Source organism: Pedosphaera parvula Ellin514 (assembly GCF_000172555.1).
Lineage (GTDB): Bacteria > Verrucomicrobiota > Verrucomicrobiia > Limisphaerales > Pedosphaeraceae > Pedosphaera.
Genome location: NZ_ABOX02000001.1, coordinates 1 through 115,343 on the forward strand (window position 1 = coordinate 1; position 115,343 = coordinate 115,343).

84 protein-coding genes, 2 tRNA genes and 1 pseudogene (1 of these 87 running past the window's edge) are annotated in these 115,343 nt (G+C 51.9%); 48 read left to right on the forward strand and 39 right to left on the reverse strand.

Annotated elements, in window-relative coordinates:
* The coding region (locus CFLAV_RS00005) for a homocysteine S-methyltransferase family protein (protein WP_040546300.1) at positions 1–252 on the reverse strand (252 nt) is incomplete at its 3' end.
* A gap of 328 nt (positions 253–580) precedes the next feature.
* Between CFLAV_RS00005 and CFLAV_RS00010 the strand changes: the two genes are divergently transcribed.
* A complete protein-coding gene (locus CFLAV_RS00010) occupies positions 581–2,125 on the forward strand; it encodes a helicase HerA-like domain-containing protein (protein WP_007412507.1) in 1,545 nt (514 codons plus the stop codon).
* A 96-nt stretch (positions 2,126–2,221) separates the two neighbouring features.
* Here the strand turns inward: CFLAV_RS00010 and CFLAV_RS00015 are convergent, their stop codons facing one another.
* Together CFLAV_RS00015 and CFLAV_RS00020 are read right to left on the reverse strand one after the other, a co-directional pair.
* Positions 2,222–3,022, reverse strand: coding sequence for a dienelactone hydrolase family protein (locus CFLAV_RS00015; protein ID WP_007412508.1), 801 nt, complete (start codon positions 3,020–3,022; stop codon positions 2,222–2,224).
* Between the two features lie 35 nt (positions 3,023–3,057).
* Entirely contained in the window at positions 3,058–3,738 is a 681-nt protein-coding gene (locus CFLAV_RS00020) for a dioxygenase family protein (RefSeq protein ID WP_007412509.1), read from the reverse strand.
* A gap of 418 nt (positions 3,739–4,156) precedes the next feature.
* Here CFLAV_RS00020 and CFLAV_RS00025 point away from each other — a divergent pair, with 418 nt between their 5' ends.
* Positions 4,157–4,603, forward strand: coding sequence for a response regulator (locus CFLAV_RS00025; RefSeq protein ID WP_007412510.1), 447 nt, complete (start codon positions 4,157–4,159; stop codon positions 4,601–4,603).
* Between the two features lie 266 nt (positions 4,604–4,869).
* Here the strand turns inward: CFLAV_RS00025 and CFLAV_RS00030 are convergent, their stop codons facing one another.
* The gene (locus CFLAV_RS00030) at positions 4,870–5,637 is read right to left on the reverse strand and encodes a DUF2971 domain-containing protein (RefSeq protein WP_007412511.1); all 768 of its coding nucleotides are present in this window, start codon (positions 5,635–5,637) and stop codon (positions 4,870–4,872) included.
* Between the two features lie 194 nt (positions 5,638–5,831).
* Here CFLAV_RS00030 and ppdK point away from each other — a divergent pair, with 194 nt between their 5' ends.
* Positions 5,832–8,582 carry a pyruvate, phosphate dikinase gene (gene ppdK / locus CFLAV_RS00035; RefSeq protein WP_007412512.1) on the forward strand — a complete coding sequence of 917 codons (2,751 nt, stop codon included), beginning with the start codon at positions 5,832–5,834 and terminating at the stop codon, positions 8,580–8,582.
* Between the two features lie 122 nt (positions 8,583–8,704).
* Here ppdK and CFLAV_RS00040 read toward each other — a convergent pair whose 3' ends face one another.
* On the reverse strand, positions 8,705–10,393 hold the full coding sequence (locus tag CFLAV_RS00040) for an ABC1 kinase family protein (RefSeq protein ID WP_007412513.1): 1,689 nt from the start codon (positions 10,391–10,393) through the stop codon (positions 8,705–8,707).
* Between the two features lie 240 nt (positions 10,394–10,633).
* Here CFLAV_RS00040 and coaD point away from each other — a divergent pair, with 240 nt between their 5' ends.
* Together coaD and CFLAV_RS00050 are read left to right on the forward strand one after the other, a co-directional pair.
* Positions 10,634–11,152 carry a pantetheine-phosphate adenylyltransferase gene (gene coaD, locus CFLAV_RS00045; RefSeq protein ID WP_007412514.1) on the forward strand — a complete coding sequence of 173 codons (519 nt, stop codon included), beginning with the start codon at positions 10,634–10,636 and terminating at the stop codon, positions 11,150–11,152.
* Entirely contained in the window at positions 11,130–11,762 is a 633-nt protein-coding gene (locus CFLAV_RS00050) for an HD domain-containing protein (protein ID WP_007412515.1), read from the forward strand. The genes coaD and CFLAV_RS00050 overlap by 23 nt, the downstream gene beginning before the upstream one ends.
* Positions 11,763–11,770: 8 nt before the next feature.
* Here CFLAV_RS00050 and CFLAV_RS00055 read toward each other — a convergent pair whose 3' ends face one another.
* The 13 genes from CFLAV_RS00055 to CFLAV_RS00120 form a co-directional block, all read right to left on the reverse strand.
* Positions 11,771–13,840 (reverse strand): ATP-dependent helicase, encoded by a 2,070-nt coding sequence (locus CFLAV_RS00055; RefSeq protein ID WP_007412516.1) that lies wholly within the window; start codon positions 13,838–13,840, stop codon positions 11,771–11,773.
* Between the two features lie 286 nt (positions 13,841–14,126).
* Positions 14,127–14,849 (reverse strand): SDR family oxidoreductase, encoded by a 723-nt coding sequence (locus CFLAV_RS00060; RefSeq protein ID WP_007412517.1) that lies wholly within the window; start codon positions 14,847–14,849, stop codon positions 14,127–14,129.
* A gap of 52 nt (positions 14,850–14,901) precedes the next feature.
* Positions 14,902–15,585 carry a class I SAM-dependent methyltransferase gene (locus tag CFLAV_RS00065; RefSeq protein ID WP_007412518.1) on the reverse strand — a complete coding sequence of 228 codons (684 nt, stop codon included), beginning with the start codon at positions 15,583–15,585 and terminating at the stop codon, positions 14,902–14,904.
* A 193-nt stretch (positions 15,586–15,778) separates the two neighbouring features.
* Positions 15,779–16,678 (reverse strand): hypothetical protein, encoded by a 900-nt coding sequence (locus CFLAV_RS00070; protein ID WP_007412519.1) that lies wholly within the window; start codon positions 16,676–16,678, stop codon positions 15,779–15,781.
* 234 nt (positions 16,679–16,912) lie between these two features.
* Positions 16,913–17,413: a ferritin-like domain-containing protein gene (locus tag CFLAV_RS00075; protein WP_007412520.1), complete on the reverse strand. Its 501-nt coding sequence runs from the start codon at positions 17,411–17,413 to the stop codon at positions 16,913–16,915.
* Between the two features lie 29 nt (positions 17,414–17,442).
* The gene (locus CFLAV_RS33765) at positions 17,443–18,714 is read right to left on the reverse strand and encodes a PRC-barrel domain-containing protein (RefSeq protein WP_007412521.1); all 1,272 of its coding nucleotides are present in this window, start codon (positions 18,712–18,714) and stop codon (positions 17,443–17,445) included.
* Positions 18,715–18,787: 73 nt separating this feature from the next.
* Entirely contained in the window at positions 18,788–19,642 is an 855-nt protein-coding gene (locus CFLAV_RS00085; protein ID WP_007412522.1) for a M14 family metallopeptidase, read from the reverse strand.
* A 31-nt stretch (positions 19,643–19,673) separates the two neighbouring features.
* Positions 19,674–21,572 (reverse strand): ABC-F family ATP-binding cassette domain-containing protein, encoded by a 1,899-nt coding sequence (locus CFLAV_RS00090; protein ID WP_007412523.1) that lies wholly within the window; start codon positions 21,570–21,572, stop codon positions 19,674–19,676.
* 348 nt (positions 21,573–21,920) lie between these two features.
* Positions 21,921–25,997, reverse strand: coding sequence for a Calx-beta domain-containing protein (locus CFLAV_RS00095; protein WP_007412524.1), 4,077 nt, complete (start codon positions 25,995–25,997; stop codon positions 21,921–21,923).
* Positions 25,998–26,158: 161 nt separating this feature from the next.
* Positions 26,159–27,766, reverse strand: a complete 1,608-nt coding sequence (locus tag CFLAV_RS00100) for a peptide chain release factor 3 (protein WP_007412525.1) — start codon at positions 27,764–27,766, stop codon at positions 26,159–26,161.
* 66 nt (positions 27,767–27,832) lie between these two features.
* Positions 27,833–28,105 carry a hypothetical protein gene (locus CFLAV_RS00105; RefSeq protein ID WP_007412526.1) on the reverse strand — a complete coding sequence of 91 codons (273 nt, stop codon included), beginning with the start codon at positions 28,103–28,105 and terminating at the stop codon, positions 27,833–27,835.
* A gap of 637 nt (positions 28,106–28,742) precedes the next feature.
* Positions 28,743–29,249 (reverse strand): hypothetical protein, encoded by a 507-nt coding sequence (locus CFLAV_RS00115; RefSeq protein WP_007412528.1) that lies wholly within the window; start codon positions 29,247–29,249, stop codon positions 28,743–28,745.
* Positions 29,250–29,754: 505 nt separating this feature from the next.
* The gene (locus CFLAV_RS00120; protein WP_007412530.1) at positions 29,755–30,234 is read right to left on the reverse strand and encodes a hypothetical protein; all 480 of its coding nucleotides are present in this window, start codon (positions 30,232–30,234) and stop codon (positions 29,755–29,757) included.
* A 427-nt stretch (positions 30,235–30,661) separates the two neighbouring features.
* Between CFLAV_RS00120 and CFLAV_RS00125 the strand changes: the two genes are divergently transcribed.
* Both CFLAV_RS00125 and CFLAV_RS00130 read left to right on the forward strand, forming a co-directional pair.
* Complete coding sequence (locus tag CFLAV_RS00125; RefSeq protein ID WP_040546308.1) at positions 30,662–31,627, forward strand: hypothetical protein; 966 nt, start codon at positions 30,662–30,664, stop codon at positions 31,625–31,627.
* 86 nt (positions 31,628–31,713) lie between these two features.
* Positions 31,714–32,193, forward strand: coding sequence for a YbhB/YbcL family Raf kinase inhibitor-like protein (locus tag CFLAV_RS00130; protein WP_007412533.1), 480 nt, complete (start codon positions 31,714–31,716; stop codon positions 32,191–32,193).
* 12 nt (positions 32,194–32,205) lie between these two features.
* Here CFLAV_RS00130 and CFLAV_RS00135 read toward each other — a convergent pair whose 3' ends face one another.
* Complete coding sequence (locus CFLAV_RS00135) at positions 32,206–32,625, reverse strand: septal ring lytic transglycosylase RlpA family protein (protein ID WP_007412534.1); 420 nt, start codon at positions 32,623–32,625, stop codon at positions 32,206–32,208.
* Positions 32,626–32,942: 317 nt separating this feature from the next.
* Between CFLAV_RS00135 and CFLAV_RS00140 the strand changes: the two genes are divergently transcribed.
* From CFLAV_RS00140 to CFLAV_RS00155, 4 genes are all read left to right on the forward strand, one after another.
* Positions 32,943–34,136 carry a glycosyltransferase family 2 protein gene (locus CFLAV_RS00140; protein WP_007412535.1) on the forward strand — a complete coding sequence of 398 codons (1,194 nt, stop codon included), beginning with the start codon at positions 32,943–32,945 and terminating at the stop codon, positions 34,134–34,136.
* A gap of 70 nt (positions 34,137–34,206) precedes the next feature.
* A complete protein-coding gene (locus tag CFLAV_RS00145) occupies positions 34,207–35,682 on the forward strand; it encodes an O-antigen ligase family protein (protein WP_007412536.1) in 1,476 nt (491 codons plus the stop codon).
* Between the two features lie 12 nt (positions 35,683–35,694).
* Entirely contained in the window at positions 35,695–36,957 is a 1,263-nt protein-coding gene (locus CFLAV_RS31495) for a glycosyltransferase family 4 protein (protein ID WP_007412537.1), read from the forward strand.
* Positions 36,935–37,750, forward strand: a complete 816-nt coding sequence (locus tag CFLAV_RS00155) for a DUF2334 domain-containing protein (RefSeq protein WP_007412538.1) — start codon at positions 36,935–36,937, stop codon at positions 37,748–37,750. The genes CFLAV_RS31495 and CFLAV_RS00155 overlap by 23 nt, the downstream gene beginning before the upstream one ends.
* A gap of 238 nt (positions 37,751–37,988) precedes the next feature.
* Here the strand turns inward: CFLAV_RS00155 and CFLAV_RS00160 are convergent, their stop codons facing one another.
* The 3 genes from CFLAV_RS00160 to CFLAV_RS00170 all read right to left on the reverse strand — a co-directional run bounded on the left by CFLAV_RS00160 (position 37,989) and on the right by CFLAV_RS00170 (position 40,998).
* Complete coding sequence (locus tag CFLAV_RS00160) at positions 37,989–38,876, reverse strand: glycosyltransferase (protein ID WP_007412539.1); 888 nt, start codon at positions 38,874–38,876, stop codon at positions 37,989–37,991.
* A complete protein-coding gene (locus tag CFLAV_RS00165; RefSeq protein ID WP_007412540.1) occupies positions 38,876–39,607 on the reverse strand; it encodes a sugar transferase in 732 nt (243 codons plus the stop codon). Before CFLAV_RS00165 ends, CFLAV_RS00160 begins: the two co-directional genes overlap by 1 nt.
* Before the next feature lie 197 nt (positions 39,608–39,804).
* On the reverse strand, positions 39,805–40,998 hold the full coding sequence (locus CFLAV_RS00170; protein WP_007412541.1) for a glycosyltransferase family 4 protein: 1,194 nt from the start codon (positions 40,996–40,998) through the stop codon (positions 39,805–39,807).
* Positions 40,999–41,770: 772 nt separating this feature from the next.
* Between CFLAV_RS00170 and CFLAV_RS00175 the strand changes: the two are divergent.
* Positions 41,771–42,700, forward strand: a pseudogene (locus CFLAV_RS00175) (serine hydrolase domain-containing protein); the annotation flags it as partial.
* Between the two features lie 121 nt (positions 42,701–42,821).
* Here CFLAV_RS00175 and CFLAV_RS00180 read toward each other — a convergent pair.
* Entirely contained in the window at positions 42,822–45,476 is a 2,655-nt protein-coding gene (locus CFLAV_RS00180; RefSeq protein WP_007412544.1) for a glycoside hydrolase family 9 protein, read from the reverse strand.
* A 526-nt stretch (positions 45,477–46,002) separates the two neighbouring features.
* Here CFLAV_RS00180 and CFLAV_RS00185 point away from each other — a divergent pair.
* The 13 genes from CFLAV_RS00185 (at position 46,003) to CFLAV_RS00245 (ending at position 54,308) form a co-directional block, all read left to right on the forward strand.
* Positions 46,003–46,446 carry an anti-sigma regulatory factor gene (locus CFLAV_RS00185; RefSeq protein WP_050785582.1) on the forward strand — a complete coding sequence of 148 codons (444 nt, stop codon included), beginning with the start codon at positions 46,003–46,005 and terminating at the stop codon, positions 46,444–46,446.
* Positions 46,409–47,038 carry a SpoIIE family protein phosphatase gene (locus CFLAV_RS00190; protein ID WP_160164430.1) on the forward strand — a complete coding sequence of 210 codons (630 nt, stop codon included), beginning with the start codon at positions 46,409–46,411 and terminating at the stop codon, positions 47,036–47,038. Before CFLAV_RS00185 ends, CFLAV_RS00190 begins: the two co-directional genes overlap by 38 nt.
* Complete coding sequence (locus CFLAV_RS31500; protein ID WP_007412547.1) at positions 47,031–48,179, forward strand: histidine kinase; 1,149 nt, start codon at positions 47,031–47,033, stop codon at positions 48,177–48,179. Before CFLAV_RS00190 ends, CFLAV_RS31500 begins: the two co-directional genes overlap by 8 nt.
* Positions 48,180–48,229: 50 nt before the next feature.
* On the forward strand, positions 48,230–48,910 hold the full coding sequence (locus CFLAV_RS00200) for a response regulator transcription factor (protein ID WP_040546414.1): 681 nt from the start codon (positions 48,230–48,232) through the stop codon (positions 48,908–48,910).
* A 199-nt stretch (positions 48,911–49,109) separates the two neighbouring features.
* Positions 49,110–49,658 carry a hypothetical protein gene (locus CFLAV_RS00205; RefSeq protein WP_007412549.1) on the forward strand — a complete coding sequence of 183 codons (549 nt, stop codon included), beginning with the start codon at positions 49,110–49,112 and terminating at the stop codon, positions 49,656–49,658.
* A 143-nt stretch (positions 49,659–49,801) separates the two neighbouring features.
* Positions 49,802–50,455: a BON domain-containing protein gene (locus tag CFLAV_RS31505; protein WP_007412550.1), complete on the forward strand. Its 654-nt coding sequence runs from the start codon at positions 49,802–49,804 to the stop codon at positions 50,453–50,455.
* Positions 50,456–50,613: 158 nt separating this feature from the next.
* A complete protein-coding gene (locus tag CFLAV_RS00215) occupies positions 50,614–51,027 on the forward strand; it encodes an NAD(P)/FAD-dependent oxidoreductase (RefSeq protein WP_007412551.1) in 414 nt (137 codons plus the stop codon).
* Positions 51,005–51,688, forward strand: coding sequence for an NAD(P)/FAD-dependent oxidoreductase (locus CFLAV_RS00220; protein WP_007412552.1), 684 nt, complete (start codon positions 51,005–51,007; stop codon positions 51,686–51,688). The genes CFLAV_RS00215 and CFLAV_RS00220 overlap by 23 nt, the downstream gene beginning before the upstream one ends.
* A 13-nt stretch (positions 51,689–51,701) precedes the next feature.
* Complete coding sequence (locus CFLAV_RS00225) at positions 51,702–52,169, forward strand: SRPBCC family protein (protein WP_007412553.1); 468 nt, start codon at positions 51,702–51,704, stop codon at positions 52,167–52,169.
* A 176-nt stretch (positions 52,170–52,345) separates the two neighbouring features.
* The gene (locus tag CFLAV_RS00230; RefSeq protein ID WP_007412554.1) at positions 52,346–52,657 is read left to right on the forward strand and encodes an ElaB/YgaM/YqjD family protein; all 312 of its coding nucleotides are present in this window, start codon (positions 52,346–52,348) and stop codon (positions 52,655–52,657) included.
* Positions 52,654–53,058, forward strand: coding sequence for a phage holin family protein (locus tag CFLAV_RS00235; RefSeq protein ID WP_007412555.1), 405 nt, complete (start codon positions 52,654–52,656; stop codon positions 53,056–53,058). The genes CFLAV_RS00230 and CFLAV_RS00235 overlap by 4 nt, the downstream gene beginning before the upstream one ends.
* Positions 53,059–53,117: 59 nt before the next feature.
* Entirely contained in the window at positions 53,118–53,423 is a 306-nt protein-coding gene (locus CFLAV_RS00240; RefSeq protein ID WP_150107187.1) for a hypothetical protein, read from the forward strand.
* A gap of 228 nt (positions 53,424–53,651) precedes the next feature.
* Positions 53,652–54,308, forward strand: a complete 657-nt coding sequence (locus CFLAV_RS00245) for a porin family protein (RefSeq protein WP_150107188.1) — start codon at positions 53,652–53,654, stop codon at positions 54,306–54,308.
* Positions 54,309–54,448: 140 nt separating this feature from the next.
* On the opposite strand, the gene CFLAV_RS00250 is transcribed toward CFLAV_RS00245, so the two are convergent.
* The 3 genes from CFLAV_RS00250 to CFLAV_RS00260 all read right to left on the reverse strand — a co-directional run bounded on the left by CFLAV_RS00250 (position 54,449) and on the right by CFLAV_RS00260 (position 65,609).
* On the reverse strand, positions 54,449–61,039 hold the full coding sequence (locus CFLAV_RS00250) for a glycoside hydrolase family 9 protein (protein WP_007412558.1): 6,591 nt from the start codon (positions 61,037–61,039) through the stop codon (positions 54,449–54,451).
* Between the two features lie 264 nt (positions 61,040–61,303).
* The gene (locus tag CFLAV_RS00255; RefSeq protein WP_007412559.1) at positions 61,304–62,440 is read right to left on the reverse strand and encodes a polysaccharide biosynthesis/export family protein; all 1,137 of its coding nucleotides are present in this window, start codon (positions 62,438–62,440) and stop codon (positions 61,304–61,306) included.
* Between the two features lie 4 nt (positions 62,441–62,444).
* Positions 62,445–65,609: an SLBB domain-containing protein gene (locus CFLAV_RS00260; protein WP_007412560.1), complete on the reverse strand. Its 3,165-nt coding sequence runs from the start codon at positions 65,607–65,609 to the stop codon at positions 62,445–62,447.
* Positions 65,610–65,921: 312 nt separating this feature from the next.
* Here CFLAV_RS00260 and CFLAV_RS00265 point away from each other — a divergent pair, with 312 nt between their 5' ends.
* A complete protein-coding gene (locus CFLAV_RS00265) occupies positions 65,922–66,113 on the forward strand; it encodes a hypothetical protein (RefSeq protein ID WP_007412561.1) in 192 nt (63 codons plus the stop codon).
* A 37-nt stretch (positions 66,114–66,150) separates the two neighbouring features.
* Here the strand turns inward: CFLAV_RS00265 and CFLAV_RS00270 are convergent, their stop codons facing one another.
* Together CFLAV_RS00270 and CFLAV_RS00275 are read right to left on the reverse strand one after the other, a co-directional pair.
* Positions 66,151–66,483: an FKBP-type peptidyl-prolyl cis-trans isomerase gene (locus tag CFLAV_RS00270; RefSeq protein ID WP_007412562.1), complete on the reverse strand. Its 333-nt coding sequence runs from the start codon at positions 66,481–66,483 to the stop codon at positions 66,151–66,153.
* A gap of 73 nt (positions 66,484–66,556) precedes the next feature.
* Positions 66,557–67,036 (reverse strand): GreA/GreB family elongation factor, encoded by a 480-nt coding sequence (locus CFLAV_RS00275; protein ID WP_007412563.1) that lies wholly within the window; start codon positions 67,034–67,036, stop codon positions 66,557–66,559.
* A 180-nt stretch (positions 67,037–67,216) separates the two neighbouring features.
* Here CFLAV_RS00275 and CFLAV_RS00280 point away from each other — a divergent pair, with 180 nt between their 5' ends.
* Positions 67,217–67,579 carry a cupin domain-containing protein gene (locus CFLAV_RS00280; protein WP_007412564.1) on the forward strand — a complete coding sequence of 121 codons (363 nt, stop codon included), beginning with the start codon at positions 67,217–67,219 and terminating at the stop codon, positions 67,577–67,579.
* Here the strand turns inward: CFLAV_RS00280 and dinB are convergent.
* Positions 67,564–68,670, reverse strand: a complete 1,107-nt coding sequence (dinB, locus tag CFLAV_RS00285; RefSeq protein WP_007412565.1) for a DNA polymerase IV — start codon at positions 68,668–68,670, stop codon at positions 67,564–67,566. The two genes, CFLAV_RS00280 and dinB, sit on opposite strands and share 16 nt — an antisense overlap.
* 169 nt (positions 68,671–68,839) lie before the next feature.
* Between dinB and CFLAV_RS00290 the strand changes: the two genes are divergently transcribed.
* Positions 68,840–68,914, forward strand: a tRNA-Thr gene (locus tag CFLAV_RS00290).
* Positions 68,915–69,099: 185 nt separating this feature from the next.
* On the opposite strand, the gene CFLAV_RS00295 is transcribed toward CFLAV_RS00290, so the two are convergent.
* Positions 69,100–70,023, reverse strand: a complete 924-nt coding sequence (locus tag CFLAV_RS00295) for a HEAT repeat domain-containing protein (protein ID WP_007412567.1) — start codon at positions 70,021–70,023, stop codon at positions 69,100–69,102.
* A 339-nt stretch (positions 70,024–70,362) separates the two neighbouring features.
* On the opposite strand from CFLAV_RS00295, the gene argZ reads away from it, so the two are divergent.
* The 15 genes from argZ to CFLAV_RS00370 all read left to right on the forward strand — a co-directional run bounded on the left by argZ (position 70,363) and on the right by CFLAV_RS00370 (position 97,784).
* The gene (gene argZ, locus CFLAV_RS00300; protein ID WP_007412568.1) at positions 70,363–72,477 is read left to right on the forward strand and encodes a bifunctional arginine dihydrolase/ornithine cyclodeaminase; all 2,115 of its coding nucleotides are present in this window, start codon (positions 70,363–70,365) and stop codon (positions 72,475–72,477) included.
* Positions 72,478–72,963: 486 nt separating this feature from the next.
* The gene (locus CFLAV_RS00305; RefSeq protein WP_007412569.1) at positions 72,964–73,947 is read left to right on the forward strand and encodes an AAA family ATPase; all 984 of its coding nucleotides are present in this window, start codon (positions 72,964–72,966) and stop codon (positions 73,945–73,947) included.
* 138 nt (positions 73,948–74,085) lie between these two features.
* On the forward strand, positions 74,086–75,108 hold the full coding sequence (locus CFLAV_RS00310; RefSeq protein ID WP_150107189.1) for a DUF58 domain-containing protein: 1,023 nt from the start codon (positions 74,086–74,088) through the stop codon (positions 75,106–75,108).
* Positions 75,109–75,111: 3 nt separating this feature from the next.
* The gene (locus CFLAV_RS00315; protein WP_007412571.1) at positions 75,112–77,193 is read left to right on the forward strand and encodes a BatA domain-containing protein; all 2,082 of its coding nucleotides are present in this window, start codon (positions 75,112–75,114) and stop codon (positions 77,191–77,193) included.
* A complete protein-coding gene (locus tag CFLAV_RS00320; RefSeq protein ID WP_007412572.1) occupies positions 77,190–78,920 on the forward strand; it encodes a hypothetical protein in 1,731 nt (576 codons plus the stop codon). The genes CFLAV_RS00315 and CFLAV_RS00320 overlap by 4 nt, the downstream gene beginning before the upstream one ends.
* Positions 78,910–79,401 (forward strand): hypothetical protein, encoded by a 492-nt coding sequence (locus CFLAV_RS00325; protein WP_007412573.1) that lies wholly within the window; start codon positions 78,910–78,912, stop codon positions 79,399–79,401. The genes CFLAV_RS00320 and CFLAV_RS00325 overlap by 11 nt, the downstream gene beginning before the upstream one ends.
* Positions 79,395–82,280, forward strand: coding sequence for a coiled-coil domain-containing protein (locus CFLAV_RS00330; protein ID WP_007412574.1), 2,886 nt, complete (start codon positions 79,395–79,397; stop codon positions 82,278–82,280). Before CFLAV_RS00325 ends, CFLAV_RS00330 begins: the two co-directional genes overlap by 7 nt.
* A gap of 7 nt (positions 82,281–82,287) precedes the next feature.
* A complete protein-coding gene (locus CFLAV_RS00335; protein ID WP_007412575.1) occupies positions 82,288–82,986 on the forward strand; it encodes a DUF4159 domain-containing protein in 699 nt (232 codons plus the stop codon).
* A 4-nt stretch (positions 82,987–82,990) separates the two neighbouring features.
* On the forward strand, positions 82,991–84,394 hold the full coding sequence (locus tag CFLAV_RS00340; protein ID WP_007412576.1) for a multiheme c-type cytochrome: 1,404 nt from the start codon (positions 82,991–82,993) through the stop codon (positions 84,392–84,394).
* A complete protein-coding gene (locus CFLAV_RS00345; protein ID WP_007412577.1) occupies positions 84,391–85,167 on the forward strand; it encodes a thioredoxin family protein in 777 nt (258 codons plus the stop codon). Before CFLAV_RS00340 ends, CFLAV_RS00345 begins: the two co-directional genes overlap by 4 nt.
* Before the next feature lie 84 nt (positions 85,168–85,251).
* Positions 85,252–85,866: a hypothetical protein gene (locus CFLAV_RS00350; protein WP_007412578.1), complete on the forward strand. Its 615-nt coding sequence runs from the start codon at positions 85,252–85,254 to the stop codon at positions 85,864–85,866.
* A gap of 90 nt (positions 85,867–85,956) precedes the next feature.
* Positions 85,957–86,409 carry a DUF6714 family protein gene (locus CFLAV_RS00355; RefSeq protein ID WP_007412579.1) on the forward strand — a complete coding sequence of 151 codons (453 nt, stop codon included), beginning with the start codon at positions 85,957–85,959 and terminating at the stop codon, positions 86,407–86,409.
* Positions 86,410–86,526: 117 nt separating this feature from the next.
* Positions 86,527–87,795 (forward strand): MFS transporter, encoded by a 1,269-nt coding sequence (locus tag CFLAV_RS00360; RefSeq protein WP_007412581.1) that lies wholly within the window; start codon positions 86,527–86,529, stop codon positions 87,793–87,795.
* 373 nt (positions 87,796–88,168) lie between these two features.
* Positions 88,169–90,133, forward strand: coding sequence for a non-ribosomal peptide synthetase (locus CFLAV_RS00365; RefSeq protein WP_160164431.1), 1,965 nt, complete (start codon positions 88,169–88,171; stop codon positions 90,131–90,133).
* Between the two features lie 28 nt (positions 90,134–90,161).
* On the forward strand, positions 90,162–97,784 hold the full coding sequence (locus CFLAV_RS00370) for a hybrid non-ribosomal peptide synthetase/type I polyketide synthase (protein ID WP_007412583.1): 7,623 nt from the start codon (positions 90,162–90,164) through the stop codon (positions 97,782–97,784).
* Positions 97,785–97,889: 105 nt separating this feature from the next.
* Here CFLAV_RS00370 and CFLAV_RS00375 read toward each other — a convergent pair.
* The 5 genes from CFLAV_RS00375 to CFLAV_RS00400 all read right to left on the reverse strand — a co-directional run bounded on the left by CFLAV_RS00375 (position 97,890) and on the right by CFLAV_RS00400 (position 102,621).
* A tRNA-Met gene (locus CFLAV_RS00375) sits at positions 97,890–97,966 on the reverse strand.
* A 65-nt stretch (positions 97,967–98,031) separates the two neighbouring features.
* Positions 98,032–99,366 carry a hypothetical protein gene (locus CFLAV_RS00380; RefSeq protein ID WP_007412584.1) on the reverse strand — a complete coding sequence of 445 codons (1,335 nt, stop codon included), beginning with the start codon at positions 99,364–99,366 and terminating at the stop codon, positions 98,032–98,034.
* A 21-nt stretch (positions 99,367–99,387) separates the two neighbouring features.
* Positions 99,388–100,668, reverse strand: coding sequence for a glutamate-5-semialdehyde dehydrogenase (locus CFLAV_RS00385; RefSeq protein ID WP_040546419.1), 1,281 nt, complete (start codon positions 100,666–100,668; stop codon positions 99,388–99,390).
* 495 nt (positions 100,669–101,163) lie between these two features.
* Positions 101,164–101,370 (reverse strand): hypothetical protein, encoded by a 207-nt coding sequence (locus CFLAV_RS00390; RefSeq protein WP_040546317.1) that lies wholly within the window; start codon positions 101,368–101,370, stop codon positions 101,164–101,166.
* Positions 101,371–102,339: 969 nt separating this feature from the next.
* Positions 102,340–102,621: a hypothetical protein gene (locus CFLAV_RS00400; RefSeq protein WP_007412586.1), complete on the reverse strand. Its 282-nt coding sequence runs from the start codon at positions 102,619–102,621 to the stop codon at positions 102,340–102,342.
* A gap of 175 nt (positions 102,622–102,796) precedes the next feature.
* Here CFLAV_RS00400 and CFLAV_RS00405 point away from each other — a divergent pair, with 175 nt between their 5' ends.
* Complete coding sequence (locus tag CFLAV_RS00405; protein ID WP_160164432.1) at positions 102,797–103,639, forward strand: HEAT repeat domain-containing protein; 843 nt, start codon at positions 102,797–102,799, stop codon at positions 103,637–103,639.
* 67 nt (positions 103,640–103,706) lie between these two features.
* On the opposite strand, the gene CFLAV_RS00410 is transcribed toward CFLAV_RS00405, so the two are convergent.
* Together CFLAV_RS00410 and CFLAV_RS00415 are read right to left on the reverse strand one after the other, a co-directional pair.
* On the reverse strand, positions 103,707–104,624 hold the full coding sequence (locus CFLAV_RS00410; RefSeq protein WP_007412588.1) for an HAD-IIA family hydrolase: 918 nt from the start codon (positions 104,622–104,624) through the stop codon (positions 103,707–103,709).
* 514 nt (positions 104,625–105,138) lie between these two features.
* Positions 105,139–105,654, reverse strand: a complete 516-nt coding sequence (locus CFLAV_RS00415; RefSeq protein ID WP_150107190.1) for a hypothetical protein — start codon at positions 105,652–105,654, stop codon at positions 105,139–105,141.
* Between the two features lie 493 nt (positions 105,655–106,147).
* Here CFLAV_RS00415 and CFLAV_RS00425 point away from each other — a divergent pair, with 493 nt between their 5' ends.
* Together CFLAV_RS00425 and rfaD are read left to right on the forward strand one after the other, a co-directional pair.
* A complete protein-coding gene (locus tag CFLAV_RS00425; RefSeq protein ID WP_007412592.1) occupies positions 106,148–106,924 on the forward strand; it encodes a 3-keto-disaccharide hydrolase in 777 nt (258 codons plus the stop codon).
* A gap of 116 nt (positions 106,925–107,040) precedes the next feature.
* Positions 107,041–108,033: an ADP-glyceromanno-heptose 6-epimerase gene (rfaD, locus tag CFLAV_RS00430; RefSeq protein WP_007412593.1), complete on the forward strand. Its 993-nt coding sequence runs from the start codon at positions 107,041–107,043 to the stop codon at positions 108,031–108,033.
* Positions 108,034–108,184: 151 nt separating this feature from the next.
* On the opposite strand, the gene CFLAV_RS00435 is transcribed toward rfaD, so the two are convergent.
* Together CFLAV_RS00435 and CFLAV_RS00440 are read right to left on the reverse strand one after the other, a co-directional pair.
* Entirely contained in the window at positions 108,185–109,135 is a 951-nt protein-coding gene (locus CFLAV_RS00435; protein ID WP_007412594.1) for a hypothetical protein, read from the reverse strand.
* A gap of 103 nt (positions 109,136–109,238) precedes the next feature.
* The gene (locus CFLAV_RS00440; protein ID WP_007412595.1) at positions 109,239–109,595 is read right to left on the reverse strand and encodes a hypothetical protein; all 357 of its coding nucleotides are present in this window, start codon (positions 109,593–109,595) and stop codon (positions 109,239–109,241) included.
* Between the two features lie 191 nt (positions 109,596–109,786).
* Between CFLAV_RS00440 and CFLAV_RS00445 the strand changes: the two genes are divergently transcribed.
* Both CFLAV_RS00445 and CFLAV_RS00450 read left to right on the forward strand, forming a co-directional pair.
* Complete coding sequence (locus tag CFLAV_RS00445; RefSeq protein ID WP_007412596.1) at positions 109,787–111,343, forward strand: S8 family serine peptidase; 1,557 nt, start codon at positions 109,787–109,789, stop codon at positions 111,341–111,343.
* A 368-nt stretch (positions 111,344–111,711) separates the two neighbouring features.
* Positions 111,712–115,343 carry the beginning of a choice-of-anchor C family protein gene (locus CFLAV_RS00450; protein WP_007412597.1) on the forward strand. Its footprint extends 13,369 nt past the window's final position, so only the first 3,632 of its 17,001 coding nucleotides appear in the window; it begins with the start codon at positions 111,712–111,714; its stop codon lies off the right edge, out of view.

The following is a 115,343-nucleotide window of genomic DNA, read 5'->3' on the forward strand; positions in this document are numbered from 1 at the left end:
AATGATGTCCGCACCGGCCTCCAGGTACTTCCGATGAATCTCCTGGATAACTTGCGGTCGCGTCACGTTGAGCAAATCGTTGTTACCCTTAAGGTCCTTGTGCCAATTCTGAAAACGATCTCCACGGAAGGCCGCTTCATCCAGCTTGTATTGCTGGATCATCGTCCCCATCGCGCCGTCGATGATGACAATTCGTTCCCGCAACAACGCTTCCAATTGCTCCCAACGCTTCGTTTTGATGTTCTGATTCACAGACAAGAGTGTAACCTCTTTACACTGCGAAGAAAAGCATAAAATCAACCTATCTTGATATGTAGATATGTTCATTTGATCGGGTTGGCTCAAATCCTTTCTTCGCAACTGCCTGACCGAAAGACTGGACAGTGCAGCCAACCGTTAAATTCAACAAGTAACAAGAAAAGTCCCTGGCCGAATCTCTTTAGATTCAGGATTCTCGCCCTTCACTTCTCTTACGCCCGCTTGAATGCGACTTCGTTTGAGCTAGGGTGTATCATGAATCAGCAAGGTGTTTTACCGGTCCAGTGCAACCCGCTTTGCATCCCATGTGACTAGCTCCACTATGAATGCTCCCGAACCCATTCTTGTCGCCCGGGGAGACTCTGAGCTGTATCTGCTCCCGCAAATGGCCAATCGTCACGGTCTCATTGCTGGCGCGACCGGCACCGGCAAAACTGTCACGCTCCAACGCCTGGCTGAAAGCTTTAGTAATCTGGGTGTTCCCGTCTTCATGGCGGATGTGAAAGGGGACCTCTCCGGCATCAGCCAGCCCGGTCAGTCCAACAACAAAATTCAGGATCGTATCCGTCAATTGAAGTTGACGGACTTCTCATTCGCCGGTTGTCCTGTCACGTTTTGGGATGTTTTCGGCACTGCCGGGCATCCATTCCGTGCCACCATCAGTGAACTCGGCCCGCTGCTTCTCAGCCGGCTCCTCATGCTGAATGACACTCAATCCGGTGTTTTAAATCTGGTCTTTCGTATCGCTGATGAAAATGGACTGCTGCTGCTCGATTCCAAGGATCTGCGTGCCATGCTGCATTACATCGGTGAAAATGCCGCCACTTTTACCACTCAATACGGTAACATTTCCAGTGCCAGCATTGGTGCCATCCAACGAAACCTTCTCGCACTGGAAGAGCAAGGTGCGGACAAGTTTTTTGGCGAACCTGCGCTCAACCTCGACGATTTCCTCCAGACCGATTCCCAGGGCCATGGCGTGGTAAACCTTCTCGCCGCCGACAAGTTGATGCAGTCGCCCAAAATTTACGCGACATTTCTGCTCTGGCTATTGTCCGACCTCTTCGAACGGCTTCCGGAAGTAGGAGATCTTCCAAAGCCAAAACTGGTTTTCTTCTTCGATGAAGCGCATCTGCTATTCAATGATATCCCGCCGGTGCTCCTCGAGAAAATTGAGCAGGTCATTCGCTTGATCCGTTCCAAGGGCGTGGGTGTCTTCTTCGTTTCGCAAAATCCGCGCGATATTCCTGACAACATCCTCGGTCAGCTGGGAAACCGCGTCCAGCATGCCTTGCGGGCGTTCACTCCACGCGATCAAAAGGCGGTGAACGCCGCTGCCGAAACCTTCCGTTCCAATCCAAAACTCAACACGGCTGCTGTGCTGACCGAACTGGCCGTTGGCGAAGCCCTCGTTTCATTCCTGGATGAGCAGGGTCAGCCGGCGGTGGTTCAACGCGCCCTCATCTATCCGCCGCGCAGTCAGATTGGTCCGATTCGGCCGGATCAACGCCAGGAGTTGATTCAAAACTCGCTCCTCCATGGACATTATGAGCAAGCTGTGGATCGTGAGTCCGCCTACGAACGTTTGTCGAATGCTCATGCAGCGGCTCCCACACCAGCCCCTCAGCCCAGCAAGGGCTCCGAACCAAAACCTTCCATATTCAAATCGCTGCTCGAAAGCGTGACTGGTGCATCCACATCCACTGAAACCTCACCCGGCACGCCTCGCCGAACCCGCGGGCGACCAGCGGATGATCTGATGACCACTGTGGTGAAGAGCGCTGCCCGCACGATGGGCAGCACTGTCAGCCGCGAGATCGTTCGCGGCCTGATGGGCTCAGTTTTTGGCGGTACTCGCCGGCGCTGATTTTCACCTCGGAGTCGGTGAGGTCATGATGTTAGGATCCTTCGAGGCAATGTTTTCGTAAATACAGCCGGTCGGGGAGCGATATCGTTCAAATGTTCAGGATTTTTTAAGTATCTCCTTTACGCGTTTCCAGGCTTCGTCGCGGGCTTTCTTGTTACCTTCACTGACATCAGGCGCTTCACCCGCTCTCATGAAACCATGACCCGCACCCTCATAAATCACCGGCTCGAACCGCTTGCCCGCTTTCTTCATCAAGGCCTTGGTCGGCTCAACAGTCGAAGTCACCCGTGCATCGTTTCCGCCATAAAATCCGTAAACGGGGCAAGATATGCGCTTGATATCCTTTTCGTCCTCTGGTCCGGTTCCGTAGAATACCATGGCGCCTTTGATCTCCTTATTATTAGTGGCAAACCGAAACGATTGCCCGCCGCCCCAGCAGAATCCCATTACTAAAACCTTGCCATTGCACGACGGAAGTTTGGAGACATAATCCACCGCGGCATTCAGGTCCGCCGTGATTTGATCCGGGGGCAGGGAGAAGATCGCTTTGCGCACGCCATCGCTCCCTCCGAGTTCACTCGTGCCGCCGCCTTTAGGTCCAAGACCGGAAAGCAAGTCAGGAGCGATCGCAATGTAACCCGCCTCCGCCAGTTCATCGGTGACGCTTCGCGCCCAATCGCTCAATCCAAAAATCTCGTGTATCACCACGACTGCTGTGGCCTTCTCTTTCACCTCGGGATAAGTGATGAAGGATTCCACTTCGCGCTTGCCTTGCTTTATCTTTACCCATTCGCCATGTCGCGGCGATTTCTCGAGCTTCGCCTTGGCCCACTCCTGCGCCTGGCTTGTAAATGCCACCACCAACCCTAAACCAATTCCCAATATCAATTTCTTCATTGATTACCCTTTTGATTTGAACTTCCAACTACTACTCATGCTTGCGGCGTAAAACCCATCACGATGTCAAACTTCGCTGCTAATTCTCCCACCTTCGCTCCTTTGATCGGAGTGAATGGAATGATCACCGACTTCCTGGCATCCGCATCCTTGATGCCTCGCAACACCATGTCACTCTCATTCTTCGCTTCGCCTTGAATGTAACATTGCGTCGTAAACTTCTCCTGTTTGGGCAGCTTGACTGCAAAGTGGATGTGTGGTGTCCGACCTGGATAGGCCACCGGTTTGATCGTGCGAAACAAATACTCACCGGTCGAGCCAGTCAGAAATCGTCCGAAACCTTGAAAATTCTTGTCCCGGTCAGCGTGGCTGCTGCTCTCGGTATGAAGGTAAACCCCTTTGCTGTCCACCTGCCAGATTTCCACTGTCGCGTTGCGAATCGGCTCGCCGCGAGCATCCAGAATCCGTCCGCTCAAATACGTAATCTCGCCCAGCGCTGGAGTGATTGAATCATTCACGATGATTAAATCGTTATCAGTATCGAGAGGCAGTTTGTCCGGGTAAAATGGTCCTTCAGTCTGCCGCGGTGTTCGCACCAGTTCAGCGGCAAATGCTCCGGGGACTGTAAACAACACCGCACCCAGCCCCAGTCGCGCCAAAAAATTGCGTCGGTTTTGAGTTTGAAATGAATCAGGGATGGAGAGATCGCTTTTCATAGTAAGCTCGAACTTGTTTCGTGGACTGGTGACCCCAGACTAGTCCTCCGCCAGAGGTTTGTAAAATCGATTTTGCGCGTTTGCTAGCAATTAAACAACCAGGTCCTGGTGTTCCAACGCACCGCCTCAAAGTTCACCTTTGTAGTTCCAGCCGATCCGGGCCGTAAGGACTTTGTCCTAAACCCTGTAGGACAGACGCCTGCAAAGGTTTCATCTTCCCGCCTGCTGACAAGCTCTTTTAACTGACTCAACATCTTCTCCGTCTTATGACGGGATACTAATCACTATGAGTCCACGGAAAAAAAGCAGAAATCGGCGGAAACCCGCCGTTAAACAGCGCCCCGCAACCCGCCGAAAGCGGACCTTGCAGGCTCGTGCATCACAATCCTCTAAAAAGAAGCCCATCGTCGCGCCTCGGATGAAACCGAAGCTTTCAGTGTTGATTGCTGACGATCTGGAGATCGATCGTTGGCTATTGAAGGATGCGTTTCATACCACCGCCTCCGGCTTTCAAGTCGTTGGTGAAGTGGCTGATGGTGAACAGGTAATTAACTATCTGGCTGGCCGCGGTGAGTATTCGGACCGCCAACGTTACCCATTTCCAGACGTTTTGCTGATCGATCTAATGATGCCCCGCAAGAACGGTTTCGAGGTGCTTGAATGGCTTCAGGAACAATCCTTTCCGAAACTCAGGGTTGTGCCCATGGCGGCACATTACGAGATCGCATCTCTTAGTCCCCGCCACCGCGCTCTACGCCTGCGGGTGGAACATTTCTACTCCAAGTCTGTCACGTATGAGGAACGCCTCTGGTCAGTCCAAGCCTTGCAGCAGCAGATGGAAGCGGGCAAGGCAAACTTCCTTTGATGTCTATACCGAATGCCGAGAGAAATTTGCGAATGGCAGGAGGGATTTTGGTTTGAGGCATCATGGCCGAGGCCGCAGGTGCTATCTGAAAGATAACGGCAAGGCCGACAACGCCGCCTCAAATCAAAAGCACCCTCCCAACGAGTGATGAATTTCCTCATCGCCAAGGTCATGACTTTTTCAGTCTCCCCTTTGATCAGGCTTATTGGCTCCTTTCATTCCGGTTCTTTTTTCGGAAATTAATTTTGGCATTCGGTACAGTTTTGTCAGGGAGTAAGTGCATTCTCCGGATGCACTTCTCCTATTTTTACCGTATCGAATCCAAAAGTCTGTGGTATCCGTCGAACTTGGAGTAGGGTGACCGAATATCCACCTTTGACCAGAACGTTTTTGAGCTCCTCCAGTTCCGATTCCTCGAACCGGTATCCCAGGTAAATCTCCTGCAAGGTTTCTTTGGGGAAGGGGACTTTCTGCGGTTCAGGGCCCGGTAAAACCAATCTCCATTCCTCCTGAAAGGCCCAGACCTTGGACTTGCAATAGGCCAGTGGTTCCATTGGCACTTCGGAATATCGGATGGGGCGGGAAGTCTCAAAGAAAGGATGTTTGGCATCAAAACTCAGGCAAATCCCGCGATGATCCTCTCCATAGAGTGCCCACATTAATTCATTGTTCCAGTTCTCCGCTAAACAAAACATCCGCGAATGCTTGTGCTCTTCTTCAACGGCCCCTCTCCATTCCTTGTGGTTGCTGGGGTTAAACTCCTGTCGTAAGTCCGGCATTCCATTCGCGCACTGACGTTCTCCTGCAAATGTCTGAGGCTGCCGGGAAGGGATGGTTGAGCTGGCTCCCGCCAACTCTCTCCTGGGCTGGATGTCCTGCGGATCGTCAAAGTCGTCCGGCAGTGAGAAATAGAGGTAACCGGCTTCCAAAGCTTCCCTAGTGGCCTGCTTTAGCACATAGCCGTTTCCCTCCTGTTTTAGAATCGGTGCCCATGAAGTAAATTTATAGAGTTTGGTTGGAACTCTGTTCGCCATAACATCTAAAATTTCCTCTGAACTGCCCCTCTTTCAAGCGGGGGAAATTCCTTAACTTGGCTCCATTTGCCGATCCCCATCAAAACTCTCAACTCAGCCGTTGACACTTACCTTCCCTTTGTTACCCTCGCCGCCTCAGATTTTCGCGGTTTTTCCCCAGAAAACTGAACGACGGTGTCCGAAAAACACAATTTATGGCTAAAGCAAAATACGTATATATCTTCGGCAATAAGAAAGCCGACGGCGACGGTTCCATGAAAGCCCTCCTGGGCGGCAAGGGAGCCAATCTCGCTGAAATGACCCGTATCGGCCTTCCAGTGCCTCCGGGATTCACCATCACCACTGAAGTCTGCACCTATTACTACGCCAACAAGCGGACTTATCCCAAGGAACTCCAGGCCCAAGTTGAAGCCGGCGTCGCCAACATGGAGAAGATCCTTGGCAAGAAATTCGGCGACCTGAACAAGCCCCTCCTCGTCGCTGTCCGTTCCGGTGCCCGCGATTCCATGCCCGGCATGATGGACACCATTTTGAACCTCGGTCTGAACGACCAGACGGTCATCGCGCTCGAAAAAGCCAGTGGCAACCCTCGCTTTGCCTGGGATTGCTATCGCCGCTTCATCCAGATGTATGGCGACGTCGTCATGGGCGTGCAAAAGCGCCCCGGTGAAGATCACGAACCATTCGAAATCGTCATCGACCAACTGAAGGAAGAGTTGTTCCCCGGCCAACACCACGTTGAAGATACCAAGATTGATGCCGAAGGCTTGAAGGAGTTGGTCAATCGCTTCAAAGCCCTCGTCAAGGACCGCACCGGCAAGGCTTTCCCCAATAATCCCTGGGACCAGTTGAAAGGCGCTGTCGGCGCTGTATTCGGTTCCTGGATGAATGACCGCGCCATGGTTTACCGCCGCAAATACGGCATCCCATCTGAATGGGGAACTGCTGTCAATGTGCAGGCGATGGTATTCGGTAACACCGGTCAGAACTCCGGTTCTGGCGTCGCTTTCACTCGGGACCCTGCTTCCGGCGAAAAAGTGTTCTACGGTGAATTCTTGATGAATGCCCAGGGCGAAGACGTCGTTGCCGGCGTTCGCACTCCTGAACCGGTTGCCCTGCTCAAGAATGAGCAGCCCAAGGCTTTCGCTGAACTCGAGAAAGTCCGCAAGACGCTTGAAAGCCACTTCAAGGACATGCAGGACTTCGAGTTCACCATCGAAGACGGCCAATTGTTCATGCTCCAGACCCGTAACGGCAAGCGCACCGGCCTCGCGGCTGTTCGTATCGCTGTCGAAATGGTCAAGGAAAAGCTTATCACCTGGGAAACCGCCATCACTCGCGTCCCTGCTGAACAACTCGATCAGGTGCTCGCGCCTGTCTTCGACCGCGCCGCTGTCAAGGCCGCCAAGGTAATCGCCAAGGGCTTGCCCGCCGGTCCTGGTGCTGCTTCCGGTCGTATCTATTTCAATGCTGACCGCGCCGTTCTCGCTGCTGAAGCCAAGGAAAAGGTTCTCCTCGTTCGCGTCGAAACCTCTCCGGAAGATCTTCGCGGTATGATCGCCGCTGAAGGCATCCTCACCGCTCGCGGTGGTGTCAGCTCGCACGCTGCGCTCGTTGCTCGTCAAATGGGTAAGGTTTGCGTTTGCGGCGCCAGTGCGCTGCATGTCGACTATGCCAACAAGATTCTCATTGTCGACGGTCAGGAGTTCAAAGAAGGGGATTACCTCTCCATCGACGGAACCCTCGGCGAAGTCTATGCCGGCGAACTCAAGACTGCCGCTTCTGAAATCGTTCAGGTGCTCGTCGAGAAATCGCTGGACGCCAAGGACAGCGCCACCTTCCGTAACTTCAAGCAATTGATGGACTGGTGCGCCAAGGCCACCAAGCTGCTGGTTCGCACCAATGCTGATTCTCCGGACCAGACTGCCAACGCCATCGCGTTCGGCGCTTCCGGCATTGGTCTCTGCCGCACGGAACACATGTTCTTCGAAGGCGATCGCATCGACGCCATGCGCGAAATGATTCTCGCCGAGAACACTGAAGATCGTAAGAAGGCTCTCGCCAAGTTGCTCCCATACCAACGCGAGGATTTCATCGGTATCTTCAAGGAACTCAAAGGCCTCCCGGCCACCATCCGTTTCCTCGATCCGCCCTTGCACGAATTCCTGCCGCACGAAGGCAGCCTGATCCGCGACCTGAGCGAAAAGATCGGTGTCACCCCGGAAAAGATCGCCAAGCGTGTCGCTGAACTCCATGAGTTCAACCCGATGCTCGGTCACCGCGGTTGCCGTCTCGGCATCGCTTATCCTGAGATCAGCGAAATGCAGGCCCGTGCGGTGTTCGAAGCCGCCGTCGAAGTGCAGAAGAAGGGTATCAAGGTCAAGCCCGAGATCATGATCCCGCTCGTCGGCTTCCCGAAGGAACTGCAACTCCAGATCGACGTGGTCAACCGCGTTGCTCAGGAAGTCGCGAAGGAAAAGAAGACCAAGTTGAACTACCTGGTCGGCACCATGATCGAAATTCCTCGCGCCGCACTTGTGGCCGATGATATCGCCAAGGACGCCCAGTTCTTCAGCTTCGGCACCAACGACCTCACTCAGACTACGCTCGGTATGAGCCGTGACGACTCCGGCTCCTTCCTGCCGAAATACGGCGAACTGGAAATCATCAAGAAGAATCCGTTCGCTTCCATCGATCAAACCGGTGTCGGCCGGCTTATGCAAATGGCTGTCGAACTCGGTCGCAAGACCCGCCCTGACATCAAGCTGGGCATCTGCGGTGAGCACGGTGGCGATCCGGATTCCGTCAAATTCTGTCATCGGATTGGCTTGAACTACGTCAGTTGTTCGCCTTTCCGCGTCCCTGTTGCCCGCCTGGCTGCCGCGCAAGCTGCACTCAGTGAGGCGAAAGCCGCCAAAACGGCTCCGAAGAAAAAGAAGAAGTAAACCAGACTCAGATTCACCCTAAACGAAAGGCAGCCGCCCGGAAAGCCGGGCGGCTGTTTTGTTTAATTTATATCGCTTGCTCAGGCTGAACCGTCGACTCTTGGGACGGAAGAGGTGGAGTCCTACTGCTGCAGCCGTCGCTCTTTGCGGGCCTTTTCCTTGCTCTTATGGTCCTGCCAGACGATGCTGCAAACCAGCCACAATCCACCACCGCCCGCGCTCAGGAAGCAAAGGATCGCCAATCCGGGATACCCAAAGATTCTGAACGTGGTCGGCACCTGCATCAGCAGCGCCGCACCCACGATCAGGGCCGCAAGTATTAGACCCGTCGTGATTCGATTTGCCACCTTCTGGAATCCTTCCAGGTAGAGGTGGCTTTCCGGCACCTTTACCTTTAGATTAAACTCTGCGCCTGCCACCGTATCCATGAATTTGTTGAGTCGGGCCGGCAACGCTCCCACAAACTCCCGCATTTCCAGGGCCGACGAGAGTATCTTGCCTTCGCTAAAAGTTTTCTTCATCCGCTGGTTCATCAGCTTGCCCGCATTGCGGCGAATCGATTCGTTCGGATCAAAGGCTGGATCCAGGATCCTCCCGACCTGATCGAGTTGGAGCAGTGTCTTTCCTAAAACCGACAATTCGGTCGGCACGAACAAACCATTCTCGCCGGCATTTCGGCCCAACTCCAGTATCGTTTGTCCCACATCAATTTGTTTAAGCGTGTTATCCAGTTGGTCCGCCACCAATTGACTGATGCGCCGGCGAAAATCCACTTCGTTGAATTCCTCGGAAGTTTCCCCGATCTCGATGGCGATGTCTGCCGCCTCTTCGCTGTGCCCCTCGCTCACAGCAATGAGAAGTTTTAACAATTTATCCTGCAACCTTGGGGCGATATGCCCCACCATCCCCAAATCCAGCAAGGCAATCCGGAAATCATTGGTCAGGAATACGTTGCCCGGGTGTGGATCGGCGTGGAATAGCCCGTCCACCAGCACCTGTTGCAAGTAAGCCTTGAAGAGCTCTTCAGCCAGAACGCAGCCATCAATATCCAGGTGTATCAAAGGGGAAAGCTCAGTGATTTTTTTTCCTTCGATCCGTTCCATGGTCAACACGCGATGTGTCGTGTAATCAGCGATCGGCTGTGGAACCTGAATGCGTTGAAACCTCTTTAAATTCTGTCCGAGGGTTTTCAGGTTGGAAGCCTCGCGCTCGTAATCCAGTTCATTGGTCAAAGTCTTCTGAAATTCCTCCAATACCCTGACCATTTGATACCGCCGTCCCAACTTCGTATGGCGCTCAAAGAAATTGGCAATCTCCTGCAACGCCGCGAAATCCTCCGAAATTTGCTTGCGGATATGTGGACGTTGAACTTTCACCACCACCGGACGACCGTCTCTAAGTTCGGCTCGATGAACCTGGCCCAGCGAAGCCGCGGCAATCGGTTCCGAATCAAATCGTGTAAATGCCTTGGAGATTCTTACCCCCAACTCGCTCTCGACGATTTCTTCCACTTCGGCATAAGAGAAGGGTTTCACTTTATCCTGTAAGCGGCTTAGCGCTTTTAAATGTCGTTCAGGTAATAAGTCCGGACGACCTGCCAGCAATTGTCCAAGCTTCACGAATGTCGGTCCCATCGCCTCTAAATCATTGGGCAATTCCTCCTCAGACGCTGGTTGTGCTGCCTCCACACGTTCCTCGTCCTCCAGAGCATCATCGAGACCGAATTTCGACACCATGCTGGTATTTCCGTACTTAAGCAAAAGCATGGCAATATCTTTGTAACGTTTGAGATAATGTGGCGCGATTTTCATGGCTGGATTCCTTCGGCAGGTTTATTCGAACAATGTGTCGACGTCCTTCGAGCGTGGAATCGCCTCCGAAACTTCAACTCAAGCATATCGAAACCGCGCTTGGCCGACAAAACTGCCATGCTCTGACTATGAACTCCTGTGTAATAAAGTGGCATGGGGTAATTCCCTGCTTCCGTCTTAACCTAAACAGGTTGCAGCATTATTCTTTCTTTGAGGCCAGGCTGCGGATATGCTCCTGTTATGAAGAAGGCAGGAAGGTCGGCAGTTTACGCTGGCAGTTTTGACCCACTGACGGTCGGACATGTTTGGATGATTGAGCAGGGGGCCAGTTTGTTTGACGAACTGGTGGTGGCCATCGGCGACAATCCAGATAAGCAATACGCGTTTACCCTCGAAGACCGTTTGCAAATGCTCCGCAGTTCCACCAAGCAATTTCGTAATATCAAAATTGACTGCTTTTCCAATCAATTCCTGATCTCCTACGCGCAATCGATTGGTGCCCATTTCATCCTGCGCGGGGTGCGTTCTCAAACCGATTATGAATACGAACGCGTCATGCGGAATATCAACGGTGATCTGGATCAACAGATTACCACGATTTTTCTCATGCCACCCCGCGGGATTGCTGAGGTCAGCTCAAGTATGGTTAAAGGTCTTATCGGTCCGGAAGGCTGGGAGAAGATTGTGAAGGATTATGTGCCCAAGGCCGTGTTCGATCGGCTCGTAAAAAACTACCATGGCCAATCCAAGTCAAAGTAGGTGGTCCGAACTTTGGCAACGCCTGGGCGGGCAGGGCGATGGCTCGGTTATTTATGAGGATCTCTTCAAACGCTATCATGAACCTCACCGCGCCTATCATAACTTTGCTCACATCGAGCAATGCCTTCTCGAATTTGGTTCCTTACGATCTCTCGCCTCCAATCCGGATGCCATCGAACTCGCGATCTGGTTTCACGATGCCGTTTATGACACGCACGCTAAAGACAATGAAGAGCTGAGCGCGGAACTGGCCGTTGACGTAATGCAGTCTGCCGCCATCCCCGCTTCCTTAATTCAAACTGTCTCCAACTTGATCCTCGCCACCAAACACGCTGCGATGCCTGCTGACCCTGACGCGGCACTGTTCGTGGATGTGGACCTGTCCATTTTAGGGCAATCGGCAGAGAAGTTTGACGAATACGAGTTCCAAATTCGTCAGGAGTACAACTGGGTGGAGTCGAAAGCTTTCATCGAAGGCCGATCAAGAATTCTTGAAATATTCGTGAAGCGCCCCCGGATTTATTCAACAGAATGTTTCCATCAGAAATACGAGAACCAGGCTCGCGAAAATCTCGCTCGCTCCATAGCCCGGCTGAAAACTGGTGTTTGATGCGGCCTTTAATCCAGTGCCGACCGCATGGCATCGAACAAATTTTTGCCGGTGTTCACGGTGACCGGTTGTTTGGCTTTTTCATCCCCCAATTCCACTAGTTCTTCCGGCAGTTCCTTAAGAAATCCGGAGGGGTGGCACGGCATTACCTGGCCATACTTCTTGCGGCCCGTGCAATAGCTGATCGTGAGCGTCTGCATGGCGCGGGTAATCGCAACGTAAAACAACCGGCGTTCCTCATCTAGGGTTCCCTCAACCTTTGAACGGGAGTGGGGGAGCAAGCCATCCTCCAGACCCACAATGTAAACGTGTGGGAATTCCAAACCTTTGCAACTGTGCATGGTGATCAAAGTGACTGCTTCACCTTGGGCTTCCTTTTCCTCTTTGCGCTCGCTGTCCAGCGTCAATTCTTCAAGGAACGTCTGGAGCCGATCCGCCGGATCATTGGTCAACACCGGTTGATGAGTTCCATCGGGCCCGGCCACGATCGTGTGGTTGTCTTCGTCCAGTATGCCGGTTAAGTCCTTCAGGTTCCGAACGCGGTTATCGGCGGCCTCAGCCGTCTTTTCTGAACGCCGCAATTCCTCCAAATAACCTGTTTCGGTCAAAAACTTTTCAGCCCAGACTTTTAATGACATGCTTTGGCCACTGCTCAGTGGTGCCCGTGTTTCCTCCACAAACTTTACGAATTCTTCAATACTCTCCCGCGTTCTGGTTAGAAAGCTGGTGGTAACCATCGGGTTCTTCATCGCCTCGTAAACCGAACATTTGCGCTCATGACTGGCAGCCAACAGCCGTTCCATGGTGACATCGCTCAGGCCACGTGCTGGCACATTGGCGATGCGCAGCAAGCTGATATCATCATTTGGATTGATGAATAGCTTTAGATAAGCAAGGAAGTCTTTGATTTCACGCCGATCAAAATAACTCTGTCCGCCAATCAGATGATATCGTACCTGGCCTTGGCGCAATGCCGTTTCCAAGGCGCGCGATTGAATGTTGGTGCGGAATAAGATGGCCTGTTGGGACCATGGAATGCGGCTGGCGAGTCGCTTGAATTCGATCTGTTCAACGATTGCTTTCGCCTCCGCCTCATCGCTTTCAAAGGTATGCAGCGTGATTTTGGTTCCCTGACCTTTGTCTGACCAAAGCTGTTTGCCACGTCGGCGCAGGTTATTTTTGATGACCGCGTTTGCGGCCGTAAGAATTACATTTGTGGAGCGATAGTTCTGTTCCAGCTTAACCACCTTCACCTCCGGGAAATGCTTCTCCATATCAAGGAGATTGCTGATTTCCGCTCCGCGCCAGCCATAGATGCTCTGGTCATCATCACCGACCACGCATAGATTACGATGTTCCTTGGTCAAATAATGCACCAAACTGAATTGGGAGGCGTTGGTATCCTGATACTCATCGACCATGATGTAACGAAACCGGTTGCGACATGCTTCCAATGCATCTGGATGCTCTTCAAAAAGACGCAAGGTAAGCAGGATAAGATCGTCAAAGTCCACGGCATTACAGGCGCGCAGGGCCGACTCATAACGAGTCCGGATATGTTCCGCCATCGCTTTGATGCTTTCATCCGCAAACGCCGCAGCCTGGGAACCGCCGTTTTTGTATTTGCTAAGCATGGCCAGAATCGCCGCGGGATCAGTCTTTTCCCCTTTGGCAGAAACCTGGCTGAGAATCTTTTTGATCGCTCCCAGCTGCTCGGTTTGATCATAAATGACGAAATTCTTTTTGTAGCCGAGCTTCTCGATATGCTGTCGCAGGATCCTGACGCAGAGTGAGTGAAAGGTGCAAAGCGTTGGACGCTCAGGCTTTTCATCTCTGGATTTTTTTGATGGCCGCGGAATCAGCTTGTTAACACGCTCCTGCATTTCGCGGGCTGCCTTGTTGGTGAAGGTCACGGCCAGAATGCTGCCTGGTGCCACTCCACGTTCAATCATGTGGGCGATGCGAAAGGTAATCACTCGCGTTTTACCTGTGCCTGCTCCCGCGAGGATTAAAACCGGGCCGCGGATGGTCTCTGCCGCCATCCGCTGCTGCGGATTGAGTGTGCTCAAGTTCAACATCGCCCGCGAAGTGTAGGAGGAGTCTGGCTGAACGCAAGTCGCGGAAAAAATGCATCAGTTTTCGCAGTAATCCGGCGTTGTACTCATCCGCGCAAACACGCAAGAAAAAACTATCTGAAACCAGGGTGCCGGAGGCTCGTTCCTTTGGAGGCTTGGAAATTTTCGTATCTTCGTTTGATATTTACCGATCCCTACCGTCTTGAGATATTTAGGACCAACGTGGTGGGGTGCCGAACTCTCTACAACTTTGCAGGGCATCGCTCTCATGGCGAAAGCGCTCAGCCCTTCAAAGTGCTGCTCCCTTGCGATCGATTACAATTTCCGTTGGCCACGCTGCTGGAGACAACCTCGCCAGGTAAAGCACGGTTTCGGCCACATCTTCCGGTTGCAAATAGTCATGTCCCTTTTTGCCAGTCATGGGGGTTGCCACCATGGCCGGGCAAATCGCTGTTACCTTGATGTTGTCTTGCTTGCCCTCATCCGCCAAAGCTTGCGTCAGGGCTTGCACACCAAACTTCGAGGCACTATAGGCCCCAGTACCGGCCCACGCAAATTTGCCGGCGACGGAACTCAGGTTGATAATCATTCCGCGCGGTTCATTGTTTTTTGATTTGTTCCGTCTCATTTGCTTATAGGCGGCGCGCGCGCACCAGAAAGTTCCGTACAAATTCGTCTTAAGGATACGATCGAAGTCCTTCGTGGAAGTTTTTTCAATCGTATCTCCTCCGCCAACACCGGCACTGTTCACCAAAATGTGGATGGTTCCAAATGCTTTCACTGTTTCGCTAACCAGCCGTTCGCAATCTTCCTCCTTCGCGACATCCGCTTTTATTCCCAGCGTTGAAGTCCCATACTGCTGAATGAGTATCTGCGCAACTTTTTGGTTTTCCGCATGGCGGCGTGCGGTAATGACAATTTTTGCCCCCTCACGTGCCAAAGCGATTGCGATTGCCTTGCCGATCCCACTATTCCCGCCTGTTATAATGGCCACCTTTTCCTTGAATTCCATAATTCATTTGAATGGTGAAATCGACGCTGCCAATCGAGATGTGCTTGCCGCTTTATCTGACCGGTTTGGAGGCTGTGCACTCGAGATGGTAGCCGCGCCACAAAGGTGAGATGCATTTCTGGGATGTGGCAGAGAAACTTTTGAAATGGCTGGCTCTCATAATCCGCAGTAATTCACTCTTGCTTAACCCGCAAAAAGGAACGTTGCCTTCGCGCATATCCAGTGAAATCTGGAGGGTTTTGGGAAGGAATGGATAAATGGTTTTTCTAATTCTCCTCCGAATCCTCCGCGCTCGGGGCAGGGTGAGGATGTCCACTGCATCGAAGAAAAGTTTTCCACCGGGCTTCAGCCAATCATAAAAATTGTTGCAGATTTCCACGGTGACCGGACAGCCATTTCCAAACATTCCCAGCGAATAAATAAAATCAAAAGAACGGGAAGGAAATGACACCAGGTGAGCGTTGGCGCACCGAAGCTGGACATCTTTTATGGTGATGTCTCCCTGCCGTACCGGATTTTCAGCAATGCGGAGCATTTCTTCACAAATATCGATGCCCGTCAAATGCGTTATATTATTTAAACAATGAAAGTAACGACCGGTACCACAACCAAGATCCAAGGCTGAAACAGGCCGTCCAAAACTGGACGTAATTGTGCTGAGAATTTCCTTCAAATGTCGATGGTGGTCAGTGGTGATTTCAATCTCATCGTCACTCCGATATTTCGCAGCGATCATTCGATAGGATGCTGCGATATTCCCTCCTATTTCTTCATGATCCAATACTGTCGGTATGGTTCGATCTGTAAATACTTCGTTTTCGTATGGCACAACTTTTCTCCCGGAGGGTGATCAAGATTAGACAGGCTGCTTACCCTGGCAACCTGTTGTAATGAAGGTCATGTTTTAATGCACTGCCTTTTCAAGGATTTCACACTGTTGCTGGCGTATCCAACGCGCGCGCGCGAGCGAAGGAGGCTGCTCCACTCGCACCTCCCGCAGCGGCCGCGATAGCACTCAAAACCAGCATGCCAAAGGCACTCCAACCGGCAATTGATACTCCTTTGGCTGTTTTCTCGCCAACCACACGCGCTTTCTGTTCAACCTGGCCCTTGGTTTTCTGATAATCCTGGACCCAACGATCCACGGTGCGGTTTGCTTCGTCCTGGCTCATGTGGTTGTTTGACACCAGAAGGTTTACAACGGATTGACGGGCCTCCTGGTCGGAACCATCGCTTTTTAACAATTTGCCAACAGCAACGGTTAATTGGGCGTTTTCTTGCGCGGTGTTATCTTTCGAAACGGACTGGATATCTTGCTTGATGGAATCCGCGCCGCCCCCGGATGCCCCCTGCAGAGCAGAGCTAATTCCGCCCGCTCCACCAGAATCGTTCTGCATTGAAGCCACAGCTTCTCCGGCTCCAGGTATGGCCTGACCAAGCAGTTTGGCCCCACCACTAAGAATGCCACCAATGCCCATGGTCATGAGAATCAAGGTTAACAACGTGGTTGTTCCCCATGTTACCAGCCCATGCAGACTGCCTTCCCGGGCAAATCCCGCCATTCGACCCGCGACCCAGGCACCGCAAAACATTGAAATTAAGCTGGTTACTATCAACCAAATTGCGGCACCAATCCCGAAGCCTTGCCCAGGATTTTGCTGTGACAGGGGGCTTACAGCACTGGCACCTATGCTTATACCAAGTATGGTTAATACAAGATTTACCACCAAGGTGATGATTAATCCGGCAAAAATTGCCGCCCACGATATCCGTCTTAGAGCCGGTTGCCGTGGTATTACCGATTGTTCATATACAACTTCCTCTTTCATAATTTGCTCCTTCATCGGATGTCGAACTATTCTATAATTCTGAATTCCAGATTAGGGTCAAACTCATGTTCCTTCCGCAATCTCTTTATAAAAGATAACAAACAAGGAGCTTTCATTTTATGGGGTGTTGTGCCAATGACAGTTTTAACGTCCCCATGAAAGAAGCTTAATTTGAAAAATGGCCCCGAGTTAAGTTCCGTGATCAGTCTGCTTATTTTTAAAAGATGGGCGAATTCAAACCTCGGCGAGCGCTCGCGAATTAATGCTGGTCTTTGCCAGTTCGCTTAGTTTGCGATCTGTTTCCTCCTCTTCATCCAAAATTTGTCCCAACACTTGTTTAATATCATCCCGACCCATTTGTGAAGCCCACTGCATGATTGTGCGATAGCTGGCTATCTCATAGTGTTCGATCTTTTGAGCCGCGCCAATGATTGCCGCATCCTTGACTGGCGGAGTGACCTTGGAACTGAGGATTTCTTCAGCCTCTTTCAAAATGCCTCTCATGGCCTCGCAAACCTTTGCCTTTGGCGGCTGTCCGAGCATTTTAAAAACCTCCTCAAGCAGGTTTACGTGACCTTCTGTTTGTTGGAGATGCTCTTCGATGGCAGATCTTAATTCCGATGACTTTGCCTTCCTGGCTGCCTTGGGCAGAGCCCTTGTTAATTGCTTCTCTGCGTGGTAAAGGTCTTTGATTTCCAATAGAAACATGTCATCCAACGAATCGATTGTTTGCATGGGCGCAAGCCTTTCGGTTTCAAATCTTCCTATCTATGGCTGACTTCAAGATCGTTTTCCACATTGCCCGCCCCCGCCGCCTGTTCGGCCAGTTGAAAAACCTGCTGCTTTTCCTGCGCTGAATGCACTGGCCCACGTAAAATGACTCTTCCATTGGCAGTAATGATCTTGACGTTCTTGGCTGTCATGGAGAGACCATCATCCTTCATCACGGAGCGGCGAATGTTTTGCGTGATCTGCAAATCCGCTTTTGATTCCGATTGTGACGTAGGAGTCACCGCGCCAGGCTGACGATCCCTTTCATTCCTGGCAGTATTGTCAGCGGCTGCGCCGCCGTCGGAATGAGGTTGATAAATAAACACAGCGGCTGATCCCGTAGCAGCGCCAGCTTCGGGCCAGCTGACATCATCAAATGGACGCGCTTGCTGGAACCGGTCGAATGTTATGTCGGTCATAAACTTGTCTCTCGTGCCGGAATTGACATTCAAAGAATCTACAGGAATCGCGTACATTTGTTTTCGAGCCTGTTGGTTCGCGTCTTTGATCATCGAACCGGGTTTTACGATCGCAAAAATCTCCTTTGAACCATTTACATCCACCAGCAAGTCGGAAATCTTGCCGAACTCCTGACCCTCTCGATTGACAATTTGTTTTCCAACCAGATCACTTGCTAATTGCACGCTGCCACCTGGTCTGGAGGTTTCACCGCTTCCCGTCGCCCGGCCGGTTGGCGGCAAAGCTGGCACGGCTGGAGGTTGATTTACAAGGGCGGGTGCCTGCTTTTGATAATATTGGTACATCTGCTTCATGTGCGAGGCGTCTCCCAGGTTTGCCAACTGAGCCTTGTCAAATCTCGGAGCGGTATTCCAGCGATCCTGCGTAATGTCCAGCGAAAGGGTATCTTTCTTGCTCGTGGCAGCAGATACGGCGGAGGGAGGAACCGCCTTTTCATGCCCGCCAATTCGAGCCACTCCGCCCGATGAAATGATGACGTAATCGAGACGTCCGGAGCGCGTATCCACCACCAGGTCTTTAATCGAGCCAATTCTGTCTCCGTTTTTGGTTTCGACATTTTTTCCCATCAAAGATTTGGCGGTTATTCCCAGATCACTGGTCATTTCCCTGGAAGTGTGACTGCTCGAGAGAACATTGGTTGTAACCTGTTGCCCAGCCAATCCCGATGATTGGCTGGAACTCTGATTTGGCGCGTCGGGGGTTTGTGCAAAAACTTGGATCGAGCCAACACCAGGGCTTAAGGTGCCAAAGGCTAAAAGGGCGCACCTCAACAGATAGTGTTTCATCAAAAACTATCGATCCGGGTCATTGCACCTGCCATGGGGCCTTTTGCCCAAGTTTCCAAACCCGGCGCAAGGGTCAGATGTTTTGGGCAAAGGAAATCAATTGGCGATACTCAGTCAGAACCGTCCGAAGAAAAACGTCCAACGCCTTCACCTGTAAATCCACGGACGCCAGATGCGGCGTTTCGAAAATGATTTCAAAAGGAATCGGAATCACGTCACTTGGCGCTGCAAGCACACCGTCATAGCTGCCGTAAATAATCGAGTCCTGTGCCGCAAACCCATCGATCAATGGATGGCAATTCCTCGGCAGAACCTTTCCAGCCTCAATTAATGCGGGGCGCAGCAGGTTCCTGGTCAGCGTGCAGCCACGTACGAAACCATAAATGCCATCGCTCGTATCATCTGCATGCAGTTGGATGATTCCATTAAAGTGCAGCGAGCGCAGTTCATGTTCCAGGTGTTGCACTTCGGCTTCCACCGAGGATTTCCAAAACTCCCGGTTCAAGTCGAGCCCGCGCCGTGAATGCCGCGTGTTGTCTTCGAATCCTGTTGGATTGCAGATCGGGTAGGCGCAGATTACGTAGTTCTGTGCCAACTCTGGTGCTTCCGCCAGATCCAGGAGAAAACGAATCAACGCCAAAGTTCCCGCTGGTTCGTCCCCATGAATGGCCGCAAAAATTCCCAGGCGAATGGGGTCATGGCTGTTCGGACCACGGAAAACAAACCGGGGAATGGAATAGGGTTCTCCCTTTACCTCGAAGGTGGGGAGAAAGTTGACCTCAATACTTTTATGTTGAAAGAGCGGCTCCAACAGATGGTGAATGGAACGCCGCCCGTTTTCTCTCATCAGGCGGCACGCAGCCCGACTTTCCAACTCCCCATCCATGCCAATTCCATTCTCGTCGAAAATCTTTCTAATCACAAGCATAGGACACCTCGAATTGGGTATCCATTCAAATTCACGCTGGTTCCTGTTTAAGGCTCTCCAACTCCTCCCATCGCGCGTAAAGTGCTGCCAACTGCTTTTTTCCGGTCGCTACCTGCGCTAACAATTCGTTCGTTTGTTGTCCGTATTTCTGATGAAAGTCCGGTGTCAGGAACAGAGCTTCAACGCGCCCAATTTCCTCCTCAACCGCAAGGATTTGTGCCTCCATTCCTTCCAGCTCACGTGTTTCCTTGAAATTCAACTTGCGCGGCCGCTTGGTGGCGCCGGGTTGGGAATTCGGTTGAGGTTTTGCAACTGGTGAAACAGGCTTTTCCTCCCTGGCCAACGGGCGTTTTTGTTTCTCCAAATAGTAATCATAGTCCCCAACGCTATAACGAATCTGCTCATCGCCTTCAAAGGCCAGGATGCCGGTGCAAACGCGGTTCAAAAAATAACGATCATGGCTGACCACGAGCACACAACCAGGAAATGCGAGCAATGCCTCCTCCAAAATACGCAGTGTCGGCAAATCCAGGTCGTTGGTAGGCTCATCCAAAATGAGAAAGTTCCCGCCATTCTTCAAAATACGCGCGAGCAGGAGGCGGCTGCGTTCGCCGCCCGACAGATATTTCACCTGCGTCTTGATGCGTTCGTCGGTGAAAAGGAACCGTTTCAGATAGGCACGCAGGGAGAGTTTACCTTCGCCAAAGACGACAAACTCCGTGCCGTCGCTGATCTCATCGAATACCGTCTTTTCTTCGTTCAACTGGATGCGCCCCTGATCCACGTAGTTGAATTTGGTGAGCTGGCCAATTTTTACCGTGCCTTCGGTTGGTGGCAATTCACCAATGATTGCCTTCAGTAGCGTCGTTTTTCCCAATCCGTTCCGTCCTGCGACACCGATGCGCATGCCGTTTTCAAAAGTAAAATCAAACCCTCGGAATAGCATTTTGCCGCCGCGCTCCATCCCAACGCTTGATAGCTCAACCACGCGATTCCCTAATTGCGGGGGTGGGGGAATGACCAGCTCAACATCCGACTCGATCTCCGGCGGTCCAGACGCTTCGACTTCGTAATAACGATCCAACCGGCTCTTCGATTTGGTGGTTCGCGCCTTGGGGCCGCGTCTCACCCAATCCAGTTCACGCTTTAAAAACATCTGCCGCTTGTGTTCAACGTTTTCCTCCGCTGCCTGCCGTTCGGCTTTGCTCACCAGGTAATCTGTGTAATTGCCGCTGTACGAAAAGAATTTCCCGTTCGCCAGCTCCACGATGCAATTTGTAACGCGATCGAGGAAATAACGATCATGCGTTACCAGCAAAAAGGCTCCCGTGAACGCTTCCAAGAAAGAGGCCAGCCACTCAATCGACTCCGGATCGAGATGGTTGGTCGGTTCATCCAAAATCAACAGGTCTGGCCGGGCCACGATCGTCCGGCACATGGCGACCCGACGTTTTTCTCCTCCTGATAAGGTATCAATCCGCCGGTCGCCAGCAGGAACGTTCAAGTGCGACATCGCGGTTTTGATGCGACTGTCCAAAGTCCAACCCTCATGTGCCACGATGCGTTCTTCAAGGTCGGCATGCCTTTTGGATTCGGCGGGCAGACTTTCAAACTCGTGAATCAAGTCGAGCAGATACCGTGCACCTTCACGGATGTTCTCATACACGGTGAGACTTTCATCCAACGAAAAAGTCTGTGGAAGGTAACTTACGATCAGATCGCGTTTGCGGGTTACTGTTCCCGTATCCGCCTCCTGTAACTGTGCGAGAATGCGAAGGAATGTCGATTTCCCGCTGCCATTCCTGCCCACCATGCCGATGCGATCGTGTTCCTTGATCGCCAGTGAGGCCTTGGTGAGAACAATCTGCTCGTTATACCGCACCTCAAGGTCTGTCGCCGTCAAAATGGCTGTTTGTGCTTCGTTGGACATTATTCGATTTTGATTCTTGTATCTATCTGCTCAGCAACTTGCGTGGCGAAGCAGGTGAGCAGCATACCCTGCCGCATTGCTTTCGCAAAGCCGGGCAGAATACCAACCACATGCCCCAACACAAATCAATATTCACGATTTCCGCTGCTTTGCATACAATCTCAGCCGATAGGGCTGGAAGAAGGAGTGGGGGAAGAATAAATCCTCAAATAACCGTTCGCTCGCTCAGAGGAAAGTCATAAGGGCACTGAGCTGACCGGCCAAATATTCCTGGTAGTGCTCCCGGATAAACATCCAACCGGGACACCTAGGTCTATTTCGCTGGCACGGTTATGACTCGGCACCGGATCATTTCGTAACTTTCAAGCGAAAGTACCGTGCCGCCGTGGTGCTCACTTTATTCGTATCTTGAACGGTCACATTAAGAAATGACCCGTTCGGGAGCTCGAAAACTGAGAAGGCACTGATGTTCGCCGTCGGGCCACCGCCGATACTGCGCGCCAACGGACTCCATATCCCCGTGCCAATATCCGAACTGGCCTGGACCTCGTAGGTAAGGTCCATTGCCAGCGGATTGCGGTTAAATACCATTTGCAGGCGATCGTTTTTGATAGTCACAATCGGCACGTTGGTTGCCGAGGGAGTGAAGGGAGACAGTCCAAGCGCGTACTTTAACAGGTTGGCCACACCATCGCCGGCAGGTGTTGCGGTAATGCCACTGATAATCGCATTCGTGAGCTGTTGGGCGGTAAAATTCTGCGCGGCCCAGGCGGCATAATTGTATTGGACCGTGACGGTGGCTTGATTTATCAGGCCCAACTGGATGCCGGCTCGGGGGAGCGCGAGGTTCAAATTGAAGGTGCGTCCAGGGATGGCGGTTGAATTACAGGTCACCACCACCGTCCGAGGCGTGGTGTCGCCATCCGCCCAGCCCAGCGTGCCCTGGGTGGCTACATAATCGGTGCCACGAATCGCTGTGCCGTCCTGGGTGCTGTAATCCAATTGAACTGCGCCGGAACTCCCGTTCACGCGTTGCACGGTGAAGGCAGCCGTGCCGCCTGGTCCGACCGCAGCATTGGAGGCGGTGAATGTGCCCACCCCGTAGAGATTGGTGATTCCGCTAAAGAGCGCTTGGGAGGTGACACCATAGATGGTTCCCAGGAAGGCGCCTTCCAGCGCCCCTGGCCCACGAATGTTGCCCATACTGGGAGAGGCGGCCACCAGCCGCCCGTCCGGGCGCAGCGCCAGCGCAGAAATGTATTGATTAGCGCCGTTGGCCGAACCGGTGCCATTGTCCCAGGTTGGATCGAGCGCGCCGGTGCTGGTCAACCGGATGAGATTGTTGTTCGTCACCGCGTTGACCGTGGAGAAGATTCCACCCACCACCACCTTGCCATCTGGCTGAACGAGGATTGACAAGATTCTCACCAGCCCGTTTCCGGTGAACGATGTATTGAAGGTGGGATCCGGGGAGCCATTCCCATTCACCCGAAAAAATGTTTGCCCTCCCACGAGGACTTTACCGTCTGGTTGCACTGCGAGGCTGTGGGGGATGGTGTTAACGTCGTCCGAAGTCACGAGACGGAAGGAATTATCCTCGGTACCATCGGCATGGAGGCGGATGGCCTGCATCCACTGGCGCGGATTAATTTTCGTTTGGAGCCCGCCGACGAACAGAATCCGGACTTCATTGGCGGAACCGTAGTTGTCCAGGACAACGTCGTTGATGTCCGTACCCATGTAGTAGTTGCCGTTGTATCGAAAATCCACCGACCCATCGGGAAACAAGCGGCAGACGCCCAGGCAGGCCTGGCCGCCCACGTTTCTGAACCCGCCCGCCACCACGATCCGGCCATCCGGTTGCACCACTAGGCGATGAACCGGGCCGTCAAAACTGGGGGGATGAAACGTGGTATCCAATGAGCCATTTGCGTTCACGCGCGCCAGGTTGGGCATGGCGGGGACAAGATTGTTGAGGTTGTGGAAACTTCCGCCGAGGAGAATCTTGCCGTTGGGTTGTCGGCGGATCGTTTCGACACCCGAAAATGGTTCCGTGGCACCAATGCCGCTGTCAAATGTGTAATCCCGGCTGCCGTCGGCGAGCAAGCGCCCGAAGTGGCCCACCGCCGGGCTGATCTCGCCCTTCCCGCGCCCAATGCTGGTGAAAAGGCCCCCGACCAACATGGTGCCGTCAGGTTGCACCTCAAGCGACGATATACCACCGCCGCCGAGGCCGTCCATGACGTCGGCCAGGTAATTGTTATCGCAGTTACCCGGAGGACGTAGGGAAACAGTAATGGTGCCGGGGTTGATGAGCACCCCGTTTACAATGTTTGTGAGGATGACGGTGAAGCGCGTTTCGCCCAGGCTCGCGGGGTATTGGAACATCGGGAACGTGAGGACGCGGGGAGTGGTGTCGCCATCGGCCCAGGTCAACGTCCCGGAGTCGCCGATGTAGTTCGTGCCGGAGATGGCTGTGCCATCCACGGAAGCGTAGGTGGCGGTGGTCACGCCGCTGGCGCCGCCGAGGCGATAGACCGTCACCGTGGCCGCATTGGTGGTGGTTTCAAAGAAGACGAACTTGTTCGAGAACGTCAGGCGCGGTTGGAGGGCCACCTGGATGTCGAGATACTCGTTGGGCGCCGTGCCGCCCTGCGCCACGGTGGTAATGGTGACACCCGCGTTGGTGTCGATCAAGGACTGACCGACCTCAAGGGCGGCGTTAAATTCGTTGACGCCGGGGTTGTTGCACACCAGCAGGTCGCTATTGCGGTTGAGTTGGTAGCCGAATTCAATATAAGCGCCGTTGGCAAGGTTGACACCATTTGTGACCTGACGCCGGTAACCGATCCAATAATCGCGAAGGATGTCCCGGCTGATTTTTAACGCCATAGTGTTGCTGAGATAATTTGCGCCCGGGTCGTCAAAGCGATAGACCCGATACGTGCCTGGACTGGTCACCGTCCGCACCGAGTTGTCCGGGATCCAGCCGAGAATGTTTTTGAACCAGGGATTGAAATGGTGGTGGATGTCAATGCCCGAGCCCATGAGGTCATACTGATCCCCATACTCCTGGCTGATGAAGCCGATGGCGCCGTTGTAAAAATCGGCGAGGAGGTCGGTTTCTGTCCCGATGGTGGTATGGTTGGCTGGTTTCCACCAGTTGGCGTGAAAGACGCCGTAGGTGTGACCGATTTCATGAGCCACGACGGAGACATACCAATAGCCGTTGATCAGAAAGTTTTTGCTGTAGATGTTCGCGACGCCGGCATAAGTCATCCGCGAACCGGGGAGCTTGCTCAGGTCGGAGCAGACAACCCCAAGGCGATCATACTGGCCCAGGTCGTAGTTCGTCCCGGCAATGGCCAGGGCATCGTCGCGGATCTGCCCCGAATAATCCGTATAGCCGTTGCCCTGCGAATAGTAGGCGGCTGTATGGGGCAAGCGGTAAACCGGGCTCACGTCGGAGGCACTGATGAGGAGGTCGGTGTTGCTATAGGAGGTTTGGGCAAAATAATTCCGGATGCCATCGGGAGAATTGAACAGGCTCGTAACCTCGTCGGGAGTGATGGCATTGGTGAAGCCAGCGACGATGGGTTCACCCGGCAAATCGCTGAAATCAACACGGATCATCAACACCTTTTTGGGGCCATGGGTCCAGGCCATGTCCGGACGGCCGCTTAACTCCGAACTCCCCACAGCGGCACCGCCCCACGCCTTTCCGCCATAACTGGATGTATCCCGCAGAGCGAGTTGATCATCGAGCGACACGCCTTCGATCGCGGTTTTTTCAAGAGAGGGTTGTTGCATCATTGGCCCGTAAACATAAGCGAAAAAATTTGTGCCGTTGAGCGTCACGCTGCGCCTCAACTGCTCGGGCGCCTCAGGTTGCCCGGGGCGAGGGGTCAGACAATCCAAGTAGTAATTTCCGATGCCGCTCACCTGAGTTTCCAGCAGTGTGCTCACCGCTGCGGGCAGATTCTGTCGATCGGCATCAGTCAGAGCCTGGGCAAGAGCGGTCTTGGGATCGGTTTGAATCAGCGCCTTCAACGCTTCGCGGCGTAACTCTCCGAGTTTGATGCCTTCGTTAATGAGTGTTGCCCGAGTCTGTGCATCGCTTTGCTTGTAACGTTCAGCCCAAACGGCAAATCGTTGGAATGGGGAATCCACCGTCGTTGCTGGAGTGGTGACTGAAGCCTGTTCTTGCTTCTCTGCCACAACCGTTGCTTTGCCGGGTGAAACCTGAGATGCCTTTATGGAAGATAAGTTTGCAGGACTGAGGGAGGCTTTTAGTGTTTGATCAGTGCTGTGCTTCGCCGTGAAAACAGCCACACCTGCCATTGCAATTGCAATGCCTGAGGCAATTACTACCCGTGGCCGAGTGCGCAGGCTGTAACCCAGAAAACCCTTAGTCCCTTTTTCCATAGGCGGCACACGTGAGCAAAAACCATGCGCGAAAACGCTGCTGCTAAAAAATCAATTTAATTGCTGAAATAATTGAAACCATTACTTCATTTTGTCCCGATTGTGGGCATATGTCTCGCAGCGCTGGTAGGCCAACAATCAGATCATAATCACATTTTAAATCATGCTGCTGCCAATAAACTTCCGGGCGGCAGATTCGACAACGGCGCTTTGGTATTGGTCTGCGTAAAATAATTCGCCGACCAATCATTTGAAAATAAAACCACCGGGTTATTGTCACTGTCGAAGGCCAGCTTGGAACCGGTCGGCAACTGCAATGCATCCAATTCCTCTTCCTTCAATTCAGCCGGCAGCCATCGCATCACCGTCCAGGGGGCCAGTTCCAAACGCGACTCCGCGCCATATTCACTCTCCAACCGATACTGCGCGACTTCGAACTGCAACGGTCCTACCGCCGCGAGCAGGGGAATCTTCGCCGCCGAATCCTTTAGATGCAAAATCTGAATGACACCTTCCTGCAGCAACTGATCCAGACCCTGGCGAAATTGTTTATACTTCGCCGTGTTCGGATTGTGTAGAAACGAAAAACTCTCCGGGGTGAACCTGGGGATCTCGCGATACACAATCTTCGTATCCGTCGTCAAGGTATCGCCGATGCCGAAATCAGAATGCCCCACCAATCCAATGATGTCTCCCGGATACGCTTCATCCACCGTCTCGCGTTCGTTCGCAAATAGCTTGTGCGAACTCGACAACCGCACCTTCTTCCCCGTACGCGAATGAATCACTGTCATGTCACGCTCAAATTTGCCCGAGCAAACACGCAGGAACGCAATGCGATCCCGATGCCGCGGGTCCATGTTGGCCTGAATCTTGAAAATAAATCCCGAGAATTCCGGTTGCTCGGGTGTGACGATGCCACAATCCACCGTGTGCGGTTTGGGAGCCGAGGAATGCTTGAGAAAACCATCCAGCATCAACTTCACTCCAAAGTTATTCGCCGCACTGCCGAAGAATACTGGCGTCGTCTTGCCGGCCAACACAGCCTGCTCATCAAACGATTCACCCGCCATTTGTAACATGTCGAGTTCTTCGGTGACCTTTAGATAAGTCTGTTCATCTAACCGCTCGCGAATCACCGGGTCAGAAAGATTGCCAATGGAAACCGGCGCGCGAAATTGTCCACCCACCGTGCGCTCGAACAAATGCACCTCGTGCGAATGCCGGTCAAACACTCCCTTGAAATCGGCTCCATTGCCAATCGGCCAGTTCACGGGAAACGCCCCGATGCCCAACACCCGTTCCAATTCATCCAGTAATGCCAGCGGTTCCAACGTCGGACGGTCGCACTTGTTCATGAACGTGAAGATCGGCACTCCCCGCTGGCGACAAACTTCAAACAGCTTCCGCGTCTGGCTCTCGATACCTTTACCCGCGTCAATCACCATCACCACCGCGTCGACCGCTGTGAGCACGCGATATGTGTCCTCGGAAAAATCCTTGTGACCCGGCGTATCGAGCAGGTTGATGCGATAACCGTCATAATCGAATTGCAGCACGGTCGAGCTGATGGAAATGCCGCGCTTGCGTTCCAGTTCCATCCAGTCCGACGTAGAAGCCCGCTGATTCTTGCGCGCTGTCACCGACCCCGCCAATTGCACCGCGCCGCCATACAGCAGCAATTTCTCAGTCAACGTCGTCTTGCCCGCATCCGGGTGAGAGATGATGGCAAACGTTCGTCTCTTCGCTATTTCAATTTTTATATCCACAAGGGCGCGAAATATAACCTCATTTCAGCCTCTAACAAGGACGAATCTCGCAGTCTTCCAGCGGTTTTATCCTAAAAACGCGGCCGCCACACTCATCAAAATCAAAAGTATCAGGAAAATAAAAATCACCAGCGCGACCTTCGAAAAACCTGAGCGTCTCTGATAAATGGTTTCGCATTGAGCACAACGAACCTGCTCCTTACGACTTGCCCCATAAAAGAATGCAGGAATCCATCCGCCAAACAGGACCCACCAAAGCTTAAACTGGCGCTTTAGAATCACGGTCGGTTGCCAATCCTGACTGCCACACTTCGGGCAAAGGGTGTCTTGATTACTCATGGTTGCAGGCGTATGTCAGTTTTATTACTTACAAAATACCAGGCAAGCACGCCTGTTGCCACGCCCTTTTCAAGTATGGCTAATCCTAAGCTCCTTCTAACTTTCTTCGGGTATATGCGAAAATGGAATGCCCGCTAAAGGGATCCCCCACAGGCTTCCAACTCCACCCAGGCATGCTCGCATCAGTTTCCTGAAATGGAAACCAGGAGCTGATCCCCGGTACCACATAATATCCTTCCTCTGAAGGCCCATCTTTCCTTAGCACGATGACAACGTTTGCCATGTGGTGATAGACCGCAACCGGCTTCAGTTTCCTGACTGCCTCAGGCCAGCAGCCTGGAAGAATGTTCCCATCCTTTAATTTCACAAGATTCCGCTGCATCGTCATCTCATTCACCTCTTTTATTAATTCCTGTCTCTGCAGCTCCAACAAGCGGACTGTCTGGGCTTGCTGCTGCGACTCTGAGTTGTGGGAGCTCGCACATCCTGTCAGAGCTAAAACACACAACAATATTGCAATGATTTCGCGCATATTATCCTTTTGTTTAATTTCGGTTTGCATTTCCCCATTCTTCTGGAATCCAACACGACCGGTGCTCATCTCTTACGGTGTTGCCATCCTGTGAACCGATTCAATTCAGTCCCGTATGACCAGGATCTTCAAATGTTTGAATCGTCGGTCGGAGTAACTATCAAAACCGAGTCGCAATGCCATTCCATCAGTGAACGGAATGCTTGTTGTGGCGACCTTTCCTTCGCTTGACCTCGGATTGTCCGATATTTCCTCTCCGGATGAATAGGGGACGCCAAGGATTTCACTCTGCTCCTGTGTTGGGCTACGCAGCCAATGAATTTGCAAGGTGCGGGCAGGAAATTCTCCCTGAACCACGCGCTCCACGTTTGCGGTCAGGTCGAACTTCCATCGTTTCGCAAGCGGCCCCAGCATGCTTAGATTCTCTCTCAGGTTATAGTCAGCCATCTCCACCACGTTCGTGCATCGAACTTCGAGAACAATTCGGCTGGAAGCCGCCAACCACTCCATTTTATCTGCCGCAACAGCAGTATAGCGCTGCGTGCCCAAGCCTCGGCAACCTACCACAATCGGCAGCAGACAGATCAATAACCACAAGGTCTCTACGTTCATGAATCCAATCCTTACTGTTCAGGCTGCTTCGCGATCTTGGCCGGATTAGATACTAGACTGCCAGCTATTTCGCAAAATATAACGAATAAACCACCCAACCAACCAGGACGATTCCCAGCACGAGAAGGCTCCAATAAAAGATCAAATAATGCCGTTTCTGCCTCTCCGTCTCCTTATTTCGGTTCGGGTTGGTTGATGAACGACTCCTTCAATGGCAGCAATTGCAGCCTGAATGATTCCAAACGGATTCATGTTGTATCACGTTAAACTGAACTTTACGCTCAATGACTTGGTTACAAAACCAAACCACAAAGAAACACCTCTGTACTCATTAACGCCGAGCATCGATTCCTGACAGTCTGCTCAACCCTTCTTCAGTGTCCTTATCCGCGTGCATCGGCGTTCATCTGCGGTTGAAGTCAACGACACGAAGTGCTTCATTCAAGTTTACAAAAAAGCCCAGCATCGGCTGGGCTTTAAATATCTAAATGTTCCAGAGTCCGTCTTATTTCTTCGCCGGCTCAGCAGCGTTCAGGAACGCCCCAATCTCCTGGTCAGCCATTGCAAATTTTTCGATGTTCTCCGCGTTGGGCTGGACCTGCATTAGATCACGGGCCAGTTGTTGCACCTTGAACTTTCCGTCCACCGTGGAAACCAGGAAGACATTGCCATTGGCCACATCATATTCGGTGCCGGCGATACTGATTGTGCCGCTCCTGCCGTCCCGTGTATTGGCAACAACTGGAACTTTCGTCCCATGGGAAGTAACATGCTCCTCCGGATCATTCGCATCGGCAAGAGGGCTGTCGGTGAAAACGAGCACGGTGGTGACGATATCACGCGAGGCAAACCACGCAGCGCCCTTGCTCAGCCTGACGTTCGCAGTGCCACTGGGGCCCTTGGGAATTTCGGCGGGAGGAGTCTGCTTGGGACCACAACCGATGATCAGGCTCGCCAGGGCGATTAAAACTAGAATGTTTTTCATGCGTGTTCTGGGGCCTATCTTTTGCAATGAGCAGGTGGTTTGTCAATAAAGCTAATTGCACTGTGGCTGAGTTAGTCGGTTTCGATCAAAAGGGGAGCTTTCCCTTTCTTATCCACCCCCTTATCGATTCTTTGTGCAATGATATCTCCAATAACTGACTTTACCGTGTATCTCCAGTGCTCAGAGTTGTTAATGCCGTAACTTAAGGTTTAACCAACCGATGCCCTCTCTGTCCTAATTTCCTATCCGCAGGAGACTTGGCAGGACGAAAGCCCTTTGCCATTATGTACAGCCTTGGAATGCTGCGTTTTCGGAAATCGTCGAAAAATGAGCTTTAAATCCATCATAATATTCTTAAGCTCAGGTCTTTATTCAATTGATTTTCCGGCATAATCAGAAGAAGTTTGCATGAAGAAAAGGAACGAACTTGAGCGACCAGACTGAAAATCAGGCAAAGCCAGCTGAAGGTGAAACGCCAGCCAAGGCAAAAGAACAGACCTCCCCGCAGGGAGCAACCCGGCGGCGATACCCTTCAAGACGCCCTCGTTTCCGCCGTGGCGACCGCCGCGAGCGCGAAGAAAGGCCAATCGCCGGCGAGCAGAACACCGAGGCTCCAGCTTCACCCCAGCCAGTTGAACAAACCAAACAGGATGCTGCGGTGGAACCGGCAGAAGCTGTTTCTGCAAGCCAGGAAATGCGTGAACCATCTCACCCGGTGGAAACAGGGGGAGAGAAGACTGCTCCAGAGCAAATCACTGGCACTGAGCAACCGATTCAATCGCACGAGAAGGCGGAACCGGTGGCCAAGGCCCAACCCGCTTCGGAGCCTGCGCAATCTCATCCGCAACGACCCCCTTCAACTCAACCACAATTCCAACGTCCTGAGCGCACCGATCGTGGCGATCATCGAGACCGCGGAGGCAGGGGAGATCAGCGGCAGGGTTATCCACAACAACAGCGGCCACCGCAGCAGCAACGCCCGCCGCAGCGGCCACAACCCTCGCATCCTCAGCAACAGCGGCCGGGAGAGGCGCCATTTCGGAACTCTGATGCTTCCGTGCGCGCGGTGATCCAGGAGGTCCCACGTGTGAAGGCAGAATTGCGCCGGGTTTTGGATGATTTGAACGAAGTCATTCGCATGCTCGACCAGATCGAACGTGAGAAGTCAGCCAGTGAGGAAGAAATCGAAGCACTGCGGGAATCTTTAAGACAGCTGCATCGCGAGCCTTCTTATAATCGACACCAGCGTGGTTCTGATCATCGGGAACAAAGGGGGGACCACCGCGAACATAGAGAGCACCGTGACCCACGGCATAGTCCCCAGGCGCCCGCCGTGCAACCTCCCGTCGCGCACGAGGAGCCGGACCTGCCAGATGATGCGGACGACTTCTGATCCGCCTTTCTCAATTCCCTAAAGTTGGACTCTTCACTTGACGCGAAGTAATTCGCATCCATGGTGAACATAGGTGCGTTTTGACGATGGAAGTCCAGACCGCACCCATTAAGAAAGGAGCTAAAATGAAGATAATGAGTCCAGCTTTTAAGGAAAACGATACGATTCCTAAGAAATACACTGGTGAGGATGCCAATCTTAGTCCGCCACTACATATTGAAGACATCCCCGATAGAGCGAAGAGCCTGGCTCTGGTAGTTGAAGATCCGGATGCACCCAGTGGCACTTTTCACCACTGGGTTCTGTTCAATATGAATCCCCGTACCACCGATATTCATGAGGGCAGCGTGCCGGTCATCTCCACCCAGGGACGCACGGACTTCGGTGATACCGAATATGGCGGACCCAAACCTCCTTCCGGCGAACACCACTACTTTTTCAATGTTTATGCCCTGGACACGGTATTAAGCCTGCCGCGCGGTATCAGAGCAGAAGAGCTGGAGAAGGAAATGCAAGGCCATATTATTGATCAAGCCAGCCTCATGGGACGTTTTGCAAAACATTAATCTGGACCGGTTTTATCTCATTGCCCGCAGGTTCGAGATGGAAACATCCTTGAGCGGCTGAACTTTTACGGAAACCAGACCCTGGTCCGGATCCGCCAATGCCTTGAATGCGGCATGGCCAAGATCGATGATGCGGCCGTCCCGCACCAGATCTTTGGCCGGGCCGCGATCTGTAATGGTGACCAGCACGCTCCGTGGCTGCTTCTTACCATCGCGAACATCGTAAGTGGTGACACGCACGCGGGTTCCGAGCGGATAAAACCATGAAGCAGCGGTCAATCTGTCCGGGTCAAACTTCTTGCCATTCGCCATCAGCCGACCGCGATGGTCCTCTCCATACCACGAGGCAAAACCTGTTGCTGATTGCTGGCTGGCACCTGCGTTAAAAGTTGCCATTGCCAAAAGTGCAAGGGCAATACAATGAACCTTCATGATGAGCCTTTTGTTTTACAGGAGTTGATTCTGTTTGCGATCCGTTTGCTTCTGGTCAGAAGGTCTGGAAGTTGCTCCCTTCAATGAAGGAGAGCTTTTCCGGAAAACTTTAAATCTCAAACGCCTCACGCGCTAAAAAACCGCGACTACTGTAATCTCCAAGCCACATCCTCAGCCGAGCATAATTAGATGCGGCCGTGATTGAAATAGGGTGCTCACCCCACCGGCGTTTACCCGGCACGTTTCGGGTCTATACCCACTTCAAAACTCGGAGGAAAAGATCAAAGCTCATCAAGTAGGTCGAAAGATCTGGCACGATGCAAAACGCTGAAATATCCATCTCAAACAAGGTTGCCGATAAGTTGATTTCCATAGGCATCATCGCCTGGAATGAGGAGAAAGGCATTCGCGCCACCCTCGAATCTCTCTTCCAACAATCTTTGTTTCAAAGGCTTGGCGAACGCGGATTATCCTGCGAGATCGTCTGCGTGGCGAACGGTTGCACCGATAATACTCCCAAGGTTGCCGCTCAAGTTTTCGCCGAATATTCAGCCGCTCACGAGTTCCGCCACACTTTCACGTGCCGTCCTCTGGATGTTAAGGAGCGTGGCAAAATCAACGCGTGGAATCTTTATGTCCACAGCCTCTCGGCCTCCGAAGCACAATTTCTGTTCCTCATGGATGCAGATATCAAATTTCTCCACCCGGATACGCTTTGGAACATGGTGGATGCTCTGCAAGAAAACGAGACAGCTTCCATCGCCACTGACCGGCCGGAAAAGAGCATTTCGTTCAAGCAGGACAAATCATTGTTTGAAAAAATTTCCCTCCGGGTTTCGCAAATGACGCAGGCTGGTGATGCCCAACTTTGCGGTCAGCTTTATTGCATCCGTTCTGTAATTGCCCGCCGCATCTATTTGCCGCGCGATCTGGGTGCTTGCGAAGATGGGTTCATCAAGTGGGTTGTCTGCACCGATTTCATTACCAAACCGCTCAACCCGCAGCGCATCATCATCGCGAAGGATGCCGCGCACGTTTTCGATGCCTACACTTCTCCCTCTGCGATTCTGCGCAATCAGAAGCGCCAAATGATTGGGCAGACTGTTGTGCATATCTTGATCGATGACTATTTGAAAACTCTCACTGTCCCGGAAAGGCTTAACCTGGCGGTTGCGTTACGTGAAAAGGAAAGTGCGGATCCGCAGTGGCTCCAGCGACTCATAGGCGACTATATTCAGCAGACGAAACATTTTTGGCAGCTCATCCCCGGCTTGGCAGGTATGCGGTTCAAACGAATCGCGAAGCTAAAGGGATTAGGGAAAGTGGTTTACCTGCCCACCGCAATAGCTGGATTTGCCGTCTCCATGATCGCCTGCTTTAACGCCTACGGGTTTTTGAAGCAAGGCTCAACGAATTACTGGCCTCACGGGAAATCACCGGCTTCCAATTCCGCAGGTGGTTTGCCGGAAGGCCTTGCTCGTACTGCCTCGCACAGCAACTCCGCCCTATGAAATAAAAGGTCGTGGCATGCCGAATCTGAAGGATTGATTTAAGAGCCGTATACAACTCCGCTTTTTCTTAATGGATACAAAAACTTTGTTTGGAATCACTGTTGTTCCGCTGGCGGTGCTGGGCGGAATTATCCTGGGAACGGCTTCGCGCCGAATTCGCGATCTTTTCTTTTTTTTATACTTGCTGCTGGCCATCAACATTGAGCATCTCGATGTAAATTTCGTCAGCCGCGAATGGTATCGCGGCACCTCCAGAGGTTTTGAGTTTTCCTGTTTGGATCCCCTGATCATTGGCGTCTTTTTCGGCTGCCTGTTTAGGCCGCAACCTGGTCAGAGAAGGTGGTTTTGGCCTGCAAGCCTTGGCCTTGCGCTTCTTTTTTTCTTATATGCTGGCTTCTCCGTGGCTATTTCGGATCCTCAATTATGGGGACTATTTGAACTCTCCAAAATGCTCCGTGGAACCATTGTGTTCCTTGCTGCCGCGCTCTACATACGCTCGGAAAGAGAGCTTCGAGTTCTGGTGACGGCACTTGCTTGCGCGGTGTCATGGCAGGGACTTCTGGTTCTTTATCAAAGATACCATCTCGGCATCCATCGAGTGACCGGTGTGATCGGGGATCCGAACAGCCTCTCCATGTATTTATGCATGGCCGCACCGGTTTTTGTCGCAGCTATTACTTCAAATTTCCCTCGCATCATAAAATGTCTATCAATCCTCGCCATTCTTTTGGGTGGTGTTGCCATGGTAATGACCATTTCACGAACCGGCGTGATTACCATGCTGTTCGTGCTCGCGGCAACGGCCGTGGCCTGCGTCAAAATGGAAATAACCCCTAAAAAGATAATGGTCGGTTTGCTGTCCATTTTGATAGCCGGCGGGGTGGTGGGGAAAGCTTGGAACACTTTGGAAGATCGGTTTAAAGATTTCACCGCGAGTGACATCGATACCAACTCCAAAGCTCAGGGGCGCGCCTACTATTTCAAAATCGCCACTGCCATTGCCGAGGACCGCTGGCTCGGTGTCGGGCTGAACAATTGGTCTTATCACGTAAGCAACGAGTACGGTCCCGCTCTCGGATGGCACTTCGTTCCTTATATCGGCACGGAAAACTATCCCAGCGACAAGGTTCCTGCCGGTCGCAATAATCTCGATGCCGCACAAGCAGCACCGGCTCACAACCTGGGTGCCTTGACTGTCGGTGAACTCGGGATTCCCGGGCTTTTTCTTTTCGCTCTGCTATGGCTGCGCTGGTTTCAAATGGGAGCATCCTTTCTTTGGCGGCGAATCCCCGACCCGGTGCATCGCCTGGGGGTGGGATTATTTTTCTCCTGTTGTGGAGTATTCCTGCAAAGCCTCACTGAGTGGGTGTACCGACAACTTCCCATTTACTTTAGCTTTCACATCCTTTTAGGGGCGCTGGCCAGTTTGTATTTTATAAAACATCAGCGTCAGGAAGTCGATTGGGAAGAGGACTTCGAGGCCGGTGAGGAGGAAGTGGAAGAAGAGGAATCAATAATCCTCGAACACGCCAATATCTCTGCTTAAAAAGGTTGATCGATGCATACTGTCCATTTATTAAGAAAATATAATCCAGCAGAGTGGGGCGGAACTGAAACTGCCATCCACCGGTTATTTGACGGCCTCCGCAAACAGGATGTCTCCTCGGTTGTTTATTGTCCTAAATTGGATTGCGCCTGTTCAGTCAATGACCCGCTGCAAGCGGCAGGTTGTCGTATTGAACGATTTAAAGCCTTCGTTCCGGTTTGGGGAATTTCAACTGCCGAGAAAAGGCAACTCGTTTCTGTCGGCGGCAACTTGATGTCTTTCGACCTGATCTCTGCTTTATGGAGACAGAAGAACGTCTCGCTGGTTCACACCCACGCTCTGGGACGCATTGGAGCAATCGGCGCCACCTTTGCACGTCGGCGCAAAATTCCTCTCGTTGCCAGCATTCACGGCGGGGTGTTGGATCTGCCCGCGAACCTGAAGAGCAGCTTTCACAATCCAATTCGCAAAGGAGTGGAGTGGGGGAGAATATTTGGCATGCTGCTGCGTTCCCCGCAATTGCTCGATGATGCGGATGCTATTGTCACGTGCAATCCCAGGGAAGCAGCGCTTCATCAGGAAAAATACCCTCGTAAGCACGTCATGGTGCAACCCCACGGAGTGCCCATGGATCTTTACCGGCGCGACCAGCGTACCGCTGCTCAAGTCGCGTTTCCTCATTTAACCAATCGGCGAATTTTGCTGGCTGTCGGACGCATCGACTCCATCAAAAATCAGGCCTGGTTAATCGAACAGCTCCCGGCCTTATTGGAAAAACATCCCGAAGCGGTTCTCGTGCTGGCCGGTGCTTGCACGGAAGAAAAATACGGCAAAAGAATCGAGAAACGCATACAGGAACTTGGTCTTGGTGAACGTGTATTTCTTACCGGCGGACTTCCCCCCGGTGACCCGCGGTTAATTGGCCTGTTGCAGGTCGCGGAAGCCTTGCTCTTACCATCGGTTTCTGAAACTTTCGGTTTGGTTCTCCTGGAAGCATGGGCCGCCGGCACCTCGGTTATTTCAAGTCGCACTTCGGGTGCCTCCACTCTGATCAAACAGGGTGAAAATGGACTTCTTTTTGATTTGGATAATCCACAATCTTTCCACGAAGCAGTCGATCATACACTTCTCAATCGGGAATTGCGCAGGGAAATGATTGCTTCCGGCGCCAGACTCGTGGCTGCCGAATATAACACGGATGTGCTGGCGGGCAGGATGAAGCGGTTGTACGAAACTTTAATTCAGGAAAAAAATGCGCTACGTCATAGTTCGTGATGATGATACGAATGCTCTCACTCCAATAAACTGCCTGGAGACGCTCTATCGTCCCTTTCTCAGGCGTGGGCTGCCGGTCAACCTCGCCACGATTCCCAATGTTCGTACCACCACGAAAATCCCGGACGGCCGCTTTGAGGGTTTTTTAATGGCGAGAAATGGCAGAACCCCGGAAACATTGCCCATCGGCTCCAACCGGCAACTCGTTGGATACCTCCGCAGCAATCCAGGTTACAATATTGTCCAACACGGTCTGTATCATGATTACTTCGAGTTCGATTGCCAGGATCAAATGGAAGTTCGCCGCCGTCTGGATGATGGCACTCGTTTGCTGATGGAGGCTGGATTTCCCAAACCGAAGACTTTCGTCGCTCCTTACGATAAGTTCTCTCGAACCAGCCTTAACGAGGTTGCCCGGAGATTTCCCGTGCTGTCGTCAGGCTGGTTTGAACTGGGTCGCCTTCCCCTGGCATGGTGGCCAAAATATCTCCTGAAAAAGATTACCAAAAAACCGCACTGGGAGGTTCGGAAGACCGCATTATTATCTCATCCTGGATGTCTGCTTTCCTGCCACCGGCCTTATAATTCCATGCTGAATGAGGTCAGGAAAGCTGTGCAGCGGGGCAGAGTCACCGTTTTGGTCACTCATTGGTGGGAATACTTCAGGGATAATGAGCCTGATGAAGAGTTCATTTGCCAACTGCACCAAACCGCCGCCTATCTCGCGAACGCTCCCTATATTAAAGTTATCTCCTTCGATGAACTGGCAGCGGGCACAATTTCACTGAACTAAGTTACCACCTCAAAACCAATCCGTGCTCGGTTGAAAAACGGCATTTTCTCAAAATGATCATATGAGCCAGTGACAAGCCCTTCGAATGTCGTACAAGGCTCCTGGCCCGGAGGATTGCATTCCAGGCACACTAACCCGCTGTTCGTAGTACTTCGAGGGAAGAGGTGAGCCGCAATCAGGATTGAGGATTCCTTGCGGCTTGAAAGAACAGGGTTCTGTCGTTGTAAAATTAAATCGTTTACAAAACCGTCTTGTCTTTTCCTTTTAGCAGGAGGTGCTTCAAGAGCACTTGTAGGTCTTCCTTGTTCTTTGAATAGAGCGAGGCAATCTGTCCCATCCATCCAGACGCTGCTCCTTTCACAGCTCGCCGGTTTAAAGCGCAAAGTAAGAAGGGATCTGGAATCGTGACGGATGAATTCATTTTCCAATTAATTAATACATTGCCCCAGGCGATGGAATTTCTTACCTCAGTGAGGCGCCCCACCATCGTTTCCGGTCCAACAATGCTGTTGTTGACCTCACTCTCCGCCATGATAAGGGACCTGTCTTCGATTATTGCCATCGGTCCGATCATTGCCCTTGGCCCGATTCTCACGTTCTCACCAATCCAACAGGGACCTTTTAGCTGTGCGGAAGGGGAAATACTGGCTCTGACCGAAGCCCATACGCCTGGCTGGATCTCCCGGACTCCAATGCGGTTCATCGTTGCGGCGCGGGGAAGCCATGATTGCAGGGCCGAAAAAGTGCCCGCATAATCCTTAAACAGTGGATGATGGGTTAATCCTGGGAAATGATCCATCACAGTTGCATCGTTCGGTTCGGCGAGCCATTCGTCCCTTGGGCCCGTCTGGTATTTGGCCCGGGCCGCAGTTGGCGTGAGTTCTCTGGCTTCCTCAATTACTTCGACGTTTAATCCCCAGCGAGTCCCGTTATAAATGAAGTCTTTAATCTGGCCAGCTTCAGGAGCTGCCAGGACGATTACATCTTCAACCTTTAAGGAAGCCAAATGTTCCAGCCAATACTCCAGCATGTTTTTTCCAGCCAGTGGCACCAGGCTAATGGGCCATGTTTCGGCGAGGACATGCACCCCGGGCCGTTCCGCGGGACAGATTAGTAAAGCTTTCATCAACAAGCCCCCTTCCCGGAAAGCACGGCTGGCAGTGTTTTCGCCAATATCTTGAGGTCTACCCAAAAATTCCTGGTTTCAATGTAGGTCACATCCAGTTTAACCTGCCCGTTGAAATCAATTTCACTTCTGCCGCTGATCTGCCAGAAGCAGGTGATGCCAGGTTTCACTGCGAGCCGGCGATGGTCTGCGAGCGTGTAGCGCTTCACCTCCCGCGGAAGCGGTGGTCGCGGACCAACGAGGGACATATCTCCAATCAGGACATTATACAATTGTGGAAGCTCATCCAGGGACAGCTTGCGCAGCCAACGTCCCAGTTTTGTAATTCTGGGATCGTCCTTGATCTTGAAGGTAACGCCTTGTCCTCCATGTTGGTTCCTCGCAATCAATTCCTTCAGCTTTTCTTCTGCGTTCAGGCACATGGAGCGCACTTTAAACATTTTAAACTCCCTGCCATGCTTGCCCACCCGGATCTGCGTAAAAAAAACCGGTCCTCCATCCTGCAGTTTTACCAGCAGACCAATGACGAGAAACAATGGACTCAGCAGCAGGAGTGCAGTCAGACTCGCTGAAAAATCAAATGTCCGTTTCAAAACGTCTCCGCCATTGATCCAGCAAAGCCAATTCAGCCTCTCGTAATAAAAGTTTAAAGCCAGTCTCCAGCGACCCAGAGGCCTTTGCACTGGAAAGTAGTGGTGAATCAATAGTTGTTGGATTTCATGCTCATTCATGGGGGGGACTCCTTGAACGGTGGAAGGGCATTGCGCATTTTGCGGTGTGCGGTCGCCTTTCGACCTCTGGTTGATACGAGTGCTGTCAAAAGTTGATGTATTGCAGGAATCGGAGAGACCAGTATTCATTGACCCTTTTAAAGTTCCCTTAGGAACTCCAGTTGCTGAGTCACGATGTTTATGGAAAATCATGTTGTTCATTGATGGTGTGCCTCGACAATCACCTGCGTAAACATTTGTTCCAAGTCGGCGATATACCTGCCAAAATCGTAACGTTGCCTCACCCATTCGCGCCCACGCTTGCCCATCGTTCGTCCTAATTCCTTGTTCATGAGCAGTTCTTCAATCCGGCTCGCATAGGCAGCCCGATCCATCCAGGGAACAAGATATCCATTATGCCCATCCACCAGCCACTCCTTGATTCCGCCAGCATCAAATCCAATTACGGGAAGTCCGAAATACATTGCTTCAGGGCCGCTTAGACCGAATGGTTCCGGCCAGACCGAACTGACCACAAAAATGCTGCAATCCTGATAGTAGGTTTTTAATTCCGTCTGTTCGACAAAGCCTTTGAATGTGACCCGGTCTGCCAGTCCCAGCTTTTGACAGAGCTTTTCGCAATAGGGCCGGTGATTTCCTTCCCCCAGAATAATGCATTCAAATGGCACCTTAACCATGGCCAGGGATTCCAGGAGTACATCGACGCCTTTCCCGCGAATTATCTGTCCAGCAAACACTATCAAATTCCGGTCGCTAAAGGAACTTTCATCCTTGACCGCCTCCGATTTTCGCACGGGAACATGAATCTCGATCTTCTCCTCTGAAAATCCGTTCCGGATCAGTTCGTTCTTGGTGTATTCAGAATAGACCACGAATCGTTGAAATTTCTGATTTAATTCGATTTCACGTTTTTTGGCCTTGTAACTTATCCACTTGAGCGGGAATCCCGTTTCGTGGTTCCGTCCAATGGTGCCGCCACAGGGGAATACACAATAAAATGAGGCCGGTCGCAGGCAGATCTTCCTGCTCAAATAATGATATTTGTAGCTCCGCATGCAATAAATGTCATGGTCATGCACCATACGCACCTTCGGCACTTCCGAATCGACCAACGCCTCCACCACTTCCAAATCAGCCATTTTGTGAACGTAAATCAGGTCTGGATTGAAATCATCTAATGCTGCTCTGACCCGGTTACGATTATTAGTTCTTTTCATTGCAAAACAGAATGAGAACACGCCTTTCAATGCTGCTTCCGCGCCTGCGTCTTCCGAGCCATGTATTACTCCGACCGTGTGTCCTCGGCACTTTAGTTCGGTCGCCGTTTGCTGGACATTGCCCTCAGCACCGCCAAAGGTTCCAAACCGTTCATGTACAAAACAAACCCTCATTTAAAAGAGCTGTCCGCGATGTAACCGACTCCGCGTCTCACCTGCCATGTTCCATTTGTTTCGAAGGCCAAATCATATCCGTGCGGCAAGGAGTTGCGCTTCTCCTCACCTCTCGCCTTCAGTCGCATATCGCATGGTTCCTTTGCATCCATATTGCGCTTTCATATTACCCCTCGCTACATGCCGTCTCAATGGGGGTAAAAACCGCAAATGGCGGTAGTCCGACACCCTACCTTTAAATAACCCTATGTCCTTTGACTATAATGTTTAAGACGTAATGACTACTTGGCTTTACGCTTAGGCGATGTAGGTATTATCCCCATGGAAGAAAATGGCAATCTGGGACGCACGTTCGCTGCAAGGGTTATTCTGCTGTCCGTTTCAATTGGCGATACAAAGTATCCGACTGAGGATGCACGCATGATTTTTCGGTGGATGATCCACTTGCGCTTGAGGTTCCCGCATGTTGAACTCGGCAGTCGCGTCATTGTAGCAAAGATCCTTGATAGGCCCTGGCGTTGCTCTTTAATTTGCGTTTGTGAAAAACACTTTCTCATCGTTCCTCGGTGCCCTGGTTGTCTTAACTTCTGGTTGCCAGGTCACCCGAGTGCTCAATGAACCCATACCCGTCTCTGCCTCCTTGGGTATTCATGACGAACGGACCGAGCGGGTCGGCAAGGTTATCCAAGACACAATGAGGAAGAACAAAATTCCGGGTATCTCGGTCGCTGTAATTGATCATGGCGCTCTGGTCTGAGCCCAGGGCTTCGGGTGGCGGGATGTCGGCAGACGATTGCAGGTCGATACGAGCACTCAATTTCAGGCCGGTTCCATCAGCAAACCGGTGACGGCGCTGGGAGTTCTTGAATTGTGCGCGGACGGCAAACTCGATCTCGACTCGGATGTGAACCGCTATTTGAAAACCTGGCAACTCGCCTCCAAATTCACCAATAACCCGGTGACGTTGCGCGAATTGCTTTGCCACCGGGCCGGCATGGTGCCGCGCAGTTTTGCCGGAGAAAGGGAAGCCGGCCGGCCACATACGCTGGACGAGGCCTTGAACAATCATGCCTGGTTTTATGGCTGGATCAGCGGTCATTATTTCGGGACGGTCGAAGCAAAGTATCCGCCCGGTTCCCGATATTTGTACTCCGCCGGAGGATACGCCGTGGTGCAGAAGGCAATGGAGGACGTCACTGCCGAACCGTTCGAGACAGCGATGGCCGGGTTGGTTCTGAAGCCAGTGGGCATGAGCCGCTCGCATTTTCAACAGCCGCCCCAGGACACGAACGACATCGCGCGCGGCTACGGTTGGATGCTGACGTTGTTCGGCGGCGGCCGCTGGCGCGTGCTTCCGGAAAAAGCCATGGGCGGATTGTGGACGACACCGCAAGATATCGCGCGGCTGATTATCGCGGTGCAGAAAGCGAAGTCCGGTGAAGTCGGCGGCCCCATTTCTCCCGCGATCGCGAATGAATATCTGACCGCGCCGTACGATGGCTGGCAGGGCATTGGAATTCGTCTGACCGGAAGCGGGGAAAATCTGAAATTCTATCATGACGGGGCGAACTTCGGATATTTCGCCCGCTTCGGCGCCGATGTTTCAAACGGCCGGGCATGGGTCATCATGAGTAACGGCCAAAAGAATAAGTTTGGTCCGATCACGAAATCAATCGCCAGGGAATTTGGCTGGGCTCCGTGATTTGACGAATACAAAGGAACGGTTCGGCTTATTCAAAGAGGGCTATGACAGGCTGCAAAAGGGACAAGCCTTTCAGCCGGTGGAATGTCCGCTCGCGCTTTGAGCGCCGACCTAAAGCTCCTTATTTAACAGTGCAATTGGTCGTGGCAAAAACGCGTCGACCATCAGGCAATTGAGCCTCCGCTTCAATCCAATGCGGACCTGCTTTATTAGGGCTAAATGTGAACGTTTGGCCAAACGTCGGAGCGTGATCCGAAGCCTCCCAAACAATTTGCGCGTTCTCGAGATCTATTCCCGGTGCCTGTAACTTCAGGATCAAGCGCTCTCCTGAAGCAATCCTTTGTGGTATCCCGGTAATGGTCGCGCTGGCGAATTTCCAGGGTTGATCTTTCAAAGGAGATTGGGCCATGAGCCAGGCCAGATAGGCAAGACTGCGAGCTTGATTCACAATGACGAATTCCTGGTTCAGATTAAAACTGTCACCCCAGCGATCGTAAAACGGGAAAGGCGCGACCTGATCACCGTCCGTTGGAAAGCTCAGTTCGCCCAATTCCTTCTTATAGTTATCCAGCCATCCAAAACCATCCTGTATGTTTCCAAGGGGAATTCCAGTCGGGGGAAGAATACGGCGGCTATTTTGTGCATACTGATCCACAATTTCGTGCTGCCTCATCCAACCCATCCCGGTTAGATAGCAAACGTTGATTGGATTACATCCCTGCTCATAATTTAAATTTGACCAGATTGCCCGCATAAATTTGGGGCGGGGATCATTCATCACGGGAAAGTCCAGCTGGCATGCCACAGCCAGGTCAAAAGCGGCATCACCTGAAAAATACCATCCGGCACTGCGCGATTGTTTTGTTTCTTTCGGCAAACTTGTCCCATACGCACTCTCCTCGGCGCGATCCAATTGATCCTGTGCCGCCGCGATGAGTTCCTCTTCGCATTTTGAAAGTAAGGCTGGGTCCAACCGCTCGCGCTTGATTCTGCCTGATTTTGCTGCGAAGGCGTAACTTCGGGTAGCACAACCATACGCTTCATAGAGCCGCCACCATCCCCATTTGCGCGTTTCCTCGGAAGCAGGATGAAACCACTCGCCTATCAATTTCTCATAAGCAGAATCACCGGTGGCGAGAAACATTTCCACTGCCGCCCATGCCAGTTCATCATCATGCATGAACTCGTTTCCATAATGCGTGATCTTCTGGTAAGCCCCGTCTTTTCCATATTTTGCGATGCCCCGTTGCAGGAAGTTCCAGCCTGCCTTCGCCTTCACCATGTAGGCCGCTGCCGCCTCGGGAAATTGTTTTTTGAATGTTGGTGAGGAGGCGCATTGGGCCAATGCAGCAACCGCGGCGGCAGTAACTGAAGTTGTCTTGGGCCACACCACTTGCGGATCGCCATGATCCGGTGTGACGTCGTTCTCATACTCCCGTTCTCGCGGATACACGAGGAAAAAGAAACCGCCATCGTCGTCCTGCATTTTCGCAAGGAAATCGGCCTCCCATTTCGCTTCCTGTAAAATATCGCTCCTGCCATCACCGCTCTCGGGTATCCCCAGATTGTCCAATGCTGCCACTCCGGGAAACGCATCCGCTGCCAGGATGAGATGATGAATGAGTGCGGCACTGTTGATGGTGTACTTGCTGTAGTCACCCGCATCATGATGTCCGCCGCTGACATCGAGTTTGCCACGTTTAATAAAAGGGTACAATTGTGACTTCTCACCTTTCATTCGCGGAGCCGTGTGCCTTGCGTTTTCTTTTACATCCGTGGTTTTATCGGCCAGAATTTCCCAGGTGGTTTTAAAAGCCGATTGTGGAAAGGGAATATCCACGAGAGCTGTGTGACAGGTGCCATCGGTAAATCTGGTGAAAGGCAACGCATTGCTTGTTCCGCAACGCTGATGGTAGAGCCCCAGTGCATAGGCACGCGCAAAAGCCGCTGCCGCGCCATCAGAGATGGAAAAGGGGAACGAAGTGCCAAGACCCGGCACAAATAATTGATACTCTCCTGGCACCTTGTATTCAGAAAAATTTGCTTCCCAAACAGCTTGATAGGAACTGAACGGAAAACCGCGATCGGGGCGTCGTGTCAATCGGCCTTCGAACACAGACTTTGACGTGTGGGCATCTTTCAAGGAGAACGTTGGTGTAGTTGCTGCCGCACCGTTTGTTGAGGAAGGGATTAGATCTGTGAGGAAGTTTAAATCCATTTCTCCGAGATTTCCGAGATAGTAACCGACCATGGCAGTCTTCGGGGAACTGGTCTGATAGCCTGTTTGGTTCACGTGAATAGCGGGACTCCAACGCAACGAACTAAAAACTGTTGAAAATGGCTTCTTATTCTCCCAAAGATGTTCATCAGGATTACTTACCTCCACCTTTTGATTATCCTTGATTGTAGTTGCGAGCTTTAAATAAAGGTCATTGGCGATTCGGAGGTCCCGCCTTTTCAGTGGCGCATAAAGCACGCGTCGTTTAAAACCGACAGCTACCACCGATGCAGGTTTTCCATCAATTGTAACCACAAACTGTTTGGGAGTTGGCAAGCTTGGTTTACCGTTCAGATCAGCGAACGGCCACTGCTTGACTGGAGCCGGATCAGGATTTTTTGTCGTGATCAGGCTTATTTCGACAAGGCTCGGAGTAAGACACCGGATTTCGGTGTCTCCTGCGTGTGGAATAATTAACGATGGATAACTCTCAGCAATTACTCCGGTGGCTGAGTTTAGGAATAACCAAACCAGGCTGACCAGTCGAACCCAAAACATGCGGGTAAAATGCCTCACCCAATCTGGTTATGCAAACGTAGCCATTTATGAAGAGGTTATATAATCGGTAGGGTTTCACCCCATGTTTACCAAGCCTTAAACGTAGGATTATCTGCATCATTTTAACCACTAATGTGGTGAAATGCTTAATGGGCGATTGGAAGCAATCGGAAGCTCTGCTCTCTGCCGCGAAGACTGAAATTAGCACTGTCCTAAGCGAAGCACTTTTTCACGTCCTGGGAATTTGTTCATATTTGTTATGATACAGAATGCAGGAAATAGAAGAGTCAAACCTCATGAGCATGGTTTTGAGGGATTAACTCCTGCGCATCAATCGGAAGACCGCTTTTTAAATCCGATCCCTGGCTTGTGACCAGTCTTTGAGACTATGGGGGCTGGAGAGCAAACACTGTGAGCAACTCGGCCACTCTAAACGCAGTCCCGAATAGTGGCAGGCATGCTGTGTGTGGGGGAGCGGGTTTCGAGAGTTCGGGAATCAATTTTTGTAAACTGGAGAGAGGATGGCATGGCAAGTGCAGCACGAGTGGAAATCACCACGTCGCTCGACATTGTGAATGCGCGGCAAAAAAGCCGTGCTCTCGCACAGGAACTGGGGTTTGCCGGGAGTGAAATAACTTTGATCACAGCCGCGGTTTCCGAAGTGGCCAGAAATATTCTGGAATATGCCCGCCAGGGTGAGCTGGTTTTTGAACGTCTGGAGAGCGGCGCGAAGAAAGGTCTGAAAATTGTAGCCCGCGATCAGGGCCCAGGCATTCCTGACATAGAACAAGCGATGCAATATGGCTACTCGACGCGCGACGGTGGAGCGGGCGTCGGATTGCCAGGGGCCAGGTGGTTGATGGATGAATTTGCGATCAAGTCAACGGTCGGCAAGGGAACAGTTATCACGATGAAAAAGTGGGCAAATCAACTTGGCTACCAAACCAACCAGAGAAATTTCCGGGATTGAGTGGGGTGTGGCAATCAAACCGGCGCCCGGTCGCGCCGTTTCCGGGGATGCCTATCTGGTGCACGTGCAGCAGGATCGGGCATTGCTGGCCGTGGTGGATGGCCTGGGTCTGGGCAGCGAGGCAGTGATTGCCGCTAATACGGCCGTTTCGATTTTAAGGAAGTATGCAAATGATACAGTTGTTTCGCTGTTCAACCGTTGTCACCGCAGCCTCATGATGTCTCGCGGCGCCGTCATGACCGTGGCTTGTTTGGATTTAAACACATTAACTGCGACCTGGCTGGGCGTGGGAAATGTGGAGGCGATATTATTGAGAGCCGACCCGGCTGTTGTTCCTTCTGTTGAACGCCTGCAGTTGCATGGCGGCCTCGTTGGCTATCAGATGCCCATATTGCGTTCCCGGAACATCTTGGTTCGCCAAAACGACCTGCTGGTGATCACGAGTGATGGCATCGTGGGGGATCCCTCAGCGGATATCCCGCGAGGCGAACCTGTCCAGAAGATTGCTGATTATGTTCTCCAAAAGCATTACCAGGGCAACGATGACGCGCTTGTCCTCGTCGCCCGTTACGTGGGGAGCGCCCATGAATAAGCAATTCAATGGTATTTGCCAGCAGTACGTGGCTGCACTCCGGAGATATCTGGTGGAAAATGATGAGTCTGCCCTTAGTGAAGCCTATGAATTAGGACGGAAAACGATTTCCGATGGTCTGGGGGTGATTGACATGGCCAAAATTCACGAAGAGGTGCTCCTCGGGTTGTTGCCCAAGACGAATGCCCCATTTGAAACTCTGCAGCTTGCGAAAAGTGCCGGGTCATTTTTTTCGGAATCCCTGTCTCCTTTTGAAATCACCCATCGAGGATTCCGGGACGCCAATCGTTCATTACGCAAGGCCAACGCAGATTTGGAAGACCGCAACCAGGCATTGGCCATTGCCAATGGAAACCTGAAACGGGAAATCGAGGAACGCAAGCGCGCAGAACGCGAATTGCGCGAAAGTGAGGAGCACTATCGTATTCTCTTCAACCAGGCCCGGCTCATGCAGGAAAATCTTCGCCACCTTTCCAGCCAGGTTCTGCACGTTCAGGAGGAGGAGCGTAAAAGAATTAGTCGCGAATTGCACGATGAAGTCGGTCAGGCATTGACGGCCGTCAATGTCAGTCTTGCGCTTTTAAAGAATGCCATCGATATCAAAAACGTGGAGCTGCGGAACAAGATCACTGATACGCAAAAGCTCCTCGAGCAAACCATGGAATCGGTGCATGCGTTTTCAAGAGAGCTGCGCCCGGCCATGCTGGATGACCTGGGGCTTATACCCACGTTGCGCTCTTTCGTGAAAAGCTTTGCCAGGCGGACTGGCATTCAGGTTTCCTTCTGGGCCACCGATGCGGTGGAGAAACTCGCGATCGATCAGAAGACCGTGCTTTATCGTGTCGGCCAGGAAAGCCTGACCAATATTGCCAAACACGCGCACGCATCCCACGGCGCGGTCACGATTCGGAAAAGCAAAAATGGTTTCGCTATGGAGATCAAGGATAATGGGAAATCCTTCCAGGTCGACCAGAAGATAGCCCTCAAAGGAAAGAACCGGCTGGGGTTGTTAGGTATCCAGGAGCGGGTAAAACTTGCGGACGGTGAGTTCAAGGTTGAGTCTACACCAGGCAAAGGAACCAAGTTATTAGTTTGGATTCCCATGAATGGAAGTAATGGGCTGATAACGAGGAGAATTTAATGTTAATACAAGGAGATCCAATGATTGCAGCCTCAAATGCGGCCAATTCCGTGCAAAGAATAACTGTTTTATTGGCAGATGATCATACTGTTGTTCGGCAGGGGTTAAAGGCTTTGTTGATTGTGGAAGGTGACATTGAAATCGTGGGGGAGGCAGATACGGGACGCCATGCTGTGCAACTGGCGAAGAAGCTTCTGCCTGACGTTGTTGTCATGGATATTGCGATGCCATTGCTCAATGGCCTCGAGGCAACGCGGCAGATAACCAAGCAGGTGCCCTCAAGCAAAGTGCTCATCCTATCTTCCTACAGCGAGGATGAATATGTACAACAATTAACCGAGGCTGGCGCGGCTGGCTACTTGGTGAAACAAACAGCTGCCAATGACCTTCTTAAGGCCATTCGCGAGGCATATAAAGGAAACGCATTCTTTAGTCCTTCAATTGCCAAACGGTTGCGTGACCAGTGTCGTGAAGCCTTCGTGAGCGGCCAGCCGGTCAGGAAGCGTAACGATTATTTAACGACGCGCGAAGCCGAAGTGCTTCAATTGATTGCCGAGGGCCAGGCCAATAAGCAAATCGCAGCTGAACTTTGCATCAGCATAAAAACTGTCGAAAAGCATCGTCAGCAGGTGATGAACAAACTCAACATTCATGATGTTGCCGGCTTGACGCGACACGCCATTTCCAAGGGCATTATTGAGAGTAACGCCGGGGCCAAGCCCATTCTCTAGATTTTTCGGCAGGGAGGATATTTCAAGGCAACACACGAAGCTGTTTTGTTCATTCACCTATCAGGTCGGGCGCGACCGTTTATGCGGATACCACCCCATGGCAGGGTGTTTACCGCAGATTATCTTCAAAAGAGAATATCATTGTCTTCTGAAGAATTTAAGAGAGCTTCCAGGGAGGCAAAGGCATCCGAGTGATACTATGGCAAAAAAGTCTTTGTTCTGCATGGTTGGCAGCGAAGCGCAAGCTTCCGAAATTGTTAATCAGCTTAAAGATTCCGGTTTTTCCAATAACGATATTTCGGCCCTGCTCCCTGATAAGACTGGAACCAAGGATTTTGCGCACGAGCATCACACCAAGGCACCGGAGGGAGCAACGGCCGGGGCGAGCACAGGCGGCATTATCGGAGGAGCCTTGGGATGGTTGGCGGGGATTGGAGTTCTGGCTATTCCGGGCCTTGGACCTTTCATTGCTGCCGGGCCGATCATGGCCGCTTTGAGTGGCGCAGCCGTTGGCGCGGCTGTGCTGGGAATTGCCGGTGCACTCGTAGGAATGGGAATTCCTGAATATGAAGCCAAGCGTTATGAAGGTAAAATAAAGGACGGAAATATACTAATTTCCGTTCATCTGGAGAATGGTGACTGGGAGGAGCGTGCCCGGCACATTCTTCAGGGTTGTGGAGCCGGTGACGTCGCCATCACTTCCGAAGTTCAGGTTAAAACTTCGGAGCAGAAACCAATCACCACCTAGCCGAAGGGAAGGATGGGCCTGCCTATTTCGTGGTTCATTGAATCCGATAATCTCTTAATTGTAGTTGTAAAGCTTTGCAACCACGGTCCTTCTTGGGCACTTCACCCCATGGGAATTGAGTCAGTGCTCTCCTAGGTTGTTACATGAAGGAACAACGGGTTCGCTTATTGAGTTTTGGGCAAAGAACCATGCTTCTGAGCAGTCTGCTGATTCCGTTAATTCTGACGTCGGCCTGCCGGGACGGTTCGAATCGCCCACTGTCAACGATATCCTCGACTGAAACCGTCGTTCTCAATAATTCCTCCAGCATTGCTTCAGGAGCTGTGGGGGCTGACCTCAAAGGCAACGAGACGGTCTTTGCATCTCCGGTCAGCGATAATCAAGAGGATAAAGCCTCCCATCTTTACACCAGCGCTCCCGGTGCCTTGGAACCTACCTCCTCGAATACCGCGACACGAATTTATTCTGAATCCAGTAATACGAATGAGGTGAATCCGGTTAAAACGCCGGTGCCCACTGTAAAGAATGGGCTGGGAGCCGGCATGGCATCTCAGGATGTGGGGGTGTCGGAAGCTGACCGGGCATTGGCAACCAAAATCCGCGCTGCCATGGGTCATGACCCTTCTGTCTCCCAGATTGGTCCAGAGGTAAAAATCGTGGTTGATAATGGAAAGGTTTCTTTGCAGGGAGCAATCAAGAGCCAGAAGGAAAGGAATGATTTCCTGAATTTTGTCCGAAGTACCGAGGGTGTGAAGACAGTAGACGACCAGCTGGAAATCAAGCCCGCCGCTCAATGACAATCCTCAGATTAAGTTTCGTGCGAAGTAAGTAATCATGTGCCGGTTGAGATCCGGGGCGTGAATGTGAAAACATTATCGTCCTACACTTTGCATTTGGGATGCGATGGAAATGAGGATTTCCAGGGAAACGAAATGGAATTGAGAATCATGAAGTCATGACAGAAAAAAACACAGCGGAAGTTATCATTATCGGTGGTGGAATAGCTGGACTATCAGCAGCCATTTACCTGGGCCGTGCTGAGCGTGACGTGTTGCTCCTGGACACCGGCAAATCAATGGCACGCTGGGAGCCCGAGGTGCAAAATTATCTGGGCTTTCCAGAGGGCGTAGCGGGAGAAGAGTTGCTAAGAAGAGGTCACGAACAGGCCGGGCGTTACCACGTGGCTGTGACGGAAGATGAAATACTGGAAATCGGCAAGGAGGATGGTCTGTTCATTTTGCATGGAAAGGCTGAAAAATATAGCGCAAAAGGGCTGCTGATCGCCACGGGTATTTTCCATTTGCCACCGGAAATCGAAGGTGTTTCGGGATTGTCTCGGGCACAGCATGTTTTTTTGCAAGGATTGTGATGGGTTTCGCGTCCGGGGAAAGCGAATCGCCATCTACGGCTGGGCAGATGAAGCGGTGGAATATGCTTTGGGAATGCTCTTCTATTCCCCTTCAGTTGCCATTGTAACTAATGGAAAAAAGACACGCTGGAGTGAAAAGCACGCAAAGTGGATTGAGGAGTATAAAATCCCGGTCTTCAGACAGCGGATTGCGCAGCTTGGTCGTGAAGGTTGCCAGGTGCGTGAACTCAGCTTCGATGATGGCACCAGAACCGAAATAGAGGCGTTATTCGCCACCAGAGGTGACATCTATTTTAATAAATTGGCGAAGAATCTAGGCGCCGAGGTTGATGAAGACGGCCAGATAATCGTCGATCTGTGTCTGCGTACAACAATCAAGGGGGTATACGCGGCCGGCTGTGTCACTCCCGCAAACTGTCAGATGATAATTGCCGCCGGGCAGGGCGCCACAGCGGCCCAAACGATTAATCGCGACTTGTTTGAAGAAAGCCTCGCCACCCACGCATTGCGCAAATATCGAGCGGTTCAACTCGATGACCTGCAGGAGACCGGTTCCCCCAAGGACCGGCGGACTCTCGCAGAGGCGACTCCGAGTTCCGAGGAAGGCTTGCTTGGCATCGGAATCGAGGCTGAAACACATCGTTTTGATCAAAGCGGATGAGAAGGGAAAGTATATGGAACACATAGAAAAGACAATTGAAGTCGAAGCCCCGGTGAACAAAGTTTACAATCAATGGACCCAGTTTGAGGATTTTCCTGAATTTATGGAAGGAGTGGAAGAGGTGCGGCAGTTGGACGATAAACATCTCCATTGGGTGGCGGAAATTGGGGGCAAGAAAAAGGAATGGGATGCCGAAATCTATGAACAGGTTCCCGACCAGAAGGTTGCCTGGCGCAGCATAACCGGTGCCCGCAATGCCGGGATGGTTGAATTTATACCACAGGAAAGCAATCTTACGCGCGTGATCTTGAAGATGGATTACGAGCCTCAGGGTGCGGTGGAAAAGACGGGGGATGTTCTCGGAGCGGTGTCCCGTCGTGTCGAAGGCGATCTGGAAAGATTTAAGCATTTTATCCAGTCCAGACGCTTGGAAACCGGAGCATGGCGCGGCGAAATCCATGACGAAAAGAATCAATCCTGAAATTCGAAAGCCATTGATCACCTTTCGGTGCGGGTTTTTACAGTCACAAGCTGGTTGCATTTCTCCCCGGTGATTGAGGAAAAGACCCCATACCCTCGAGAATGCGGAAAATGTAACTTGCTCCTGCAATACGGTTCAGGATGGGGAATCAATTTCGTAATCAGTAAAGGAAAACTATGGCTACAAAATCAGAATCTGAAATGGACGACTCCACAGAAAAGCTTCTGCAGGATTTACGTGAAGTTGTGGAAGACGGTGAAGAGTTGCTTCGTGCGGGCGCCAGTGAATTAACTGAAAAAAGTTCAGCAACCCGTGAGCGTCTGGCCGCCGCTTTGGAAGGTGCTAAAGAGACAGGGCGCAAGCTGCAACAGAAAACCGTTGAAGGGGCCAGGGCTACTGATCGTGTAATCAGGGAAAATCCTTATCAATCCCTTGGCATTGCCTTTGGGGTCGGGCTGCTCATTGGAGTGCTGATTAACCGTAAATGACCATGATCGAATCCACCGCAACGGCGCCAAGCCCACCAGGCATTTTTGATTTGGTGCGGAAACTTGCCCTTACTGGTTTGTCAGCTTTGCAGAACCGGGGCGAGCTTTTCCTGGTGGAACTTCAGGAAGAGAAGAACAAGATCATTGAAATGTTTATCTGGGTTGCCGCAGTTTGCTTCCTGGGCTTCATGTTCATAGTCGTGCTCACAGCCACAGTTATTTTGCTCTTTCCTCCAGATTTGCGGGTTTATGCTGCGGGTGGCTTTTGCCTGCTTTACCTGGTCGGCGCAGTGCTTTCGTTGCTGAATTTAAAAGCCCTGATCAAGAGTGCAACGCTGCCTTTCCAGGAAACCATTTCAGAAGTTAAAAAGGACCGCCAATGGTTAGAATCCTTAAAGTAAAAGAGCTCGAGGAACGGAAGAGACTCGTGCTCGCCAGGAGCGAGATGTACCGGCAGACAATGAAATTGGAATCAGCCAACGTCCGTTTTTCTGCTGCCCTCCTGAAGAAGAAATTAAAATTCTTCAGAAGCGCGATTGCCATCCTGGGAACCGCTGCTCCTCTGGCAGGATTGGCCATGGCCCGCAAGCGTGCGAAGCGAAGCCAACGAAGCCAGCGTGGCGGAATGATCGGCAAACTGTTCGCTGGATTGCAGCTGCTGGGCCAATTCAAGCCATTACTGGGTAATTTACTGGTGCAGCGCCGGGCTGCCGGGCACCACCCGGCTCGGGAGAGAGAGCATGGAAACATTTCCCAATATCTCTAACAATTATCAAAGTTTTGTTTTGCTTTTTAATGTTTGCCTATTGGGTGAATACCCCAATTGTGTAGTTGCTTCGCTCAGCATAAATTCCTGAATGACAGGAAGTGAGCGGCTTACAAGTGGACCTGAAGGGAAAAAGCCATCTCATGCAGGAGTTGTCTGTCAGTGCTGACAAATATTCAGATCAGCAGGAATCATCTCAAACCAACCAATACTGACTGGGAAAGAAATATGAAAATCAAAACCTTAATAACAACAATCGCGGTGGGCATGTTCGGTGCAACATTGGCCAGGGCGGAGGATACAACTGCCTCCACTGTCAACACTTACCATATATGGCAGAATCCCCAGGGATGGTGGGCTCAGACCTATGTTTATACGGATACCGGGGGGGCAGCTGGGAACGTGAGCGAGAACGTAAGTGGGAACGTGAGTGGAGCTCCGTACTTGTTTAATGCCAACGAACTGACTCTCGATTTATTTGGAAGTTACCTTAAACGTCAACCCATAACTGAGGGCCGCTTTTTTAGCCACAACGGGTTATGGGGCGGCGGCGTCGGTGCTAATTATTTCTTCACCCGTTATGTCGGAATTGGAGCTGATACTTCTTTTCAGGATGGTGCGAGCGACTTTGTTGACCATGTGGGTGGCAACTTGATCCTTCGTCTGCCCATTGAATACATTAGAAGCGCTCCCTATATCTTCGGCGGTGGCGGGTTCAAGTTTGATCCCCGCGACCAGTGGTTCTACAACGCAGGAGGCGGCTGGGAATTCCGTTTCAATCCGCACCTGGGTCTGTTTGCGGACGGCCGTTTTGTTTGGTTGACTCGGAATACCACCGACAGAAATGAATTGCTGCTCCGTACCGGCCTTCGCGTGGCCTTCTGATTTAACTGGTTTGGAGCGGGCAGCGCCGGGGATCATCCCGGCGTTTCTTGCTTTTCGGTTCACCAGTACAACTTTTCCGGAATAAAAGATAAGGGCGGGTTTCTTGTGAAACCCGCCCGTGTTACGAATCGGAACTAAGTTTAGTTCAGCGTAATGCTGGCACTCCGGGAGGTGCCCAGATTATAGCTGGGGTCCGCGGAGATTGTCAGTGTTGCCGTTTCGGTTCCGGTCCAGGTGGTTCCGGATACGGCGTTAATGGTCAGAGTCGCAGACGCGGCTCCGGCCGGGATGGTCAGACTTTCCGGCATATCGCCTTGAGGTCTCCGGTAGTCAGTCCACTTGGCTGCGGTGCCTGAGAACTGGAAGTTCACGGTCATCGCCTGACTGGTGTCACCCGTGCGTGTGAAAGTCCACACGCCAGGATCCTGGGCGGTGCGGGACGCGGTGGCATCCGTTGCCGTCACGCTGACAGTTGACAGGTTGTTGTAGGCGGCCGCATCGCTCGTGGCGAACACGCGGCGACCATCCGGCCACTGAGCTTCCACTTCGATCCACTGGGCACCATTGCTCGTGGGTGTGAACGTAAACGTGGAGCCGTAGGCCGGTTCCTGGCCATTTGCTTCCCAAACGATGCGTGCACCATTCAGGTCGTAACCAGCAGGTGGCTGGAACGAGACGGTGACCGGCTTGCCCACAGGCATGTTGGCAGGAGTGACAATCGTTCCTGCCTTCGCCGTGTAAGCCTGTGTTTTAGTGCCGGTCATTGCCGCCAGCCCGGCAGTGGTGGCCAGACCGCGAGCTTCATTCAGACCAACCATTTCAGTGCTGACGTTCCAGGTATCACCCCAACGATCATAGAACGGGGTGAAATTTCCCGTGCTGTCTGAAGGATAGCAAAGGTCACGCAAGGTGCTTTGATAGCTGGACAGGTAGGGGAATCCATCCTGCACGTTACCGATCGGTTCGCCAGTAGGCGGCATAATGTGACGGGCATTCGCAGCATATTGCGAGACGACGATCCGTTGTCTCCTCCAGCCCAAACCGGTGACGTAGGTCATGTTCACTGGATTGGAACCGCCTTCATAGTTCAGGTTGGATACCATCGCATCCAAATACTCAGGCTTCTGGTTGAGTTGGTATGCCACCATGATGTCGAACGCCTGGTCTTCCGAGAAGTACCAACCGGCTGCTTTCACAGCCTTGGTTGCGTCCGGGAAGCTGGTGCCATAGGCACTCATCTGCGTCCACTTCATCGCGTCGTCAGCCGCACCTGCAACCTGGGCCTGGCACTTGGCCAGGAATGTTGCATCCAATGCGCTGGCCTGCACGCGACCGCTCTTCACCGCAAAGGCATAGCTGCGAATCGCATTACCATAGCACTGGAACATCTTGACCCAACCCCAGCGCCAGGTGGCCGGATCGGAAGGATCGAACCAGGACAACAGTTTCTGGTGAATGCTCTGATCACCGGTTGCGAGATACATCTCGACAGCCGCCCAGGCCAGTTCATCAGCGTCGTTGAATTCATCACCGTAGAAGGTGATTTTCTGGTAGGCGCCATTCTTGCCATACTTGTTGACGGCGTTCATCAGGAATTGCCAGCCGAGCTTGGCTTTCGCCAGATACTTGGCAGCATCCGCCGGATAAGCCGCCTTCATCTTCGGTGAAGACGCGCACTGTGCCAGTGCCGCCACAGCCGAAGCAGTGGCTGACGTATTCTTGGGCCAGACGACTTGGTTATCACCGTTGTCAGGCGTTACGTTGGATTCGTATTCGCGGTTTTGCGGATAGACGATGAAGTAGAAGCCACCGTCAGAGTCCTGCAGCTTGCACAAGTAATCAGCTTCCCACTTCGCTTCCTGTAACACGTCGCTGATACCGTCGCCGCTCTCGGGAATACCGAGATTGTCGAGGTCAGAAACGCCATTCAAGGAATCTGCTGCGAACATCAGATAGTGGGTCAAGCTGCCCACGTTGATGGTGTACTTGCTGTAATCGCCAGCGTCATGATGACCACCCTTGAGGTCGATCGGGTTCTTGTTCACAAAAGGAAAGAGCTGTGAGGCTTCATCCTTAAGTTGCGGGGCTGTCTGGGTGGAATTTCCACCCGAATAGCCGGCGATCGTATTCCAGGTGAAGGAATATGCCGATTGCGGCGAAGGCACGCTCACCGGTGACGCATGGCAAATACCATGGGTAAACCGTGTGTAAGGCATGGCATTATCGGTGCCGCAACGTTGGTGATACATGCCCAATGCGTAGGCGCGGGCGAAGCTCATGGCCACGCCTTCCGTAATCATGAACGGAAGTGAGGCACCCATGCCAGGGACTACGAGCTGATATTCACCCGGAGTTTTGAAGCTGCTAAAGTCAGCCTGATATACCTTTTGATAAGGAGCGGGGGTGTAGGTCCAACCCGCATCCTTGCGCACTACCAGGCTGCCGCTGAATACCTGGGCTCCGCTGTTCACATCCACAAGGATGAAACCCGACGAAGCCGGAATATCCATTTCGCCCATGTCACCAGCGTAGTAGCCGACCATTGCCTTCTTAGGGAATGATGGCACGTAACCTTCCTGGTTCACATGGATCGCCGGACTGTAACGGAGCGGATTCGCCTGCAATGCAAATTGCATGCTGGAGGAGAAGACCGATCCATCGGGATTTTTGACTACCACGTTTTGGTTGTCAGAAACCGGGCTGGCCAATTTCAGGTAGAGGCTGTTCTCCAAACGCAGGTCATAACTATTAAGCGCTGCATACAGCGGGCGGCGCTTGAAGCCGACCGATTGTACTGCGACCTGCTTGCCATCCACCGTCACAGTGAACTTTGACGCTGAAGGGACGTTGTTCGCAAAGTTCCACGTCGAAGGTTGCGTCGAGTTGTTGGGTTGGCTATTGATATAGACCAACTCAAGGGCCGTTGGTGATAGGATATGCAAGGTATTATCACCGGCCTTGGGCAAGGCCAGAGTCGTATAATCAACAGTGCTTACCGTTCCCGGGGTATTCGTGATAACAACGGGTGGGTTGGTGCTGCCACCGGTTACGGGCGGGGGAGTGTTGGTGATGGTGCCACCGCCGGAATTGCCGTTGGTGCCGCCGCTGGACGGAGGATTGGTCACCGACAGGGTGGAGGTGCCGCTATAATCCCAGGTCGCCCGGCCACCATAGAGAGTGTAGGTCATGCCGCGCAGGGTGCTGCCTTCCAGGCCGACCTTGCTGGCCGGAACTTCCAGGCGGGCCCACTGACCGGCAGTTGGCAACGCGCCCATGTTTTGGCGGCTGACGGTGCCATCGGTGCCGTTGGCAATCTTGTTGGCACCCCAGTAGGCGCGGTGATTCCAGGTGCCGTCATTCCATTCCAACATCACTTCGCTCGGCACGTTGGCCGGGTCGAGATAGACGTAGGTGAAGAGGTTCTCACCGGAGTTGACGTTGAGGGTCTTGCCAGCCCAGTCGAAGTAGAGCTGGTGCATGGCGCTGTTGACGCTGGATTGAACGGCCTTCGTGCCGGAGAACGGAGCGGGACCGGCGCTGACCCAGTTCCAGGTGTCGCCACCATAGCTGCCGAGAACGGCGCCGGTGGGAGCCGCGTCATCCACCCAGACATTGGCGGCCACGTTGGTGCCGCTGGGAGTGGAGTTGGTGTTGCCACCGGTTACGGGCGGAGGAGTGTTGGTCACAGTGCCACTGCCGGAGTTGCTGCCGCCAGTGTCTACCGGAGGCGTATTAGTTACGGAGACGCTGGATTTGCCAGCATAATCCCAGGTCGCCCGGCCACCATAGAGAGTGTAGGTCATGCCGCGCAGAGTGCTGCCTTCCAGGCCGACCTTGCTGGCCGGAACTTCCAGGCGGGCCCACTGACCGGCAGTCGGCAACGCGCCCATGTTTTGGCGGCTGACGGTGCCATCGGTGCCGTTGGCAATCTTGTTGGCACCCCAGTAGGCGCGGTGATTCCAGGTGCCGTCATTCCATTCCAACATCACTTCGCTCGGCACGTTGGCCGGGTCGAGATAGACGTAGGTGTATAACGATTCACCACTATTCACAGCCAACGTTTTGCCTGCCCAGTCGAAATAAAGCTGGTGCATGGCGCTGTTGACGCTGGACTGAACGGCCTTCGTGCCGGAGAACGGAGCGGGACCGGTGCTGACCCAGTTCCAGGAGTCGCCGCCAGCGCTGCCGAGGACGGCGCCCGTTGGAGCGCTGTCATCGAGCCAAGCTACGGAGTTGGTAACGGAATAAGTATTGGTATTAGTAACGGGCGGGGGAGTGTTGGTGATGGTGCCGCCACCGGAATTGCCGTTGGTGCCGCCGCTGGACGGAGGATTGGTCACCGACAGGGTGGAGGTGCCGCTATAATCCCAGGTCGCCCGGCCCCCATAGAGGGTGTAGGTCATGCCCCGCAGGGTGCTGCCTTCCAGGCCGACCTTGCTGGCCGGAACTTCCAGGCGAGCCCACTGACCGGCAGTTGGCAACGCGCCCATGTTTTGGCGGCTGACGGTGCCATCGGTGCCGTTGGCAATCTTGTTGGCACCCCAGTAGGCGCGGTGATTCCAGGTGCCGTCATTCCATTCCAACATCACTTCGCTCGGCACGTTGGCCGGGTCGAGATAGACGTAGGTGAAGAGGTTCTCACCGGAGTTGACGTTGAGGGTCTTGCCAGCCCAGTCGAAGTAGAGCTGGTGCATGGCGCTGTTGACGCTGGATTGAACGGCCTTCGTGCCGGAGAACGGAGCGGGACCGGCGCTGACCCAGTTCCAGGTGTCGCCACCATAGCTGCCGAGAACGGCGCCGGTGGGAGCCGCGTCATCCACCCAGACATTGGCGGCCACGTTGGTCACGGTGCCGCTGGGAGTGGAGTTGGTGTTGCCACCACCGGTTACTGGCGGAGGAGTGTTGGTCACAGTGCCACTGCCGGAGTTGCTGCCATCGCTACTTCCACCGCCGGTCGATGCATTGCCGACAGCAACGAATGCGCCCTGGCTTGGATTGTAGTAGGTTCCGCTGCCGGAGGTTTCCAGCTTCACTGCGCGAACCATATATATATAACTGCCGGAAGCTGCCGAACTATCAGTATAGGAAGTTCCTGTAACAGGCGAATCAGTCAAACGTGTGAATGGCACGGTCATGCTCGTTGAACGAAATACATGATAGCCCACCACAGAATCGGAGGAGGCCGACCAGCTCAGGCTGACGCCGCTTCCGCTTTGTGAAACATTCAGGTTCGAAACCGGAGTAACTGGATGCAAGCGCAAGGTGGGATCACCCATCAAGGCAATGTGAATATTATTGGCTGCGCTATTGATTGCGGTTTGGTACAAGCCGCCATTAGCGTTGTTCTGGGTCAAGCGTGCGGTATAACCAATCGGCTGACCCAAAGCCATATGATGCATGTACCAATGCGGACGACCGCTCCATGCGGAGGCCAGACCGTACGAAGAGGTGGCAAGGACGCCACGCATAATGTCGTCCTCGGCATCCCAGTCACCTAACCAGCTGCCGAACACGAATGTGAAAACACCTTTGACATCGGCGTTCACGAGATCAGTCGTGGTGCCATCATTGTATTGGCCGGAGTTGCCGATTCCGCCGACGCTGGTCCAGCTGCCAGCGCCACAGCCATAGGCACACAGATAGGCATTGTCCTTAAGCGTGGGGAGCCAGGTTCCCTTATCAGGGAGCGAGGTGATGTTGTTTGCACCGAAGAACGGAGCAAAGCTGCGGTAAGCGCTCGCGGCAAAAGCTTCGCCGTCGCGGATGCCGAAATAATCCCCGACAATGGCACGGCGAGGAACGCTCATTTGGTTGAAGCGGAACTTATGATCCTTGTTCAGGTAATTACGAAGCAGTTCCAGTTCGCTCTTGAACGTGGCAGGTCCGCCCCAGGTAAGGCGACCCGGCATGTTGGCCAAATCAACGCGTCCGACCATCAACTTCACAGTTGCGGGAATGGTGGATTGGTCAAACTTGCCGTCACCCGGAACATTGTGATTTCGGGCATCATCCGCAGAAGTGATATTCACCGAGTTATCCGTCCACGTGCCGGTCATGTCGCCATAATAGACGTCTGCCGGCCATGCGCCCTGGTGATTAGGAATATGTCCGTCAGGAACAATATTGCCAGAGTAGGGCACCGGGATGTGACCGAACAGAAACACGGCCTGAACCTTGGCCGGGTCTGCATTGTAGTCGGACTGAATTACCGACTTGATGCTCGGGACAGAAGCAGTCCGGGAAACATCGTGACGCAGTACCGTCCAGCCGTCGCCGGTGAGGTCTTGTTGCAGGCGAACCAACTCATTGCTCAGGGAGCCGGAAAATGAGTTGTCCACCAGCAGGACAACCTTGCCACGAGACTCGGTCATCGGGGCATTGATGCCTGCATAAATATATCCATAGCCATTGTATGCGGAAGTGTTCTTTACAATTTGATACTCGTAAGCAGAACCGACCGTAACACTGCTATCCACATAACTGGTTGCTGACCCGGGCAGCGTCGACAGGACGCTCCAGGAATTCGCATCAAGTGTTTTGCGGTATACTGTATAGCTATTGGGGGTGATGGTTGTGTCCTGAGGCCAGCTCAGGGTGATCTTTGCAGGTGAGCTCTGCACATTGGCGCTCACTTGCACAGCGTATTCCCAGGTGGCTTCCACAGCACGACTGCTCACGGCAGTCACTGCAAACAGAAGCGCACCCAACAGGGCACTTTTTACTTTTCGCATGCGGCTAGAGTGCCCGAGGGGAAAAAATACGAAATCGGAGGCGAGCGGATTATCCTGTCAGAGTCGGGTGTAGGACGGCGTAGGGTTTGTTCCTACAATAAACTGCGAGCCCCTGTACGCGTGTAGAAAGACCGGGATGCAGGATTGAAGCGTGAGCGGCGAAATAAGCGCGCGGCCAAAGGGAAAAACGAGCCCATGCTGCGCAGGTTAATCCGTATGCGGCAGGAGTTGTCTTGAGGACTTTCTCCTACATCGGCAAATCCACTATTGAGTAAACACCGCAGGACTGCTTGAAGACGGTGTGACGGTAATTCTACTTCCCACTGGAATGAAGACACCGGCTGGCAGAGCGGCGCCATTATTATTCACGGCGCGGATTCCTTCATTAATCGCAACCGAACTCACAAAGGTATCCAAGGCGGCATTCGCAAACCTTCTGATCAGGCGATACGGTGCAAAAGGAACGTAAACAATGTCGTGCGGTTCCAGAGTCACATCCGGCGTTTTGCCGGCCATTACATCATAATAATTCACCAACGCGACTTTTGGCTGGCTCAGTGAACCTCTAATCACCGCCACCTTGTAGAGGTACGCGTCCTTGATTGTGCCGTATGAATTAGCAATGGCCGCGGACATGGTCATACCCTCGGCGTACGGAACCGCGCGGGCCTGCCCGACCGCGCCGATGACATAGACCGTTCGGGCATTGGCTGCTGGAAAATAGATGAAGTCATCAGGCTGAAGGTAAATATTTTGTGTGAGGTCTCCCTTGGTGACGAGTCGTTCAAAATCCACCGGGAGCATATGACCCTGCCGGATGAGAAAGCTGCGCTTTAGATCCGCCGTCTCATCGATTGTATTTGCGACTGAAAGGTCCTTTTGCGCAGCATAACTCACCGTCCCACCAGCCAGGGAAATGCCCTCAAGCAGAGTAGGGGAGTTGGTCATGAAATAAACACCAGGGGTTTGCACGCGTCCCAACATCCAGAAACGCCGGCTTTCCACTCCGCGCAGAGTCAGGGCAACACGGGGCTGATTGCGGTAATATTGGGCCAACTGTTTTTCGAGCAAATCCTTTGTCTCCGGCAGAGTTTTGCCCCAGACATCGAGACCAGGCAGGAGACTGAAATAAATCTTCCCATCCGGACCCACCACCGACAGGGTGCGAGAGGTTGTGTCGTCCATTATTTCGATTTCAACCCGATCGCCCGGCCCCAGGCGGAAAGGTTCGGTCGGTGGTTTCAGCAGGTTGGAGTCGATGGCATTGGTGATGGTTTCGAGTTGGAGCGTCTGTGCACTCTTAAGCTCATAAGGGTTAAAGCGTGGCCCGGGATGCTGACATCCGGTGGCAAACAAGGCCAGAGTCAAACCAATCCAGAGATACGATAGGTGGGATTTCATAATCTCAAAAATCTGGAATGAAGGGAGTGCCGATAAGAGGTCCGATGTTCCTGCCAGCCCATTGTGCCGTCATGGACTGAAGAAAAGCGGTTATGCCCAATTCAAGTAAATCTTCCACTCGTGAGAAGGGGCGGTCCGTCACGTAGATAATGTCCTTGGACTGCAACTGAAAATCCTGTCCTCTGGCATCCAGGATGGCGCGCGTATCAACCACAAAAGCCTGCGGATGATTCAATGAACCCCGGATTACCATCACACGCGACTTGTACGCTTTCTCGGCGAAACCACCTCGTGCCGACAAGGCGCCGATCACCGTCATGTCTGAAGTGTAGGGGACCACTCCAGGGAGACGGACCTCGCCTAGAACATAAACTTCCTGCAGAATGGCCGAGGGGAAGAAGATGTAATCATCGGGCTCAATTGGAATATTCTGAGAGAGGTCGCCCTGGCCGAAAAGCTTTTCAAAGTTAAGCGGAAACCTTTTACCTCCTCGCATCAGAAAACTGCGTTCAAAATCAGCCAGATCGAGAGTGTTCCGGTCGGATAAACCGGTTTCCAACCCATGTGCCCGGGCCACCGCTTCGAGCACTGTCAGCGGGCGGTCCAAAGTATAGACTCCACGCTGAACAACCTTGCCCAGCATGTAATACCGTTTACTCATGAAGGAAACTGGTGTGATAATCGTGCGTGGCGCGCGACGATATTTCGAAAGCTCATTGTCAATATTGGTCCGGAGTTCATCTATGGTCAGTCCGGCAGCCAGAATGTTTTGCGCTTCGAGGTAGCCGATGCGCCCATCAGGCCCAATGAAAACTTCTGATCGAGCCGTTTCAGGCTGGCCATAAATCAGAAAACTAAGAACATCGCCAGGGCCTAACGTTAAGTGCTTTTGCCAACCACCGCGGTTGGCTGGGTTTATCAGTGAAAAAGAGACGTTTGTGTTCGCAACCTCAACATCGGTTTCATTCGTGTTATGAACCTGAACCACCGAAGTTGGTGCGACGAACAAAGTGTTCGTTCCCTCGGCTTGAGCGTGAGCCGACAACACGCTTAATCCCAGGAATAAAGCCAGACATCCGAGCCAGCGTGGAAATCTGCTTTTCAGCGGTGTGCCCGGTTCGCGGTTCAACACTGCACCGACAAGGTTGCAACGAGCGTGGCGAAGGGTTTCCAGTTGGGAGCGGGTTTCCGCGGCATCCGCTTTTCCACTCTCAGCCAGCCAAAGCAAATTGGGGAGATTTTCGCCCAACAATACTGCCTCGGACATCGAAGCGGGAGGTAACTCGACCAATATCACAAGATTATCGATTTGCTGCCAGTGCGACAAAGCCTCCTGCCATTGCTTGCGGCGCTCCAGATTCCAAACCCAACCGGGCAGGGGGATATGAACCAGCGGTTGCGGATCCGGTCCCGTCAATTGCTGTGTTACTTCTCCCGGAGAAGTCAAGGCACTGGCGTTCAGAGCGGTTGAGGTGTCACTGCCATGCGCATGTCCATTTGACTGAAGCTTGCCGGCATTGTTTTCCGAGCCGTTCACAGGCTTCTGATCAGGATTGGCTGATTTGGCTTTCCCGTCTGTTTCACCATCGACATTTTCGGATTCGGAAACTGTTGAACGGGTCGCAATAGTTAACACGCGAAAACCGCTCATGCTTGCCGCTTCGGCGAGCATGTTTATCCAGGTGGAGCGTCCTTCCCCGGCATTGGAGGAGGTAATTCCACAAACCAACCCTTGATGTGCTGAGGGACTTAAGCGGCCTTGAAGCATGGTCCAGGTGCGGAAAGCCCATCTTTCCTGTGCCGAGGGCCCCTTCTTCCCCAAGTCATCCAAAGTCGCAATCACGGGCAGTTTCGTAACCCGATTTACATCGGCAGCTGTCTTCAAACGGTCATCGGCAACCTCCACGATTAATACCCCTGCAATCGCAACGATCAGGCCAAGGATGCCGCCAAACACCGTGGCTAATGACACCTTCAGCCAGCGTTTATCGGGTGTTATATTTTTCAATGTAGCAAAAGAGTAGTGTTTGACGTTGCCTGGAGGATTTTTCTGAAATGCTTCCGCTTCACGCTTGCGATCTTCCAGTTGCTGACGACTCGCATCGATGGCTTGCAATTTGCGCAGGATGATGTCGTATTCAGGATTGACCAACGGACCACCAGTCCCGGCTGCGATGGCGGGTAGGAGCGATGAACCAGCGGAGCCGGTGGCAGAATTCGTTGCGGCTAAGGCATAGTCCTTTTCATAAGCATTCACCAATTCCTGCGCTGCCTGGACTCTCGGATTGGCCGGGGTAAGCGTGACCAGCAACTTGTCCAGTTCATCCTTGGCCTGCTGCAGTTTGGCGAACGATCTGCTCATGGATAGCGAAGAGGATGCGGTCATTGGCAATTGTGCCTGGTGATTCAGATTCGAAACAGAACCCTGCATTTGATTGAGCTTGTTAACTAAAACACCCGCCCCGGGAACCGTACGACGAACCTGATCTTCCAGGTTGCTGATGTTGCTTTCCATGAAGGTTAACTGTTCCCTGAAGTAGTTCTCGACAGCTGCCCCGGCTTCGCGTCTCTGGAGTTCCAAGGTAAATCGCTCTGCATTGGAAGCGTATAAATTGGCCAGGTTTACAGCCACCTCAGGATTAAAAGCTTTAACCCCGACTTTCACGATGTCCGATTCAGGCTCGGTCTTGATGAAAACAGCTTTGTTTAGAACTTCCGTGGAAACCGATGGCCGGGAATTGGTGCTGACCATTTGCAGCAATTCGGGTGACTTCAATAACGCAGCGAAGGTATCAGGGGTCAGGACAGGAGGGTTGAAGAACTGCCCAGTGATGGTTGGTTGATATCTCATCAAGGTGGCGGTCGCCATGTAGGTTCGATGCAGGAGAAAGAAGCTGCAGAGAAAACCGATGGTTGCCACGATGAAACCGGTGAGAACAATTGGCTTCCACTTTTGCAGTAGAACTTCCAGGAAAATCCATGCATCCACGGTAGGAGGTGGAGGGGCTGTTTCCTTACGTGTGCGGGATTTGCCGCTGGACTTCTCGGACATCGAACCTTGCCTGTTTTTCGAATGAGAATTATTGCCCGGTTCCGCCGGTGGGTCAGACGGGCCGTAATGGTCGATCTGCAATAATCCACCCATGTTTAAGTCGTTATGGTTGCTCATGTAACAGGTTCATTGATCTAGTAACGGTTCTTTCCTGGGCTTCGGACCTTCCCAGCATGCATACATTAAAAGCCTCTGGTTTCCTACCGATTGAAGTCGAGATTAGTTCCGTTCTGTCCTTCCTGAGAAGTAGGTGAAGACCGCAATTGGGAGGGGCGAAGACCCTAGGCAAATCGCTCTAGGAAATCCCTTACCGATAAACAGATATGGTTATTAACACCACTCTTTCACACTGCATGGATTGTCCAATAAAATAATTAAAAAATTGGGGGATGGACAGCCTATGTCCATGGGGGCTGGCAGAGTGATGCCATGAAAAATCGAATTGCACATTTGATCGGGCCCAAAACTGACCGCTTAATCACCACGTTCGGTAAAGCTCAACTCGTGGCCAGGCCAAATGGTGCCATTGAACTCAAGGGTGGAATGGCCGGCGATAAAACCGCCGCCAAGGAATGGATTTCCCTGTTCATGCACGAGGCGGTCGTACGGTTCTCAAAGTGAACCGGGCGTTTCCGGTTATGGCCTTTTCAGGCCAAGGCTAGCCAATCGAAAGTAATTCTACCTCGAAGATAAGCGTGGCGTTCGGAGGTATCACTCCAGGGTATCCATGAGCACCATACGCCATGTCGGACGGAATGGTGAGTCGCGACTTGTCACCGACTCGCATGGTCGCCACCCCCTCATCCCAACCGCGGATGACCTGTCCGGCTCCAAGGACAAAACCGAATGGATCATTGCGGTCCACTGAACTGTCGAACTTGGTGCCATCGGTCAGCCAGCCGGTGTAGTGAACCATGACCGTCTCGCCCTTTTTTGGAGCTGGGCCGGTTCCTTTATTTAAAGATTCAATCTTAAGGGCGGGTGAAGGCATAAATTTAAATTTCCTTAACGGTCTATCATGGAGCGCGTGGAGTCAACGAGTTTACAAGCCATCCGAACAGAATCTAAACTACGGAAACGATATGATAGTTTATGGTGTTTCCGCCAACCTGCGTTTTCCAGCGTTGTCCTTTTTTCTTGCCAATCAGATTTGATCCGAGCGGAGACTGGGGTGTGATTACGATAATCTCCTTTCGCGCGTAATTCACTTCCAGACCACCACTCCTGGGGCCAATAAAATAAATATTTCGACTTCCATCAGCTTCCAATTCAACCAGTGCGGCCAAATCAATGGGCTCTTCGGCTCCGAAATTGCGTGGAGCCATTGCTTCGTAAATCTTGATAGATTCCATGATTTCCTTCACCTGTCGGGCCTGGCCTCCCGCAAGGTAGGCGGCTTCGAGTCCCCGCGTATCGTATTTGTTCTCAGCCTTGCTGCTCTCATGGGTGGCTTCGGCATGGGAAGCGCGGGCAGCTTTTTCGAGGACCTGCAGGCTTTTGGTCAGTTCGTCGATTACGCTTTTTAGTAAATCAGCTTTTTTCATTCTGTGAATGCTTCACTTATTCAGCAATTTTACCGCAGGTCATGGATCATTCAAACTTCATAATTCGGAATATCTCATCAGCAATCGGGCGCATTTTGCTCATATGTCCCTGTTCCAGAAACCACAAATGACAGTTTTTTTTCCTTTGATTCCAAGGATGTCTTTGTCGCAACTTAGTTCATGCCAACACTTATTCAGAAACCAACCCGCATTGTAGCCGCAGGTAATAAACCTAAAGTTATTGAGGAATATATCGGGCGTGTAAACTCCGGAGATCAAAACTTAAGTATTGCCCGCATGCTGAGTCCTGGAGGTTGGGTGGAACCCGGACAGACACCCGAATTTGATGAGTATACGGTAGTGATTGCCGGAATGCTTCGTGTGACGCATAAGGGTGGCGTTATCGATGTTCAAGCGGGCCAGGCGGTAATCACCAGGGCAGGTGAGTGGGTACAATATAGTTCGCCGAATGCTGAAGGAGCGCAATATGTTGCCGTGTGTCTGCCGGCTTTTTCTCCGGGCACAGTTCACCGGGATGCTTGATTGCTTTTTTGTAGTTCCAAAGAAAATGAAAGTTGCCTGCTGATGGATTCGCCCAAACCGCTGACACCAAGTCCCAATAAACGAAGCGGGCGGGAGACGAGTTTCTCCCGCGCCAACAGGTAACAGCCAAGACGATAAATGTCGGCGGCTTCGGTAATCGGTTCCTCCACCGAAAGTTGGCGGGTAAGAGTGGTGAAATCACTATAACGCAGCTTAACCTGGATCGTTTGTGCTCCAATTTGTTTACGCTTGAGCTTGGCCGCAATTTCCTCGGCCTGCTCCCGCAGGCACGTCTTCAGAATCTTTCGATCTTCGGTATCCTTTAAAAATGTATTTTCACTGCTGATGCTCTTAATGACATCGCCTGTATCCAACTGTCGGTTATCCTCACCGAAACTGAAACGCTTCAAGGTCGGGCCAAATGAGCCCACCATGCTGCGAAGATCCCCGGGAAAGTCTTGCAGATCTCCAATCGTTTCGACACCGGATTTCTTTAACATTTCTTCGGTTACTCTGCCGACACCGGGAATCGCCCGGATTGGCATTGGACGAAGAAACAATACCTTATCACGTTCGGGGATAAGCGTAAGTCCATTGGGCTTGTTAAAATCGCTGGCGATTTTGGCGAGAAGTTTGTTTGAGGCAATCCCGATGCTGGTTGTAAGGCCTCGTTCGCTAAAAATTTTATCCTTGAGCTGTGCTGCCAGCGGAACGGCACTCAGCAGACTTGAGTCCAGATCCGAGCGCTGGCAAACCGGCGAAAGATCCAGATAAGCTTCATCAATCGATACCTGCTCAATGATCGCGCCGGAGGCGGCCACAATCTGCATGATTTGGTTGGATTCCGCCCGGTAGTGATCCATGCGCGGCCGAATGAAAAAGCCATCGGGACATAGCCTTTTGGCGACCACGCTTGGCATGGCGGAACGCACCCCGAACTTGCGCGCCTCATAGCTGGCAGCACAGACCACTCCCCGTTGTGTGGGCGGTGCGCCAACAATCAACGGTTTCCCCCGCAATTCCGGGTTGTCCCGTTGCTCCACCGAAGCGTAGAACGCATCCATGTCGAGATGGAAAATAACGCAAAACATGAGTTCCAATAAACGTCCGACCTATTAAATCAAATGTGTCGAGACTGCAAGGTTACAGAAAGATCACACCGTTAAAGTTTTAACGTTGTATAGCTGAATCAGAAATGGCAGATTGAAAACATTGACGGGACAACACTTGTCTGCAATGTATTCTCGTCGCTAGATTTAAGCCAGTTTAGCTCAGCGGTAGAGCAACGGTTTTGTAAACCGTCGGTCGTCGGTTCGATTCCGACAACTGGCTCCATCTCCAATGTGTGTGTATCAAGGGGTTTGGGAGGTGGACGATGAGTGGCCTTCAGAATAAGCTCCATTATTTCGGTGACAAGAGTGCGATCATCCAGCCACGCCAGGTGAAAATCATTGAACCTCTGACGCCTCGTGAATTAATGACGTACCAAGCCCTCGAAATAATTTTACCCCGTTTGCTTTTCATTTCACGCTGGCTTTGGCGGCAGCATCCGGATCGATGGCCTTAAGTGCAGTGTCTATCTGTGGTTTAAGGAAGCTATTATTCTCCTTCATCAAATCCAGCATGGCAGGAACTGCATTGGAGGCCTCCGTTCCAAATTTGCTCAAACCCGCCAGGGCTCCGAATCGCAAGTCCATGGAAGGGGATGAAAGCCGGGTGATGAGTAAGGGAATGACGCGCTCCTTTTCTTGTCCGATCATCCCGAGTGCCCATCCCGACAATGCATGGACACCGTTATTGCGATTGGTCCCGGCCGAGATCAAAGCTTCCATTGTTTCTGGTGTTGCGACCCGTTGGTGACCCAGGGCCCAAACCGAGTAAATGGCAGACCAATCATTCGTGCTGTTGAGTGTCCGAGTAAGTATGCTCCAGCCTTTAGGGCCGACAGCAGACAAGGCGGCGGCTGCGCCCTTGGATCCTTTCTTATCAAAAAGCGCCTGGGTTAACTCTGGCAGAACCGGTTCGGCCATTGGTCCCAAGGCGTCGAGTGCGAGCACCGCGCGTCTTCGCGCGACATTGGGCCTGGGAAGGTTAATCGTGATCCACGATTCCCTGGCGCTAATGTCTTTTAGTTTTTCCATGAAACGAGAATCCTTGTTGGTCAGTGCATGGAGAAGATAGGGAAAGCTGTTGGTTCCAATTTGGCGTATGGCTTCAGCAGCTCGTTCCTCTTCGGGTGAACGCGGTGAATGCCATTCATCCCACATTAGGCCCCCATCTGTTTCAAAACCTGCCACTCCGTTTTTTGATTCCAATTGGTTGAGCCACGAGCTCAATGAACGCCCGGCGTAATGTGGTTCACGTGTATGGAGTATCAGCCACATAAGACCTCCAGCAAAGGCAATCAGCATGAAAGCCAACAGGGCACGGGACCTTTTCCTCATGGCTTCTATATAATTTGAGTCCACGGGCAGAGACGAGCGAAAAAAGAAGGAAAATATTACTGACCTCACAACCTTGCGGCAAGGTGAGTGGAAAGTGTGCAAAAGGCCGGTGTCGGCAGCCGCATTAATGAAACGATGGTCGTGTTTTGGGTTACTTAAAGCGGTTTTGCCGAAGCTATAATCCTTAAAGAATGCCAATTACATGAAGATGTGAGCAAGAGTGTTTTGTTCATCGAAGCGCCTTTGCTCGCGCGGGTTACATTCGACGAAATATGCGCTTCGGCGGGCTGAAATCAGGATGGTTTGCGCCGGACCGGGAACGGTCTTAACCTTACTCGCATGTCGCGGAAGATACAGTTCCTGGTATGCCCTCCAGACCTCTACAGTGTGGATTATGTCATCAATCCATGGATGGAAGGAAACATTCATAAGACCTCGCCCGCCTTGGCTTTGGCTCAATGGGATGGGTTGGTTAAGATTTTAAAGCACCATGCGGAAGTGGAGGAGATTGCGCCTCAACCGGGATTGCCTGATATGGTTTTTACTGCCAATGCGGGATTGGCAGTCGGAAAGAAATTTGCGCTCAGCCGGTTTTTGCCAAGGGAACGGCGTGGCGAGGAACCTTACTTCAAGAAGTGGTTTAAAAAGCAGGGATTTGAAATTTGTGAACTGCCGCCGGATCTGCCGTTCGAAGGCGCAGGGGATGCCTTGTTGGACCGTCGTGGAGAGGTCTTATGGGCAGGTTACGGATTTAGAACTGAGCTCGATGCGCATCCCTGGATCGCGCGGTGGTTGAATGTTGAAGTCTTATCCCTTCGCCTGATTGACCCACGCTTTTATCATCTGGATACCTGTTTCTGCCCGCTCGAACGGGGATATCTGTTGTATTATCCCCAGGCGTTGGATGCCTACTCGAATCGCCTGATTGAGCAACGTGTTCCTGAGGAGAAACGCATTGTGGTGTCGGAGGCAGATGCGGCGCGATTTGCCTGCAATGCGGTGAATATCGAAGACAAGGTGATTCTAAGTCAGGTTGGTGCGGAACTGCGGGCGAGGCTAGAAGCTGGAGGTTTCCAGGTGATTGAAACTCCACTTGGTGAATTTATCAAATCAGGTGGAGCGGCGAAATGTCTGACCTTGCGGATCACCGAACCCGAACCACCGCGACGCAAGGCCAAAACCGCGGTGCAAAGCCGTGAGCTTAAATTGGAAGGACATCTGCTTGATTCCGGTCTGTTGGAACGAGCGCTGGATTTGACTGTGCAGAGTGGCGGAAGTTTTCAGATATTGCATTTCAATCTTGGTAAACAGCGGCATAGCACCTCCAACGCCGACATTAGAATCTCCGCCCCCTCAGAGATTGTATTGGATAGAATCGTCAGCCAGATGATTGAACTCGGGGCAGTTGTTGCGCCACAGGATGAGGAGGATGCGGAATTAAAGCCGACGACCCAGCTCGGCGTGGCGCCGGATGATTTTCTTTCCACAACCATTTATCCAACAGAAGTGCGTGTGAAGGGCGAATGGGTACGCGTGCAGGACCAGCGCATGGATGGGGTGATCGTGGTGGACGAAAAGCAAAAGACCGCACGGTGCACTTTGTTCCGTTACTTGCAATTGGGAGATCGTGTTGTGGTGGGAAGCAAGGGCGTGCGGACCGTGCGCAAGACGGATTCACGCGAGGTGCCCGGCGGTTCGCAAGCCGAACATGAATTCTCTTTCATGGGCGCAGGTGTTTCGAGCGAAAGACGGGTGGAATTGACCGTTGACCAGATCGCCTGGGACATGCGCCGGATTCGCCAACAGGGAGGTAGAGTCGTGGTGGTGCCGGGACCGGTGGTGATTCATACGGGCGGAGGCGAGCATTTGTCATGGTTGATACGCGAGGGTTATGTGCACGGCTTGTTAAGTGGAAATGCCATAGCTGTGCATGATATTGAGCAGTCGCTCATGGGAACCTCCCTGGGAGTGGATTTGAAAATGGGCGGTTCGGTCGAGGGCGGGCACCGTCACCATTTGAAGGCAATCAATACCATCCGCGGTTGCGGGAGCATTGCCAAGGCAGTGGAGCAGGGCGTCCTGACACGCGGAGTCTTTTACGATTGCGTCAAAAAGGGAGTGCCATTCGCTCTGGCCGGTTCGATCCGTGATGACGGACCATTGCCGGATACGCAAATGGATTTGATCAAAGCGCAGGAAGAATATTCCCAGTTGATCAAGGGAGCTGAGTTGATACTGATGCTCTCATCCATGCTGCATTCCATTGGAGTCGGCAACATGACGCCTGCAGGAGTGAAGCTGGTCTGCGTGGACATCAACCCGGCGGTGGTCACAAAGTTGAGCGATCGTGGTTCCGTTGAATCAATCGGCATCGTTACCGATGTGGGACTGTTCTTGAACCTCCTCACACAACGGCTGCAAAAATTGCAGGGAACCGAACGAGAAGGAGCTTGATGCCGGCAGAAGTCGGTTAAGCTAAATCTTATACTAACCGAACCGCAAGTTGGGCATCGTGTTGCGACCGATATCCACTGACCCATAAAGTTTCTGTTTGCTTCTGCCGGGAGTTATTGCAGCTTGTTGAAGAGGAGAACTAATACTCGGCTCGCTAGAACCTCCAGAAGTAAGCGGGATTATACTTTCCTTTCGGCGCAATGTTTCCTTGCTGGTCCGTCGGGCGAACCTACGATGAGCCATGCATGGTGCGTTTGATTAAACGTCAACCAAAGGAGAATTCAACCGCGAGGCAAAGATGAAAGCAATCATTGTTGCTGAAGCCATACTTGGAGAAAGTTTATGATTCAAAACAGAATGGGCTCTTGTATGGAATCATGCAGGTTTGGGTGTCAAAAACAGGAGATCTTCAGACCATGTTCATATGGGGCGGTTTACCACTGGTAATTAACTGGAATCTTCGTAGAGTCGCGCAAACTTAATACCATGACTGAAATATCACCACAGTCTGTCAAGGAGGTATATGGGCGGATCACACAGGACCTGGGTAAAGTGATAGTTGGCCAGGACCAAATCATCCGGCTCCTCCTTGTCAGTTTATTTTCACGCGGTCATTGCCTCCTCGTGGGCGTGCCCGGGTTGGCGAAGACACTTCTGGTCAAGACGCTTGCCGAAGTGCTGCACTTGAGTTTCAAACGAATACAATTCACGCCCGACTTGATGCCGGCGGATATTCTGGGCTCCGATTTATTGCAGGAGAAGGATCGTCGATTGGAATTCGAATATCAGCCAGGACCGATCTTCGCGAACCTGTTGCTGGCTGACGAAATCAATCGCACACCGCCGAAGACGCAATCGGCCCTGCTCGAAGCGATGCAAGAGCGCAGGGTGACGGTGGGCGGAAAGTCACGGTCGTTGCCCGATCCCTTCCTCGTGGTGGCGACGCAGAACCCGATTGAACAGGAAGGAACCTATCCATTGCCTGAAGCGCAGTTGGATCGTTTCATGTTTTCACTTTACCTCGATTACCCGCGCAAGGACGAGGAGATGGAGATTGTGAAGCGCACCACCATCATGGAACTTCCGGAGTTAAAGCCCACGGTGACACTGGACGAAATCGTTCAGGTTCAGAAATTGGTGCTCGCCGCGCCGGTTTCCGATCACGTAATCGATTATGCCGTGGAACTGGCCACTGCCACGCGACCTAATCGATTGGGAGCCTTGCAGGTGGCAAAGGATTACGTGGAATGGGGTGCGGGACCCCGTGCGTCGCAATACCTGATTCTGGGAGCGAAGGCCCTGGCGTTGATGAAAGGCAAGCTCACGCCGGAAACGGAAGAAGTCAGAGAAGTCGCGATGGCCGTGTTGCAACATCGGGTGATCACGAATTATCGGGCAACCGGGGCGGGGAAGAAATCGCGGGATATTTTGGAAGCCATTTTGAAGGGAGTGAAGGAAAAGGAGTATTAGAATCCCCCTAGATCAATGGATATCCCATGAAAAGCCCTGACATGCAGTTTCTAATTAAAACTGAAATAACTGAGTAGCAAATGTATGGGGGAGGGGGGAGACAATTCAAAGGAAGAGAGCCGGCAGCCAGCTACTAATATGAGCGGTGCTGCTGGCAGACCGCCCGTTATCCAAAAGCCGCCGCCCGTTCCTGCACATTTGAAGGAGCCAAAGCCTGCGTCTGAACCAACCATTCTGGGCAAACCAATAGGCTTTCAACCAGCTGCCTTGCTCAATACGGAGGAGTTGGAGCGTTTCAAAAATCTCCTCGTTTTTGCCAAATCTACTGTTGAAGGTTACTACGTTGGCAAGCATAAGTCGCCGTTTCGTGGAGCTTCAGCCGAGTTCGCGGATTACAAGGAATACGTTGCCGGCGACGACATTGCCCACCTGGATTGGCGGGCATACGGCCGAACCAGACGATTGTATGTGCGGCAATTCGAGGAAGAGACTGACATGGTGGTGTATCTCCTCGTCGATACCAGCGCCTCAATGCGCTATGCCGGAGAGAAACGCCAGCCGAAATTCTATTTGGCGGCAAAAGTCGCCGCCGCCCTCACTTACCTGATGCTTAAGCAAGGAGACAAGGCCTCCTTGACTCTCTTTTCCAACAAGGTCAATCAATTCATCCCACCCGGCGGAACGCGACGCCATTTGCATCGCATCGTGACTGAGCTGGAACGGGTCAGGCCAGCCGCGACAACGGGCGTTACGCAGGCTTTGAATGAGTGTGCGGGAATCTTCAAAAAGCGTGGACGTTTGGTCGTGATCTCCGATTTTCTGGATGACAATAGAAACCTGTTCGAAGCCTTGGGACAATTCCTGCATCGCAAGTTCGAGATATTGCTGCTGCATGTGGTCGATCCCGATGAGTTGCACCTGCCGAGCTTCACCGTGGCAAAGTTCGTGGACATGGAAACGAGCGAAGAGGTGCAGGTTGACCCGGAGGAAATACGGGCATCCTATCGCGAAAATATGAAAGGAACCATTGATGCGCTCGCTCGGGAAGCTGATTTGAGGCAGATAAATCATACGTTGTTGGACACCACCAATCCTTACCTGGCCGCGATTGAGGCGTATCTCGGTTTTCGCGGTGCCAACAACGTCCTTGCGAGGCCATAGCCAATGTCGTTTCTAAATGCATCATTACTTTACGGCTTAATACCCTTGGTGACACTGCCGGTGATCATCCATTTGTTGAATCGCAAATTTCCAAAACTCTTCTCTTTTTCATCCATTAGGAATATCAAGGAAACCGTTGCTCGAAGATCCAGTTTGTTCAAGTGGCGGCACTGGATTCTCGCAATGTTGCGAACCGCATTCCTGATTCTTTTGTTATTAGCCTTTCTCAAACCAGCTTTGCCGAAGTTTGGCTCCTCGACCAAAACTGACGGGAGCCGGCAGGTGTTGTTGCTCATCGACCATTCGTTAAGCATGGAATACAAGGGCGATGGAGTAAGTTGCCGTCAGCGAGCAATTGTGGAAGCTGATAAGTTGCTGAACACCCTCGGCCCGGAAGACCTTGTGAATGTCATGTTGGTGGGACAAAATCCGTCGACTTGCTTCGTGGAGTTCTCCCGGAACCATGCGGATGCGAAACGGTTCATCGATAATCTTCGACCTGGATTTACGCGCGGCAATTTCAACCAGGCCAATGGAGCTGCTGCGCGATTGGTCTCTCAAAAGGGGAATCGTCCGGAAATCTATTACATCTCGGATTTTCAACGAAAGAACTGGGCCAATGTAGATTTTACTCCGTTGCCGGCAACGGCGCGGCTGTTTTTCGTGGATGTCTCCTCGAAGACGAAGGACAACCACGCAATTCTTGGCGCAACAATCAATCAAGCGGAAGTATTGGCTGGAGATACCGTGATGTTGGAAATCAGTGTAGGCAACTACAGTGAAAAACCCTTGCAGGATCGGTTGAAAGTCTTCGTGGATGACAAAAACAGCTTTGAAAAGGAAGTGTTTGTATCGCCATGGTCGGTGGGGAAAGTAACTTTGCCGGTGGCACCCGGAGCGCCGGGATTGCACCAATGCGAAGTACGACTCCCGGCAGATGGCTTGGAACAAGACGACCGGTTTTTCGTGACCATACCCGTGCTGGAGAAAGAGGAAGTATTGATTGTCTCCGATGATCCAAATCCTGAGAAAGATGCCGTTTATTTCGTCAAAACCGCGCTGAATCCGTACGAGAATTTGAAAGGCTCACTCCTTCCCCGAAACATCAAATCCGGAGAGATCACCGAAAGCCAGTTGGTTTCTGCCAAAAAGATTTTCCTGACACGGACCGGAGCTTTAACCGACAACGCCTGCAAAGCCCTGGCCAAGTTTTTGTTCAATGGAGGTGGCGTCGTTTATTTCCTGGATGGAAAATCCGACGCGGAAAATTTGCAGCGTTTGGAAAAGGTGATCGGACCGGGGACAATGCCCTTGAAACTTGGAGAAAAGCGAACCGTTGAGAATGTTGGAACCGGCGCGCAACAAATTATCAAGGGGGATTTCAAATCCAAGTATTTAAAGCTGTTTCGTGGTTCGACACGGCAGGATTTGGGGTTGCTGGAGTTCTACGACTTCTACAACGCCAGTTCTTCTGGAGCCGGTAACATCCTTTTATCCTATGCAGACGAAACTCCCGCCATGGCTTCGATGACCCACGGGTTAGGGACAATGTTGTTGGTAAATTTCTCGGTCGGCGAGTTCTCCAGTAACCTGGCGCGGCAGAAGATTTTTCCGGCATGGATCCAGGAGATGGTAAAGACCATTTCGAGCGAGGAACCGCCGCCGGTTTCCTACGTGGTGGGAGACAACGTTCAAACCGAGGTATGGCGAAACGATTTAAAGGAGAACAACCTCCGGGCGCCTTCCGGTAATCCGGTTGAGATAAAGCGGGAACTCGCAGGCGAGAGATATGCCATTTCCTTCGCCCCTCAGGAATTGGGTTTTTACACCCTCAAGCAAGGCAAAACAGTGGCCGCATTTGCGGTTAATGCTAGTCCGGACGAGTCGGATTTGCGGCAAGTCGATAAACAGTTATTGCCCGATTCCGTCAGGGAAGGGCAGCAGGCTCATTTCGTCGCGGGACAGGCGGACTACGAAGATCTCGTCAAGGGAAGGCCGGTGTTTCAGTATTTTGTTTACGCCGGATTACTGTTCCTTTTGTTGGAGATGGCCTTTCAACTCTGGATGCGGAGGCTGGCGACGTGAATCTTCTGCTAGCCAATTCTGAGCTCGTATTGGACCCGATGTTGCCAATGCCGATGGTCGTCCTGATCGGGCTGATAATGGCAGCACTAACGCTCGTTACATACAAGAGGGTTGGGTTCCGGGTCGGCAATTGGAAAAATGGATTGCTTACAATTTTTCGAGTGATTGGGATTGCACTTGTGATGCTGGTATTGCTTCAGCCATCCCGGTTGGAAGAAATTCCACCACCGATGCATCAAAAGGTGACGTTGGTGGCACTGGATACCTCGAGGAGCATGAAGCAAGCTGACGAGGAAAAAATGACAAGGTTAGAGGCGGCCGAAAACCTTTTGATGGATGCGGACATCGTTCCCCGCGACGGCGTGGTGAAGGACCCGGGCGTAAGACTATTTGAATTCGGTGAAGATGCAACCGCGGTTACGAAATCGATGATGGACCTGGCTCCCGCAGGAAATAGCACTCGATTTCATCGTTCCATCAACACCATGGTGAATTCATTAGGAGCCGATGAGGGAGCCAAGGCGCTGATTCTTTTTACCGACGGCCACGACTTTGAACTGGTGAATCCTTCCAAAACCGCCCTCATTGCCAGGGCACGCCAGGTTCCAATCTATGCCGTTGCACTTGGAAAGCAGGGTAAGGTGAAAGACACCTCGATTCACATCACCAGCTATCAGCCCTACACCTATGTAAAGCAGAAAGCACGCATTTCCGGAATGTTGCGGATGATTGGTTGTGATTACGAAGACATTCAGGTGGAATTGCTGCGTCAGAACAAGGTGGTACAGACCCAGAAAATAAATGCAGGGGAGAGTCAGGAGATGCCGGTGCAGTTCGAGGTGATGGAAAACGAAGTGGGTCAATATGAATACGAAATGCGCGTGATTCCACTGGAAGACGAAGTTGATAAGGACAACAACAGCGCCATTACTTATCTAAATGTCATTGATCAGCAGATTCAGGTTTTGCTGCTTGAAGGCTCACCCTACTGGGACACGACTTTTCTGCAACGCTCCTTGATGCGCAACGACAAGATTGATTTGGATTCCATTACCCACTACGCGCCACAGAAAGTGCGGGTGATCCGCAAGAAGCCTTCAGAGCAGGAATTGAAGGTTCCCGAAAAAGCTGAGGAATTTAATCATTATGACCTCATCATCCTTGGCCGGTCTGTCGAAAAGTTATTGAACCGGGAACAGCTGACCTTGCTTGAGAACTATGTAAAAAACCAGGGCGGAACTGTGATCTTTGGTCGCGGAAAAGCTTTTGATGGGGATTTGGCGAAGAATGAACTGGAGCCGGTGATTTGGGATGACAAGGTCAGCGAAAAGGTCCATTTGCAAATCGGTCGCGAAGGACAGGCTCTCGCACCGTTTCGAATTCTTACCGAGCAGTATGGCGGGTTGGATGCCGTGCCCGACCTAATCGCGGGACGGAATGCGCTTGAGAAAAAACCGCTTACGGCCACCCTGGCTTCGGTGCAGAGCGCAAACGGTGGTCAGCCGATGCCAGGCATCGTGCAGCGCCGATTAGGGCAGGGACAAGTCTTGAGTGTGGGAGTGGATGGATTGTGGCGCTGGGCGTTCAATGCAAAAGTGGAAAGGCGTCAACAACTTGTTCGACCGGTTCTGGGACCAGATGGTTTTGTGGTTGATGGCGGGGAGAGACTTTCTACCGAACCAGCAATTTTCCCTGCGAACGAGTTCAGCCAACATCATGCTGGGTGAGAAGATTTATTTCCGGGTAGTGATGCGCACTCCCAACGCACAGGTGAAGCAGGTGCCGATTGTTTATTATCTCGGAGATAAGGAGGTTGGACGAACCACACTGAATCCGGTGCCTGGACAGGATGGCTTGAGATTGATGGCCGAGTATCTGCCGGAAAAGGTGGGAAAATATCGCGCGGCAGTTAAATTCCCAGATGGAACGGCGCAGGAGTCCAGGTTCATTGTTTACCAGGAGGATTTGGAAGATACCGAAGTGGCTACGGACGTGGGGTATCTGAAACGACTTTGTGAAAGTAGTGGTGGACGACTCTTGACGCGAAGTGAATTGGGAAAGTTGAACCTGGAACTTAAGAATGAGAAATTGGACAGCACGCCGAAAACCAGGCTGGTTTCCATATGGGATAGAACTTGGTTTTTCTATCTAATAGGTTTACTGTTCGGCATCGACTGGTATCTGCGTCGAAGGTGGGGGTTATGCTAAAGGAGATTCACCCAATCGTCTCTGGTTTGGAGGCTGCGGATCGTTCCTTCCAAAAGGAACAAGGACGGGGATTCCTCTTGCGCGCCTGCTCTTACCTGCTGGGCTTCATTTTATTTTGCTTCCTCCTTGATCTCTTTTTGCAACTCACTTCAGGACCCCGGTTGGTCCTGCTTGCGGTCCTTGCAATACTTTTCGTAGGCGTGCTGGGGTGGAGTTTCTATGTAGCCAAGGTGCGGCGCAACCAGTTGGAACGCACCGCGCGCCTGTTAGAGACGCACGATCCGAATCTGGGTTCGAAACTGATTAATGTTTTGCAGTTGGAAGCAGAAGCCCACAATCCCAAACTCAATGCCCTGACCCGCCAGATGGCGGCCCAGGCAGTTGCCGGTTATGCCACGGAGTTGCGCGCAGTTGATTTTCCAAGGCTCGCGAAATCGGGTCGATTGGCAAAGGATTTGAGGCTGGCAGGAATCGCCGGTTTGGCTTTCGTGCTGATTTTGGGACTGTTTTACCAGGTCTCAACCACGGAGATTTTGCGCTTCGCTGATCCGCTTGGAGATCACCCGCCATACTCGTTTACGCAACTCGCCATTGTTGACCCTGGAGATAAGGGAGCACAGGTCGTTTATAACAAAAACTTCATCGTGAAGGTGAAGCACGGCGGACATCGCCCGCGTGAATTGTTTTTGACCTACTTCCCGGCAAATCATCCGGAACAGGCGGTGACGGTGCCTATGTTCGATAAGGGTAATCTCGGATTTTATCAGGAAATTTCCAGAATCAAAAATGACCTGGTTCTATTTGCCCACACCGGAAACAAACACAGCCTGAGCCGGCAGCGAAAACTCAATGTATTGCTCACACCGAAATTGGAAAGGGCTTTTGTGCAGGTTACTCCCCCGGCTTACACCGGCTTGAAGTTGGAGGAAAAGCCATTCGACTTTAAGAACCTGAAGGTTTTGGCTGGAACCAAGCTGCGTTTTCGCTTTCAGTCCAACCGGCCCTTGCGCGAGGGAACATTGGAGTTGGTCAAGTCCCCCACTGAAATTCAGCGGCTTCAGATGACCAAGTCGGGAGGAAACGAAATTGCTGCAACCGTCGATGCACATGATTCAGGACGACTGCGCTTTTCCATGGTTGATGTCGATGGCATAGGGTCGGAAGATCCATTTGAAGGCTCACTGACTGTCACCCATGATCTGGCTCCGGAAATCCAAATTGTAAGTCCCAAGCAGGATTGCTTCGTAGCCATGAATTTTAAGACGGAGGCGCTGATCGAGGCAAATGATGATTACGGATTGAAGATGGTGCGAATCCATCGCGCGCTAAACCAGGTTTACTCAGCGCCAAAGGTAATCACTTACGACAAAATTATCAGGAATGCGCGGGAGTCTGTAACCTTCGATTTCGAAAAGCTGGGAGTGAAATCCGGGGACGTGATTTCATTCTTTGCCGAGGCGGTTGACACGGCTCCCGAGGCCAATCTGGCCCGGAGTCAAACCATCAATCTGACCGTCATCACTGAAGATGAGTATAATCAATTTCTCCGTGAACAAAATGACATCAGCGACATCGAGGGTAAATATACCGACCTGCTGGATCAGTTTCACGATCAAGTCGAGCAACAGCAGAAAATTGGGGACGCCATCGGTGATCTGAAAAAGAAACTGACACACGCGGATGAGAAACAACAGCAGGCTTTGCAGCAGTCCCTCGACAGCCTCCTCGCAAAACAAAATGAGTTGAATCAAAAGCTGGGCAAAACGGCGGATAAGATGGACCAGTTCGTTCGACAGAAGCCGCTGTACGATATCGAAGCCGAATTTCAAAACAGCTTGAAGCAAAAGGCACAGGACATCCGGGATTCAACTGCCAAAAATAGTCAGGCTGCCGCAGATGTGGCCCGGCGGAGTTCCCCGGCACCCGGGCAACGTCAGATGGATCAAAAGATGATGGAAGATTTTAAGAAGGCGTCGGATGAACAACTGGCCAGGCTGGGTGCGGCTCAGGAACAGGCTGAGAAGGAAGTGGTTCAGACCATCGAGGACATGAGCCGGATGCAGGATATCCTGAAGGACTTCAACCACTTTACAGATTTATATCAGGCGCAGCAGGCACTCGCAGAGCAAACAAGGGCGTATAACCGTGCGAACACTTCGAATCGTGAAGATCAACTGGCTTTAAAGAATCTGGCGGCTGATGAAAAGCAGATGGCTGACGAGCTCAAGGATTTGGAACAAAAGCTTCGTGAAGATTCCAAGGCTGCCCAGAAGCTTTTTCCCAAGGGTGCCCAAAGTGCCAAAGATCTGGCAAACAAAATGAATAGCGCGAGGATGAATCCACTGGCTCAACAGGCGACCAGTTCCATGCTCGCGGCCAAGGGCGAAGAGGCGTTTCAATCCTCGGATCGTTTGCGCTCAGAAATGGAAAAACTCTTCGGCGAATGCAAGGCGCAGGGACAACAACAAGGCGAGGAAATGGATAATTATCTTAAATTGCAAAAGAAGATGGGGGCGGGAAACAGCTTTGCGCAAATGATGCAGTCCCATAAATTGGGTAACGGAAAGGGGCAGGGACAACAAGGCAAACAAGGCAGGGGAGCAGCCGGCAGTTCAGGCTACGCGGTGATGCAAGGTCCCAACATGGGAGTTCTCGGCAACGAATCGATGATTTCCAAAAGTGACGCAAGACAATCCGGCGGCAATGGCCGGAGCCAGGAAAAGCAAAAGCTCGGGAGCGATAACCTTTCCTACGAAAAACCCGAATCCACGAAGGATGTGAAATCGGTTAACCGTAAGTCCGAAGCGGTGACCTCGGAAACCACGGTCGATGAATACGGCGACATCGTGGATCAGTATTTTAAAGCCATAACCAAGTGAATGTGATATGAAGCTCAGCGCGGCAAACGGCGGTGGCGAGTGGTGGAAACTCGGCAGGACCTGCATCCTGCTCTCAGGAATGTTGTGGCTGGAAACCTCAGTGCGTTCTGCTGCACCTGTCGATTTAACTCGCATCCAATGCGGTAACCTCATTTACGCAGGAAACAAAAGCTCCGTTTGTTTTGCCGACAAATTTCTATCGGATGTTGCGCGCGATACCACGTTGGATGTGGGGAAACACTTCTGTCCGGTAAAGCTGGATGCGGACACCCTGTTTGATTATCCGTTTTGCGTTTTCTCAGGGAATGAATCATTCACGCTGACGCAACGGGAACGGGATAATTTAAAAAAATACCTGAGCAACGGTGGGTTTCTCCTGGCCAGCCCCGGTTGTTCGGATGAGAAATGGGATGCCTCCTTTCGCAAGGAAATGAGACTTTGCTTTCCAGAGGCGGCGTTAAAGAAAATTCCCATGTCTCACCCGGTTTTTTCGGTGGTGAATAAAATCACCCGGTTGGTGGACAAACACGGCGTGCTGGTGATGCTGGAGGGATTGGAACTTAATGGCCGGATCGTGGCGATCTATTCCAAGGAGGGAGTTAACGATGTGGCACATGCAGAAGGTTGCTGTTGTTGCGGGGGCAATGAGATTGCTGATCCTGCGAAAGTGAACGTAAATATTTTCACCTATTCCTTGCTCTACTGAACCGATGAAACGCTGGCTGGCGATAATCATTATCCTGATCGCAATGGGAGCGCTGGGTGGCTATTTCGCTTTCAGCAAAAATCCCAAGCCGGTTCCTGTGGATCTCACTGTTCTTTTTACCGCAGACACCCGTGGACGATTGGTTCCATGTGGATGTTTCACCGGGCAGTATGGCGGGCTCACGCGTCTAAAAACAGTTTTGGATAACGAACCTGTTCCCAATGGAATCCGTGTGGATGTTGGCAATGCCATTCGCGGCAAGGAGGATTACAACCTGATCGAGTATAAATATATGCTCAAGGCTTACGCTTCCATGAATTATGACGTTGTGAACCTTGGAGAACGGGAAGCACAGCTTTCCCTGGCACAATTGCAGCTGTTAAAAAGGGAATCACCCGTGTCACTTATCAGTGCGAATCTGCTGGATGACAAGTCCGGCGCGCGTATTTGTGAGCCCTATAAAATTGTGCAGCGAGGCAAGTACAAAGTGGCATTGTTAGGAGTCACTGACTCGCGCATTCAAACCGGCAACCTTGGTCCAGGAGTGGCCGTTGAGAAGATGGAGGTCACATTGGAAAAATTGCTGCCCGAACTAAAGCCCAAGGCAGATGTGATTATTCTGCTTGCGTTTACGGACGAGGAGACTTTAGCCAGGCTGGCCCAGGAGTTCTACGAACTGGATGTAATATTAGGCGGCAAAGTCAGCCAGCCTTCCCAAAAGCTGGACCACGAAAATCACAGTCTGATTCTCTATACCGCCAACGAGGGAAGGGCGCTAGGAGTTTTGAAAGTTCGGGTGTCAGGCAGGGCGAAGCTGGCCGGACTCGGACATGAGATTCTTCTTTTGCACGATAAAGTGCCCGAGGATGAAAGCGTTCGCGCACTGGCCGCTCAGTACCGTAACGAAGTTCGCACCACCAGGCTTGCAATCGATAATCCTGCAAATTTGCAGGACAACATGGTTCCCGGGGTAAAGGCCGCGGCAGAGTATGTTGGCACCGAGAGTTGTGTGGAATGCCATAAAACGGCTGCGAAAGCGTGGCATGATTCGGGACATGCTGAAGCGATGACGGCCTTGATCTCCAACCACGCTGATGCCGATCCAAATTGCATTCAGTGCCACACGGTAGGCTTCGGTTCTCCCTCAGGTTACCGGAGGGAATTTGCGGCAAAGAAAATGGCAAACGTCGGTTGTGAGAGTTGCCACGGGCCTGGAGGTTTGCACGTTGCGCAACGGCAGCAAAAATTGGCAATTACTTTCAAGTTTCGTCCATTGGCTGCAGGCGATTGCCAGAAATGCCACTACGGCGAATTCAGCCGGCCTTTTGACTGGAATCATTTCTGGCCTCAGGTGGAACATGGCAAGGAACCTTTGCGGACCGCTGGCTTGAAAAAGGAATCTCCATGAAAATTCCCAACCAACTCATTTTCGTCCCCCTGTTGATCCTATTGTTTGCCGGTCGGGTCACAGGTGAAGTAACCAATTGGAGCACCGATTTTACAAACACGCTCAAAACCGCCCAAGCCAGGCATCATCCTGTGCTGATGGAATTCACGGCCCCGTGGTGTCCCTATTGCAAAATGATGGAGACAAAGGTTTTCAAGGACAGGAAAGTTACCGATGCCTTGAACCAGTTCGAACGGGTAGCGGTGAACATTGATAATAATGCAGAACTTGCGGCCATGCATTCCGTGCATGGCATTCCTGCTTTCGTCATTCTCGATTCCGATGGTGAAGAGGTGGTGAAATCAAGCGGTTTTATGGAAGCTGAGCCTTTCACCCAGTTTCTTCAACAAGGCGTCACAAACCTCAGCTTTTCGGTGGCTCAGAAGGAAGAGTTTGATTCCAAAGCCCGCCAAGTCGAAGCAATGTTGAACTCCACCAATCCCAAGACAGTCCAGGAGGGGATTGCCATGGTGCTGGATTTTTGTGACCGAAAGGAAAAAGTATATCGGACTTTCGGTGTGGATAAGCTCTCTCTGCTCGCACAACGGCAGCCGGAATTGCTTCTCGAAGGCTTGAGAAACCCGGGATTGATGGCCCGCATCCGGGTTGCCAACCTGCTGCGGCAAAAGTTGGGTAATGATTTCAATATTGATCCGTGGGAAAAGGAGGAGGCACGCGAGAAAGCCATTCTTGAATGGAAGTCGCGGCTGGTGTCAAACCTTCCTCCGCGGTAGGTATGTTCATGGTTGCATCTAATTTCATTTGTGGTAACTATTGGCCATATGCTTGTTAAAGCCCGTTAAACGGAGCTTGGCACCATGAGCATCCTCGCCTCTCTTACGAAAAGATGGAACTACTCGGTCGAATGCCCGGGCAGCGGCCGGCTCCTCTATCGCGAAGGAAATCGCGAATTCATTTTTCCCGCCTACGAAGAAGACGGGGTCATTGTGTTGGCTGGTGTGCCTTCCTCTCAACGCGTCCGATTCTTTTTCAATTGGTACAAGGCTCATAGTGCATTCACCCCTGAGGACAGCCAACGCATCCTCCCGCGGATACGAAGCCATCTCAATGCCCATGGAGTTGAGGTGCGTATTTTTGCCCAATCTGACCAGGAAACGAAGGCATTCGAGTTTTACCCGGAATTGTTTGAATGTCGGAGCCAGGCATCTGCTATTTTGGAGGAAATCGGCTTCAACTGGTTTAGTGACTACGGTTCGATAGATATTCTCCACCATGAATACGGGCTGGAAATTTGCGGAATTCATGAAGAGGAAAGCATCGAACCAATTCTGCTGGCCTTGCAGCAGGGATTTCCGCAGTGGCACCACTTTGGTGCTTATCTTCATGATTATGGCCGGGAGCAGGGCTGGGCTCTTTCCATATCTCTCTTCCCTGCTGAACCATGCGGTTCAGGGTGGATCGACGAGAACTGATTCAATCCCGGCACCCATTTCTCTTTATTTGGTTTTTGACATGAACCCAGTCGAACACCTAATGTCTAGAGCTCTTGAGGCCTCATCTTTATGTCATTAAAACAGAGCATTGAAGAAGCTTTTGCCGATGTTACCTATCCGGGCGATAACAACATCACCCGTTGTCCGTACAATTGCCGGGAATGCCGCAGAATCGCGGAATATTTTAGGGGAAAACAATGGACTGGATATCCGGTTGAAGAATTGCGGAATAATAACGCCGCTCTGTCCCTGTTCACCCCGCAGGCCTTTCATTATTTCCTGCCTGCTTTCATGCTTGCTTCCATCGATTTCTACGAAAAAGGTGACGTGATACCGGATGCCATCCGGTTTCATTTTGAATACTGTCAGGAGGCCAAAGGTCATTTCGTAGTGCGAATGAGTAAATTGACCTCTGCACAACGCCAGGCAATCATTGATTACCTTATCTACATGGAAGACAAAGGCGCTGGTTCTTCTGAACACGCCATTGGCATGTTGAGTGAGGCATCCGAGTTTGCCTGAGTTACCTTTTCCACTCTCGCAAGCTTTTCTGAAAAATCCTTCACGATCATCAGCCCCGCTCTGGCCTCGACCAAAAGCGCAAAGCGGGTAAATTCATTCATATGTTGATGGCTTTGTATGAGCGGTTCTGAGCGTTCGACCGAATCAAGAGAAGCGCGTGATTCTGGACGGGCTGAGAGTCCGTATGCCGTGCTGCAGAACCGCGATTTTCTCTTATACCTTATCGGCAGGTTCATTGCGTCGTTTGGCCAGCAAATGTTGGGAGTGACGGTTGCCTGGGAGATTTATGAACGCACCGATTCCTATGCTGCCTTGGGAACCGTGGGGGTGGTGCAAATGGTGCCGATGTTTCTGTTCACTTTTCCGGCAGGTCATGTGGCGGATAATTATAACCGTAAGAGAATCATCCTTTGGGCGCAGTTGGGATTTGCGATAAGCTGCCTGGGGTTGACCTTCGTCTCTGCCTTCAGTGCTCCTGTTCTCTGGATGTATTGCTGTCTTTTCATCATGGGAGTTGCGCGCACTTATTTGTGGCCCGCGAGCGCGTCCTTTATGCCGCAACTGGTGCCGCGAAACCAGTTTTCAAAAGCAGTGACCTGGAATAGCGGATCTTTTCAGATTTCAGCCGTGGCTGGTCCAGCAATAGGTGGATTGTTGATCTCGCTGGCCCACAGTCCAGTGCTGGTGTATTCCATCGTTGCGGCGACTTCTTCCATCTGCTTCGTCCTGATCGCGCTCGTAAAAACCCATCATGCGGTGGCGTCCAGAGAAAGGATGTCCCTCAAGGGCCTGGTCGTCGGGCTAAAGTTTGTTTATCGAACCAAGATTGTTCTCGGGAGTATCACGCTGGATCTGTTCGCCGTCCTGCTGGGAGGTGCCACGGCAATGCTACCCGTTTATGCCCGGGACATTTTACACGCAGGCCCCAGAGGGTTGGGAATCCTGCAGGCAGCCTTGCCATTGGGATCACTACTCATGGCTTTAATCCTGGTGCACAGACCGCCATTGCAAAAGGCTGGTCCAACTTTGTTGTGGGCGGTTGTCGGTTTCGGACTGACAACCATCGCGTTTGGCTTTTCAAGGTCATTTTGGCTTTCATTCCTGATGCTCTTTCTTTGCGGAGTCACTGATTATATCAGCGTGGTTGTAAGGCATACTCTGGTCCAACTGCTTACTCCAGACGAAATGCGTGGACGGGTTTCGGCTGTGAACAGTCTTTTCATCGGTACGTCCAACCAAATGGGCGAGGCCGAGTCCGGATTCGTTGCCACCCTGACCGGTCCGGTATTCGCGGTGGTTTCAGGAGGCATAGGCACCATTATCGTCGTCGCGCTTGCGGCAATTTGGTGGCCAGAAATTAGAAAATACGGACGTTTGGATTCTTGAGCCGTAATTTCTCGTAGAAAGCAGACCTTCATTCAGTGATAACAACTTCCAAATTGTGGGCAGTCCATGACCATCTGAATTTGTTTTCCAGTTATTCCAAACTTCCCGAGCGCTGAATCACAATTTTAAATCGAGTTTTTTTGCAAGGATTTAAAAAAGATATAACCCCTTGATAGGCAGGGGCGTGTTTGGTAAAGCTCCATTTTTGTCAGGGAAAGTTTTCAAGGCAAGCAGTTGCACTCAGATCATTTATGTTGTAACGAGTTACTCCAGCGTGGTTTCAACTCATTTGCAGAAGGTTTTGAAGCAAAGCTAAAGATTCGATATAAACGCAGTGCCCCAAATGGAGTTCAAGCCAGAAAATGTTGTTTCAATGAAGCAACCTACCCGCCATCAACTTCTGGTGGAATGGAACGCCACAGCCTATACGTTTCCTGCTGGCCGGTGCGTTCATCAGCATTTTGAAGATCAGGCGGCAGCAACTCCGAATGCCGTGGCAGTCGGCTTCGGAAAGCAGACTCTTACATTTCGCGACCTCAATACGCGCGCAAACCAGGTCGCCCATTTTTTAAGGTCGTGCGGGGTTGGCCCTAATGTTCTGGTTGGCATCAGCGTGGAACGCTGCTTTGAAGCTGTGATTGGCGTTTTGGGAATTCTAAAAGCCGGCGGCGCATACGTTCCACTGGATCCTTCTTACCCGCAGGAACGGTTATCGTTCATGTTGCAAGATGCCAGGGCTCCGGTTCTTCTCACGCAAAGAAAGCTGATCGACAATTTGCCCACCACCAGTGCATCCGTGATTTGCCTTGATGCCGATTGGCAAAAGATTGCGGCGCACGGGACACACAATCCCGAGGCCACGGTCAGTCCTGAAAATTTAATTTACGTCATTTATACTTCCGGTTCCACCGGGCGGCCCAAAGGGGCGGGAGTGTACCATCGAGGCTTCATGAACCTGATGCACTGGTTCGTGACTGAGTTTTCGATTACTTCGGAGGATAACGTCCTGCTCGTCAGTTCCCTTAGCTTTGATCTGACCCAAAAAAATCTCTACGCAACCTTATTGTGCGGAGGACAACTTCACCTGCTTCCCAGCGGACCTTACGAACCTGGACAAATCGCAGGTCTGGTGCATCAGCACAGGATTACTCTGCTGAATTGTACGCCAAGTGCATTTTACCCATTGATCGAACCGGCAACCGTCCCGGCTATGGAAAGAGTTTCGTCTCTGCGGTGCGTGTTGCTCGGCGGTGAGCCCATTTCAATCCTGCGACTCAAACCCTGGCTCGAGAACGAAATCTGCCGCGCGGAAGTTGCTAACACCTACGGCCCGACTGAGTGCACGGATATTTGCGGATGTTACCGGCTGAATCGCGGGAACATGCATCGATTCGATTTCGTCCCACTTGGCAAACCGATTTACAACGTTCAACTTGCGATTCTCAATCCAGATTTATCTCTCTGCGACATCGGTCAGGCTGGCGAACTTTACGTGGCTGGCGAAGGTGTGGGCGCTGGTTACATCAATGATTCCGCGCTGACTTCAGCGAAGTTTATCAGGAATCCGCTGCCTGAAATTCCCGGCCCACTCATTTATAAGACAGGTGATCTTGTTCGCTACCTTCCGGATGGCAATATTGAGTTCCTCGGCCGTATGGACCATCAAGTCAAAATCCGGGGCTTTCGGATTGAACTCCATGAAATAGAGAACGCCTTGGCAAGTCTTCCAGCGATCCAGGAAAGCGTCGTGATCGTGCATCAGCCTTCTCCTCTGGGGCGGGGCGGAATTGCGTTCGCAGCCGATCCGAGGTTGATTGCCTATTACGTTCTTAAAAACGGCCAATCCCTTGAGGCAGCTGAAATACGCCAGACTCTCAGGCAAAAGTTACCTGATTACATGGTGCCATCTGCATTCATGCGGCTTGAAAGATTTCCTTTATCACCGAACGGCAAGGTCGATCGCAGGGCGTTGCCAGGTCCTGAGCTTTCTTCGACCGCACAAAACCCGGTCGTTTCGGTTCCCCAGACACAAGCGGAACAGGCCATTGCGAAAATCTGGCAGGAAGTTCTCGCAGGCGCTCAAGCAGGATTGGATGACAACTTCTTTGACCTGGGTGGAAACTCCATTCAACTCGCGCAGGTTCACAGCAAACTCTGCGAACAGTTCAAACTGGATTTGTCTATTACCAAGCTGTTCGAATTTACAACCATTGCCACGCTGGCTAGGCACTTGAGTGTTCAACCAGATGGTAAGCCCGGGGCGCAGGAGTTTCAGGATCGTGCTCGAAAACAACAGCAAACTCTGGCCCGCCAGAGACACCTCGCCATCGGTAAATAGTAGGAATTGAGGAGAGAAGGTGCACTCGATGAATAATTCAGAATTAGTGGAAACCAATTTTGAAACCGGCGTCGCAATTATCGGCATGTCCGGACGTTTTCCCGGTGCCAAAAGTGTCACTGCATTCTGGGAGAATCTTAAGAATGGTGTCGAGACCATTTCCCGTTTCCAGGAGGAGGAGCTTGAGTTTAGGAACGGCACCGAAATAGCGAAACAACAGGGCCACAAATTTGTAAAAGCCCGTGCCATCTTCGATGACGTTGATATGTTTGATGCTGCCTTCTTTGGGATTTATCCGAAGGAAGCCGAAGTGATGGACCCGCAGCACCGTGTTTTCCTCGAATGCTGTTGGGAAGCCTTGGAATCCGCCGGATACGACCCTGAAGCGTATCCGGGTTTGATTGGGGTCTATGCCGGGTTGAGCATGAACACCTACTTGCTTGCGAACCTGGTCGCGAACCGGGCATTTGCTGAAAGATTCACTGGTTCATACCAGGTCGGCTCCTACCAGGTAATGCTTGGGAACGATAAGGATTTCCTTCCGACACGTATTTCCTACAAGCTGAATCTCCGCGGTCCGAGCATTGCCATTCAAAGCGCATGCTCTACGTCGCTTGTGGCAATATCCCAAGCTTGTCTCAATTTGATGAATTACCAGTGCGATATGGCGCTGTCTGGCGGGGTATCGATCACTTTCCCCCAAAAACGTGACTACCTTTATGAAGAGGATGGCATGGTTTCCGCGGATGGAACCTGCCGCGCTTTTGATTCCAAGGCACAGGGAACAGTCTTTGGCCACGGTGCTGGCGTTGTTCTCTTAAAGCGGCTGGCTGATGCAATTGCGGATGGTGATCATATTCTCGCGGTCATCAAGGGATCAGCCGTCAACAATGATGGCTCGGTGAAAATTGGTTACGCCGCACCCAGTGTTCAGGCACAGGCAGATGTGATCGCCATGGCACAGGCTGCCGCCGGAGTTGGAGCGGAATCGATTTCTTATATTGAGGCGCACGGAACAGGCACAGTGCTGGGTGATCCCATCGAAATTGCTGCTCTAACCAAAGCTTTTCGGATCACCACTGAGGCGAAGGGTTTCTGCGGCATCGGGACCGGGAAAACCAACATTGGCCATTTGGATGTTGCTGCAGGTGTAACCGGTTTGATCAAGACCGTTCTCTCTCTCCAGAACCAGATGCTGCCTCCGATGCTCCATTTCGAGCAGCCCAATCCCAATATCGATTTTGCCAATAGTCCATTTTATCCGGTCACGAAACTCACCGAATGGAAATCCGGTCCTGCGCCTCGCCGTGCGGGAGTGAGTGCTTTCGGCGTCGGAGGAACCAATGCGCACGTGGTGTTGGAGGAGGCGCCAGCGCTTCAGTCTTCAGACGATTCGCGCTCACAACAGCTTTTGATACTCTCGGCCAGGACTCCCTCTGCGTTGGATCAAATGACGGCAAACCTGGCTTCGCATTTGGAAAGCCATCCCGAAGTTGTTCTGGCGGATGTAGCCTGCACCTTGCAAAAGGGGCGGCGCGCTTTCAGTCATCGCCGGATGCTCGTGTGCGCTGATCGAAGCGAGGCCATCACAGCTCTGAAATCGCTTGATTCCAGGCGTGTGATCTCACAACAGCAAACATTGCGAAATCCACCTGTGGTGTTCATGTTTCCAGGGCAGGGCACTCAGTACCTCAACATGGGCGTGGAACTCTACCGGACTGAGCGGGTATTTCGCGAAGAGGTAGATCTCTGTGCGGCGATTTTGCAACCTCATTTCGGATTCGATTTAAGATCAGTCCTTTATCCTTCAGCCGAAAGGAAAGGGTCTGCGGGGCAGCAGCTCAATCAAGTCTCCGTGACGCAGTCGGCAATTTTCACAATTGAATATGCTCTCGCAAGGCTCTGGATGTCATGGGGCATTGTGCCTCAAGCGTTGATAGGCCAAAGCATTGGCGAATATGTTGCTGCAACTCTTGCCGGTGTTTTCTCGTTGGGGGATGCGCTCGGTCTGCTGGCTGCCCGTGCCCGGCTTATGCAATCGTTGCCTGCCGGCTCCATGCTTGCTGTTCGACTTCCAGCCAGGGAACTCGAGCCCATTCTGAATGGAAAGCTTTCACTAGCTGCCATTAACGGCCCATCCTTGAGCGTGGTTTCAGGACCGACGAGAGTTTTGGAGGAATTTCAAACCAAACTTGGTAAAGTCGCCAGCCGTTTCCTTCCCACCTCGCACGGGTTCCACTCTGCCATGATGGATCCCATCCTGGAGCCCTTCACTGATCTCGCGGCAAAAGTTCCACACCGTGCATCCCAAATTCCCTGGCTTTCAACCCTTAGCGGAAACTGGATGACGGCGGATGATGTGGCTGACCCTCGTTACTGGTCCAGGCAGCTTCGTCAGACTGTCCGGATGGCCGATGGCCTCCAGCAGTTGATCCAGGATCCGCAACGCATATTGTTGGAGGTGGGACCGGGACAGACACTGAGCACGCTGGCACGACAGCAGCCCGAAAAAGAATCCGAGCAGGTCGTGCTCGCTTCATTGCACCATTCGCAGGAAGAAGGACACGATTTCGCCACACTTCTGAACTCTTTGGGCCGGCTCTGGTTGAACGGAGTCGGAATTGACTGGAATGCCTTTTATCAGGACGAGCGGCGTTTGCGCGTGCCATTACCGACTTATCCATTTGAACGAAAACGTTATTGGGTCGATCCCACCAAATCTGAAATCGATGATGGTGTCTCTTCAGTTCCTGTGATGAATGCGTCGCATGCGCATAGTCCGACTATTGAAGGCGAACCTGCCAATCTGGAGACACTGCAGCCCAAAACTGAGACTATTATGCCTGCGACACCGACAACCACCGCCGATGCCTCCACTCGCAAGGAGCGGATTGCTGCCCAACTCAGCGCGTTGGTCCGAGATCTCTCCGGCTTGAATGAATCGGAAATCGATTTCTCCGTTTCCTTTTTGGAAATGGGTTTTGACTCCTTGTTCCTGACGCAGGCGAGTCAGGCTTTCCAGGAAAAGTTCGGCATCAAAATCACTTTCCGTCAGATGTTGGATGATCTCTCCATGGTTAACACCCTGGCAGAATACATCGACCAAAAACTGCCAGCCGATGCGCTGCCTGCACCTGCTGTCGTGCAACCAACAACCACTCAATCCACCGCCGCTCTCGGCCAGCAGCAGATGGCCACGGCACAGATAGGAAATGCCGTTCCGGCCAACGGTTCACTTTTGGAAAAGGTGTTGGCGCAACAATTCCAAATCATGCAGCAGCAGTTGGAAATGTTGCGAGGGGAAACTGGATCGAGGGCGATACCTGTTGTTCCTGCCGCTTTAACCCAACCTTCAGACCTTGCAAAGGGAACCGGAATCAAAGTTCCGACTTCTGCACCGGCTGAACCTGAGAAAGAGTTCAAACGGTTTGGTCCGTACAAACCGATTGAGAAAGGTGCCAGGGGTGGATTGACGCCGCGCCAGCAAAACCATCTGGATGAGTTGATGGTCCGGTATACGAAAAAGACGCCTGGTTCCAAAGCCTACACTGCCGAACATCGCAAACACTTCGCTGATCCGCGTGCAGTCGCCGGTTTCAAATCCAACTGGAAGGAAATTGTTTATCCGATTGTCTCCGTTCGTTCCTCAGGTTCGAAGCTGTGGGATGTCGATGGAAATGAATATGTGGATTTGACCATGGGCTTCGGTCTGAACTTTTTCGGTCATTCTCCTTCCTGGGTGACCGAAGCCGTTGTCGAGCAGTTGAAACTCGGTGTTGAAATTGGGCCGCAGAATCCGCTGGCGGGCAAGGTCGCCAAACTTTTCTGTGAGTTCACGGGCATGGAACGTGCCACCTTTTGCAATACTGGCTCCGAGGCCGTGATGGCGGCGATTCGTCTCTCACGCACTGTGACTGGACGCAAGAAGGTTGTGTTCTTCGCCGGTGGTTACCACGGCACGTTCGATGAAGTATTGGCGCGGGGCATTTCCAGCAATGGCGAACTGCGCACTACTCCGATTGCTCCGGGCATTCCCCAAAGCCTGGTCGAAAACATGATTGTTCTCGAATACGGTGCGCCGGGTTCGTTGGAAGTAATCCGGGCGCATGCGGATGAACTTGCCGCCGTTTTGGTCGAGCCGGTTCAGAGCCGCAAGCCCGACTTGCAGCCACGGGAATTTTTGCATGAGCTTCGATCCATCACCGAGAAGTCAGGAACGGCACTTATTTTTGACGAAGTCGTTACCGGTTTCCGTTGCCATCCCGGCGGTGCTCAGGCCTGGTTTGGAATCAAAGCGGATCTGGCTACCTACGGCAAGGTGGTTGGCGGGGGAATTCCTGTCGGCATTCTGGCGGGTAAATCCATGTATATGGATGCGCTCGACGGTGGAAACTGGAATTATGGTGATGATTCCTTCCCGGAAGTCGGTGTCACTTTCTTTGCCGGTACTTTTGTGCGGCATCCGATTGCGATGGCCGCTTGCTGGGCGGTGTTGAATCATCTGAAGCAGGAAGGGCCGAAGCTTCAGGAACGACTGAATGCACGCGTTGAGAAATTTGTCGGTGAACTGAATCATCATTTCGAGGAAATTCAGGTTCCCATCCGCCTGCCTCATTTTAGTTCGTGGTTTGTGGTGGAGTATGCACATGATCTGAAATATGCCAGCCTGCTCTGGTTCTACCTTCGCGAACTGGGCGTGCATATATGGGAAGGTCGCCCTTGCTATTTCACGTTGGCTCACACGGAAGAGGATTTCGCATTTCTTAACCGCGCTTTCAAGGAAGCGGTGGCGAAAATGCAGTCGGCCGGTTTCCTGCCCGAGACACCGGGTGCATCGGGATGCGCGGCCATTTCTGCCGGCACCAGCTCTCCAGCCACGGTCCCCGTGACCGAAGCACAGCGCGAAATTTGGTTCTCCACACAAATGGGAGACGAAGCCAACTGCGCCTACAACGAATCCAATACGCTTCACTTTGAAGGTGATTTGAAAGTTGTTGCATTGCAGCAATCGTTGCAGAAGCTGGTGGGGCGTCATGATGCATTACGCAGCACGTTCAGCCCTGATGGTGAAGTTCTGCACATCGCTCCGGAGTTGATTCTCGAGATTGCCTTCGAGGATTTATCTGCACTGTCTTCTGGTGATGCCGATTCGAAGATCGCGGCAATTCAAGCGAACGAAGCAAAGCTTCCATTCAATTTGGTAAAAGGCCCGCTGCTCCGTTTCCAACTGTTGAAAGTGTCACCGATCAAACATTTAGTGGTCATGACCGCGCACCACCTGGTTTGTGATGGCTGGTCCTTCGGTGTGTTCGCTCATGAACTTTGCGAGCTTTATAACGAAGCAGTAGGAGGCAAACGGGCCGATCTGCCAAAAGCCATGCAGTTTAGTGAATACGCTCAATTGCAGGTACAAAAAAAGGACAGTGCCGAAGTGAAGGAAGCCGAAGCTTACTGGGTGAAACAGTTTGCTGAAGCGCCGCCGATTCTGGAGTTGCCCACGGACTATCCGCGTCCAGCCGTGAAGACTTTCAACGGCGCTCTTGAGAGCATCGTGATGGATCCGGAACGGTTTAAGCAGTTGAAAAAGGTAAGCGCCCAACGCGGGAACACGCTGTTTGCAACCCTGCTCGCCGGCTTCAACGTGTTGCTTCGCCGGTTGACCGGACAGAGTGACCTGGTGGTTGGAATTCCGGCCGCCAGCCAGGCCAAGGCAGGCAGCAACGAACTGGTCGGTCATTGCCTGAACTTCCTTCCCATGCGCACGCGTTTGGATGGAAACAGTACCTTTACGGAATTTGTGGCTTCCTTGAAAAAGGCTGTCCTGGATGCTTATGATCACCAGAACTACACGTTCGGCACGCTGATAAATAAGTTGAAGCTTCCGCGTCATAGCGGTCGTCTGCCGCTGGTTTCAGTGATGTTCAACATCGACAAGGCTGGTCTGGATCGATTGAAATTTGCGGGCTTGAAATTTGATGTCACCACCAATGCCAAGCGCCATGTCAATTTCGATATTTTTTTCAATTTGACCCAAGGGGATAATAAACTTGAGGTTCAATGCGAGTTTAACACCGATTTGTTTGACCGTGCCACAATCCGGCGTTGGCTTTCGCATTTCGAAGCGTTGATCCAGGGAATCATTGAGAACTCCGACCAGCCTTTGGATGAACTGCCGATCCTCAACGAAACCGACCGCCGCCAAATTTTATTGGGATGGAATAGTACCAGGAAGGCTTATCTGAAGGACAAAACAATTCATGCTGTTTTTGAGGAGCAGGCCTCGCGGAGACCGGAAGCAACGGCTCTCAGGTTTCAAGGAAAGCAAATCACCTATGCTGAACTGAACCGGCGGGCTGATGGACTGGCGGCGCAACTCCAATTGCTGGGGGTAAAACCGGGCGTAATGGCCGGCATCTTCGTCGAGCGTTCCATAGAGATGGTTGTCGGCGTGATGGCGATCATGAAAGCAGGCGGCGCTTATGTCCCCATGGACCCTGCGTTCCCGAAAGAGCATTTGGGATATTTGGTGGAGGATGCCCGCATGCCGGTCATTGTGACCCAGCAAAAGCTGGTATCGGAACTGCCGCCACATAAGGCCCAAATCGTCCTGGTAGATACGGCTCCAGGCGGTGGCTCGATCGCGCCAGTAAAAAGCCCGGCTACGGCCGAGGACCTGGCTTATGTCATCTTTACTTCGAGCTCAACCGGGCGGCCAAAGGGAGTGCAAATTTCTCATCGCGCGGTGGTAAACTTTTTAAACTCGATGAGGCGTGAGCCTGGGTTAAGCAGCCAGGATATCCTGCTGGCGGTAACCACGCTTTCCTTTGATAGTGCCGGATTGGAAATATTCCTTCCCTTAACGACTGGGGCGTGTGTCGTGGTCGCCAGTCGTGAAACCATTTCAGACGGCAATCAGTTGCTGAAACTGCTGAACGACTCCAAGCCAACGGTCATGCAGGCCACTCCGGCAACCTGGCGCCTGCTCCTTGAAGTGGGTTGGCAGGGAAGCTCAACCTTGAAGATTTTAGTGGGCGGCGAAGCCTGCCCACGCGAACTGGCCAACACCCTGGTCACGAAGGGCAGTTCAGTTTGGAATATGTATGGGACGACTGAGACCACCATTTGGTCAGCGACCTGCCGCCTACAAGCCGGGGAAGGGCAGGTAGTTATTGGTCGGCCGATTGATAATACCCAAATTTATATTGTCGCACGTAATCTTCAGCCGGTGCCTGTCGGTGTTCCTGGTGTGTTGCTGATCGGTGGCGACGGCCTGGCTCGCGGATACCTGGACCGTCCGGAGCTGACCAGGGAAAAATTTATCGCAGATCCTTTCAGCACCAAAGCTGGGGCGCGTCTTTACAAAACAGGAGACCTCGCACGCTTCCTGCCTGATGGAATGATTGAATACCTCGGTCATATTGATCACCAGGTGAAGGTCCGCGGATTCCGCAGCGAACGGGGCGAAATCGAAACCATCCTGGGCCAATACCCGGAAATTCGCGAAAATGCTGTAGTGGCCCGGGAGGACCAATCCGGCCACGAGGATATTGTCGGCTATGTTGTGGCTAACGACAAGAATACAAACGGTTCATCCACGACTCATTCCGAAGCGGAACATTGGCGCAGCCAGAAGGACAAGCTGTTCACCTGAGCAATCGATGAAAGCGCGGGTAAAAAGGATGGCATTGCAAAACTGGATTCCACAAAAGAAATGAAAAACCCAACTGGCAGCTACCTGCAAGTTGGGTCAGGAAATTGGTTGCGGGGGCAGGATTCGAACCTGCGGCCTTCAGGTTATGAGCCTGACGAGCTACCGGGCTGCTCCACCCCGCGATCAAGGTGGGACAATATAAAGACCACTTCCTCATTGCGCAAGACCTTTTCTTGCAAAACTGTATTTAAATCGCGCCGGGAGCGAAAACAGCTTCCGGCATGCCATGAATGATCTTCTTGTCCGCCGGGCAAACGGTTGCCAGCACGCCTCCCAAGGTGGCCCGCGCAGCATCGCCTTCACCCGAAACAAAGTAATAAGGGCACAAACGGACTCGCCCCGGCATTGGCACAATTTTGTTGCTCTGAAAATCAAACCACTGGAATTGCACCAAACTCGGTTTCTCGTAGCGCTGCAGGATGTAGGGCGAAGTGGGAAAACTTGTGATGGCCCTATCCACTGCCTCCGACCATTCAGCGTGCGAAAGATCACTCCCCAACGAAACGCCACGAGCACCCCATGCATTTGGCGAAAAACCCGAAACCTTCAAAATCAACTCGCGTTCCTTCTGCGACAAAGTTTTCAACTGGTTCCAATCCGTCAAATTCAACTCCGGAATCGCTGCCTGAGGCGGCATGGGGGAGGGATCAACCATCCAAGTGTATGGAACCAATTTCAACATTCGGTTCAAAAAACTCTCGCCCAACTCCTGGCGCCAAAAACTTTGCAAATTCCGATTCCACAACAACGCGAACAACATCTTCTCTTCAAAAATTGGCTTCGGTGGCGGCGTCAGGCGAATCTGCTTCTCCTTGGCACAATCAAACAACTTCACGGAACTCGGCACATTGGCTGCATCAAATAATTCAAAGAATCTGTAAACCGCATCGCCCGCCTTAAACTCATTGTAACCCGGCGACTGCACTTTGAATCGATTTTCCCCAAGTTGCTGCGCCAGCCACGCCATTTCCGGCCGATACGTCGCCGATTCCTCTGAAATTACCAGGTGCACATTCGGCGCATCGCCGAAAATACTCGCAAAACCCTTCAACATCCCATCACCACCGCCCACCACCTCCATGCCCAGGTGCGAGTACGTCTGGTTCAACCACGCCGTCAACCCAATCCCGCCCGGAACACTATCCAGTTCCGTCACCTGCAATCCCGAATCTGTGATTAACAAATCCGGTCGAATCACCCTTGGCCATTCATTCTTCAATCCCGCCGATCGTTGCAACTCCACCAACTCCGCCGGCTTCCCATGATCCAGCCACTCCGCAATCCACGCCGGTTGCTTCCCCTCGATGCTCAGCCGATACAATCGATTCACTGCCTTGTTGAATTGCAACAGCACCCGCCCCAGCTTCTCCAAATCCTTTACCACTTCGGCGCCCAGGTGAAATGGAGCAGGGGAGACACGCCAATCATGACCCGCGAACAGACCGCCATTCGGCATCGTATCCCGAATATGATGCGCCCGCTCCGCCGCCTTCTCCGCGACTGGAGAAATCAAAGTGTTCATTGTTTCCTCTGAATGCAAAACTCAAGCCCTTATCTGGCCGTTGCCAATCCCGATCCATTTATACGTCGTCAACTCTTCCAGCCCCATCGGTCCGCGCGCGCCAATCTTATCCGTGCTGATCCCTATCTCCGCACCCATGCCGAATTCCCCGCCATCCGTGAACCGCGTCGACGCATTCCAATAAACCGTCGCCGAATCTGTTTCCGCCAAAAATTGCTTCGCACGCTTCTCGTTCCGCGTCACAATGCTGTCCGAATGCGCCGAGCCGTAATGATTGATATGATCAATTGCTTCCTTCACTCCATTCACCACGCGCACCGCCAAAATCAAATCCAGATATTCCGCGAACCAATCCTCCTCCGTCGCAGCCTTCAAAATCGCGTTTGGAATCGTCGCGCCTAAAATCTTTTGCGATGCCTCATCCACGCGCAATTCCACCTTCTTCTCCGTCAATCGCTGTGCGATCGCCGGCAGAAAGGTTGGCGCAATCGCTTTATCGACCAGCAATGTCTCAATCGCATTGCACACACCAGGCCGTTGCACCTTGCCGTTCAGAATGATCTCCTCCGCCATTTTCGTATCGGCTTCGCCATCCACATACACATGGCACACACCCTTGTAATGTTTGATCACCGGCACCTTTGAGCACTCCGCCACCGCCCGGATTAAACCCTCACCACCGCGCGGCATGCACAGGTCCACATATTCGGTGAGCGACAACAACTCCTTGATTGCATCACGATCCGTCGTCTGCACCACCTGGATGGCCTGTTCAGGAAAACTTGGCAACCGCTGTTTCGCCGATGCCAACATCACCCGCGCAATCGCCTGGTTCGAATGAATCGCTTCCTTCCCACCGCGCAAAATCGTCGCATTCCCCGATTTAAAACAAAGACTCGCTGCGTCCGCCGTTACATTCGGCCGCGACTCATAAATGATTACCACGACCCCGATCGGCGTGCTCACCTTCTGCAACTTCAAACCATTCGGCCGCGTCCGATCATCCAGGATTCTTCCCACCGGATCAGGCAACGCCGCCACTTCGCGCAATCCCTTCGCCATCCCCGCGATCCGCTTGTCGTCCAGCTTCAGCCGATCCAACATCGCCGGGGAAAGCCCGCTCTCAGCTCCCGCGGCCATGTCCTTCGCATTCTCGGTTTTGATCGACTCCGCATTTCCCTCCAGAGCCTCCGCCATCGCGATGAGACATGCGTTCTTCTCCGCCGTCGTTAGCTTCGCCAATTCCCGCGAAGCCGCCTTGGCCTGCTTCGCCAATCCAATCATTTGATCCCGTAAAGTCACCCCGCCAAAGTAAATCAAAACCGAAAACTTGAAAGTGAGAAAATCCTCCCTGCAAAAATCATCCGTACTAGCATCGTAACGTGCTATGGACCAATGGTTAATATTGTAAATCGCACCGCAATCAGGTTGCTTCGTAAATTCAGTGTTCAAAACAAAATTACCAAAATGACCTTTATCACGCATCTGCTTATCGTTGAGAGGCCAAGGCTCATTATCAGCCATATATTCCGGGATTTGCTGTCCATCAAAGCTCTGCTCGAAACTTCTGCCTAATGACGCAGTGCGAACAGGGTAAGCTGTAATTTGGGATTTCATCGGGCATTTAAATTCCGCATCCAAAATTTTTTAACCGACCGTTACCGACCATTGGCGTCTATTACCGACCATTACCGACCGAGCCCCAATGCACCTATTAAATTTCAACCGACCACCACCGACCGAAAAGTGCCACTTCAATACCGTTCCGGCTTTTGTTGTTCTCCCAACTCTCATCCTTCAACCTTTCCCCTTGTTTCCATTTGAAAATCGAAATTCGCCATTCGCAACTTCCTTGGCCGTCCGATACCGTCCGATACCGTCCGATACCGTCCGATACCGTCCGATACCTTCCGATACCTTCCGATACCTTCCGATACCTTCCGATACCTTCCGATCTTGCCTTGTTGAGAGCCGCCTTTCGCCTGCACTTTTCGCTGTTTTCATTTCTCAACCTTCAACGCGTTTTCCACATTTTTAACCCGAGTTAGCCCGAGTTTCAGTTGCTTCCGGTTGGCGCGCCGGGCCCTCGGCCGGTGCCCCGCAGATAGCCCACCTCTGAGCGAGCTTGCAACATGAAGTATCCGAATCATTTGCTGACTAACGAAAGCTCCTGCCTCATTATAGCGTTTCTTAGTCATACATAAGTGTGCCATATTCTTATTGAAGGTAAGCGAGAAGCTAACTATGTCAATATTTATTTTGTGAATGCTTTTATTTCATAAGCTATTATTAATAAATATATTGCACCCAATGCCTCCGGCTTGGTTTTGGATTTGAAGTTGAAAACCCCCTAGATGTATACATGACTATGTCAATCTTCAGCGGCCTCGCAATCTTAAATAGAATTCTTCGCGGAAAACCTACCTCTGAATCCCGGGACTTTCATAATAAAAAAGACCAGTCTCATCGCTGAGACTGGCCCTCCCTACCTCCAGGCTTGGACAGCACTGTATAACAGCACCGTATGGATGCTTTCATCTATAATACGGACCGCAGAGGGTGAATCTTTCAAAAAAATTCAAAAAAGATTAAATTTATGCATTAGCTCATTCAGATGCACGATTACTTCCCTACGATATCTTGGTTTTTCCCCTCTAAATTCAACACCCATTTGCATTTCGCGATAAAAGCCATGACATCAAGTCATGCAAAGCCGAACCGGAAATATTAGGTGAATACCAGTGTTCCCCGACTTCTGCCAGGGATTCTCCATGCAAAAAGGCCAGTCTCATCTCTGAGACTGGCCTTCCTACCTCTAACCAGATGCGCAGCCCTATGTTTCTGCGCTTAATTATACTACGAAGACTCAGGTGGCATTCTTTCAACAAAGTGTAAAAAATTAATGCCACCTTCGTTCCTATACCGAATGCCGAAAGAGATTTCCGGATGGCAGGAAGGATTTTGGGGCCGTTTTCACCTCACCAACAACTCAGATGGTTGCCGCTGACCCGATTCGAAAATTTCCACATTGCAGGGCTTTAAGATTTCCTGTGCCGCTTCTGTTACCAATCCAAGCATCTGGTTCAAATCAGCGGTTCCACTGTAAGAAAACTCCTTCATGGGAAAATAGTATCCCACCTCCTCGTCGCATTGGATGTGACGCGAAAATCCGCGCCGCTCCAAGGCGGAATACAAATCGTAGTAATCCGTATTCGAGGGGTCCAGAAATTCCACGCGTGTTATGTACGATTCCATAGATGTTGCTTAAATAACTACGTAGGAGAAAGGGCGAATCTTTCAAAAAAGTTTAAAAATTGGAATTTTATGCCCGAACTGGCTTACGAGGGCTCTTTGAACTCTCCGGCATGACCTTCAGCCAGAAATGCCATTACTCGCTTGCTGCCAACCACCGTTTCGCTATCTTGCCGTTGTGTCTAAAAGGACCGGCATTCTCATCCTCCTCTGCCTCTCCATCTTGGGACTTCTTACCTGCCTCTCACTATCTCAGCGCGAACCGACGTATCAGGGCAAGGGAATCACTTTCTGGTTGGACCAATATTTTGAAGTTGATTACGGCAACATCCCGACGTATGGCAACTTCCCGACAGTACCCACCAAAAGTCCGGCCAAACAATTTGAGCTTAAAAAGCAGGCCCGTCTCGCCATTCAAGCCATCGGCACCAATGCACTGCCGGCCTTGCTGAAGATGACTGCCGCGACAGACTCTGCCTTAAAATTGAAAATGATGGGGATGGTCTCCAGGCAACACGCCGTTAACTTCGGCCTAAAGGAAGACTGGTATTACCACAATCTCAGCAGGACTGGATTTCAGATTCTTGGTCCAGCCGCCGGACCTGCGATCCCGGCCCTCACAAATCTTCTGTATGATGCTGAACCAGATGTTCGCGACACCGCCCTTTTCAACCTTGGCTCCATCGGTCCCCAGGCCGATGAGGCCATTCAAACCGTCGCCAAACATTGCGTTGAAGATGAAGAGTTTTCTTGCTTATATAACCTGGAAACTTTGGTTAGCGTGCAAAAGCAACCCCGGTTTTTCATCCCTCTCCTGATCAACAAACTTCGCAAACCTCAAACGAACATTACAATCTACAAAGTGGCCATTATCGCGCTCGGACAATATGGCCCGGACGCCAGTAGCGCCGTTCCTGAAATCACTCGCTTCCTCACCAACCAAATACCCTCGCTTGCATCCGCCGCTTCCAATGCCTTGAAGCAAATCAACCCCGCTGCCGCTCAAGCCAGTGTGAAATAAACCAGGACTCTCCCGGTTCAAGCGGTGCCTTTTTTCACGCAACACGCAACACGCAACACGCTTGCCCCTATTTCGTCATCGCCGGCCTCGGCCTCGGCTTGTGCAACGCAAAAATATCCGTTTGATGTCTCACCCCCGACCGCACACCATGCGAATCCATATGCCCGAATGCCGGACTATCCATCCGATCTCCCGGCTTGCCCGTCTTTACCTCATCCACCAGGTCCGCGACACTCTGCAGGATTCGTGTTGGCTGGTACACATGGTCACCCACATGTTCAAGCTGCGTCGACCCGCTCAACACCAGGAACGATTGAATTCCCGCCTCGAACGCGCCGCGAATATCCGTCTCCATTGTATCGCCGATCATCACCACTTCGTCCGGTTCCTTCATCGCCAGGCTTGCCAGTTTCCGTCGTGCCCGATGAAACATATAACCGTTCGGCTTCCCTAAATAGTAGGCCCGTCGCCCTGTGCTTGCCTCCAAAAATGCCGCCGTTGCACCCGCACCTGGCCGCGTTTTGTCATGTGATACTGGACACCAATTATCCGGATTCGTTGCCAGCAACCTCGCGCCTTTCTCGATGCATTCATGCGCCTTCGCCAGGCGGTCCATCGTCGTTGCCCCTTCGCCCACTACTACGTAATGCGGCTTGATCGAATCACTCGCGATCTTGCGCTCATGCAATGCTGTCAGAATACCGCCTTCACCCAGCACAAACACTGTGCAGTTCGGATCCGTCTCGCTTAGAAAATCCGAAGTATTTAAGGCTGAGGTGTAAAAATGCTTGGCCGCCAAACCATTGATTCCCAAATGCCGCAGCCGCACCGCCAAATCCTCCGGCGTCGGAGCGGAATTATTCGTCAGGAATAAAAAGGGCGTTCCTGTCGAAACCAATGCCTGAACGAACTCCACCGCGCCTGGAATCAATTGATTCTCCCGGTAGATCACCCCGTCCATGTCGATTAAATAACCAGTTTTCATAGTAATAAAACTAATTTGCCATCTAAACTAAAACCCTTCCGCCGGTGACGCGTATTGGAAAAGACTGACAGAAGGTGTGCCGGGTTTTGGCACAGGCTTACTCTAGAGCGAAAATCATGCCATGGCTAATAATTGTTCCAAACCCCTGCAAACGGGGCCTCTGTCCTATTTTCGGACTACCGCCAAATAGCCACTATGCCAAAAACACAACACCGCTCGCGCATCCCAATGCGCACTCACACTACCACGTTCCATTCCTCCCAGTGTTAATTCCCGGTTAACTTTTCTAGCGGACCTTCTCTGAATTCGATCCACGAAAGCAATCGCGCAACAACGCCAAACCAATCAAGCTCCGCCACACTGTTCTCTTTCACCCTTTGCAATTGGCGCAATGGGAGAATGCCAGGATAAGGGAAAATGGGGTCAAACCTTCAACTGCTTCGGAGACCTGCGCTACTTGTCCATCCTCTTTTGTAATTTTACCGACGACAGCGGGCGCATTTTAGAGCTCAATTTATCGAGATGAAGGCTTATAATCACGCCTATCGGCCACTTTTCCCGTTTGATCGTAATAATATGTAGTTGAGCCTGAAAACTCCTTTTTATCGAGATTCAAATACATGACAGTTTTGTTACTGCCATCTGGGCTGCGGTAGCAGAGAACTAATTGGCCATTTTGAACTGCTTCGACCGAGTCACTTGAATCCGGGTACCCAATAGTATGTCCAAACATGGAATCTCGGTCACGAATTCCAATATCTTCCTTTGTAACCAAATTGTAGATGTGGTACGTCACGGAGTAATCCTTTTCATCAGTAATGAATGTAATTGAATTTATTTGGGGCAACTTGAAATAGAATCTTTCCCCACCACGCACTCTTTCAAAACGCTTGCCGTCGACGATCAAAACCTGTACGTCGCTTACATGCGGATTGATAAGCGATAGCAAAGGGCGTTCTATTTTCCACTTGATGCGGCCTGATAAATCGCTGTGGTTTGAACATCCCAGGCATAGTGCAAGGAAGGTCACACTTATTATAAAAGCTAAGTTTATTTTATTCACATCCAGCGATCGATCCGCATTAAAGTTACTTACCGACTTTTTTGTGGCACTAAATAATCCGTCTCAACCTTGTCCATCTTTCGGAGGATGAAACTCTCCTACCGCAAAGTAAAGCTGGAAACAAAAGACTTTGAACGGAAATCTTTCCTTTCCGAATCCAACCCACGACAGCAATCGCGCGACAGAGCCCAATAAAGCAAGTCATGGCTGACGGTTCACCTTCTCCCGTTGCAATGGGAGAAGGCCGGGATGAGGGAAAATGCGCCCAAACCTTCAACTGCTCCGAGTACCTTCTGCGACCCGTGTTCATCACCTTTCATAATTTCGTCCTCCCGACTGCAATCGCACGAGGACACCCAAATCTAACCAAGGAACCACAGGCCAAATTCAACCAGATAATTTCCTTCGCCTCCTCATCTCTTTATGGTTAATAATTCCCCTGGTTCCATCAAATAATGCAATGAACACTCTGCAACGTTATCTAATACTTTCCGTCGCCGCCTTATCGTTGGTCTCCGCCGCCCATGCCTCGGTCGGCATCGGCGCCCAACCGATACACGGCGCTGAAATCCTCATCGATGGCACCCGCAGAACGCTCGATCAAAAATGGATTTATTGGCAAGGCCCTCGCTTTGCTTCCTCCATGCCCATCAAATGGAAAATCGTCCATGATCCTGTGGACAAAGGCACCGTCCTAATGACCGATGACCCCGCCGCCGCTGGTGGCAAATATGGCGCTGCCGATATCGTTACCACCAATGCCTATCGCGACTTCCGCCTGCACATCGAATTCAACGTTATGAAACCCGGCGGCAACAGCGGCGTTTACCTGCAGAACCGCTACGAAATCCAAATTTTTGACGGCGATAAAACCACTCACGGCATGGGTGCCATCATCAACGAACATGCGGCTCCCTACGAAGTCTATAAAGGTCCCGGCAAATGGAATGCCTACGATATCAATTTCCGAGCCGCCCGCTTCAAGAATGGTAAACGCGTTGAACCCGCCCTGGTCACCATCTATTTCAATGGTGTTAAGGTCCATACCAACCAACCCATCAACCAGGTCTGGGGCGGTCCCAACTCCGGCATCGATGGCGGCAACGACGGCGGGAAGGGAATCACGGACGTGCCCGGCGGTCTCAAGCTCCAGTGCGAAGGCCATGACGTCCGCTTCCGCAACGCCTGGATACGGGAAAAACTCATCGAAGATCCCCAGACCGATTTCGAAGAATAAGTTTTCTATCGGACCGCAGGTCTGGTGGCCTCGCCGGACCGCGCTTCTTCCATTCGCGTTTTTTTTGTGTCCTTTTGTGCCTTTTCGTGGCAATCCTCTCTTCATTGTAAATGGCAATGAAAAATCTTACTGACCAACGAATCCTTGTCACCGGCGGCGCCGGTTTCATTGGGAGTGCCTTGATTTGGGAACTCAATCGTCGCGGCTGCGAGCAACTCGTGGTCACCGATTTCCTCGGCGAAACTGAAAAGTGGCGGAACCTCACACCGCTCCGTTTTGCCGATTATCTTGAAGCCGATGACTTGCTGCCTCGCCTCAACGCGAACACTCTCGGAAATTTCGACCTCGTCCTCCATCTCGGCGCTTGTTCCGCCACCACGGAGCGCAATGCGACTTATCTCATCCGCAACAATTTCGAATACACCAAGGAACTCGCCGCCTGGTCGCTGGCCCACAAAGCTCGTTTCGTCTACGCCTCCTCCGCCGCAACCTATGGTGATGGCAGTGCTGGCATGAGCGACCTGGAGCCTGACATCGAAAAATTCCGCCCGCTGAACATGTACGGTTATTCGAAACACCTGTTCGATCTTTATGCCAAAAAGCACGGTTTCTTAAACCAGATCGTCGGGCTCAAATATTTTAACGTCTTCGGTCCCAACGAAAATCATAAGGGCGATATGCGCAGCCTCGTCAACAAGGCTTGCGCCCAGGTTCTGCAAACTGGCAAAATTCAGCTCTTCAAAAGCTACCGCCCCGACTATCGTGATGGCGAACAAAAGCGCGACTTCCTCTATATCAAGGATGCGGTGAAAATGACTCTTCACCTCGCCACCACGCCGGCAGCGAATGGATTGTTTAACCTCGGCTCCGGCGAAGCCCACACCTGGATCGAGCTCGCCACCGCCGTCTTCAAGGCACTCGAATGCGAACCCAAAATTGAGTTCATCGAAATGCCGGACGTGCTTCGCGGCAAATATCAATACTTCACCCAGGCCGACATCACCAAACTTCGCTCGGCAGGTTTCAAGGAAAGGTTCGTGCAACTCTCCGACTCTGTCGCAGACTACGTAAAAAATTATCTCGTCCCCGACAGGAAGTTGGGGGAATAACCAGATGTTTTGAATCGATGGGGTGCACGATTGATGGAGTCTCGGCCTCGAACTGTAGAAGTTCATCCAAACACAGTTCCCAGCCACACCAATCACTGCACCCCAAATTTTCAATGCCCACCAATGGAGCAGGGGATGCTTTGCTTGATGTTTAGAATCGCAACGTCAATCCAGCACGGACCCGATAATTCGGCACCGTTTGAAACGAGGTATTCTGGATGCTCATCGGCACATCAACTCCCGCCTGGGCGCTGAGTTTGTCACTCCAGGTGAAGTTGATTTGCGGTCCCAGATAAACCGAAGTCACCCCGGTGTCATCGGCTGACTGTCCCTGAAAAGTATCCAACCCCTTCGTTTCACCGGAAACCACGGCCTGCACGGCTAAAGTGTATTTGGGATTCAGAAGCACCGTCACGCCCGGTCCGCCCCACCAGGTCAAGTCATTGGCGAACTTATACTCGTAGCTTCCTTCACTTCGAACCGCGTACTGGGTGCTCGCCGTGAGAAATAAACGCTTCCAGCGCGTTGAGAAGCTCGTTCCCACAATGCCATCGATCGACCCTGTACCCAGGGTCAGATCGTGTCCATGAATCCCACTGGGAGGAGCGCCAGGAATTTCCACTTCAACAAACTCTTCTTTGATTCGTGAAGGGCTGCCACTGGGAAGCTTCAACCCGCCGTCCACTGACCAAATAAATGAAAAATCATCCCCCACGTGGCGATAAGGGACGAGGTTTCCCAACAACGAAATGTCGCCCAGCCCTGACACAGTCCCATATTGAACATCGAATCCTACCGGACGTTTAAATGAGCGGTAGATGATGGGGACATTCAACTGGAAACCTAAACGATCGTTCACATTATATCCGGCAAACAATTGTGAAATCGAACTGTTCAGGTATTGTCCTGTAGGATTCGGGACTTCCCTGCCATCCAGTTGCGTGGTGCCAAAGTGGGTGAACTGCTCGGCCACGCCGCCGAAAAATCCTTTGCCTTCCTCGGCCCTGGCTTCATTAGCCGAATAAACCGCGCACAAATCACAAGCCACAACCGGCGACACAAGCGCCCCAGTCAATATCACGGACAAACCAAATAATTTCATTACTACTCCAAGGTTATGAAAAAGCCCAAGGCTCTTTCAGATTACAAACAGACACATTTTGCCTGCTGCACACACTGCAACAGACGAACTAACTGTCGAACTTTTAACCAAGGAGACTTCGAGGCGGGGGGACAGGAGGGGCGTTGGCTCGCAACAAAGATGCTTCTGCACGTTCAGGAAGAAGGCTGAATGCTTGAGGGGAATAAATAACAAAGCTGACCGTGTTATCAAAAAACTCCAGCTTCTTGATTTCAGTTTGAAATTCGGCTTTACGTTCCGACTGCTTTCCTTTGGCAATTTGTTTGCACAGACTGCAGGGATGCTTGCCATCAAAAGTCTTTTCCAGGGCGACATGGAAGGACTCCACCTTCGCATTGCCCGCCAGCATCGTGGCCCACGCCACCGACTGCATTACAATCCAATGCGAACCCGTCGCGCCTAAAAGAGCGAGGATCAACATGAGATGAGCAGCACGTGCAAGCACACCTGATTTATCGGAGAGTCGTACACGGTTGTCAAGATATCAGCAAAACCTTGTAAACTTTAAAGGTTGAGGATTTGAAGAGGGGTTCTATAAATGCCAGGGTGAAGTGGCGTCTGCTTTCAAACCTGATTCTGTTCTTGTGCTTTGGCACAGCCTTCTGGTTTGAAATGAACCACCACGAAACTTCGCGCGATAACATTGCAAGTCATGGCACCCATCCGTCGAGCTTGTCCACAATCGGGTTGGTTCCAAATCATCCTTTGCAGAAGGAGAGTGCTAAACATTCGTTCACGCAACTTGACTATACCACGCCAGCCAACCGGCAGAGACCTGCGTCCCTCCCGATTCCAGGACGGCGGATTCCATCGGCGATTCCGTTTGCACAGCTCACTTCACCGCAGTTGCCCGGGCAAGCCGTCCCGCTTCCCGAGGCGAATACGCTGGCGCATATAAATTTTCAAAAGGGGGATTTTGGAATTTTGAAGGCGTCCAATGGAGAAACCATCAGGTTTAATCCGGAGATGATTCTGGTAAAATTTCGCGATCTCAATCACGTGGCCGCTCTGCATGTGGAACCAATGAGAGAATGGGATGCAGTTCAAATAGTTCGCCAAAGAACCGATGTCCAGTTCGCGGAGTTGGACGTGTTTCAACAGCGGCAATTCACTCCCAACGATCCAGCGCTATCAAATCAATGGCATCATCAAATCATTGGCAGTTCTTTTGCCTGGGAGAAAAGCTTGGGCCAACCTTTCGTGCGCATTGCCATTGTGGATACTCCCTTTCAAATGAATCATCCGGATCTCGCTCCAAACACAGTGGCTGGTTGGGACGTAGTCAACAATGTCCCCGTAACCTCGAGTGCTGGCAGCGATCATTCCACCATTTCTGCCGGGATGGCTGCTGCGGTGATCGGAAACCATTTGGGTATCGCCGGAGCAGGGAACTGCACAATCCTCCCGATTAACATCAATGGCGCTGCCAGTGAAATGTATAATGCCACCATCTGGGCAGCCGACCACAATGTTCGCGTGGTCAATATAAGCTGGAGTGGCGCCGACAGTGATACCGTCGAAGCCGGTGCCTTCTATTTGAAAACGCACGCACGAGGCATTCTCGCCATGCCCGGGGTGAATGGTTTTGGTTTTCTAAACTACACCAATCAGCCGGACATCTACTGCATCTCAATGACCGACGCGGCAGATAATGTAACCGGATCGAAATTTGGCAATCACATCGATTTCGCCGCACCCGGCGTTAACATTTTCTCCACCACTACCAACAGTGGTTATGTTACTGCCACCGGGACAAGTTACGCCACTCCACTCTTCTCTGGAATCGTCGGTGTCCTCATGAGCATCAATCCCACCCTGAGCCCTAATGAAATTATTGATGTTCTTAAGACGACCGCAGTTGATAAAGGCGAAACTGGTTGGGACCAATTTTACGGTTGGGGACGTGTTGACTTTGGAGCGGCGGCAACCGCCGCGGCCTCTTCACTGCCCAGGATTCTAAGTGTTCAACCGGCCAACAACCAAATCATGGTATCCGCGGACTATAAATCCGGACTTGTTTACTCCTTGTGGAAAACCACCAGCCTTTCCCCCGTGAACTGGATTCAACTTACGAATTCCTTTCAAACCAATGCAAGTTCCATCGCCTGGCTCGATACTTACTCCGGCACCAATTCAGCTTTCTACCGCGTGCAGGCAGCCCTTCCGTAGTTTGGTGGGGATTCAGTGCGCACTACTCCTTTCGGCCCATAGTAACTTGCTGCGCATTTCTGGTAGTTTTTAAATCACGAAGTTGGTTTACGCACAGGAATCTGCGATTGTGAAAAGTCTCAGCGATGGTTTGCAGGCACTTTCAATACGTTCGCGAATTGGATACATGCTATTAGCTGTACTTTAGCCGACCCGCTTTGAATCGGATTAACTGTTAGCTCAAAATTACGGTCGGGAAGCGCGCAATTAAGTTTTTTAATTGACACCTCTTGAGCCGAGTTATTATACCAAGAATTCGCGTATGCCTCGTGCGTGTGTCTTCTCGAACAACGAAGGTCGCTCAATATCAGTCAAGGTCCTTTTAATACATGCATTTTTTAAAACGATATATTTTGTCGTTGGTGATTTGTTCTCTCTGCAACGGCATGCTGCAAGCAGCCAGCTTCACCTGGACCGGATCAACTTCAACCGATTGGTTCAACACCAATAACTGGAATCCCAAAGCCATTCCTGGACCTGCCGATACCGCTGTCATCAATAGCGGCACGGTGAATGTTGGCAGTGCCGCCAATGTCGGAACCGTTACTCTCAGTGGTGGCGCGCTGAACGGTGCTGGCAGCCTCGTTGTTTCAAATTCTTTCAATTGGACTGGAGGAACCCTGGGGGGAAATCTCACCATCTCCGCAAATGCGACTCTTAATCTGAGCGGCAGTGGCGTTCGCGATTTGCCAAATGCCACGCTGGTCAATTATGGCACGGTGGTTTGGACAGGCGGTCAGGTGCGCGGTAATGGCAGTACCACCATTACCAATGCCGGTCTTTGGATCGCGCAGGTGGACGATCAAATCAACAATGCCTACGCTGGCACACCCAACTTTTACAATACCGGGACCTTCCGCAAATCAACCACCACGGGCATTAGTTATTTTTCCGGCATGCTTTTCAATGGTGCCGGAATTGTCGATGTTCAAACCGGTACGCTGAATTTTAATGCTGGCGGAGTCTTCGACGGTTCTTACAGCGCAGCGAATGGGGCTACGATTAATTTTAACGGGGGCGGCTCTCTCCAAGGCACCAATACCGCGGCCGCAGGTGGAATAATTGCGCTCACTTCGGGAACTTTCACCTATACTCCCTCCCTCAGCTTCAATGGCCCCGGCATTTGCCGAATCACTGGCGGCAGTCTTGCCCTTGGCAATGACGTGATTCCCAACCTCCAACTCGCGGGTGGAACCATTACGCTGAGTCCGACATTTCAAAGCGGTTCAATCACCAACCTGACTCTTCTAGGCGCCACTCTTAATACCACTAACACCGTCACTGGCATCTTGAACTGGAACGGCACCATCAATGGCGCTCTGACGATTGCCTCCGGAGCCGTTTGTAATTGGACCAATGGTCGTTTTGGAGGAATGCTGATTGTCGCCACCAACTCGGTCCTCAATATGAGCGGTGTAAATGTCAAAGACCTGCCGGATTCGACCTTCGTGAACAACGGCACCTTAAACTGGAGTGGCGGTTCTGTTCGTGGCAATGGGGTGACCGTTTACACCAATAACAATCTCTGGCTGGCCCAATCGAACGATCAACTCAATAGTGCATACGGCGGGTCCTCCACATTTTACAACAACGCAACGTTTCGCAAATCCCCGGCCACCGGCACGACCACCGTCTCTGCTACCTTCATTAATAATGGACTTATTGACGTCCTGACCGGTACGCTGACCCTGTCTGGCGGTGGTTCCTTTGGAGGCACCCTCCAGGCGGCGGCGCCCACCACGGTTAACTTTTCCGGTGGCGGGTACCTGAATGGGAACTATACGGTTGCATCCACCGCCAGCCTTAATATGACCGGCGGCAACTTTTTTTATGGCCCCTCCCTCAGCTTCAACGGAGCTGGAAGCAGCAGCTTTGACGGTGGCAATATCACGCTCACCAATGCTCCCATCCCCAATCTTCAACTCACGGGCGGAACGATTGCCCTGGGCCCAAACTTCGAAAATGGCTCCATCACCAACCTGACCCTGAATGGTGCTACGCTCTCCGGTACCAATACAGTTACTGGTACTTTAAATTGGCTCAGCGGTTCTGTTTCGGGCTCGCTCACCATTTCAACGACTGGTGTGCTCAATCTTTCGGGCTCAAGTTCCAAGACTCTCAGTGCCGTTTTGACCAATGCCGGCACAATCAACTGGGCTGGTACTGGGGATTTCCAATTGATTAACAGCGGCGGACCCGGCGCCATCTACAATTTGGCCTCTGGTATCATTGATGCGCAATCCGACCAGGGCCTGCGAAACTATTATGGCGGTGAGTATTTTAACAACGCCGGCCTGTTCCGCAAATCTTCCGGAAATGGCACGACCACCATCTACGTCACCATGGATGATACCGGCACGGTGAGTGCGCTGTCCGGCACGATTTCGCTCCACAACGGCAACTTTGGTGGAAACTTTCAGGCAAACAGTGGCACTTCCATTAATTTTGCAAATGGCGGTAATCTTTCAGGCACTTTTACTGCCGCTGCAGGTGGAAACATCAACTTGAGTGGCGGGGCATTTACTTATGTCCCTACAGTTGTTTTCAACGGTGCAGGGAGCAATCAGATGACCGGCGGAAGCATCACGCTCATCAACGATGTTATCCCTGGTCTTCAGCTAATCGGCGGTACGGTCGGTCTTTCACCCACGTTCCAGGGCGGATCCATTACTAATTTTACGCTGAACGGTCCCGCACTGGTTGGCACCAATCTGGTCTCCGGCATTTTTAATTGGAATGGCGGCTCGATCAATGGCGTTCTGACCGTAGCCACGAATTCAACGATGAACATTGGTGGCGGCGTGACTAAAACCCTGTATGCCTCATTGACAAATGCGGGAACGGTTATATGGACCGGCGCGGGGGATGTGCAGTTGGTAAATAATAGCGGTTCAGGTGGAGCGATATATAACCTGGTGGGTGGTCTTTTTGATATCAGGAACAATCAAGCGCTGAACAACTACTACAGCACTGAGTCTTTCAGCAACGCTGGTCTGGTGCGGAAATCCCTCGGCACCGGAACCACCATTTTTAACCTCTTCTTCACCAATACTGGCACGGTGAGTGTGCTTAGTGGTTCACTTAGCTTCCGGAATGGAAATTTCGGCGGATCATTCCTCGCCGCCAATGGCACCGGATTAAATTTCTCAAACGGCGGTGTGCTCAGCGGTTCCTTTAATGCCGGTTATGGAGCGCTCATCAACTTTAGCAATGGCACGTTTACCCAGATGCCTTCGTTGTCCTTCAGCGGGGCGGGGAGTGCCACATTCACAGGTGGAACGCTGACTTTGTTGAACGATGTCATCCCAAACCTGCAACTCACCGGCGGGAATGTCATCTTGGCACCTTCGTTCCAGAATGGCGTTATTACCAATCTCACCGTGAATGGCATCAGTTTAAACGGCAGCAACACGGTGACGGGAACGCTCAACTGGCTTTCCGGCACGATCAATGGCCAGTTGTACATTGCCACGAATGCTTCCCTGAACATTAGTGGCTCGGCCACAAAGTCATTAAATGCCTCGGTTGTAAACGCCGGAAATATTCTGTGGACCGGGGCTGGGAACTTCCAGTTCATCAACAACGTTGGGATGAGCAACCTTGCCGGAGCCGTATTCGACATTCAAAATGATCAAACGCTGGGTAATTATTATGGCGGTGAGTACCTTAATAATGCCGGACTGATTAGAAAAACAGTAGCTGGCGGGACCACCACCATGGGAGTGATGGTAAACAATGCCGGCACAGTCGATCTCGAATCTGGAGCCTTCACCTTTAATACGAGTGCCACCTTGGGCGGCAGCTATCTCGCCGCCACCAATACGGTAATTAATTTTTCCGGTGGCGGTACCTTAAGTGGAACTTACACCGCTGCCGCCGGTGGCAGCTTCAATTTGTCAGGCGGAAATTTCATCAACACCACGAATGTTCTGTTCAATGGAGCGGGCTATAATGCCATCAC

Bases quoted from the DNA above. Each gene is read 5' to 3' on its own strand.
- CFLAV_RS00010 (WP_007412507.1), top strand. From the start codon at position 581: ATGAATGCTCCCGAACCCATTCTTGTCGCCCGGGGAGACTCTGAGCTG.
- CFLAV_RS00015 (WP_007412508.1), bottom strand. From the start codon at position 3,022: ATGAAGAAATTGATATTGGGAATTGGTTTAGGGTTGGTGGTGGCATTT.
- CFLAV_RS00020 (WP_007412509.1), bottom strand. From the start codon at position 3,738: ATGAAAAGCGATCTCTCCATCCCTGATTCATTTCAAACTCAAAACCGA.
- CFLAV_RS00025 (WP_007412510.1), top strand. From the start codon at position 4,157: ATGAAACCGAAGCTTTCAGTGTTGATTGCTGACGATCTGGAGATCGAT.
- CFLAV_RS00030 (WP_007412511.1), bottom strand. From the start codon at position 5,637: ATGGCGAACAGAGTTCCAACCAAACTCTATAAATTTACTTCATGGGCA.
- ppdK (WP_007412512.1), top strand. From the start codon at position 5,832: ATGGCTAAAGCAAAATACGTATATATCTTCGGCAATAAGAAAGCCGAC.
- CFLAV_RS00040 (WP_007412513.1), bottom strand. From the start codon at position 10,393: ATGAAAATCGCGCCACATTATCTCAAACGTTACAAAGATATTGCCATG.
- coaD (WP_007412514.1), top strand. From the start codon at position 10,634: ATGAAGAAGGCAGGAAGGTCGGCAGTTTACGCTGGCAGTTTTGACCCA.
- CFLAV_RS00050 (WP_007412515.1), top strand. From the start codon at position 11,130: ATGGCCAATCCAAGTCAAAGTAGGTGGTCCGAACTTTGGCAACGCCTG.
- CFLAV_RS00055 (WP_007412516.1), bottom strand. From the start codon at position 13,840: ATGTTGAACTTGAGCACACTCAATCCGCAGCAGCGGATGGCGGCAGAG.
- CFLAV_RS00060 (WP_007412517.1), bottom strand. From the start codon at position 14,849: ATGGAATTCAAGGAAAAGGTGGCCATTATAACAGGCGGGAATAGTGGG.
- CFLAV_RS00065 (WP_007412518.1), bottom strand. From the start codon at position 15,585: ATGATCGCTGCGAAATATCGGAGTGACGATGAGATTGAAATCACCACT.
- CFLAV_RS00070 (WP_007412519.1), bottom strand. From the start codon at position 16,678: ATGAAAGAGGAAGTTGTATATGAACAATCGGTAATACCACGGCAACCG.
- CFLAV_RS00075 (WP_007412520.1), bottom strand. From the start codon at position 17,413: ATGCAAACAATCGATTCGTTGGATGACATGTTTCTATTGGAAATCAAA.
- CFLAV_RS33765 (WP_007412521.1), bottom strand. From the start codon at position 18,714: ATGAAACACTATCTGTTGAGGTGCGCCCTTTTAGCCTTTGGCACCTTA.
- CFLAV_RS00085 (WP_007412522.1), bottom strand. From the start codon at position 19,642: ATGCTTGTGATTAGAAAGATTTTCGACGAGAATGGAATTGGCATGGAT.
- CFLAV_RS00090 (WP_007412523.1), bottom strand. From the start codon at position 21,572: ATGTCCAACGAAGCACAAACAGCCATTTTGACGGCGACAGACCTTGAG.
- CFLAV_RS00095 (WP_007412524.1), bottom strand. From the start codon at position 25,997: ATGGAAAAAGGGACTAAGGGTTTTCTGGGTTACAGCCTGCGCACTCGG.
- CFLAV_RS00105 (WP_007412526.1), bottom strand. From the start codon at position 28,105: ATGAGTAATCAAGACACCCTTTGCCCGAAGTGTGGCAGTCAGGATTGG.
- CFLAV_RS00115 (WP_007412528.1), bottom strand. From the start codon at position 29,249: ATGAACGTAGAGACCTTGTGGTTATTGATCTGTCTGCTGCCGATTGTG.
- CFLAV_RS00120 (WP_007412530.1), bottom strand. From the start codon at position 30,234: ATGAAAAACATTCTAGTTTTAATCGCCCTGGCGAGCCTGATCATCGGT.
- CFLAV_RS00130 (WP_007412533.1), top strand. From the start codon at position 31,714: ATGGAAGTCCAGACCGCACCCATTAAGAAAGGAGCTAAAATGAAGATA.
- CFLAV_RS00135 (WP_007412534.1), bottom strand. From the start codon at position 32,625: ATGAAGGTTCATTGTATTGCCCTTGCACTTTTGGCAATGGCAACTTTT.
- CFLAV_RS00140 (WP_007412535.1), top strand. From the start codon at position 32,943: ATGCAAAACGCTGAAATATCCATCTCAAACAAGGTTGCCGATAAGTTG.
- CFLAV_RS00145 (WP_007412536.1), top strand. From the start codon at position 34,207: ATGGATACAAAAACTTTGTTTGGAATCACTGTTGTTCCGCTGGCGGTG.
- CFLAV_RS31495 (WP_007412537.1), top strand. From the start codon at position 35,695: ATGCATACTGTCCATTTATTAAGAAAATATAATCCAGCAGAGTGGGGC.
- CFLAV_RS00155 (WP_007412538.1), top strand. From the start codon at position 36,935: ATGCGCTACGTCATAGTTCGTGATGATGATACGAATGCTCTCACTCCA.
- CFLAV_RS00160 (WP_007412539.1), bottom strand. From the start codon at position 38,876: ATGAAAGCTTTACTAATCTGTCCCGCGGAACGGCCCGGGGTGCATGTC.
- CFLAV_RS00165 (WP_007412540.1), bottom strand. From the start codon at position 39,607: ATGAATGAGCATGAAATCCAACAACTATTGATTCACCACTACTTTCCA.
- CFLAV_RS00170 (WP_007412541.1), bottom strand. From the start codon at position 40,998: ATGAGGGTTTGTTTTGTACATGAACGGTTTGGAACCTTTGGCGGTGCT.
- CFLAV_RS00180 (WP_007412544.1), bottom strand. From the start codon at position 45,476: ATGTTTTGGGTTCGACTGGTCAGCCTGGTTTGGTTATTCCTAAACTCA.
- CFLAV_RS00185 (WP_050785582.1), top strand. From the start codon at position 46,003: ATGGCAAGTGCAGCACGAGTGGAAATCACCACGTCGCTCGACATTGTG.
- CFLAV_RS31500 (WP_007412547.1), top strand. From the start codon at position 47,031: ATGAATAAGCAATTCAATGGTATTTGCCAGCAGTACGTGGCTGCACTC.
- CFLAV_RS00205 (WP_007412549.1), top strand. From the start codon at position 49,110: ATGGCAAAAAAGTCTTTGTTCTGCATGGTTGGCAGCGAAGCGCAAGCT.
- CFLAV_RS31505 (WP_007412550.1), top strand. From the start codon at position 49,802: ATGAAGGAACAACGGGTTCGCTTATTGAGTTTTGGGCAAAGAACCATG.
- CFLAV_RS00215 (WP_007412551.1), top strand. From the start codon at position 50,614: ATGACAGAAAAAAACACAGCGGAAGTTATCATTATCGGTGGTGGAATA.
- CFLAV_RS00220 (WP_007412552.1), top strand. From the start codon at position 51,005: ATGTTTTTTTGCAAGGATTGTGATGGGTTTCGCGTCCGGGGAAAGCGA.
- CFLAV_RS00225 (WP_007412553.1), top strand. From the start codon at position 51,702: ATGGAACACATAGAAAAGACAATTGAAGTCGAAGCCCCGGTGAACAAA.
- CFLAV_RS00230 (WP_007412554.1), top strand. From the start codon at position 52,346: ATGGCTACAAAATCAGAATCTGAAATGGACGACTCCACAGAAAAGCTT.
- CFLAV_RS00235 (WP_007412555.1), top strand. From the start codon at position 52,654: ATGACCATGATCGAATCCACCGCAACGGCGCCAAGCCCACCAGGCATT.
- CFLAV_RS00240 (WP_150107187.1), top strand. From the start codon at position 53,118: ATGAAATTGGAATCAGCCAACGTCCGTTTTTCTGCTGCCCTCCTGAAG.
- CFLAV_RS00245 (WP_150107188.1), top strand. From the start codon at position 53,652: ATGAAAATCAAAACCTTAATAACAACAATCGCGGTGGGCATGTTCGGT.
- CFLAV_RS00250 (WP_007412558.1), bottom strand. From the start codon at position 61,039: ATGCGAAAAGTAAAAAGTGCCCTGTTGGGTGCGCTTCTGTTTGCAGTG.
- CFLAV_RS00255 (WP_007412559.1), bottom strand. From the start codon at position 62,440: ATGAAATCCCACCTATCGTATCTCTGGATTGGTTTGACTCTGGCCTTG.
- CFLAV_RS00260 (WP_007412560.1), bottom strand. From the start codon at position 65,609: ATGAGCAACCATAACGACTTAAACATGGGTGGATTATTGCAGATCGAC.
- CFLAV_RS00265 (WP_007412561.1), top strand. From the start codon at position 65,922: ATGAAAAATCGAATTGCACATTTGATCGGGCCCAAAACTGACCGCTTA.
- CFLAV_RS00270 (WP_007412562.1), bottom strand. From the start codon at position 66,483: ATGCCTTCACCCGCCCTTAAGATTGAATCTTTAAATAAAGGAACCGGC.
- CFLAV_RS00275 (WP_007412563.1), bottom strand. From the start codon at position 67,036: ATGAAAAAAGCTGATTTACTAAAAAGCGTAATCGACGAACTGACCAAA.
- CFLAV_RS00280 (WP_007412564.1), top strand. From the start codon at position 67,217: ATGCCAACACTTATTCAGAAACCAACCCGCATTGTAGCCGCAGGTAAT.
- dinB (WP_007412565.1), bottom strand. From the start codon at position 68,670: ATGTTTTGCGTTATTTTCCATCTCGACATGGATGCGTTCTACGCTTCG.
- CFLAV_RS00295 (WP_007412567.1), bottom strand. From the start codon at position 70,023: ATGAGGAAAAGGTCCCGTGCCCTGTTGGCTTTCATGCTGATTGCCTTT.
- argZ (WP_007412568.1), top strand. From the start codon at position 70,363: ATGTCGCGGAAGATACAGTTCCTGGTATGCCCTCCAGACCTCTACAGT.
- CFLAV_RS00305 (WP_007412569.1), top strand. From the start codon at position 72,964: ATGACTGAAATATCACCACAGTCTGTCAAGGAGGTATATGGGCGGATC.
- CFLAV_RS00310 (WP_150107189.1), top strand. From the start codon at position 74,086: ATGAGCGGTGCTGCTGGCAGACCGCCCGTTATCCAAAAGCCGCCGCCC.
- CFLAV_RS00315 (WP_007412571.1), top strand. From the start codon at position 75,112: ATGTCGTTTCTAAATGCATCATTACTTTACGGCTTAATACCCTTGGTG.
- CFLAV_RS00325 (WP_007412573.1), top strand. From the start codon at position 78,910: ATGCTGGGTGAGAAGATTTATTTCCGGGTAGTGATGCGCACTCCCAAC.
- CFLAV_RS00330 (WP_007412574.1), top strand. From the start codon at position 79,395: ATGCTAAAGGAGATTCACCCAATCGTCTCTGGTTTGGAGGCTGCGGAT.
- CFLAV_RS00335 (WP_007412575.1), top strand. From the start codon at position 82,288: ATGAAGCTCAGCGCGGCAAACGGCGGTGGCGAGTGGTGGAAACTCGGC.
- CFLAV_RS00340 (WP_007412576.1), top strand. From the start codon at position 82,991: ATGAAACGCTGGCTGGCGATAATCATTATCCTGATCGCAATGGGAGCG.
- CFLAV_RS00345 (WP_007412577.1), top strand. From the start codon at position 84,391: ATGAAAATTCCCAACCAACTCATTTTCGTCCCCCTGTTGATCCTATTG.
- CFLAV_RS00350 (WP_007412578.1), top strand. From the start codon at position 85,252: ATGAGCATCCTCGCCTCTCTTACGAAAAGATGGAACTACTCGGTCGAA.
- CFLAV_RS00355 (WP_007412579.1), top strand. From the start codon at position 85,957: ATGTCATTAAAACAGAGCATTGAAGAAGCTTTTGCCGATGTTACCTAT.
- CFLAV_RS00360 (WP_007412581.1), top strand. From the start codon at position 86,527: ATGAGCGGTTCTGAGCGTTCGACCGAATCAAGAGAAGCGCGTGATTCT.
- CFLAV_RS00365 (WP_160164431.1), top strand. From the start codon at position 88,169: ATGAAGCAACCTACCCGCCATCAACTTCTGGTGGAATGGAACGCCACA.
- CFLAV_RS00370 (WP_007412583.1), top strand. From the start codon at position 90,162: ATGAATAATTCAGAATTAGTGGAAACCAATTTTGAAACCGGCGTCGCA.
- CFLAV_RS00380 (WP_007412584.1), bottom strand. From the start codon at position 99,366: ATGAACACTTTGATTTCTCCAGTCGCGGAGAAGGCGGCGGAGCGGGCG.
- CFLAV_RS00390 (WP_040546317.1), bottom strand. From the start codon at position 101,370: ATGAAAACAGCGAAAAGTGCAGGCGAAAGGCGGCTCTCAACAAGGCAA.
- CFLAV_RS00400 (WP_007412586.1), bottom strand. From the start codon at position 102,621: ATGGAATCGTACATAACACGCGTGGAATTTCTGGACCCCTCGAATACG.
- CFLAV_RS00410 (WP_007412588.1), bottom strand. From the start codon at position 104,624: ATGAAAACTGGTTATTTAATCGACATGGACGGGGTGATCTACCGGGAG.
- CFLAV_RS00425 (WP_007412592.1), top strand. From the start codon at position 106,148: ATGAACACTCTGCAACGTTATCTAATACTTTCCGTCGCCGCCTTATCG.
- rfaD (WP_007412593.1), top strand. From the start codon at position 107,041: ATGAAAAATCTTACTGACCAACGAATCCTTGTCACCGGCGGCGCCGGT.
- CFLAV_RS00435 (WP_007412594.1), bottom strand. From the start codon at position 109,135: ATGAAATTATTTGGTTTGTCCGTGATATTGACTGGGGCGCTTGTGTCG.
- CFLAV_RS00440 (WP_007412595.1), bottom strand. From the start codon at position 109,595: ATGTTGATCCTCGCTCTTTTAGGCGCGACGGGTTCGCATTGGATTGTA.
- CFLAV_RS00445 (WP_007412596.1), top strand. From the start codon at position 109,787: ATGAACCACCACGAAACTTCGCGCGATAACATTGCAAGTCATGGCACC.